The organism is Streptomyces sp. NPDC002306 (assembly GCF_053593435.1).
Genome location: NZ_JBSFCK010000023.1, coordinates 1 through 99,451, shown reverse-complemented (window position 1 = coordinate 99,451; position 99,451 = coordinate 1). Strand labels below are relative to the sequence as shown.

The 99,451-nt window shown below is 70.9% G+C and carries 97 protein-coding genes and 2 pseudogenes; 34 read left to right on the top strand and 65 right to left on the bottom strand.

What is annotated here, in order from left to right:
• Positions 1–297: 297 nt before the first annotated feature.
• Entirely contained in the window at positions 298–2,658 is a 2,361-nt protein-coding gene (locus ACWCQK_RS31380) for a bifunctional polysaccharide deacetylase/glycosyltransferase family 2 protein (protein WP_451160716.1), read from the bottom strand.
• Between the two features lie 19 nt (positions 2,659–2,677).
• Entirely contained in the window at positions 2,678–2,986 is a 309-nt protein-coding gene (locus ACWCQK_RS31375; protein WP_451160714.1) for a hypothetical protein, read from the bottom strand.
• A gap of 392 nt (positions 2,987–3,378) precedes the next feature.
• On the opposite strand from ACWCQK_RS31375, the gene ACWCQK_RS31370 reads away from it, so the two are divergent.
• A complete protein-coding gene (locus ACWCQK_RS31370) occupies positions 3,379–4,419 on the top strand; it encodes a hydrolase (protein ID WP_451160728.1) in 1,041 nt (346 codons plus the stop codon).
• 86 nt (positions 4,420–4,505) lie between these two features.
• Here ACWCQK_RS31370 and ACWCQK_RS31365 read toward each other — a convergent pair whose 3' ends face one another.
• The 17 genes from ACWCQK_RS31365 to ACWCQK_RS31285 form a co-directional block, all read right to left on the bottom strand.
• On the bottom strand, positions 4,506–5,288 hold the full coding sequence (locus ACWCQK_RS31365; protein ID WP_451160712.1) for an amidohydrolase family protein: 783 nt from the start codon (positions 5,286–5,288) through the stop codon (positions 4,506–4,508).
• 7 nt (positions 5,289–5,295) lie between these two features.
• Positions 5,296–6,510, bottom strand: coding sequence for a cyclic dehypoxanthinyl futalosine synthase (mqnC, locus tag ACWCQK_RS31360; protein ID WP_451160710.1), 1,215 nt, complete (start codon positions 6,508–6,510; stop codon positions 5,296–5,298).
• A gap of 72 nt (positions 6,511–6,582) precedes the next feature.
• Positions 6,583–7,320 (bottom strand): prepilin peptidase, encoded by a 738-nt coding sequence (locus ACWCQK_RS31355; RefSeq protein ID WP_451160708.1) that lies wholly within the window; start codon positions 7,318–7,320, stop codon positions 6,583–6,585.
• On the bottom strand, positions 7,317–10,256 hold the full coding sequence (locus ACWCQK_RS31350; protein WP_451160706.1) for a BTAD domain-containing putative transcriptional regulator: 2,940 nt from the start codon (positions 10,254–10,256) through the stop codon (positions 7,317–7,319). Before ACWCQK_RS31350 ends, ACWCQK_RS31355 begins: the two co-directional genes overlap by 4 nt.
• Before the next feature lie 139 nt (positions 10,257–10,395).
• Entirely contained in the window at positions 10,396–10,845 is a 450-nt protein-coding gene (locus tag ACWCQK_RS31345) for a hypothetical protein (RefSeq protein ID WP_451160704.1), read from the bottom strand.
• 109 nt (positions 10,846–10,954) lie between these two features.
• The gene (locus ACWCQK_RS31340) at positions 10,955–11,425 is read right to left on the bottom strand and encodes a pilus assembly protein TadG-related protein (protein WP_451160702.1); all 471 of its coding nucleotides are present in this window, start codon (positions 11,423–11,425) and stop codon (positions 10,955–10,957) included.
• On the bottom strand, positions 11,422–11,865 hold the full coding sequence (locus ACWCQK_RS31335; RefSeq protein ID WP_451160700.1) for a TadE/TadG family type IV pilus assembly protein: 444 nt from the start codon (positions 11,863–11,865) through the stop codon (positions 11,422–11,424). Before ACWCQK_RS31335 ends, ACWCQK_RS31340 begins: the two co-directional genes overlap by 4 nt.
• Positions 11,866–12,285, bottom strand: coding sequence for a TadE family protein (locus ACWCQK_RS31330; RefSeq protein WP_451160698.1), 420 nt, complete (start codon positions 12,283–12,285; stop codon positions 11,866–11,868).
• A 76-nt stretch (positions 12,286–12,361) separates the two neighbouring features.
• Entirely contained in the window at positions 12,362–12,613 is a 252-nt protein-coding gene (locus ACWCQK_RS31325) for a hypothetical protein (RefSeq protein WP_385777646.1), read from the bottom strand.
• Between the two features lie 87 nt (positions 12,614–12,700).
• On the bottom strand, positions 12,701–13,621 hold the full coding sequence (locus ACWCQK_RS31320) for a type II secretion system F family protein (RefSeq protein ID WP_451160696.1): 921 nt from the start codon (positions 13,619–13,621) through the stop codon (positions 12,701–12,703).
• A complete protein-coding gene (locus ACWCQK_RS31315; RefSeq protein ID WP_451160726.1) occupies positions 13,618–14,631 on the bottom strand; it encodes a type II secretion system F family protein in 1,014 nt (337 codons plus the stop codon). The genes ACWCQK_RS31320 and ACWCQK_RS31315 overlap by 4 nt, the downstream gene beginning before the upstream one ends.
• A gap of 41 nt (positions 14,632–14,672) precedes the next feature.
• Positions 14,673–15,980, bottom strand: coding sequence for a CpaF family protein (locus ACWCQK_RS31310; protein ID WP_451160694.1), 1,308 nt, complete (start codon positions 15,978–15,980; stop codon positions 14,673–14,675).
• Positions 15,977–16,825, bottom strand: a complete 849-nt coding sequence (locus ACWCQK_RS31305; protein ID WP_451160692.1) for a hypothetical protein — start codon at positions 16,823–16,825, stop codon at positions 15,977–15,979. Before ACWCQK_RS31305 ends, ACWCQK_RS31310 begins: the two co-directional genes overlap by 4 nt.
• Before the next feature lie 17 nt (positions 16,826–16,842).
• Positions 16,843–17,550, bottom strand: a complete 708-nt coding sequence (locus ACWCQK_RS31300; RefSeq protein WP_451160690.1) for a hypothetical protein — start codon at positions 17,548–17,550, stop codon at positions 16,843–16,845.
• Between the two features lie 830 nt (positions 17,551–18,380).
• Positions 18,381–19,622, bottom strand: coding sequence for a mucin-2 (locus ACWCQK_RS31295; RefSeq protein ID WP_451160688.1), 1,242 nt, complete (start codon positions 19,620–19,622; stop codon positions 18,381–18,383).
• A gap of 45 nt (positions 19,623–19,667) precedes the next feature.
• Entirely contained in the window at positions 19,668–20,468 is an 801-nt protein-coding gene (locus tag ACWCQK_RS31290; protein WP_451160686.1) for a hypothetical protein, read from the bottom strand.
• A 21-nt stretch (positions 20,469–20,489) separates the two neighbouring features.
• Positions 20,490–21,071 carry a hypothetical protein gene (locus tag ACWCQK_RS31285; RefSeq protein WP_451160684.1) on the bottom strand — a complete coding sequence of 194 codons (582 nt, stop codon included), beginning with the start codon at positions 21,069–21,071 and terminating at the stop codon, positions 20,490–20,492.
• Between the two features lie 441 nt (positions 21,072–21,512).
• Between ACWCQK_RS31285 and ACWCQK_RS31280 the strand changes: the two genes are divergently transcribed.
• Both ACWCQK_RS31280 and ACWCQK_RS31275 read left to right on the top strand, forming a co-directional pair.
• A complete protein-coding gene (locus ACWCQK_RS31280) occupies positions 21,513–22,169 on the top strand; it encodes a hypothetical protein (protein WP_451160682.1) in 657 nt (218 codons plus the stop codon).
• Between the two features lie 44 nt (positions 22,170–22,213).
• Positions 22,214–23,206, top strand: coding sequence for a hypothetical protein (locus tag ACWCQK_RS31275; RefSeq protein WP_451160680.1), 993 nt, complete (start codon positions 22,214–22,216; stop codon positions 23,204–23,206).
• A 49-nt stretch (positions 23,207–23,255) separates the two neighbouring features.
• Here ACWCQK_RS31275 and ACWCQK_RS31270 read toward each other — a convergent pair whose 3' ends face one another.
• From ACWCQK_RS31270 to ACWCQK_RS31260, 3 genes are all read right to left on the bottom strand, one after another.
• Positions 23,256–23,882, bottom strand: coding sequence for a hypothetical protein (locus ACWCQK_RS31270; RefSeq protein WP_451160678.1), 627 nt, complete (start codon positions 23,880–23,882; stop codon positions 23,256–23,258).
• Between the two features lie 37 nt (positions 23,883–23,919).
• Complete coding sequence (locus ACWCQK_RS31265) at positions 23,920–25,911, bottom strand: hypothetical protein (RefSeq protein WP_451160676.1); 1,992 nt, start codon at positions 25,909–25,911, stop codon at positions 23,920–23,922.
• A 68-nt stretch (positions 25,912–25,979) separates the two neighbouring features.
• Entirely contained in the window at positions 25,980–26,312 is a 333-nt protein-coding gene (locus ACWCQK_RS31260; RefSeq protein ID WP_451160674.1) for a hypothetical protein, read from the bottom strand.
• Between the two features lie 262 nt (positions 26,313–26,574).
• Between ACWCQK_RS31260 and ACWCQK_RS31255 the strand changes: the two genes are divergently transcribed.
• The 7 genes from ACWCQK_RS31255 to ACWCQK_RS31225 all read left to right on the top strand — a co-directional run bounded on the left by ACWCQK_RS31255 (position 26,575) and on the right by ACWCQK_RS31225 (position 32,759).
• Complete coding sequence (locus tag ACWCQK_RS31255) at positions 26,575–26,937, top strand: hypothetical protein (RefSeq protein ID WP_451160672.1); 363 nt, start codon at positions 26,575–26,577, stop codon at positions 26,935–26,937.
• Positions 26,937–28,436, top strand: a complete 1,500-nt coding sequence (locus tag ACWCQK_RS31250; protein ID WP_451160670.1) for a C2 family cysteine protease — start codon at positions 26,937–26,939, stop codon at positions 28,434–28,436. The genes ACWCQK_RS31255 and ACWCQK_RS31250 overlap by 1 nt, the downstream gene beginning before the upstream one ends.
• Positions 28,437–28,458: 22 nt before the next feature.
• Positions 28,459–28,830 carry a DUF6406 domain-containing protein gene (locus ACWCQK_RS31245; RefSeq protein ID WP_451160668.1) on the top strand — a complete coding sequence of 124 codons (372 nt, stop codon included), beginning with the start codon at positions 28,459–28,461 and terminating at the stop codon, positions 28,828–28,830.
• A complete protein-coding gene (locus ACWCQK_RS31240; protein ID WP_451160666.1) occupies positions 28,823–29,584 on the top strand; it encodes a hypothetical protein in 762 nt (253 codons plus the stop codon). The genes ACWCQK_RS31245 and ACWCQK_RS31240 overlap by 8 nt, the downstream gene beginning before the upstream one ends.
• Before the next feature lie 87 nt (positions 29,585–29,671).
• A complete protein-coding gene (locus tag ACWCQK_RS31235; protein ID WP_451160664.1) occupies positions 29,672–30,394 on the top strand; it encodes a hypothetical protein in 723 nt (240 codons plus the stop codon).
• A gap of 77 nt (positions 30,395–30,471) precedes the next feature.
• Complete coding sequence (locus ACWCQK_RS31230; protein ID WP_451160662.1) at positions 30,472–31,167, top strand: hypothetical protein; 696 nt, start codon at positions 30,472–30,474, stop codon at positions 31,165–31,167.
• 200 nt (positions 31,168–31,367) lie between these two features.
• Positions 31,368–32,759 (top strand): PE-PGRS family protein, encoded by a 1,392-nt coding sequence (locus ACWCQK_RS31225; protein WP_451160724.1) that lies wholly within the window; start codon positions 31,368–31,370, stop codon positions 32,757–32,759.
• A 109-nt stretch (positions 32,760–32,868) separates the two neighbouring features.
• On the opposite strand, the gene ACWCQK_RS31220 is transcribed toward ACWCQK_RS31225, so the two are convergent.
• Both ACWCQK_RS31220 and ACWCQK_RS31215 read right to left on the bottom strand, forming a co-directional pair.
• Positions 32,869–33,708 carry a hypothetical protein gene (locus tag ACWCQK_RS31220; protein WP_451160660.1) on the bottom strand — a complete coding sequence of 280 codons (840 nt, stop codon included), beginning with the start codon at positions 33,706–33,708 and terminating at the stop codon, positions 32,869–32,871.
• Positions 33,709–33,752: 44 nt separating this feature from the next.
• Positions 33,753–34,013, bottom strand: coding sequence for a WXG100 family type VII secretion target (locus tag ACWCQK_RS31215; protein WP_451160658.1), 261 nt, complete (start codon positions 34,011–34,013; stop codon positions 33,753–33,755).
• Between the two features lie 216 nt (positions 34,014–34,229).
• Between ACWCQK_RS31215 and ACWCQK_RS31210 the strand changes: the two genes are divergently transcribed.
• A complete protein-coding gene (locus tag ACWCQK_RS31210) occupies positions 34,230–34,490 on the top strand; it encodes a WXG100 family type VII secretion target (RefSeq protein WP_385777575.1) in 261 nt (86 codons plus the stop codon).
• A 101-nt stretch (positions 34,491–34,591) separates the two neighbouring features.
• Here ACWCQK_RS31210 and ACWCQK_RS31205 read toward each other — a convergent pair whose 3' ends face one another.
• Complete coding sequence (locus tag ACWCQK_RS31205; protein WP_451160656.1) at positions 34,592–34,894, bottom strand: hypothetical protein; 303 nt, start codon at positions 34,892–34,894, stop codon at positions 34,592–34,594.
• 127 nt (positions 34,895–35,021) lie between these two features.
• Between ACWCQK_RS31205 and ACWCQK_RS31200 the strand changes: the two genes are divergently transcribed.
• Genes ACWCQK_RS31200 through ACWCQK_RS31190 form a run of 3 tightly spaced genes read left to right on the top strand, consistent with a single transcriptional unit; the run spans position 35,022 to position 37,428 of the window.
• A complete protein-coding gene (locus ACWCQK_RS31200; protein ID WP_451160654.1) occupies positions 35,022–35,345 on the top strand; it encodes an SAV_915 family protein in 324 nt (107 codons plus the stop codon).
• Positions 35,338–36,819, top strand: coding sequence for a hypothetical protein (locus tag ACWCQK_RS31195; RefSeq protein ID WP_451160652.1), 1,482 nt, complete (start codon positions 35,338–35,340; stop codon positions 36,817–36,819). The genes ACWCQK_RS31200 and ACWCQK_RS31195 overlap by 8 nt, the downstream gene beginning before the upstream one ends.
• Before the next feature lie 12 nt (positions 36,820–36,831).
• A complete protein-coding gene (locus ACWCQK_RS31190; protein ID WP_451160650.1) occupies positions 36,832–37,428 on the top strand; it encodes a hypothetical protein in 597 nt (198 codons plus the stop codon).
• A gap of 54 nt (positions 37,429–37,482) precedes the next feature.
• Here the strand turns inward: ACWCQK_RS31190 and ACWCQK_RS31185 are convergent, their stop codons facing one another.
• The 3 genes from ACWCQK_RS31185 to ACWCQK_RS31175 all read right to left on the bottom strand — a co-directional run bounded on the left by ACWCQK_RS31185 (position 37,483) and on the right by ACWCQK_RS31175 (position 45,251).
• A complete protein-coding gene (locus ACWCQK_RS31185) occupies positions 37,483–42,054 on the bottom strand; it encodes an FtsK/SpoIIIE domain-containing protein (protein WP_451160648.1) in 4,572 nt (1,523 codons plus the stop codon).
• 291 nt (positions 42,055–42,345) lie between these two features.
• On the bottom strand, positions 42,346–44,151 hold the full coding sequence (locus tag ACWCQK_RS31180) for a protein kinase domain-containing protein (RefSeq protein ID WP_451160646.1): 1,806 nt from the start codon (positions 44,149–44,151) through the stop codon (positions 42,346–42,348).
• A gap of 251 nt (positions 44,152–44,402) precedes the next feature.
• Positions 44,403–45,251 (bottom strand): menaquinone biosynthetic enzyme MqnA/MqnD family protein, encoded by an 849-nt coding sequence (locus ACWCQK_RS31175; RefSeq protein WP_451160644.1) that lies wholly within the window; start codon positions 45,249–45,251, stop codon positions 44,403–44,405.
• Between the two features lie 297 nt (positions 45,252–45,548).
• Between ACWCQK_RS31175 and ACWCQK_RS31170 the strand changes: the two genes are divergently transcribed.
• On the top strand, positions 45,549–45,752 hold the full coding sequence (locus tag ACWCQK_RS31170; protein WP_037627265.1) for a cold-shock protein: 204 nt from the start codon (positions 45,549–45,551) through the stop codon (positions 45,750–45,752).
• 155 nt (positions 45,753–45,907) lie between these two features.
• Here the strand turns inward: ACWCQK_RS31170 and kstD are convergent, their stop codons facing one another.
• The 3 genes from kstD to ACWCQK_RS31155 all read right to left on the bottom strand — a co-directional run bounded on the left by kstD (position 45,908) and on the right by ACWCQK_RS31155 (position 49,009).
• Positions 45,908–47,683, bottom strand: a complete 1,776-nt coding sequence (kstD, locus tag ACWCQK_RS31165; protein WP_451160642.1) for a 3-oxosteroid 1-dehydrogenase — start codon at positions 47,681–47,683, stop codon at positions 45,908–45,910.
• Positions 47,684–47,779: 96 nt separating this feature from the next.
• Positions 47,780–48,319 carry a DUF6817 domain-containing protein gene (locus tag ACWCQK_RS31160; protein WP_451160640.1) on the bottom strand — a complete coding sequence of 180 codons (540 nt, stop codon included), beginning with the start codon at positions 48,317–48,319 and terminating at the stop codon, positions 47,780–47,782.
• 198 nt (positions 48,320–48,517) lie between these two features.
• Positions 48,518–49,009: an ATP-binding protein gene (locus tag ACWCQK_RS31155; RefSeq protein WP_451160638.1), complete on the bottom strand. Its 492-nt coding sequence runs from the start codon at positions 49,007–49,009 to the stop codon at positions 48,518–48,520.
• Between the two features lie 124 nt (positions 49,010–49,133).
• On the opposite strand from ACWCQK_RS31155, the gene ACWCQK_RS31150 reads away from it, so the two are divergent.
• A complete protein-coding gene (locus ACWCQK_RS31150) occupies positions 49,134–50,000 on the top strand; it encodes a helix-turn-helix domain-containing protein (RefSeq protein ID WP_451160636.1) in 867 nt (288 codons plus the stop codon).
• The gene (locus ACWCQK_RS31145) at positions 49,997–50,182 is read left to right on the top strand and encodes a DUF397 domain-containing protein (RefSeq protein WP_451160634.1); all 186 of its coding nucleotides are present in this window, start codon (positions 49,997–49,999) and stop codon (positions 50,180–50,182) included. The genes ACWCQK_RS31150 and ACWCQK_RS31145 overlap by 4 nt, the downstream gene beginning before the upstream one ends.
• Before the next feature lie 9 nt (positions 50,183–50,191).
• On the opposite strand, the gene ACWCQK_RS31140 is transcribed toward ACWCQK_RS31145, so the two are convergent.
• Positions 50,192–52,114, bottom strand: coding sequence for an AMP-dependent synthetase/ligase (locus tag ACWCQK_RS31140; RefSeq protein ID WP_451160632.1), 1,923 nt, complete (start codon positions 52,112–52,114; stop codon positions 50,192–50,194).
• Between the two features lie 373 nt (positions 52,115–52,487).
• Between ACWCQK_RS31140 and ACWCQK_RS31135 the strand changes: the two genes are divergently transcribed.
• Positions 52,488–53,381: a MaoC family dehydratase gene (locus tag ACWCQK_RS31135; protein WP_451160630.1), complete on the top strand. Its 894-nt coding sequence runs from the start codon at positions 52,488–52,490 to the stop codon at positions 53,379–53,381.
• 146 nt (positions 53,382–53,527) lie between these two features.
• Entirely contained in the window at positions 53,528–53,974 is a 447-nt protein-coding gene (locus tag ACWCQK_RS31130; RefSeq protein ID WP_451160628.1) for a hypothetical protein, read from the top strand.
• A gap of 49 nt (positions 53,975–54,023) precedes the next feature.
• Here the strand turns inward: ACWCQK_RS31130 and ACWCQK_RS31125 are convergent, their stop codons facing one another.
• The 8 genes from ACWCQK_RS31125 to ACWCQK_RS31090 all read right to left on the bottom strand — a co-directional run bounded on the left by ACWCQK_RS31125 (position 54,024) and on the right by ACWCQK_RS31090 (position 60,786).
• Positions 54,024–54,707 (bottom strand): TetR/AcrR family transcriptional regulator, encoded by a 684-nt coding sequence (locus ACWCQK_RS31125; protein WP_451160626.1) that lies wholly within the window; start codon positions 54,705–54,707, stop codon positions 54,024–54,026.
• Between the two features lie 58 nt (positions 54,708–54,765).
• Positions 54,766–55,065: a DUF4229 domain-containing protein gene (locus tag ACWCQK_RS31120; protein ID WP_451160624.1), complete on the bottom strand. Its 300-nt coding sequence runs from the start codon at positions 55,063–55,065 to the stop codon at positions 54,766–54,768.
• A gap of 116 nt (positions 55,066–55,181) precedes the next feature.
• The gene (locus ACWCQK_RS31115; RefSeq protein WP_451160622.1) at positions 55,182–55,706 is read right to left on the bottom strand and encodes an N-acetyltransferase family protein; all 525 of its coding nucleotides are present in this window, start codon (positions 55,704–55,706) and stop codon (positions 55,182–55,184) included.
• A 98-nt stretch (positions 55,707–55,804) separates the two neighbouring features.
• Positions 55,805–56,968, bottom strand: a complete 1,164-nt coding sequence (gene mqnE / locus ACWCQK_RS31110; protein ID WP_451160620.1) for an aminofutalosine synthase MqnE — start codon at positions 56,966–56,968, stop codon at positions 55,805–55,807.
• A gap of 50 nt (positions 56,969–57,018) precedes the next feature.
• Entirely contained in the window at positions 57,019–57,474 is a 456-nt protein-coding gene (locus ACWCQK_RS31105) for an Lrp/AsnC family transcriptional regulator (RefSeq protein ID WP_385777524.1), read from the bottom strand.
• Positions 57,475–57,664: 190 nt separating this feature from the next.
• Complete coding sequence (locus tag ACWCQK_RS31100) at positions 57,665–58,339, bottom strand: UbiX family flavin prenyltransferase (RefSeq protein ID WP_451160618.1); 675 nt, start codon at positions 58,337–58,339, stop codon at positions 57,665–57,667.
• A gap of 90 nt (positions 58,340–58,429) precedes the next feature.
• The gene (mqnP, locus tag ACWCQK_RS31095) at positions 58,430–59,332 is read right to left on the bottom strand and encodes a menaquinone biosynthesis prenyltransferase MqnP (RefSeq protein ID WP_451160616.1); all 903 of its coding nucleotides are present in this window, start codon (positions 59,330–59,332) and stop codon (positions 58,430–58,432) included.
• A complete protein-coding gene (locus ACWCQK_RS31090) occupies positions 59,329–60,786 on the bottom strand; it encodes a menaquinone biosynthesis decarboxylase (RefSeq protein ID WP_451160614.1) in 1,458 nt (485 codons plus the stop codon). Before ACWCQK_RS31090 ends, mqnP begins: the two co-directional genes overlap by 4 nt.
• Positions 60,787–60,874: 88 nt before the next feature.
• On the opposite strand from ACWCQK_RS31090, the pseudogene ACWCQK_RS31085 reads away from it, so the two are divergent.
• Positions 60,875–61,159 (top strand): annotated as a pseudogene (locus tag ACWCQK_RS31085) (PLD nuclease N-terminal domain-containing protein); the annotation flags it as partial.
• Positions 61,160–61,164: 5 nt separating this feature from the next.
• Positions 61,165–62,052, top strand: a pseudogene (locus ACWCQK_RS31080) (LysR family transcriptional regulator); the annotation flags it as partial.
• Here the strand turns inward: ACWCQK_RS31080 and ACWCQK_RS31075 are convergent.
• Complete coding sequence (locus tag ACWCQK_RS31075; protein WP_451160612.1) at positions 61,949–63,013, bottom strand: DMT family transporter; 1,065 nt, start codon at positions 63,011–63,013, stop codon at positions 61,949–61,951. The pseudogene ACWCQK_RS31080 and the gene ACWCQK_RS31075 sit on opposite strands and share 104 nt — an antisense overlap.
• 127 nt (positions 63,014–63,140) lie before the next feature.
• Positions 63,141–63,908 (bottom strand): CDP-alcohol phosphatidyltransferase family protein, encoded by a 768-nt coding sequence (locus ACWCQK_RS31070; protein ID WP_451160610.1) that lies wholly within the window; start codon positions 63,906–63,908, stop codon positions 63,141–63,143.
• 205 nt (positions 63,909–64,113) lie between these two features.
• Between ACWCQK_RS31070 and ACWCQK_RS31065 the strand changes: the two genes are divergently transcribed.
• Positions 64,114–64,563, top strand: a complete 450-nt coding sequence (locus ACWCQK_RS31065; protein WP_451160608.1) for a nucleoside deaminase — start codon at positions 64,114–64,116, stop codon at positions 64,561–64,563.
• Positions 64,556–65,557 carry an isopenicillin N synthase family dioxygenase gene (locus ACWCQK_RS31060; protein ID WP_451160606.1) on the top strand — a complete coding sequence of 334 codons (1,002 nt, stop codon included), beginning with the start codon at positions 64,556–64,558 and terminating at the stop codon, positions 65,555–65,557. Before ACWCQK_RS31065 ends, ACWCQK_RS31060 begins: the two co-directional genes overlap by 8 nt.
• Positions 65,558–65,568: 11 nt before the next feature.
• On the opposite strand, the gene ACWCQK_RS31055 is transcribed toward ACWCQK_RS31060, so the two are convergent.
• From ACWCQK_RS31055 to hemL, 10 genes are all read right to left on the bottom strand, one after another.
• Entirely contained in the window at positions 65,569–66,006 is a 438-nt protein-coding gene (locus ACWCQK_RS31055) for an SRPBCC domain-containing protein (protein WP_451160604.1), read from the bottom strand.
• A gap of 38 nt (positions 66,007–66,044) precedes the next feature.
• Complete coding sequence (locus ACWCQK_RS31050) at positions 66,045–66,998, bottom strand: CU044_5270 family protein (RefSeq protein WP_451160602.1); 954 nt, start codon at positions 66,996–66,998, stop codon at positions 66,045–66,047.
• Positions 66,995–67,600, bottom strand: coding sequence for an RNA polymerase sigma factor (locus ACWCQK_RS31045; RefSeq protein WP_451160600.1), 606 nt, complete (start codon positions 67,598–67,600; stop codon positions 66,995–66,997). Before ACWCQK_RS31045 ends, ACWCQK_RS31050 begins: the two co-directional genes overlap by 4 nt.
• 77 nt (positions 67,601–67,677) lie before the next feature.
• Positions 67,678–68,793 (bottom strand): c-type cytochrome biogenesis protein CcsB, encoded by a 1,116-nt coding sequence (gene ccsB, locus ACWCQK_RS31040; protein ID WP_451160598.1) that lies wholly within the window; start codon positions 68,791–68,793, stop codon positions 67,678–67,680.
• Positions 68,790–70,514 (bottom strand): cytochrome c biogenesis protein ResB, encoded by a 1,725-nt coding sequence (resB, locus tag ACWCQK_RS31035; RefSeq protein ID WP_451160596.1) that lies wholly within the window; start codon positions 70,512–70,514, stop codon positions 68,790–68,792. The genes ccsB and resB overlap by 4 nt, the downstream gene beginning before the upstream one ends.
• Positions 70,515–70,517: 3 nt before the next feature.
• On the bottom strand, positions 70,518–71,291 hold the full coding sequence (locus ACWCQK_RS31030; RefSeq protein ID WP_451160594.1) for a cytochrome c biogenesis CcdA family protein: 774 nt from the start codon (positions 71,289–71,291) through the stop codon (positions 70,518–70,520).
• A 1-nt stretch (position 71,292) separates the two neighbouring features.
• A complete protein-coding gene (locus ACWCQK_RS31025) occupies positions 71,293–71,883 on the bottom strand; it encodes a TlpA family protein disulfide reductase (RefSeq protein WP_451160592.1) in 591 nt (196 codons plus the stop codon).
• A gap of 78 nt (positions 71,884–71,961) precedes the next feature.
• Positions 71,962–73,299: a hypothetical protein gene (locus ACWCQK_RS31020; RefSeq protein ID WP_451160590.1), complete on the bottom strand. Its 1,338-nt coding sequence runs from the start codon at positions 73,297–73,299 to the stop codon at positions 71,962–71,964.
• Between the two features lie 114 nt (positions 73,300–73,413).
• Positions 73,414–74,142, bottom strand: coding sequence for a histidine phosphatase family protein (locus ACWCQK_RS31015; RefSeq protein WP_451160588.1), 729 nt, complete (start codon positions 74,140–74,142; stop codon positions 73,414–73,416).
• Positions 74,139–75,473, bottom strand: coding sequence for a glutamate-1-semialdehyde 2,1-aminomutase (gene hemL, locus ACWCQK_RS31010; RefSeq protein WP_451160586.1), 1,335 nt, complete (start codon positions 75,471–75,473; stop codon positions 74,139–74,141). Before hemL ends, ACWCQK_RS31015 begins: the two co-directional genes overlap by 4 nt.
• 406 nt (positions 75,474–75,879) lie before the next feature.
• Between hemL and ACWCQK_RS31005 the strand changes: the two genes are divergently transcribed.
• The gene (locus ACWCQK_RS31005) at positions 75,880–76,506 is read left to right on the top strand and encodes a hypothetical protein (RefSeq protein WP_451160584.1); all 627 of its coding nucleotides are present in this window, start codon (positions 75,880–75,882) and stop codon (positions 76,504–76,506) included.
• 124 nt (positions 76,507–76,630) lie between these two features.
• On the opposite strand, the gene ACWCQK_RS31000 is transcribed toward ACWCQK_RS31005, so the two are convergent.
• The gene (locus ACWCQK_RS31000) at positions 76,631–77,317 is read right to left on the bottom strand and encodes a DNA alkylation repair protein (protein ID WP_451160721.1); all 687 of its coding nucleotides are present in this window, start codon (positions 77,315–77,317) and stop codon (positions 76,631–76,633) included.
• Positions 77,318–77,635: 318 nt separating this feature from the next.
• Between ACWCQK_RS31000 and ACWCQK_RS30995 the strand changes: the two genes are divergently transcribed.
• Both ACWCQK_RS30995 and ACWCQK_RS30990 read left to right on the top strand, forming a co-directional pair.
• Positions 77,636–79,681: a TerD family protein gene (locus ACWCQK_RS30995; RefSeq protein ID WP_451160720.1), complete on the top strand. Its 2,046-nt coding sequence runs from the start codon at positions 77,636–77,638 to the stop codon at positions 79,679–79,681.
• Between the two features lie 2 nt (positions 79,682–79,683).
• Positions 79,684–80,244 carry a DinB family protein gene (locus ACWCQK_RS30990; protein ID WP_451160582.1) on the top strand — a complete coding sequence of 187 codons (561 nt, stop codon included), beginning with the start codon at positions 79,684–79,686 and terminating at the stop codon, positions 80,242–80,244.
• 91 nt (positions 80,245–80,335) lie between these two features.
• Here ACWCQK_RS30990 and ACWCQK_RS30985 read toward each other — a convergent pair whose 3' ends face one another.
• The 7 genes from ACWCQK_RS30985 to ACWCQK_RS30955 all read right to left on the bottom strand — a co-directional run bounded on the left by ACWCQK_RS30985 (position 80,336) and on the right by ACWCQK_RS30955 (position 87,961).
• Positions 80,336–81,604, bottom strand: a complete 1,269-nt coding sequence (locus ACWCQK_RS30985) for an ArgE/DapE family deacylase (RefSeq protein ID WP_451160580.1) — start codon at positions 81,602–81,604, stop codon at positions 80,336–80,338.
• A gap of 127 nt (positions 81,605–81,731) precedes the next feature.
• Complete coding sequence (locus ACWCQK_RS30980) at positions 81,732–82,556, bottom strand: TIGR03943 family putative permease subunit (RefSeq protein ID WP_451160578.1); 825 nt, start codon at positions 82,554–82,556, stop codon at positions 81,732–81,734.
• Positions 82,553–83,605, bottom strand: coding sequence for a permease (locus ACWCQK_RS30975; protein ID WP_451160576.1), 1,053 nt, complete (start codon positions 83,603–83,605; stop codon positions 82,553–82,555). Before ACWCQK_RS30975 ends, ACWCQK_RS30980 begins: the two co-directional genes overlap by 4 nt.
• Before the next feature lie 179 nt (positions 83,606–83,784).
• Positions 83,785–85,236: an ATP-binding protein gene (locus ACWCQK_RS30970; protein WP_451160574.1), complete on the bottom strand. Its 1,452-nt coding sequence runs from the start codon at positions 85,234–85,236 to the stop codon at positions 83,785–83,787.
• Entirely contained in the window at positions 85,237–86,040 is an 804-nt protein-coding gene (locus ACWCQK_RS30965; RefSeq protein ID WP_451160572.1) for a response regulator, read from the bottom strand.
• Between the two features lie 200 nt (positions 86,041–86,240).
• The gene (locus ACWCQK_RS30960) at positions 86,241–86,840 is read right to left on the bottom strand and encodes an FMN reductase (protein ID WP_451160570.1); all 600 of its coding nucleotides are present in this window, start codon (positions 86,838–86,840) and stop codon (positions 86,241–86,243) included.
• The gene (locus tag ACWCQK_RS30955) at positions 86,837–87,961 is read right to left on the bottom strand and encodes an LLM class flavin-dependent oxidoreductase (RefSeq protein ID WP_451160568.1); all 1,125 of its coding nucleotides are present in this window, start codon (positions 87,959–87,961) and stop codon (positions 86,837–86,839) included. The genes ACWCQK_RS30960 and ACWCQK_RS30955 overlap by 4 nt, the downstream gene beginning before the upstream one ends.
• Positions 87,962–88,162: 201 nt before the next feature.
• Here ACWCQK_RS30955 and ACWCQK_RS30950 point away from each other — a divergent pair, with 201 nt between their 5' ends.
• On the top strand, positions 88,163–90,784 hold the full coding sequence (locus tag ACWCQK_RS30950; protein ID WP_451160566.1) for a TolB family protein: 2,622 nt from the start codon (positions 88,163–88,165) through the stop codon (positions 90,782–90,784).
• A 124-nt stretch (positions 90,785–90,908) separates the two neighbouring features.
• Here ACWCQK_RS30950 and ACWCQK_RS30945 read toward each other — a convergent pair whose 3' ends face one another.
• Together ACWCQK_RS30945 and ACWCQK_RS30940 are read right to left on the bottom strand one after the other, a co-directional pair.
• Positions 90,909–91,388: a MarR family winged helix-turn-helix transcriptional regulator gene (locus ACWCQK_RS30945; RefSeq protein ID WP_451160564.1), complete on the bottom strand. Its 480-nt coding sequence runs from the start codon at positions 91,386–91,388 to the stop codon at positions 90,909–90,911.
• Positions 91,389–91,458: 70 nt separating this feature from the next.
• The gene (locus ACWCQK_RS30940; RefSeq protein ID WP_451160562.1) at positions 91,459–91,965 is read right to left on the bottom strand and encodes a hypothetical protein; all 507 of its coding nucleotides are present in this window, start codon (positions 91,963–91,965) and stop codon (positions 91,459–91,461) included.
• A 129-nt stretch (positions 91,966–92,094) separates the two neighbouring features.
• Here ACWCQK_RS30940 and ACWCQK_RS30935 point away from each other — a divergent pair, with 129 nt between their 5' ends.
• The 3 genes from ACWCQK_RS30935 (at position 92,095) to ACWCQK_RS30925 (ending at position 93,608) form a co-directional block, all read left to right on the top strand.
• A complete protein-coding gene (locus ACWCQK_RS30935) occupies positions 92,095–92,433 on the top strand; it encodes a YnfA family protein (RefSeq protein WP_451160560.1) in 339 nt (112 codons plus the stop codon).
• A 228-nt stretch (positions 92,434–92,661) separates the two neighbouring features.
• On the top strand, positions 92,662–93,438 hold the full coding sequence (locus ACWCQK_RS30930; protein WP_451160558.1) for an SDR family NAD(P)-dependent oxidoreductase: 777 nt from the start codon (positions 92,662–92,664) through the stop codon (positions 93,436–93,438).
• Complete coding sequence (locus ACWCQK_RS30925; RefSeq protein ID WP_451160556.1) at positions 93,438–93,608, top strand: hypothetical protein; 171 nt, start codon at positions 93,438–93,440, stop codon at positions 93,606–93,608. Before ACWCQK_RS30930 ends, ACWCQK_RS30925 begins: the two co-directional genes overlap by 1 nt.
• Positions 93,609–93,611: 3 nt before the next feature.
• Here ACWCQK_RS30925 and ACWCQK_RS30920 read toward each other — a convergent pair whose 3' ends face one another.
• Positions 93,612–93,941 (bottom strand): hypothetical protein, encoded by a 330-nt coding sequence (locus tag ACWCQK_RS30920; protein WP_451160554.1) that lies wholly within the window; start codon positions 93,939–93,941, stop codon positions 93,612–93,614.
• Positions 93,929–94,219: a hypothetical protein gene (locus tag ACWCQK_RS30915; RefSeq protein ID WP_451160552.1), complete on the bottom strand. Its 291-nt coding sequence runs from the start codon at positions 94,217–94,219 to the stop codon at positions 93,929–93,931. The genes ACWCQK_RS30920 and ACWCQK_RS30915 overlap by 13 nt, the downstream gene beginning before the upstream one ends.
• A 137-nt stretch (positions 94,220–94,356) precedes the next feature.
• On the opposite strand from ACWCQK_RS30915, the gene ACWCQK_RS30910 reads away from it, so the two are divergent.
• Entirely contained in the window at positions 94,357–95,622 is a 1,266-nt protein-coding gene (locus tag ACWCQK_RS30910) for a GNAT family N-acetyltransferase (RefSeq protein WP_451160550.1), read from the top strand.
• Positions 95,623–95,764: 142 nt separating this feature from the next.
• On the opposite strand, the gene ACWCQK_RS30905 is transcribed toward ACWCQK_RS30910, so the two are convergent.
• Positions 95,765–96,958, bottom strand: coding sequence for an RtcB family protein (locus ACWCQK_RS30905; protein WP_451160548.1), 1,194 nt, complete (start codon positions 96,956–96,958; stop codon positions 95,765–95,767).
• Positions 96,959–97,198: 240 nt separating this feature from the next.
• Here ACWCQK_RS30905 and ACWCQK_RS30900 point away from each other — a divergent pair, with 240 nt between their 5' ends.
• The 3 genes from ACWCQK_RS30900 to ACWCQK_RS30890 all read left to right on the top strand — a co-directional run.
• A complete protein-coding gene (locus ACWCQK_RS30900; RefSeq protein ID WP_451160546.1) occupies positions 97,199–98,080 on the top strand; it encodes a DUF3558 domain-containing protein in 882 nt (293 codons plus the stop codon).
• 118 nt (positions 98,081–98,198) lie between these two features.
• Positions 98,199–99,122, top strand: a complete 924-nt coding sequence (locus ACWCQK_RS30895; protein WP_451160545.1) for a DUF3558 domain-containing protein — start codon at positions 98,199–98,201, stop codon at positions 99,120–99,122.
• A gap of 153 nt (positions 99,123–99,275) precedes the next feature.
• On the top strand, positions 99,276–99,451 hold a 176-nt coding region (locus ACWCQK_RS30890; protein WP_451160718.1), incomplete at its 3' end, for a DUF2637 domain-containing protein.

Here is a 99,451-nt window from a genome sequence, read left to right as displayed (position 1 = left end):
TGTCGACCGGCTACCGCCCGCAGTTCTACATCCGCACCGCGGACGTGGTCGGCGACGTCGACCTCGGCGACCGGCCCTCGACCGGCTCGGCGACCGGCTGGTGCGGCTCCTGAAGGTGATGCTGACCCTGACGCCGATGCCGCCCGGGATACGGCTGCTGGACGTAGGCCTGCTCCTCCTGACCGCCGTACTCATAGCCCTGCCCGGGCGCGTAGCCGTACTCGTACCCGTACTCATATCCGTACCCCTGCTGCGGATACCCCCACTGGTACGGCTGCTGCTGTTCCGCGTCCCAGCTCATCGGCTCGCCCCCGCCGGGGTGCCGACCTCGCCGGTGCGCTTGAGCTTCTGCCAGCGCAGCCGGCCACCGGTGAGGGCGGTGATACAGGAGTGGATGAGGACGAGGTACATCATCTGGCGGTAGGCCAGCTGCTGGAGCGGCATCATCAGCAGGTAGCGGTACCTCTCCCGGTCGAGCCGGAAGGCGTACGCGGCGCAGAAGAGCTGCACGCCCAGCACCGCCAGCCACGCGTACAGCGCCGCCTGGAAGTCGACGAAGATCATCGAGTAGACGGTGAACACGTCGATGAGCGGGGCGAAGACCGGCGTGATGATCTGGAAGATCACGACCAGTGGCATGCCGACCCGGCCGAAGCGGCCGGACGGCCCCCTGTCCGTGAGGGACTTGCGGTGCTTCCACAGCGCCTGCATGGTGCCGTACGACCACCGGTAGCGCTGGGACCACAGCTGCTGGAGCGAACCGGGCGCCTCGGTCCAGGCCTTGGCGTGCTCCTGGTAGACGACCCGCCAGCCGCCGCGGTGCATGGCGATGGTGATGTCGGTGTCCTCGGCGAGGGTGTCCTCGCTCATACCGCCGACGTCCAGCACGGCGTCCCGGCGGAAGGCGCCGATCGCGCCGGGGATGGTGGGCATGCAGCGCAGCAGGTCGTACATGCGGCGGTCGAGGTTGAAGCCCATCACGTACTCGATGTGCTGCCAGGCGCCGATGATCGTGTCGCGGTTGCCGACCTTGGCGTTGCCCGCGACAGCGCCGACCTCGGGGTCGGCGAAGGGCTGCACGAGCTGGTGCACGGCGTCCGGCTCGAAGACGGTGTCGCCGTCCATCATCACGACGAGGTCGTGGCTCGCGCTGCGCACGCCGTTGTTGAGGGCGGCGGGTTTGCCCGCGTTCTCCTGGCGGATGACGCGGACGTTCGTCATGCCGAGCGACTCGGCCGCACCGCGCGCGATCTCCGACGTACCGTCCGTGGAGCCGTCGTCGACGACGATGATCTCGATCGGATGGGTGCTCCGCGCCAGCGACGCGAGCGTGTTGGCGATGCACTCCTTCTCGTTGTACGCGGGCACGATCACGCTGACCGGCCGGGTGACCCTCGGCCCCCAGCCGAAGCGGCGTCTGTTGCGCTGCCGGTAGTGGCGGCGGGCCAGGATCAGCATCATCCCGAAGCGGCCCATGACGGCGACGCCCACGGCCAGGAGCCCGACCGAGAGCACGGGTACCGTCCACTCGGCGACGGCGACCGCCACGATCAGGGCCTTGCCCTCGTAGAGGGTGGCGCCGGTGGCCTGCCGGTGGGCGGCCTGGAGCCGGGAGGCGGTACCGGTGGTGGTGCCGGCGCCGTTCGGCCGGGTCCCGCCGGGCTGCTCGCCGGTCACCCCGGTCTCGGCGACGCCCGCCGCCCGCTCCTCGTCCGAACCGGCACCCGACCCCGAACCGGAACCCGACCCCCCGGCGGACCCCGACCCCGCGTCCGCCGCGGCGTCCTCCTGCATGACGCCGCTGATGGTGGTGAAGGTGTAGCCCTTCGCCTTCATCTTCTTGATGTACTGCGGCAGCGCCTTGATCGTCTGCGAGCGTTCGCCGCCCGCGTCGTGGAACAGGACCGACGCGCCGTCGGTGCCGCTCGGCGTGGCCCACTTGACGATGTTCGAGACGCCCGGCTTCTTCCAGTCGTCGCTGTCGGTGTCGACGAAGACGCTGGTGTAGCCGTCCTCGCCGAGCTTCTTGTAGACGGGCCAGCTGTAGTCGTCGATCGCGTCCGTCTCCGAGGAGTACGGCGCGCGGAACAGTGTGGTGGTGATGCCGGCCGCGCCCGCCAGCGCGAGTTGTGTCTGTTCCAATTCCCGGTCGACGCGGGCGTCACTCTGGTACGAAAGGTCGACATGGGTGAAAGTGTGGACACCGACCTCGTTGCCCTGATCGACCATCGTCTTCACGATGCCCGGGTAACGCGAGACCATCGAGCCGACCAGGAAGAACGTGCCGGGGATGTCGTTCTCCTGGAGGATCTTCAGGACCTGGGGGGTCCAGGTGGGGTTCGGGCCGTCGTCGAAGGTGAGGGCGATCGTCTTGTCCGGTACGGAGACGCTCGTGGCCTGACCGCCGCGGAAGGTGAGGATCGGGCCGCCGTCGAGGATCTTGGCGGGGACCTTGTCGGCGCCGGCTCCGTCGCGGACCCGCTCGTCGCCGCCGACCTCGGCGCGCAGATAGCCGTCGAGCAGCATCACGCAGGTCAGGGCGAGCAGGAGCAGCAACGCGAGGATGACACGCGGTTTCTGCAACGCGGCGGCCCTGCCCGCCGCACGTTCGAAACGGGTGGGGGCGCGCCGTCGGCGGCGGGAGGAATTCGTCGTCATGAGGGTGGCTGCGCTCCGGTCAGTCGGTGGCCGCGACGGCGGACGCGGAGGAGGTCGGCGGGGTGGCGGCGTCCGAGGGGGAAGCCGACGGGATGCCGCTGGGCCGGCCGATCCGGCTGCCGGTACCGCCGTCGGGCCGGAGGCCGCCCGGACCCCGCCCACCGCGCGCGTCGCCGCCGAACGGCAGCAGCGAGGACGGGTTCAGCGAGGTGCCCCAGCCCATGAAGGCGGCGCCGAGCACACCCGCGTACGCGAGGCAGACGACGCCGAGGAGGAGGCCGATCCGACGCAGCAGCTTCGATCTGCGTCCTGAGTTGTCAACGAACACGGGCCCCTCTGCGGAGGCGTCGCCGCGTTTGCGACGGCGACCACGGTCGGCGCCACGACTTTCGATGGCGGTCTCTGAATACATTCCACGGATAGTAGGGAGTCATTGTGTGCCGACCTCTTTGGCTTGCTTGTGAAGCGGCCATGAGGAATACGTCAACCTGTCTTCTTCCTGAGAGAAACCCGAAATACCTGCGTGACCCCACGCCGGAAGGGACGGGCTTAATGCCCTTTTCGCGAGGGCGATTTGCCCTCATCGCCCGGTCTTTCCTTCGGAAAGCCTGTGCGTTTCCTGTCCATGAACGACCACAGCCCGGTGTGAGACATTTCCACTCGGCAATCACGCTTTGTTTCCACGCTGAGACAGAAATCATGAGAGCGGGTGCATACGCGATGAGGGGTTTCCTGAGGCCGGTGGCCGGGCTGACCTGTCTGTTCGCCCTTGCCATGACAGGGTGCTCCGCGGGGTCCGGCGACGTGTCGGACGCGGCACCCGCGGCACCGGAGGAGACCAGCGCCGCACCCTCGCAGACCGCGTCGGAGAGCGCGACGCCGAGCACGGCGTACGAGCCGTACGTCAGCGCGGGAGAGGCGTCCGGGACCGACTCCGCGGGCTCTCCGACGACGTACAACCTGGCTTTCGTGATCTCGGACGGCAACAGTTGTACGCCGAAGTGGAACGGCACCGAGGTCATCGGGGACCCGGCCGTGAAGTCCCGCGTCTCGAAGCTGGCGGAGTCCGGCGCCGCGGTGCGCGTCTCCTTCGGCGGGGCCTCCGGCAAGGAACTGGCGTCGGTCTGCGACAGCGCCTCCGAGCTGGCGGACGCCTATGGCGCGGCACTGGACGCGGTGGGCGCGACCCGGGCCGACTTCGACATCGAGGGCACCCAACTGACCGACTCCGCCTCGGTCGCCCTGCGTTCCGAGGCGATCGCCTCGCTGCAGAAGGACCGTCCCGGCCTCGAAGTCTCCTTCACCCTCCCCGTGATGCCGGAAGGGCTCGACTCCGACGGTCTCGCGCTGCTGGACTCCGCCAACAAGTACGACGTCCAGGTCTCCGTGGTGAACATCATGACGATGAACTACGGGGAGTCGTACGCCGCCGACATGGGCGAGTACGCGCTCACCTCGGCCAAGGCCACCCACACCCAGCTGAAGGACGTCTTCGGTCTGTCGGACGCGGCCGCCTGGCGGGGCATGGCCCTCACCTCGATGATCGGCGTGAACGACGTCGACAACGAGACGTTCTCGCTGTCGGACGCGGCCGAGGTGCGGACGTTCGCCGAGGAGAAGGAGATCGCCTGGGTGTCCATGTGGTCCACCTTCCGCGACCAGCAGTGCGCGGCCGGCCAGGCGTCACAGGACGACGCGGCGACCAATTGCAGCGGGGTGAAGCAGAGTTCGGGGGCGTTCGCGCAGGCGCTGTCGGGCTAGACCCGCGGCCGATGCCCTGCCGGGCCGGGTCTGCCGCGCCGTGCCGGGGCCGGACCGCGGGCGACGGGCGGCACCCCGCGACGGGCCTACCTGCGCCGGTGCACCAGACGACCCGCGACGACCGTGGCCACGCAGGTCGCGGCCCCGCGCTCCAGCAGGGCCGCCTCGTCCGGGACGTCGAACACGGCGAACGTCGCGATCCCGGTGGGCGTCGTGATCCCGGCGGGCGTCGTGATCCCGGCGGGCGTCGTGATCCCGGCGGACGCGAGCGGTCGCGAACCCGCCTCCACCCGACGCCCGTCGGACGGACCCGCCTGCGGGTCCACCCCCACCGCCCGCCCGGCAGCGGTCAACGGCCCCGCGAACGCCGCCGCCAGGCTCTCCGCCGAGGCCAGCGGGTCCAGGGACGGGGGTCCGGTGGGCGGTGCGAGGCGTGGCTCGACGGTGATCCCCGCGCGGCGCACCGCGTCGAGCACCGCGGGCCGCCGCCCCAACGCGCCCGCCACGGCGGCGGTTCCGTGCGCCAGCATCCGCTGTGCCCCGCGCCGCGCGCTCGCGCCCCAGCGGGCGTCGGTCATGGCGAGCGCGGCGAGGGCCTCACCGGTGAGCGGTTCGACGCCCAGTTCGTCGGCCTCGCGCGGGTCGGGATGGTAGGCCCGCTCCAGCAGTTCGGGCCCGTACGGGTTCAGCAGGCCGGGGGTGAGCAGCCCCGGCCAGCGGCGGACGCGGGCCGTCGGGTGCCCGGCCGCCAGTTCCTCGTAGGGACCGACGGCCGCCAGTCGCGGACCGTCGACGAGTACCGCGCCGCCCGGCAGGACGGGCCGCCCGTCCCCTGTGGCCACCAGGTCGGCGGCGTGGATCGTCAGCACGCGCGGGTCAGTTGGGCGCGAGCAGCTTCAGCTCGGGGTGCGCCGTACCGCCTTCGATCGCCGTGGACGAGATGTGCGACATGACGCGCTCGTCGACGGGGTCGTCCGCCGGGTCGTCGTGCACGACGATGTGCTCGTACGTCGTGGTCCGCTGGGCCGGGACCCGTCCCGCCTTGCGGATCAGGTCGATGATCTCCAGGCGGTTGGAGCGGTGCTTGGCGCCGGCGGAGGAGACGACGTTCTCCTCCAGCATGATCGAGCCGAGGTCGTCGGCGCCGTAGTGCAGGGACAGCTGGCCGACCTCCTTGCCGGTGGTCAGCCACGAGCCCTGGATGTGGGCGACGTTGTCCATGAACAGCCGCGCGATGGCGATCATCCGCAGGTACTCGAAGAGCGTGGCCTGGGTGCGGCCCTTCAGGTGGTTGTTCTCGGGCTGGTAGGTGTACGGGATGAAGGCGCGGAAGCCGCCCGTACGGTCCTGGACGTCACGGATCATCCGCAGGTGCTCGATGCGTTCGGCGTTGGTCTCACCGGTGCCCATGAGCATCGTGGAGGTGGACTCGACGCCCAGCTCGTGCGCGGTCTCCATGATCTCCAGCCAGCGTTCGCCGCTCTCCTTCAGCGGGGCGATCGCCTTGCGCGGCCGCTCGGGCAGCAACTCGGCGCCGGCCCCCGCGAAGGAGTCGAGACCGGCCGCGTGGATCCGGGTGATGGCCTCCTCGACCGACACCTTCGAGATCCGGGCCATGTGCTCGACCTCGCTCGCCCCCAGGCTGTGGATGACGAGCTGCGGGAACTCCCGCTTGATGGCGGCGAAGTGCTTCTCGTAGTACTCGACGCCGTAGTCCGGGTGGTGTCCGCCCTGGAACATGATCTGGGTGCCGCCCAGTTCGACGGTCTCGGCGCAGCGGCGCAGGATGTCGTCGAGGTCTCGGCTCCAGCCCTTGGCGGTGTCCTTGGGGGCCGCGTAGAACGCGCAGAACCTGCACGCCGTGACGCACACGTTCGTGTAGTTGATGTTGCGCTCGATGATGTACGTCGCGATGTGCTCCGTACCGGCGTACCGGCGGCGGCGTACGGCGTCGGCGGCGGCGCCCAGCGCGTGCAGCGGGGCGTCACGGTAGAGGACGAGCGCCTCCTCCGGCGTGATGCGTCCGCCCGCCGCCGCACGGTCGAGCACGGCTGTGACATCAAAAGACGTGAGCTCGGCCTTCTCGGTCACCGGAGCGTCCCTTTCGTCAAGGCTTGTGGACGGACCGAGCCAGCCTACGCCAGCCGCTTCGTCCCGCCTGCGTCAGGCCGCGTACGCGCCGATCAGCAGCCCCGCGAAGGCCCCCGCGATCAGGAACGGCCCGAACGCGATGGACGTCTTGCGCCCGGCGCCCCGCGCGACGACGAGGACCCCGCCGTACACGGCTCCGAACAGGAATCCGGCGAAGGTGCCGAGCATCACCGTCGGCCAGCCGTACCAGCCGAGGACGGCGCCGGTGCCGAGGGCCAGCTTCACATCGCCGAAGCCCATCCCGCCGGGGTTGATGAGGAACAGCACGAAGTAGCCGCCGCCGAGGGCCAGCGCGCCCCACAGCGCGGTGAGCCAGTCGCCCGCGTGCTCCGGCAGCAGGGCGGCCACGCCCAGCAGGGCGAGGGCGGCGGCCGCGAACGGCAGGGTGAGGACGTCGGGCAGCCGCTGCACCCGGAAGTCGACGACCGCCAGCAGCACGCCGACGGGCGCGAGCAGCAGCCACACGACGAGCTCGGGCCGGGTGCCGGTGGCGGCGGCGAGGGCCGCGCACACCAGCGCGGTGGCGAGGGCGAGCGGCGCGGTGCCGGGGCCGTACCAGGACTCGGCGCGCGGGCACCGCGCGCACCGTGCCACTCCGGCCCACCCCGGGACGGGATGCCCGCCCGGGCAGTCCTGGCGCCACGCCTCCCCCGGCGGCACGGAGAAGCGGTGCGCGGGCCGGGGCAGCAGCAAGCCGGTCGCCGCGCCCCACAGGGCGGCGACCAGGACGACCGCCAGGAGGGTGTTCATCCCGCCGCGGCGACGCCGTCGCGCCAGGTCGGCAGCAGTTCGTCGAGCAGTGCCTCGGTACGCGGCGGCAGGCCGCGCGCCCCGCTGCGGCCGACGAGGTCGGCGGCCAGCGCCGTCAGCCGCTCCGTGTCGTCGGTGGCGTGCGTGGCGCGCAGCAGCTCGTGCCAGAGCCGCTCGTCGGCCGGGGCGGTCCGCACGGCCGCGTCCAGCGCCTCGATGGCCTTCTCGGCGCGGCCCTTCTCCAGGTGGAACTCGGACAGCGCGAGCCCGATGTCGGCGACGAGCAGCGGCAGCTGGGCGTCGACGATCTCGTGGTTGAGCCAGCGGTAGCGGCCCTCGGCCCGGTCGGCGAGCAGCGGGCCGCGCACCAGCACCAGCGCGTCGGTGAGCAGCCGGCCGCGCACGACCCGGCTGTCGACGCCCTTGCCCTGGGTGGCCTCGTGGTAGAGCGAACGCAGCACGTCCAGGTCGGAGACGACGGACTCGGCGAGGGTGAGCCGTCCGGTCGCGTCGGCGGTGAGCCGGGGCGAACCGTCCGGGTCGGTGCCCAGCCAGTCGCGCAGCCGGTCGATGAGCGCGTCGCGGACGTCGTCGGTGACACCGCGCGGCCACAGCGCGGAGGACAGCACGCGCGGGTGCACGCCCTCGCGGTGCAGGAGCAGCAGGGCCAGCGCCTCGTGGAGCAGCGCGCTGCGCTCCCCGTCGGGAGCGTCCAGACCGATGATCTCGTACGAGCCCACGAGCCGCGCGTACACCGCGGGCCGCCCCTGCTCGCTGATGTCGACGAGGAACGGCGGGGTGGTCGTCGGCCCGTCCGGGCCCTGCTCGGGGTCGGCCTGCACGAACAGCTCGACCACGGCACGCTGCTGGGCCACCGGCAGCATCTGGGCCGCCAGTTCCAGGCCGAGCAGCGGGGCGCGCAGGGTGCCCTCGCCAGTGATCTCCATCTCCCAGGCGGCGCCGGGCAGTTGACCGCTCTCGGCGCCGACCAGGTAGCCGATGCCGAGACGGCTTGCGTCGGCGGCGAGTTCGGCAAGCTTGACGGCGTCCTCGGCGGACGGCTGGGCGGCAAGCAGCACCAGGTGCGGGGCCCAACGGGTGTGCTGGGCGGGGCCGGTGCGTCCGACGAGGACGGAGTCGTGTCCGGCGGCGCCGAGCGCGCCGCGCCGCTGCCGGGTCTCGGCCTCCATCGTCTCGATCAGCGCCTCGATGCCGTCGAGGTGGCGCAGCCGGTTGGGCGCGAGCGGGGTGAGGTCCTGCCCGAACCCGACGAGCGTGATGGTCATCCGGTCCGACCAGCCGTTGGTGGCGAGTTCGGCGGCGACGGACGCGAACACGGCGGCCCGGTCGGCCTCACGGCCGCTCAGCGAGACGATGCCGGGCACGGCCTCCAGGTTGAGCAGCAGCCGCGAGTCGTCCATCGTGCCGAGGCTGACCAGGCCGGGGTAGGGAGCGGCGGTGTCGAGGTCGCCGTACCGCTCGGCGTCGCTGCGGGCCAGCACCCAGAACGTCTGGTCCTGGCCGAGCTGCCACGGCGTGGGCGGCTTGCCCGCGGGCTGGGCGAGCTGGAGGTGCAGGTCGCCGTTGCTGAGCCAGGCCGCGTACACGGTGGGCAGGGCGCGTGACTCGTCGGCGAGGGAGGCGGCGAGGCCGCGCAGCGACCGGTCGAGCAGCCGTACGCCCTCGGGGTCGGCGCCGACGAGCAGCGCGTCCTGGACGTCCAGGGCGTCGCCCGTCGGGATCGGCGGCTCCATGCCGCGACGGCCGCCGAGGGTTCCCATCGCCGACTGCCACAGCGCCTGACGGCGCCGGCGGCCGAGGGCGCCGAGCAGTCCGGCGGCCAGGAGCGGCGCCCCGAGCAGGGCCTCGGGCAGCCCGAAGGAGGAGCTGTCCGACTCGGGCGCGGAGGCCCGCTGGTGCTGCTCGTGCCGCTGTCCGCCGTCCCCGGCGGGCCGCTGCTCGGGCAGCGCCGCCCGTGAGGCACCGGCCCCCTGCTGGTGGCCGCCGCCCTGCGCGTGGTCCCCCGACTTGGCGTAGTCGTGGATCTGCCGCTGGACCTCGGGCGAGACCGTGGCGGGGGCGTCGGGCATCTCCACGAGGTCGCCGCCCCGCGCGTCCCCGGGCATCTCCATGATCCAGCCGGGCCGGATGAGACTGGCCTCGGACAGCCGTGAACCGTCCGGCTGCACCCGGTCCTTGTTGAGCTGGTAGATCTCCTTGTACCGGCGCCCGTCGCCGAGGTGCCGCTGGGCGATCTCCCACAGGGAGTCGTGGTGGCGCCCCTCGGGCGGCTGGATCCGGTAGTACTTCGTGTCAGCGGCCTTGGCCGGGCCGCTGTCGGCGTCGGCCTGGGCGTGGGACGCCTGCTCGGCGAGGGCGGCCGCGGTGGACGCGGCCTGCTCCTGCTGCTGCGCGAACAGTCCCGGTGTCGCCTGCGCGGCGGCGACCGTGCCCTTCTGGTTGCCCTCCATGCCGTGCCCGAGCTGCGAGAGCCCCGGTGTGAGGCTCGCGGCCGTGGCGCCGACCAGCAGCAGCGCGGCGACGAGCTGGCGGGCGAGCAGCTGGCTGGGCCCGGACCCGGGCACCCGCCCCGGCACGCCCACACCCGACATCGCCGCCTTGACCTCGACGAGCACGCACGCGGTGAACTGCGCCCAGGCGAGCCAGACGACGACGGTCAGGATGTGCACGAACGTGGTGACCGTGATCTCCTGCTGCAACCAGTCGAGGCTCGGCGCCCCGGTGGGCAGCGGCCACCCGACCGACACGGCCAACGCCCCCGGCACGCCGACGACCAGCGCCAGCAGGGCGACGAAGGCGAAGAACGCCTTCACGAAGTCGCCGAACGTACGCCGCCGCAGCCGCACCGGCTGCGGCGTACGGTTCCGCGGACCCGACGGACTTCCCGTCGGGCTTGGAGTGCTGCGTCGCGCCATGGCGGGTGTCCTGGGTCGTGTGGGGAGGGGGCGGGCGGGGTGGTTCGGGGGTGGTGTGGTTCAGGGCGGGCTGAACATACAGAAGGCTAAGGAGATCTTATGGACTCGCACTGACACCGGGTAAGGGAGGCGGCGGCCGTCATGGCTGTCCGACGCCGAGGGCCGAGCCGAGCGCGGAGAGGAACGCCGAGCCGTCCCGGGTGGGGACGGCCAGGGCCTCGCCCCGGCGGGTGGTGATGACCACGCTGTCCATCCCCATGGGAACGGACCAGCCGCCGCCCACCAGACGGGCGTTGACGGGTCCGGGGGACGGTGCGTGCACGGTCGCCGGGTCGAGGTCGGCGAGCGGGATCCGCTCCCGGCCCACGCGCAGCGTCTGCGCGTCGATCTGGATGCGGTTGTAGACGTACTTCGACAGCGGAACCGCGTTGAACGGCACCCAGATCAGTACGAGGAACATCGCCGACAGACCGAGCCACAGGCCCCACTCGTCGGGCACGGTGCCCACGGCCATCCAGCCGATGCCGACGACGTAGAGGACCGTGGTGATGGTCAGCCAGGTCCTGGGGATCTTCTCTTCGTACCGCATGGGGTGATTCCGTCCCTCTGTCATCTCTGCTGCCTGCCGAACTCGCCGCGTCTCTCGCGCCGGATCCCGCTCGCCCGAGCCGATCCGCCGGACAGCTCCGGCCGGCGGGTCAGCCCACCTCGTTCTCCGCCACCGCCCGGCCGTGTACCACCACGTCGCCGCCGTAGAACATGCCGGTGAAGACCGGGGAGTACGTCAACTGGATGTCGACCTGGACCTGTTGGGCGTCGGCCGCGACACAGTGGCTCGCGGCGATGTCCGTGCCGGTCATGTCCATCTCGCGGGCGAAGGTCCTCACCCGGTCGTCGCAGTTGCCGAAGTTGATCGGCGCGGGCCCGTTCTGGTTGTCGTAGAGGGCCTCGCGGTCGATGTCCTGGGCGGCGAAACGGGCCGCCTGTTCGGCGATGTCGGCCGCCCGCTCCCGCTTGGAGATGGACATGCCACCGTCGATGACGAAGGCCGAGAGGGAGAGGAAGACCAGCGCGAAGATGATGACCGCGCCGGCGCCGGAACCCCGGTCGTCCAGGCGCGAGCTCCGGGCGGCCCACCAGATGCGCCCCGCGCGCACGAGATCTCTCACGCCGTCCTCCGGAAGGGGTCCAGCGGTGAGCTGAAGCTCGCCGTCAGCGTCGTCGGGACGTCCAGCCCCAGCATCGCCAGGCCGCGCACCTCGCAGCTCACCTCGACCGTGAAGATCGTGTCGGGCTCGAAGCCCGCGCTGGTCTGCGTCACCGACACCGGCCCGGAACAGACGTCCGTCAGGTCCGCCTCGGCCGCCTTGCGGGCCTCCGCGATCGCCGTGCCGTGGTCCTTCTGGATCGAACCCGCGCGGGCGGCGTCCCGGGCCGCGCCGTCGAGCGCGCCCCGGCCGTCGACCAGCTGGCCGAAGGCCACCAGGACGAGGATGAACAGGATCATCACCGGGGCGAGGATCACGACCTCGATCGTGGACAGGCCCCGGTCGTCCCGCGTCAGACGCTCCCGCCGACAGGCGAGACGTCCGCTGCACGAGGAGTCCATCTAGTTCACCCCGTCCCGCACGAACCGCTCCACCGGCCCCGACGACTGCGCGTGCACCGTCAGGTCCAGCCCGGGGAACACCGCCGGTACCCGCGCCGTGATCTCCACGCCCACCGTGTCCTGCTCCGGCTGGAGCATCGTCACGTCCGGCGAGAGCACGAGCTGCGGACCGAGCTGGCGGATGTACGTGTCGACCACGTCACCCGCCTCGCCCCGCCAGGCACCCGGCTGCTGGTCGGCCGTGGCGCGGGCCTTGCGGGCACCGGCCTGGGCGGCCGCCTGGGCCACGTGATCGGCGAAGAAGTACAGCGCGAACTGGACCGTAGCGAAAATCATGAAGAAGAGGACGGGAGTGAGCAGCACGAACTCGATCGCCGTCATGCCGGAGTCGCCGCGCGTGGACGCCGCGTCACGCGCCATGTCCACCCTGCGGCGTATCCATCTGCCTACGCCCACGAGCAACCCCGTATCCCCGTCCGACCCGTTGTCCGTCCGCTCAGCAGGTGCCGCTCGCGTTCGCGCCCTTGATGCAGTCACCGACCTTGTTGGCGCCGTCACTGAGCGCGGCGTTGATGATCGCGGCCACCACGCCGACGATCGCCACCACGACGGCGGAGATGATGACCCACTCCACCGCGGAGGCACCGCGGTCCAGTTCGCCGGAGCGGGCGCGCTCGACGCGCGCCTGGAAGAAGGTGACCAGGAAGTCCACGGCCGGGATCCCGGTGCTGATGTTCCGTCCGTTCATGATGAGTTGTCCTCTCGAAGCGATTCGCAGCTGATCCAGCCGGTTGAGGCTATGCACGGCAGTTCTGAAAACGGTCTCGGCTCTGCGTCACACCTGGAACACCCGCATCGCCGCGGGAAAGATCAGGAACACCAGGAAGCCGGCGCACAGCAGCAGCTGGGCCACGAGCATCGACTGCGACTTCTCGCCCGCGCTGCCCTCGATCTCGGCCAGTTCGCGGTGCCGCATGGTCTCGGCGCGGGAGGCGAGCGACTCGCGCACCTTCGCGCCGTCGTCGGCGACCAGGGCGAGGGAGGCGGAGAGGTCCTTGAGCTCCTCCACACCGAGCTCCTCGCCCAGTTGCCCGAGTGCCTGCCACTGGCTGATGCCGGTGATACGGGCGTCGGCGAGCGCGTTGCGGATGCGGTGCGTCGCCCAGCCGTCGGAGACCTCCGCGGCCGCCATCAGCGCCTCGGGCAGACCCCGGCCGCCGGCCAGGCTCATCGACACCAGGTCGAGGTACGCGCCGATCACGCGCCGCAGGTCGCGCCGCTTCTCGGCGGCGTCCCGCCGCACTTCCAGGTCGGGCAGGAAGAAGAACAGCGCCCCGCACAGCAGCGCCAGCCAGACCGGGATGACCGGGCTGGAGCTGAAGCCCAACTGCCAGACGATCGCGAACAGGAAGGGTCCGAAGAACAGTCCCGCCGTCGCCAGCAGGACCTTCGTCGCCAGGAACTTCTCCCAGCTTCGGTCCAGCACGGCGAGGTCCGCGCGCAGCGAGCGCTGCTCCCAGCCCTGCTGAAGGTAGAAGTCGGAGACACGGGCCCCGACCTCGGCCCGCAGCGAGCCGAGACGCCCGGTGTCCTGGGTCTGGCGGGCCGACTCGTACGCCGACCCGCGCGCCCGCATCGCGTCGATCCGCGCGACCTGCGCGACGGCGCTCCGCTTGGACGGCATGAGCGCCCGTACGAGGGCGTAGACGCCCAGGCCCAGCACCGCGCCGACCGTGATCGGCATCGTCAGGTTCACCGGCGTACACCTTCCTCCGGAGGGAACGGCTGCGCCAGGCCCGGCGGAACCTGACCCGGCAGGGGCTGACCCGGCGGAACCTGGCCCGGCAGGGGCTGACCCGGCTGGCCCGGCATCCGCGGCCGTACGAAGCGCACCGCCGACTCGTCGCGCACCAGGAAGCGTTCGGGCGTCTCGATGGTGGACAGTTTGCGCAGCCACCAGAAGCCGAGCGCGAACAGGCCGCAGACCACGGCCAGGACCAACTGGCCGACCGCGGTGCCGTACGGCTCCACGAAGTCCCGGTTGAAGACGGACAGACCCAGCACGAAGGCGACCGAGACCGCCACCACGATCTGCACCGAGCGCCGCGTCGAGGCACGCTGGGCCATCACGCGCTGACGCATGTCGACCTCCTCGCGCGCCGACTTGGCCAGCGCGCCAAGCACCTGGCGCAGACCGGGGCCGCGCAGCCGTGCGTTGAGGATCAGCGCCGCGACGATGATGTCGGCGGACGCGTCGTCGATCTCGTCGGCGAGGATCTGGAGCGCGTCGGGCAGCGGGGTGCGCGAGCGCAGCCGGTCGACCAGGGAGTCCAGGTGCGGCCGCAGGACCGGGGCCGCCGCCCGGGCCGACGCCGGGATGGCCTGCTCCAGGCCGACCGCGCCCGCGATGGTGTCGCGCAGCGACTCCGTCCAGGAGGCGAGGGCCTCCACGCGGCGCATGGCGGACCGCTCCTCACCGGCACCGCCGAAGAGACGGTCCCAGAAGAAAACGAGCACGCCGGCCGCGACACCGGCCACCGCCCAGCGGGTGAGCAGCAGCACGACGAGGCCGACGAGGGCCGCGAGCGAGCCGCGCTGTCCGGCGAACCGGATGAGTTCGGCGGCGCGCTCGCCGGCCTTCTGCTTCTCGTGCTCGGGCTTGGCCGGCAGCCCGTGGACCGCGACCACGAGCAGCGCGAGTCCGCCGCCGACGGCCACGCCGGCGCCGATCGAGAACAGGACGGTGGTGGAGAACAGTCCGCCCATGGAGCCGAGCGAACCGAGGGCCGATTGCGTCGTCATCGCGCTCACCCCCAGCTTCCGTGGGGCTGGTAGCCGTAGGCGATCAGTTCCTCCAGGCAGGCTATGGGGGCGTGTGCCACGACCCGGCCGTCGGGCGCCTCGGCGAAGACCTCGCTGGACAGCACCCGGCCGTCGACGCCATTGACCTCGCGCACGGAGGTCACCACACGCTGGAGGCGGCCGCCGCTGTGGTAGTTGTTGCGCCGCTGGATGAAGACGACGAAGTTCACCGCGCCCGCGATCAGCATCTGGCTGGCCTCGATGGGCAGTCGCTCGGACGCCTGGAGGGCGTACGTCGAGATGCGGTTGAAGACCTCGTGGGAGCTGTTGGCGTGGATCGTGGACAGCGAGCCGTCGTTGCCCTGGGACATCGCGTTGAGCATCGTCACGATCTCGTCGCCGAGCACCTCGCCGACGATGACGCGGGAGGGGTTCATACGCAGCGACCGGCGCACGAGCTCGGCCATGGCGATGGTGCCCTGGCCCTCGGAGTTGGGCAGCCGCTCCTCGAACGCCACGACGTTGGGGTGGAGTTCGGGGAAGGTGTCGAGGCCGAGCTCCAGCGCGCGCTCGACGGTGATGAGCCGCTCCTGCGGCGGGATCTCGTTCGCGAGGGCCCGCAGCAGCGTCGTCTTGCCGGCGTTCGTGGCCCCCGCGATCATGATGTTCTTGCGGGCCCGTACGGCGCAGGCGAGGAAGTGGCCGAGTTCCGGGGCGATGGTGCCGTTGCCGACGAGGTCGGAGATGAACACCTTGCCCATGCGGGCTCGACGGATGGAGAGCGCCGGGCGCCGGGCCACGTCCATGACGGCCGACAGTCGCGAACCGTCCGGCAGCCTCAGGTCGAGCTGCGGGTTCGCGGAGTCGAAGGGACGGGAGGACAGACCCGAGTACGCGCCGAGCACCTGGATGAGCTCGATGAGCTCCTCGTCGGTCTCGGCGACGGGATCGCCCTTGACCTCCCGGCCGTCCGCGTAGCCGACGAAGACCTGGTCGCAGCCGTTGATGTCGATGTTCTCGACCTCGGGGTCGTCGAGCAGCGGCTGAAGCCGGCCCACCCCGAACAGCGCCGCGTGCACGGCAGCCGCGTACTGCTCCTCGGTCTCGGCGTCCAGCGGCGTACGGCCCGCGTTGATCTCGGTGCGGGCGTGGTCCTCGAGGATCTGGGCTATGACCGCCCGGGCGTACTGCCGTTCGTCCTCGCTGGACATCGGCGTCACGCCGGAGGCCTGGTCGAGCCGGCGCTGCTCGGCGATACGGTCGCCGGCGTCCTGCCGGAACCGCTTGACCAGCTGGTGGTCGACAGCGGTCATCGGCCGGCTCCCGCGTGACCGGTGACCGGCCCCTGCTGCGGTACGGTCCAGGCGGCGCCGTACTGCTGGTAGAGGTCCGCGGCCACCTTGCGGGCCGAGCGGATCAGCAGCGACTTGTCGAGCCGGCCACGCTTGCGCCCGGCCAACTGCTCGGCGCCGGACGGGTCGTCGGCGATGGTGCCGACCACCCGGGCGCCGGTCTGGGCGTGTACGAGCATGTCGTTGACCTGGTTGACCAGCTTGCCCGCCTCGGCCGGGTCGGCGACGAGGACGACACCGATCACCGGGTTGCCCAGGCTCGCGGCGCCACGCGGGCCGCCGTGCAGCCTCACCGACAGGGCGGCGGCGCGGTCGCGGACCCGGGCGATGGCCTCGGGCTCGGTACGGGAGATCAGCAGCACCAGCGCGGCCTGCGGGAACAGCTCCACGGCCGGGGTGTCCCCGCTGACGCGGCCGCAGTCGGCGATGACGTCGGCGGCCGCGTTCGGGGAGTCGGCGAGCGAGGCGAAGGCCTGCCCGAGGGTCGGCCACAGTCCGGCGAGACCGGCCGCCTGCTCGGCGATCCCGAGCCCCACGACGACTTCGAGGCCGCCGCTCAACGGCTGGACGTGGTCCCAGAGTTGATCCGGGACGAGGCCGCGACGGGCGGTCGCCGCGATCGACAGCATGCCGATGTTCGGGTTGAGCTGTCCGCCGTGAGCGGCGGCGCTGCGGTACACGAGGTCGCCGCCCGCCGGGTCGGCCTCGACCAGCAGGGAGCGCCGCGGCCAGACCGCCGCGAGGGCGACGGCCGCGGTGGTGACGCCGGGGGAACCCTTGTCGGCGGCGAGGGCGATGAGAGCCATGGGTCTGCTGCCGCCTTCTACTTGCCGGAGACGTGCACGACGGCCACCGCGCCGGCGGAGGCGCTCCGGGCGACGGCGGCGGCGTCGTCCTGGTCGACGAGCAGCGTCAGCGAGAGATTGCCGGTGCTGACGGTGGCGTCGCTTTCCTCGGCCTTGGTGTTGACCTTCGCGTTGTCGACGAGGAGACCGCCGGGTGCCGTGGCGGCCGAGTCGGTCTTGTCCGAACCGGCGCTGGTGTCCACGTTGTAGACGGCCACGGTGTCGCCGGGCTTGATGTCCGACGGGTACTGGCCCTCCTTGAGGGCGACGCCCACAGAGGCCTTCCCGGCGGGGAGGCTCTCGCCTTCGGCGAACATCTGCCCCATCACGACCGTGTCCTTGTAGATCGTGGTCTTGGCCTTGAGCTTCCGCAGGGCGTTGAGCTGCGACCACTTCACGTAGTTGATGCTGTCGTCGTCGGCGACCAGCACGGAGGTCACATCGCTCTTGGTGACGGACTCGCCGGGCTGGATGTCCCTGGTCACCTTGATGACCTCGACCCGGTCCCCGGCCTGCAGCACGAGCATGGTCGCGCCGAGCGCCCCGACCAGGATCAGCAGCACCGCCAACGCGGCCAGCGCGGGCTTGCGTTCACGCGGTGGGGTGGGAAGCCGGTCACCGACCGCCGGCTGAACCGGCCCCGCGGAACGACCCGCGCCCGCCCCCGTACGCTCCTGGATCTTCACGCAACAGCTCCCCGTACAACCAAGAAATCGTCTGCCAATTTCTTTGCGCCTACCGCATTCACTGCATTCATCGCATTCACTGCATTCGCTGCGTTCACCGCACGTCCGGACACTCTCCCCGCGGCCCCGCATGCGGGATGCACCGGACATCGGGCCCGTTCCGGGCAATTGACCGACGCGAAGGCGAGTGTCAAGCGATCGCACGGTATCAGCCGCACATAGGCCCCTCAAGGTGAGCCGGGGCACGCGAAGCGCACCACACCCGCCGTTACCCGACTGCAACCGGCGTTACAGGCAACCCAGTTGAGTACGGCCCCCGAACGACTCACGCCCAGTGTGCGGCCGCGAATCTGTTGCCGTCCCGACATCTCGCCGACCCGGCCGACCGCCGGACGGTTCGTCACCCACCGGCCACGAGGCCCGCACGATTCACTCACGAGCAGCCGGCCCGCGCCCTTCACGTACGCCGTGCGGGCCGTCCGTCCCCACCCGGTCGAAGTCACCCGCGAACGCGACGTCCCAGTCTTCTCCCTCTCAACCGTCACCTTGATGTCCTCCGGAAGAGCGAACGCCGGCACGCGCTTCTCACCCGAAGCGGTCGCGGGGCGGACGGCGAAGCCGAGCCTCTCCCTCACGCAAGAGGAACTTGGGATGCACCGCCGGCACGAGAACCGGTCGTCCAGCCGGTCCAGGAGCCGCCCCCGCACCGAGATCGGCGTCCCGTGCGGCGACAGATTGCGGTCGTACACACCCTCGAAGAGAGTCACCGGCTCGAAGGGAAGCACCTGTCGTATGTGGCTGGACCCGTCCCTTCGCCTCGTTCTATCCGACTATCCGAAGAGGCCGCCGATGGTCTTCCCGAGACTCTTCGCTCCGTCCGCGAGCTTCCCCGCCCCCTCGCCGATCTTCTCCCCGGCCCAGGCTCCGGCGTCGGCGACCTTGCCGGGGAACTTCTTCACGGTGTCCCAGTTGTCGACGATGGTGGCGACGCCGTAGACCGCGCCGGTGACGACGGCTGCGCCGATCGTCACGGGGTTGGGCGCGATCATGGCGGCGGTGAGCGAGGCGTTGAAGGCCACGCCGGACACCTTCGCGACGTAACCGGCCTTGTCCCGCTTGAAGGCCTCGACAGGGTTGCCCTCCTGGTAGACGTCGAACGCGCCGACGCCCGTGGCCACGATGCTGCCGCCGATGCCCGCCGCCCGCCACCACCCGGCGGTGCGCAGCGCGGCGCCCGCCCCCGAGGCGAAGCCGCCGAGTCGGCTCGCCCCGGCGACCCGCGAGGCCGCGCCCGCGTTCTTGCCGACCTTGAGGATGTTGGCTTCCCAGGCCCACAGCTTCCCGCCGTGGAGCTGGGCGAGGCTGTCGGATCCGCCGAGGGCGCTGAGGATGGCGGACGGGGTACGCGCACCGATGCTCGCGCCGAGCCTGGCTATGCGAGCCGGTATGTAGGAGGGAGCGCGGCCCTTGAGGATCTGGGCGAGGGTCGTACCGGGTGCCTTCAGGAACGTACCGTTCTTGAAGTACTTGATGAGGTGCAGCGTCCCCGAAGCGGCCATCTTGAAGGCGCCCGGGACGGTCGAGGCGAGCGCGGTGAGGTTGATGTAGTCACCGACGACCTCACCGAGGTTCTCGTTGCCGCCGACCTTCGCGACGGCGTCGCCCGGTATGCGCTGCAACCAGTCCTGGTACGTCTCACCCGGCTTGCGCTTCAGCCATCCCGCGTCGAACCTGTCCCCTCCCGCGACGGAGGCGTTGGCTATGAGCATGGCCTCCGGCGGCAGGGTCGCGCCCTTGAGATCCTCCGGCTTGAAGCCCGCGTACAGCGCGGCCGCCCGCGGATCACCGTTCTCGGCGCGCAGGATGGCCGCACGTCGTCGCAGGTCGACGGAGGTGTCGTCGGTCCAGCGCACCATCGGCTGGAGAGAGCTGAGTTTGTCCCGCACCCCGAGGTGAGAGGCCCGGGTGAAGGCCTCCTCCAACCGGTCGCGCAGATTCCCTCTGCCGTCGAGCAGCTTGGCCAGGTGCTCAAGGTCCGACGGATTGCCCATGCGTATGGAACTGTCGCTCATTTTCCCCGTGCTTCCCCGTGTCTGCCCGCGTTTGCCGGTGATCGTCTACTGCGCCGGGAGCTGTGGCCCGTCCGGAAGCAGATCGGTGATCAGCCGCCAGAGCTCCTTGGCCGAGGTACGGCGCACGCGCAGGTCGCTGCCGGCGTCCACCTCGCCCTCGACGACGGGCTCGGCGGGCAGTTCGCGCAGCCAATACCCTTCGAATCCGCAGTCCCAGACCGCCAGCGCCGAGACGGCCAGCCCACCTTTTCCGCGCGCGGGTGCCTTCCCCTGCCAGGCCACGGTGATCCGCCACATGCAGTTCAGCTGGGCCAGCACCTCGGCGAGCCGTACGGGCGCTCCGGCCGCCTCGGCGACGGCCTCCGGCTCCTCGTACGCACCGGCTTCCATCCGTTCCAGTACGTCGTCGAGGGTGCCCATGGTCGAGTCGATGACCTCGTCGGAGTCGACCTCGGCGGTGAAGTCCCGGTGCAGGTCGACCATCCGGGCCAGGCCCCAGACCAGCGTCTCGGGCTCCGCGGGTACGTACTCGGACTCCGCCTCGCCGGGCCAGTTCTCGTGCGTGAAGATGAAGTCGTCGCCGACGACGGCCCCGCTGCTCGCGACGCCCTGCGGACCGGTCATCTCGACCCGGACGATGACCCGAGGCTCCATCAGCGTGGCGACCAGCGGATAGAGATCGGCCGAGATCCGGCCCTCGGCGTCCAGGATCCCGGCTGCGTTCAACTCATTCTGGGCCGTGGTGAGTTCTTCCGGGATCCGCCCTTCCTCCACCAGCAGGCCCAGCACGCTGACATGGGAGTCGGACAGCCGCAGCCGACGGCGAGCGGTGTCTATCGAAGGCATTCTGTGGTGTCCCCCTGAGAACTAGAGATCGTTGAACCGATTGAGGAAGCGCCCGGGCAGCGACACGAGCGCACCCGACAGCGAGAGGTTCCGCGTGTACACGCCTTCGAGGACGAGCGCGAGGCTGATGTCGAGGGCGTCGGCCGCGCCGAGGCAGGTCCCGGTGATGGTCCGCGGATTCGTCCAGCTCGAACGCTCCATCCGCACACCCGCTCCGGGCCGGACCAGCTCATGCCTGCGTTTGCCACCCAGCTGGGCATACGTGTACGTACGCCCCTTGGCCCGGATCCGCAGGGCGCGCCCCTTCCGCCCGGGCCACCAGACCCTCCGGCCGAGCTCCGCGGGATCCCAGTCGACCCGCAGCTCGCCTCTGGCGAGCAGGGGCCGCCGCAGGTACCGCAGTCCGAGGTACGTGGTGAGCGGGAACATCGCCCCGCTCACCGCCACCTCGCAGTACTCGGCGGGGTAGTCACTGTGCTCGGTGGGAAAGGTCAGCTCGATCCCGCCGAGCCCCTCCACCTCCCCCACCCACGAAAAGACCTCGCCCCGCGCCCCCTTGGCGGACACCGCCGCACGCTGAAGCTCGAAGGAAACCCCGCTCATACGTCCGACGCCTCTCGTTTCTCAGGGACTTGGCCCCACCGCGTCTCGCCGAGGCACCCCAAAGGGGACTCACCAGGGACAAACTCCCGTCCCCAGGCGAGCAACAGCGACAAGAACCACCCGTCCCGCATCAAGCCACAGTAAAGCCAGGGTAATCAACACCCCTGCCCCACCCCACGCAGACCCCACGCGCCCCGCGCCCAGCACCAGCCCCGTCAGCGGCGTCGCGCGGATCCGGGCCTGAGAGCTACCTGGGCCGCAGGGCGAAGCTCCATGCCACCGCCTGCGTTACGGCCCTTGCGGTCGCAACGGGAGCTCTTTTTGGACAAGCCCAACACAGTGACCCGTCAGGCCACGTCCGCCTGGCGAAACCAATCACCACACCAGTAACGTCACTGTCCTTGTCCTTGACTTGCCACTCACCCCCACCGGGAGTCGACCGTGAAACGCCGTTCTTTGCCCGTTGCTGCCGCGCTGGCCGCAACCGCAGCCCTGCTGTTGACGGCCTGCGGCAGTGAGAACGACTCACCCGAGGACAACGACAAGATCGCCGGCGCGGACAAGAGTCGCGCTCCGGAGACAGCGTCGCCCACCGCTGGCGCGGCAGGTTCCGTCAAGCGCCCGGCTATCACGCTACCGAGCGATGTCGAGGAGGCCTTCGAGAACTGGGCCACCGGGGACACCACCAAGGACGCTCTTCTCTCGGACGTCAAGGATCGGATCAAGGCGACCGACGCCGCCATCGTGGCCGCGGACCCCGATTCCGCGGCTCTTGGCTTCTACTACAAGGGTGAGGCACTCGCTCAAGCCGCCGAGTGGGTCCAGGGCTACGTGAACGATGGTAAATCGATCACGGGTACCGTCCGATTCTTCGGTCCTGAACTGAAGATGGTCGACCAGGACACGGCCGCCCTGGCCTACTGCGCCGATGAAAGCAGGGCCTTCGACAAGGACCGCAAGACCAACAAGGCCGAGAAGACCGCCGTGACGAAGAACGCCTACGTTGCGTACAACACGCGCGTCGAGAAAAACGGGCAGGGCGTCTGGCAGACCACAAGTCTCCTCTCGGAGAGGGGGAACGCGAAGTGCGCTCCGTGACGTCACGAGGACGGTGGATTCTTGCCGGCCTGACAGCCTCGGCCTTGGCGCTCACGACGGGCACTTCCTTCGCGGAGCGCGGAGGCGGCAGTTCGCAGGGAAGTACCACCGAGACCAGCGGTAAGCGGTCCGGCGGCGACCTCGTCTCCATGGTGCGCTTCTCCGGCAGCACCTCCGGTAGCGACGGCGACGGTTCGGGGAACGTCACCCCCGTGGGCAATTGGAGCCCGCCGGCCTGCTGGTACGAGCCGCGCAGTGCGGCCGATTTCTCGAAGTACGTCGAGAACTTCTACGACGAGACTCTCAACGCTCCCGGACAGGCGAACTACGCCAAGAGGAGCGTCGGCGAGTTCCGCGCCATCTACAAGGACGGCCAGTACAAGAACTACAACCTCGACAAGGCGGACGAGGGCAGCTGGTGGGTTGCCGTCCGTGACGAGGACCGGTGGATGGAACCGGAGGCCCAGGCCTGCGACAGGCAGCCGTTCTGGGTCGAGACCGGCGATACACCCGACGTGCCCAACGCCGTCACACCGCAGGTGCTCGCCGAACTCGCCTACAACAGGCTGCACCTCCCGGAGACCGAGGTCACCCTCGCCCCGACGGACGTCACCAAGGTGAACCTGCCGACCTGGGCCTGGCTGGACGGCTCCAAGTTCAAGCCGGTCGAGGTGACCGCGAGCCTGAACGTCGGCGGCCTCACCATCCAGGCCACGACCACCGCGAAGCCCGTCTCCCTCAGGCTCGAACCGGGCACCCAGGACGCGGAGACCTTCCCGGCCAACGGCGAGTGCGTGTTCGGGGACGCCGGATCCATCGGCGAGCCGTACGCCAAGGGCAAGGCGGGCCGGACCCCGCCGTGCGGCATCAACTACCTGCGTTCCTCGGGCACCGGAAGCTACCGGCTCCGCGCCACCGTCACCTGGGAGATCAGCTGGTCCGGCACGGGCAACGCCGGACCGACGCGGCTGCCCGACGGCACCTTCGGCAGCACGCAGGACATCAAGGTCCAGGAGATCCAGTCCATCAACCGATGAGGGCGGGGATCCGCGGGTCCAGGCGAGGGCCCTGGATGGATACCCGGTCTCAATGCGGCAGCTCGGACGGAAGGTCACACTTGGCGTCCTTGTGAGCCTGATGGGCAAGCGACACCGCGAGGTCGATGAGCGCCTGCCGTGCTTCCCCGTCCGACGCCTCGAGAGGTTTCAGTGCATGAGCGAAGACGGTCATGTTGTACTGAGACTTACTCGTCTTCTCACTGCGATAGCAGGGGAAGTAGACGGCGGCCAGGTCTGATGTCGACACACCCTTGATACCGGCATTGAAATAACTGACCTTGCCGGAGGTCGGTGGCAATTTCTCGTCGGCCCACGTCTGCCACGATTTCGAAGGGCCGACCGTGGCCTGCAGAGTGAGGAGCGGCTCGTCACCGCTCCCTTCGACTATGCACGCACTGCGGAAGCCCCAGTCCTGGTCCGGCCTCCATGTCGCGTGAAAATCGTATGCCGCGGCCCGAGGCAACAGGGAATTGAAGACCTTGGCGGCTTCCTGCCGGTCAGGCACGTTGCGACACACGTCGTCGGCCTTGATCTCCCCGCGCGACTCGAAGGCGCCGAAGAGGTAGGCGACGGTTACACCAGCGGCAGCAAGCACGGCCACCGCGCCATAGACGTAAGGATTCCGTAGAAGGCTACGGTTGGTCGGCTCGGTCAAGATCGTTCCTCTGATCGCTTTCGGGCTGGCTGGACGACTACGTAGCGGCTTCGCTGTCGCTGATCAGCGCGTTGGCGTCGCTGAATCCCTTGCCGGCTTCGCCGCCGGCCCTGGACGCGGCCGCATCGTCGCCGGTCGCTGCCTTGACGGACTCCTGAGTCGTCAGGATGGCCGAGTGCTGGACGTGATCCATGCGCTTCACGTTCTGGTAGACCCGCTCCTTCTGCTCCGACCCGTCATCGTCGAAACCGTCAAGAATTCCGTTGAAGACCTCACCTGCGGCCGTGCCGACCAAACCACCCGCGAATACACCGGCGGGCCCGCTGAACGGCGCCATCGCAAGGGATGTAGCGCTTCCGACCAAGGAACCGCCCCACAGACTGGCATGCTCCTTCCATGCTCCGTCTCGCGCGTCGGCATCAGCGCCGTCCTTGTCCGCCTGGAAATGCTGACCGCCACCGATGACTCCCTGAAACAGACCGGTCTCGAAGGCGATCTTGTCAATTGTCGCTCCGGTGGGCTGGGGATAAGCATCGGGATGCTTCGCCTGCGCCTCCATCAACGCAGCCGCGTATACGTGCTGGGAGACGTTGAGCCGGTCGTACCCCTCCTTGTTGCGAGCCACCGCGTGCAGGAACCGCGCGGCATCGTAGGCCTCAATGCGAGCCGTGGCCCCTGGCGTCGGGTAGAGCTTGTCGCCGTACATGATGTCCGCGTCCAGGCCTCGCTGCAGATCCGGCAGATACTCAGCCGAAATGTTCGCAAAGCTGTCCGAAAGATACTCGTGATCGCGCAACCGGTCCTGATCCTCGGAAACCGACTTCACGAGGGCGCCGAACAGACCCGCCTGTTCCTTCGAGTGTTTGATGTCCGCCGCCGTGGCCTGCTCACCCGGCCGGTGGCCCGTCGTGGCCGCCTCCAGTGCGTGGCCCATCGAGTTCAGGCCGGTCACGCTCTCCTTGCCCGGCATGCTGTCGTCCGGCCACTTGCGGTCTTCGAAGAGGTAGGTGAAGTTCGCGTTCTGCTCCGCCTTGCCGTTGTCGCCCTTCTGCTCGGCGGTGAAGAACGCCGCTGCCGCGTCGGGGCTGTTGGCGAGGGCCTTCATGTAACCGGTGAGGGGGTCGTTGCCCTGGTCGTTGCCCAGGTGGTTGACCGTGTCCTCGGTACCCCAGCCGGATCCGTAGAGCGTGTCGGCGCCCTCCATGACCCGCTTGTCCTCCTTGACGAGCGCGGTTCCGTAGCTCTCGAGGAACTTGTCGTCGTAGTCGCCGTAGCGCATGAGGTTGCTCATGACGATGAATCCCTCGGGCCCGCCATTGCCGCCGTAGGGCGAGGGGCCGGGATCCCGGATCGGGTCGTCGCCGATGGCGACCATGTCCTGCTTCCACTTCCGCATCGCCGGCGAGTCCGAGTTGGTGGCGGCGGCGACCGTGAGGCTCAGGTTCTTCTGCATGTCGTCGAGGTGGTCGGCACGCTTGAAGTCGGAGGTCTCGCCGTAGCCGGAAGGGTGGCCGAGGTTGCTGACGTCGTCCCAGAACTGGAGCGTCTTCTGCGCGCCCAGGGCGCCTACGACCTTCTCCGCGAAGGGGTATTCGTCGTAGTTCTCGGCGAAGAGCTGGTTCAGCTCGTCGAACTCCTCGGGGGAGAGATCCTCGGGATCCTTCCTCGCGAGCTCTGTCGCGCGCTTGGCGTCCTTGGCCGCCTGGGTGTTCGCCGCCCGGGTCACCCGGGCCTCGTCGATCTGAACCATGCCCTTGAAGCCGGAGTACGGGTCGTTGTCCATGTTCATGGCCAGGTGGTAACGCCGCTTCAGCATGGGCAGTTCGTCCCTGGCCCAGGCCGCGACATGCAGCACGTCCGCGAGCTCCTCGCCGCCGATGCCGTAGTAGGCGAGCTGCGTCTTGTAGTACGAGGCCCGCTCCTGGAGCGTGTCCTGGTCCCGTTGTACGGAGTCGATCGTGCCCTTGAGTGCGTCCGGGTCTATCCCCGAGAAAACGCCTGGGCTGCTGCCACCCTCGTCCGCGCGCATGAAGTGCTTTCCCCCGTTCTTGTCGCAGTCGTCCCGGACCTGCTACCGGTACCGGTACTGAGCCGCGTTCAGTAGATACGCCTGTTCCGGTTCATGGAATTGGCTTCCTCGGGCGTGACCTTCTCCGGCATGCTGTCGATCTCGCGCTGGATGTCGTCGAGCACCTTGTCGATACGCGTGTGCACCGTCTTGCGACGGGCCGCCACGTCGCCATGCCATTGATCGGCGTTTTTGCCCACCCACGACTTCACGGAGTCCCGGCCCCCTTTCCCGATGTCCCTGGCGGCCTTGTTCAGGGCGTCCACCAGGTCGGTCCGGTCCTTCTGAAGCTGGCGTCTCAGGTTCCGCAGGCGCTCGCGGTCCGGATTATCCTGCTTTGGCTTTTCCCCGTCGGTTGTCATGTCCCTCCCTGGACCGCATGCACCTTACCCACCCGATGTGTGAGCGGCAGCAAAGCACCCCGCCCGCCTGGCCGAATGTGGTGGCCTTGTAACGGTCGGGAACAGTTCCCATTCATCGGCTCACCGGCCCCACCACACCCCTCGTATGCTTCACCAGCGATGTCGCCGTGGACAGGTATTCGGGCATCGCCCAGCGGAGCGGCGGCGGCGGCAACAGAGGCAGCAGCAAAGGCAGATGCAGTCGACGGGGGAGGTACCGCACGTGGCGGTCACGGAAGGCGGCGGCGACTCCGCCGAGTTGAAGAGACGAGCGGAGAAGCTGCGCGCGTGCGCGCGTGAGGCGCGCTCGCTCGCCCACAGGCTCGGCCCCTATCTCGACGACGCGGTGAAGAAGGCGACCCCGCGCGCGAACGCCTTCCGCACGGGGGGCGACAAAGGTGCCCTCTGGCAGGGACCGTTCGCCGACGAGTCCACCGCCGTGCTCCAGCAGCGGCAGCGCAGTCTGAACGGCATGGGTACCGCGCTGCTGGCGGACGCCACCCGCTGGGAGACCCAGGCGGACGAGCTGGACCGGCAGGCCAAGGAGAAGGACAAGGCCAAGTCCGGTACGGGCGGGGGGCACTGATGGCGTTCAGAGGCTTCGATGCCACCGGGCTGACCGCGCTGGCGAACCAACTGGACGCGCTCGCCCAGAACTCCGGCAAACTGCACTCCCAGCTCGCGACCGTTCTGACAGCCGCCCAGCAGAACCTCCCCTCCGGCCAGAGCGCGTCTCGCGACCCAGGCCTGCAGGACCTGGTCGGCGACGTGATCCCGATGCCGTCGCTGTTCGGCGGTGGCCGTCGGCGCCTGCCCGGCTCGCTCGGTGGTGAACTCGGCGACCTCCAGACGTCGATGAAACGCCGGATCAAGCAGTTGGAAGGCTTGCAGGAGCTGGCGGACCGCGGCTATCCGGTCAGCGACAGCAGCGTGTTCCTGGACGAGCCTGCGCCGGACGCGAAGAAGATCGACGACGCTTTGCGTGACCTCCAGGGCCTTCAGGGCAAGGACTTCGGGGTGAACGGCAACCGTGACGACCTGGAGAAGGTCTCCGGCGCACTCGACGGTCTCACGGCCGCCGAGCTGGACGCGCTGATGTCCAAGGCGTCCCCCGGGGACCTCGCCTTCTACAACCAGCTGATCACCGACACCGACGACTCGGGCTGGAACCCGTTCGACGACAACGGACTGCCCGAGGACAAGCGCCGGGCCACTCTCGGTCTGATGCTCTCCAGGATCAGCCCGCAGAACGTGGGCAAGTTCCAGGCCGCCTTTCCCGGGACGCAACCGACGTTCACCAACACGGGCGCGTACGAGAGCGGCGGCAACAACCAGAACGGCCAGACCAACAACGGCATCCACTGGGCGCCGCCCCCGGACCCCCTGTTCAAGGACGGCGTCTCGGCCGACGACGTCAGCCAGAACCAGTTCGGGGACTGCTGGTACGTCGCGTCCCTGGCCGGGCTGGCGCAGAAAGACCCGAAGTTCATCCAGGACGGCATCAAGCAGAACCCGAACGGCACGGTCAGCGTGCGCGTCTGGGACAAGAACGGCACGTCTCAGTGGGTCACCATGACCGCCGACCTGCCGACCGACCAGAACGGCAACCCGATCAGCACGTACGGCAACGGGGAGACCTGGCCGGCGTACTACGAGAAGGCCTTCGCGATGGTCTACGCGGACGACGGTGACGACGAGCGCGGGTACGGCGGTATCGAGGGCGACGACCCGAAGAAGTCCGCCCCCTACCTGACCGGCAAGGAGGGCGACGACCTCGAGTCGGGCGGCTTCCTCGGTATCGGCAAGCACGACGACAAGGACATCGGCTCGCTGAAGCGGGCGTTCGACTCCGGGAAGGTCGTCACCGTCTCCACGCCGGACGACGAGGACCTGGACAAGAACCACCCGTCGGAGTGGGGCAGCACGTACCACAGCAATCACGCCTATTACGTGCGCGGCTTCACGGCCGACGGCAAGATCATCCTGGGTAACCCCTGGGGCGTGCACGGCTATCCGCCGATCACCGTGACCCAGGAGCAGTTCGACACGTACTTCCAGGGACCCGAGGCGTTCGATGTCCCCTGACGCCCGACGAACGGTGAGCGCAGTGACCGCACCCGGATCACCCGAATCACCCGGATCTCCCGGATCCCGGCCGGAGCAGCCGCACGTCAAATATCCCTTCGCGTTCGACGGCCGCTGGGTGCTCCGGTACCACATCCCCTACACCGTCGAACACGACGGCCGTACGCACCGGATCGTCGCGACGATCTTCGCCCGCCCCTCGGTGCACGCCCGGATCCAGGTCAGCAGCGAAGGCGGCCCGACCGCGGAGTACGACGACCTGACCCCGGGCGACGTCGTGGAGATCACCGGCGACGCGTGGCGGGTCACGGAGGTCGACTACCGCACCCGCGTGACGCTGGAACGCGCGAGCACCGCCGACGAGGGGGAGTCCGGTGATCAGGCCGGTGAGTAGGTACGGCGTCACGGGCGTCGCCGTGGTCCTGCTGGCACTGTCCGGCTGCGACTCCCCCTCGGGCGGGGGCGGCGACGATCCGTCCCGCGCGCAGGCCGCGGCGAAGGACAAGGGTCCGGTGTGCGTGGGCTCCGCCCCGGCGGACGGGGTGCACGTACTGCGCGGCGGCGGTTTCAGGCTGCCGGGCGGCGAGGGCGTGCGGTATGTCGCCGCGGACGCCGACGGTACGTCCCGTACGGCGACCCTGGACGACGGCGCGGTGTACACCTCGGGCGGACGGCGGTGGACCGTCCGGCCCGGCGTGGATCTCACCGTCTCCGGACACGGCTACACCGTCCGGCAGGTCTGCTCCTACCGTGTCGTCCTGGAACCGAAGTCCGCCGAGGACGGCGCCGCACTCGCCGCCGCGCCCCCCTCGCTGAAAGCCACGGGCGGTGCCGCCGACGCGGGCCTCTGCTTCACCACGAACCGCTCCGTACTCGACGCGGCGGCCGACGGCTTCCCGGCCGAGGACGAGACGCTGTCGGTGCTCGACAACGGCGGCGTCCAGCGTTTCCCCACCGGCTGGTCCCTCACCGTCTCGTACGTCGATCCCGCCACGGGAACCGCCGGGATCGGCGCGAACTGCGCCGCTGTAGGTGTCGCCGCCTACCAGGACGTCCGGGTCGGTGATCCGGTCGAATTCGCCGGGGTGCTGTTCAAGGTGTCCGGGCTGACGGAAGAAGCGGTCCGGCTGAAGCGCACGAGCGCGTAGCGGACGGCAAGCAGCGGACAGCGAGCAGCGGACGACGCATGGCGGTCGGCGCCCCCGAAGCTGTTCCCCCGACCATGGAGACAGACGGTGTTCGGCGAGAGCGAGACGGACGACCCGAGCGGCAGCAAGGGCGAGAACACGAGCACGACGGGTCGGGCCGGCGAGTCCCCCGTTCCGGTCGTGCCCTGGGGTGACGCGTGGGAGTTCGCGATCGGGGACGAGGAGCGCCCCGCGGCCGGGCGGCGCAAGCGGCCCGCACTCGGGGTCCGAGCCGTCCGGGTCCCGCACGGCAGGGGAACGCTGCTGGTCAACGCCCCCTGCGCCTTCCTTCCTCCGCACGGGACCGAGGATGGACCGCGTCTGTACGAGGATGCCGAGTGCCGCCGGCTCCTCTGCTCCGTCGACGGCCCCGAGGAGACGGCGGGCGCCCGTGGCTATCGCGTCCGGGACGGACAAGGACAGGTCATCGGCACCGTCCGACGGGTGCCCCCGCTCCAGCACGCTCTCAAGCCGACCTGGCGCATCGACCAGCCCGGACGCCCGGAGATCGTGAGCGACGCGGAGTGGTCGACGGGCGGGGTAGCGGGGTTGGTCCGGCGCGGGGCCGGGAAGCTCCTGCTGGGTGCCGTCCAGGCGGTATCCGACCTGGGGGCGGACGGCGGTGACCAGGCCACCGGGTCGCGTGCCGTGGTGTGGAGAGCCGACGGTAAGCCGGTGCTGACATGGGACGGCCGGGACCGGTTCCTGATCAGGGCGGCGTGGTTCGATCGCCGGCTGGCGTTCGCGTACGCCCTTCTTCGCGTCGGCTGACCCCGACGTCGGTCGTACGTACGCACGCGTCGGTACAGTCGAGCCGTCAGGCGTGAGGCACGGGTATGGAGGCGGGCGTGGCGTTCGGCAGGCAGAAGGCGGAGGAACCGCCGGTTGAACCGGTCGGCTGGGCCGATGTCCAGACGTTCGTCGTCTCCGCGGTGGAGCGTCCGCTCACGGTCAAACGCAAACGGGCCGTAGCGGGGATGCCGGCCGTGCGTGTGGCCCGCGGGTCCAAGGACCTGCGGGTGCTCGCCCCCTGCGCCTTCCTCGGATCGGACCGGACACGGCGTCCGGGCCTGAACTCGCCGCCCGAGCACACGCTGTACGAGGATCCCGACGCCCAACGCCTGCTCTGCTCCGTGGACCCGGCCGTGGACGCCGACGGGGAGCAGCGGTACGTCGTACGCGACGCCGAGGGGCAGTCTCTCGGCACGCTCACCCGGGTGCCGCCGAAGCGCCGCCCCTTCAAGCACACCTGGCGCATCGAGCAACCGGGTCACCCGGAGATCGTGGGCCGTAACGAGTGGGTGAGCGGGGACGCCAAGGAGATCGCCGGACGGGTGGCGGGCAAGTTCCTCGGCGGGGTGCTGAACGCCATCGGTGACATGGGCGCGGAAGGGGGCGACCAGTCGTCCACGTCGCGATCACTGGAGTGGCGGGCACAGGACGAGGTCGTGATGGTCTCGGAGGGCAGCGGGCAGGTCAGCGTACGGGCGGGCTGGATCGACCGTCGGCTGGCCTTCGCGTTCGCGCTCGTCGGGGACCGGTGAGGACGGGTGGGCGCGGGTGGGGACGGGCGCGCAACGGGGCGGGCCAAGTAGCCCCCGTACAGCCACTGTTCGCGTATGCACCGCTTCACCACAGCTGATCCCCTGTACGCTCCCGGCCCCGCCCGTATCATGGTGCGCCGACCCGCGACCAGTCTCCGTCGGTCCGCGTGGGGAGTGCTCTAGGGGGAGCAAGCATGGGCATGAGGAACGTCAACCCGGACGATCTCGACCAGTTGGCGAAGCTGCTCGACGGTCGTGGCGGCATGCAGGACAAGCTGGACGAGGCGTTCACCCGAGCGTCCCGGCTCGGCGTCTCCAGCAAGCTCACCTCGCTCAACCCGCTGCGTTCCTGGGTGAAGGACACGGCACCGGACCTGCGCAAGCGGGCGATCTACGCCCGGCTGGAGAGCGGGGATCCCGAAGCGGGCCTGCGCTGGGCCGGTTTCAGCGCCGAGGACATCGAGCAGTACAAGGGGCTCTCCCCCGACGAGATGCTGCTCGCCAACTCGATTGCCGCCAGCGACGATCCGAAAGCGGACGTCTTCAAGCGCCGTCCCGACGAGTCCCTCGCGGACTACCTCGACCGCCTCAAAGCTCACGTGATCTCCGAACTTCCGGATCTCCAGCCGCACGAAGAGACGATCGCCACCATGATCGGCCTGTACGGCGACTGGGGTTCCCTCACCGCCGCCACGGCGGTCGTCACCATCCAGGGCGCCTCGCTCACCAAGGTGCTGCTGGGCAACTCCCTGAAAGCCGGGGCGATGCGCACCTGGAAGACCCGGCTGGGCGTGGTCCTGCGAGGTTCCGACAACGGCCTCATACGGTCGGCGGGCAACGGACTCATCAAGTGGACCCCGAAGATCCGCTCCCTGGGCGCTCCCGGCAGCTGGCTGCCCGGTCAACTCGGCCGGATGTTCTCGGGCAGCTCGCTCTACCAGAACGCCAGCCGTGTCCCGCTGACCGGCGGCCTGCGCGGCGACCTCCTCGGCAACGCGTACAACTGGGCGCGCAGCACGCCGCTCATGCGCAGCTTCGGCGTCAACAACGCCATTGACTTCGTGGTCGGTTCGGATGAGGCGGCCACGGCGTTCGGTGGTCTCACGCATGCCGGTCAGCCGGTGGCCCGGGCGGGCAACGCGAGCCTGATCAAGGTCTTCTCCAACGCCTCCCGCGCGGCGGGCGAGACGGGCGGGCTGCGCGTCGGGCTGGGCGCCGCGGCCAAGACGGCCGGCTTCCTGCGCGGGGCGGGCATCGTCGGTGGCGTGGTGTCCACGGGGTTCAGCGCGGCCAACGTCATCTCCCAGGGCAACCCGGTCGAGGCCTTCAAGAGGAACGGCGCGGGTTACGTCGCCGACATCGCCGAGGTCGGCTTCAACGCCTCCCTCACGGCCGCCATGATCGCCCCCAACCCGATCACGATCGGCCTCGCCGTCGGCACGGGCCTCATCTACGGCGGCGCCAAGGTCGTCGAGCACTGGGACGACATCACGAAGGGCGCCGGCGAGGCGGCCGACTGGGTCGGCGACAAGGCGAGCGATCTGGGCAAGAGCATCGCCAAGTCGAAGGCGAACCCGATGAACTGGTTCTGACCCGGCGGTCGGTACGGATCGCCGCGCAGAGCCTCTCACCTGTACGAGATCCGGCGCACACCCAGGTCAGCCGAACGGGTCTCACGTACGACGCCGTCCCGCCGCGCTGTCACTCGCCCTCGACGAGCAGTTCCTCCCGGTCGGGAATCAGGTCGGTGATCTTGTCCCAGACCTGGGCGGAGTGGGAGAGGGCGAGGACCAGGGGGCTGTCCGGGGTCACCTGGCCGGGGAGGATGGGCTCTTCGGGCTGTTCGCGGATCCAGTAGCCGAGGGGGCCACAGTCCCAGACGGCGAGGGCGCGGACCATCGCGGAGCGTTCGCCGTCGTGACGGCCGTCCCAGGCGGTGGTGACGCGCCAGGTGGCGTTGAGGGAGACGACCAGGTCCCGGAACTGTTCGAGGGCCGGGGACTTGAGGCCGGCGTCCGCCTCGACGAGGGCCTTGTCGACGAGCACACGGGTCGCGTCGTCGTCCGCGCCGGGCTCGTCCAGCGCGACGAACGCGGCGTCCAGCGCGGCCATCGTCGTCTCGATACGGAGCTCAGGGGCGCCCTCGGCCGGCTTCTCGCCGCGGTGAAGGTTGACCTTGCGGGCCAGTTCCCAGACGAGGGTGTTGGGCTCGATGGAGACGTACTCGGACTCCTCCTCCCCCGGCCAGCCGTCATGGGCGATGACCGCGTCCTGGCCCACGACCACACCGTGGTTCACGGGGCCGTGCTCGCCGGTGATCTCCACCTGGATCAGCACCATGGGGTCGGCCAGGGCACCGAGCAGATCGCGCAGCACCGGGGCCAGTTCGCCCTCCTCGCCGACCAGGCCGACGCGCTGGAGTTCGACCAGCGACTCCCACAACTCCTCCGGAGGCGTCTCGCCGTCCAAGAGGTGCGCGAATACGGCGATATGGCGGTCGGCCAGCCGGAAGCGTGCTCGGGAGCTGTCGTACGAGGGCACTGGTCTGGTTCCTCCCGTGAAGCGGCGGTGACGCCGGCTCCTCGCTACTTCTTGTTGTCCTGAAGGTCCTTGGCGTCCTGCGTGCACCGGTGCGCCTCGTCACGCAACGCCTGTGCGACCGTGCCGCAGGTGGTACGCCAGCCCTTGAGTCTGCCGCGCACGTCGTCCGCGTTCGGGCCGGACCAGGTCTTCATCCCCGTCGTGCTGTGGTTCTTGGCCGAGTCGACGAGCGAGTCGATGTGATCGGCGAGCGACTTCAACTGACCTGCGCGCTGGTTGAGTTCCTGTATGTCAGGATTCGCCATATCAGTCTCCCCCGGTGTCTCCAGAGCCTCAGCATACTGTCGGACCCGCCTCGTTCGGAGTGGACCCCTGGCCCGGGCGAACGGGACGAACACGAGTCGTTCACCGGAAGATCCCATCTTCGGCAGCCCTGGACGGGAACTGCGGACGGTGCGGTAGCGTCCACTGTTGCAAACGGACAGTCCGGTTGCCACTGACAACACACGGGGAGGATCGCTATGGATCGCGGTGCAGATCTCGGGCGGCTCCGGGAGCTCTCCAAGCTCTACAGCCGCAAGGCGCACGACTTGCAGGTCCTGATCAAGGACCTGCAGTCGGCCACGGCTGACAGCACGGGCTATTGGAAGGGTCCCAAGGCCGACCGCTTTCGCGACGACTGGCACGACGTGAAGCCCACCTTCGAGAAGTGGGTGGACACGCTGAACGACGCCAGCAAGTCGGCGAACACCAGCGCCGACAACATCGAGCGCGCCACCTGATCTCAGGCGAGCCGCGCGTCTGTCGCGTTGTGCCGGGGCGTCCGGTCCGAGACCTTCGGGTCTTGGGCCGGGCGCCCTGGTCATATGCGCCGTGGGTCCGGTCAGATCCCCTGGTGATAGCTGCGGGCGTCGGCCGCCGAGACCTTCTCCGGTTCACCGCGGATAGCCGCTTCGACGACCGGCAGCAGTGCGCCGACCTGTTCGCTCAAACTGCGGTGCCGGCCGTCGAGTTCGCGATGCCAGGCACGGGCGTTCTTTCCGACCCACACCTTGTCGCCACCGATCTCCTCCGTCGGAGCCTTGAGAGCCCTCTTCAGGCTCTCCACCTCCTTGGCGAGATCGCTGCGCAGCTTCTCCAGGTCGGCCTTACGCGGATTGGCGACCTTGACCTCGGGCTCGGCCACGAGCACCACCTCTCGTTTTTCATATCCCGGACAGGCGCACGATCACCAACGAGCGACACCGCCGCATTGGCTGACGATCACGTTGCTCACCGGCTGACGCGCCTCATAATCTGAGCGGATGACCTCAATGAGTGCAACCCAGGGCACTCCCGAATTCCTCGTACTGCCCACGATGGCCGAAGTGCCACAGGTCCACGACGGTTCCCCGCTCGTCGACGGCACTGCGGAGGTGATCCTCGTCTCGGTCGGCGACGACAACGGCGAGGCCCGGCTCGTCGCACTCGCGTTCACGAATGTGCCGTTGCTGGTCGAGGCCATGGGTGAGGAACAACCGTGGGTCATCGTTCCCACCGAGGAACTGGAGAAGGCACTCCACGGTTCAGGCGCTCAGGCGGTGCTGGTCGATCCGCGTCTCGCCGACGGCATGGAAGAGGAATCCTCCAGTGGTTGACCCGAACTTCTCCGGCATCAATCCAGACAATCTGATGAGGACCATCAAGCACCTCGAATCGAGCAGCAAGACGCTTCGGGCCGCCAAGTCCGCCTACACCAGCAGGTTCCAAAAATTCGGGCTGGACACGAGCAGCCTGACCGAGATGGGAAAAATCGCCGGTTGGGTCGATGACGAGCTCCCCATGCTGCGTCGCAGGCAGGCCTTGGCCGCCGCCATGGAACTGGATCCGGAGAGCGGCCTCAAACCCGGCGCCATGGTGCATCTGCGCGAGCCGGTCACGACGGTCCGAGAAGCGCGGGAGGACGGCAGGCAGCTCGCCGAGGACGCGAACAAGGCAGCGGAGCTCGCGCCGGGGGCGGCTGGGGCGGAGTTCCATCGGATCGCCGCGGAGCTGGCGAAGCACCGGGGCGACGCCGACTTCGTATCGGCGCTCTACGCCGGCATGAATCCGGACCTCGTCAGAAACCTGCCGATGGCGATCGCCACAGCGGGCGCGCCCACCGCCGAGGACGACGTCAGGCTCTTCGGCTCGTCGTTCACCACCGCGATCAACTCCGAGTCTCCCGCGCCGGGCTTCGAGAAAACTGCCGCCCTCTTCCACGGCCCGATCACGGACAGCGAGCCTGCGGCCGTGTTCAACCGGGCGCTCTTGCAGGGGGACGACCCGGAACTCTGGGATCTCGCCTGGAAGCACACGGAGATCGCCGTCAAGAAATTGGGCGATCCCGCCGACACCTGGTCCGACAGCGTCGGCTTGCTGGCCAGCGTCTTCGGTATGCAGTCGAAGTATGCCGAGGACTTCCGGCAGCGCTCACGGTCACTGTTCGACGCGGCACGTGACCTGAAACAGGACCGAGTCAACGCCGTGGGCAAGGCGGCGAAGCGGGCGCTCAAAAACGAGACCAGACGCGTGGGCAGAGCTTCGAGGAACTCTGCAGTCGAAGCGGAACGCATTCTGTCCAAGTACGGATTGGGCTCCTTCTCCCGCCTGATGGAAGCTTCTGTCGCGGACGGCGGAAGCTGGTTGATGGGCAGGATCCCCGCACTCAAGCCACCCAGCACGACGACGCTCTTCGGCAGGACGCTACGTGTAGGTGGGAAACTGCCGCTCGTCGGGACGGTGCTTACGATCGGGGCGACCGCTTGGGACATCGACCACGGCGAACAGGTGGACGTAGCCATCGCCGCCAATGCCGGGGGTATGGCTGCAGGGGCGATCGGTGGCGGGTTCGGTACCTGGCTGGGTACCGCCGCGGGATCGGCACTGATGGTTGGCACCCCTGTCGGCTGGGGAATTGCCGGGGGCGTCGTCCTCGGTTTTGGTGCTGGATATGCTGCTTCGTACCTCATCAAGACAAAAACAGGAAAGGGTCTGGTGAACACCGTCACTGGCGCCGCCAAGGGAGCTGGGCACGCCGTCAGCGATGCAGCGTCGAACGTTAAGAAGACAGTTTCCGGATGGTTTTCATGAGGCGGCAATGTCATGGGTAAGAAAAAGAAGAAACGCCAGGGAGGTCAATACCAGCTTCCGCCCAAGGCGGAGCGAGCCCGTCAGATCTCCGCGAGCGCGGCCGCGCGTAAGCCGCGGCCGCCGCTTCCCCCAAACCGCGCGATCCTGGGCGGGTTCGTCCTGTTCCTGCTGTTCGCCGGCTTCACCCTCGCTCTTTGGCTCCCAGCTCACTCTTTGGTCCAGGACCTCCGCTCACGCGGAATTACAGTCGCTGCGACTGTTACCGCGGTCGACAGTAATCCCAAGTATGTGAAGGTTCGTCTCACGCAAGGCCCGAAGGCGGGTGATCAGATTCAACTTTGGGACTACTCCGGGATGTATCCGGACTCACACGTCGGCGATTCGATGGTGGTCACCTACGATCCCACGAACCCTTCACGCAGTCTCTCCCGCGAGTGGGTCGCCAATCCACCCGTGAATCTGCCGGTCTACGGCACTTCGGCACTGGCCCTTCTTTGCCTGGCCGGCACTGCCGTGGTGGTGCTCCACCGCCGTAAGATCCTGCGCACATTCGGTCCAGAATCCCCATCCGCCCCCGCGACAGTCCCCATCCCCCTGGCCAAACCCTGACCGACACTCCAGAGAGCCCCGCCTATCTACTGCGGGGCCCTCTGTCAGGGGCGCTCAGCCGTTCATGGCGCCCTGGATCGGCATGTAAGACCCCCCGGTCACGAACAGGCCGCTTCCCGTTGGGCCCGCGCCGCTGTTTGCTGGGAGGCGGATGCCGAAGAGTTCGCCTTCCGAGGGGGATTGGGGGGTCAGCAGGAGGCCGTTGCGGGACTTTCGGGCCTCGACCGTGAAGCCTCGGTACTGGCCGGAGAGGCTGTCCGTGGTGCCGGCGGCGAGGAGGCCGATCCCGCCGTCGGCGCCCTTGCGGACGACGGACTCGAGGGCCTCGTCGAGGCGGGTGTCGTAGAGGAGTTCCGCGTCGTCGACCACGACGACGTAGGAGCCGTTCGGCGCCGCGCCCACCAGTTCCTCCAGGTCGTCCTCGCGGCTGTCGGCGTTGAGGAGGCCCAGGACGGCCTCGCGGCCCGCCAGGTCGCGCAGGGGCGAGCGGCGGGGGGCGACGAGGACCACCGGGGTACCGGAGCGCAGCAGGGACTCCGTCGCGGCCAGCAGGAGCGTGGAGCGGCCCGACTTCGGCGGGCCCGCGATGACGAAGCCGGGGCCGTTCTCCTCCAGGTCGATGCCGACGGGGTGGAGTTCGTCGCCGCCGACGCCGATCAGGGCCCACAGGGCGGACGTCGGGGTGAAGTCCGGGTCCAGGGCGAGGGCCTCGGTCGCCGTGATGCGGGTCGGCAGCGCGTCCACGCGCAGCGGGCGGCGGGCGGCGGGGACACGGCCGTGCCGGGTGCGTGCCTCCTCGGCGATCTCGCGCAGGGCGCGGACCTGTGCCTGGCCCGCCGGGTCGCCGGCGAGCAGGCCGATCTGGGTCTCGTCCACGCCGGTGTCGGTGATGCGCAGAGCGCGACCGGGAGGCATGTTCTTCGGGACCTCGCGGGCCTGGAGTCCGGCCGTGGAGTAGTCGTTGGAGTCGGCGAAGCGCATGACCATACGGTCCGCGAAGGCGGAGGAGACATGGCCGCTCAGGCCGCTGCGGTCGGCGGTCATGACCACCTTCAGGCCCACCGCGGAACCTTCACGGAAGATGCGCTGGGCCGCCTCCAGCAACTGGCCGTAGTTGTAGGCCTCGAAGGTGGAGGCGAAGCCCTCCCAGCCGTCCAGGAGAAGGACCATCCACGGCAGGCGGTCCTCCGGAGCGGCCGAGGCGCGCTGTTCGGCCGCGCTCGACGCGCCTTCCATCGCGAGCAGTTGCTGTCTGCGGGCGATCTCCGCCAGCAGGCGTTCGATCAGGCGCCGGACCCGGTCCGGTTCGTCCCGGGTGACCACCGCGCCGACGTGCGGCAGTCGCATCAGGGGCAGCAGCGCGTTCGAGCCGCAGTCGATGCCGTAGACGTGCACGTCGTGCGGGGAGGTGGCGCGGGCCAGGGAACCGGCGAGGGTACGCAGGGCCGTCGAGCGGCCGGAGCGCGCGCCGCCCAGGAGCAGGGTGTGCTCGCCGTGCACCAGGTCGAGGGACAGCGGCTTGCGGCTCTGCTTCGCCGGGAGGTCGATCAGACCGAAGGGGATGGGGGCCACGTCGTCGTCGGCAGCGGCCCGCGACGGGCCGTGCGACTCCAGTTCCGCCAGCGTCACCAGCTCCGCCAGCGGCGGCAGCCACGGGCTGCGCTGCTCGCCGAAGCCCATGCGCCGCGCGCCGTCGCGCACCGCGTCGACGAGGACCGCCAGGTCGGTGACCATCGTGCCGTCGTCGTCGGCTTCGGCCCGCTTGGGCAGGGGACGGGCATAGGAGTTCCACTGCAACGGGATCAGGGTCGCCTTGGGCCCCGTGCCGCCCGTGGCCGGGCGGCGGCCACCGATGCGGGCCGACTGCACGCCGACCAGGGACTGGGCGCCGGAGCGGACGTACATACGGCCCGGCGTCGACTTCGCGATCGCACCGGAGTCCGGGGCGTCGATGACGTCCGCCGACTCGGACGCGTCCGTCACGCGCAGCGCGATCCGGAGGTTCGTGTTCGCCCGGATGTCGGCGCTCACCACGCCGGCCGGGCGCTGGGTGGCCAGGATCAGGTGGACGCCCAGCGAACGGCCTCGGCGGGCGATGTCGACCAGGCCGACGATGAAGTCGGGGAGTTCGGCGACCAGGGACGCGAACTCGTCGATGACCAGCACCAGTCGGGGCATCGGCGCCAGCTCGGGGCGGAGCCTGCGGGTGTCGTTGTAGTCCTCGATGTCCTTGGCGGCGGCGTCGAGCAGGATCCGTTCGCGGCGGTGGAGTTCGGCGGCGAGCGAGGCCAGGGCCCGTTCGGTGAGGTGCGCGTCGAGGTCGCTGACCATGCCGACGGTGTGCGGCAGGTTGGCGCAGTCCATGAAGGCGCTGCCGCCCTTGTAGTCGATGAGGACGTAGTTCAGGGCGTCCGGACGGTTGGCCATGGCCAGGGAGGCGATGATCGTCTGGAGGAGTTCCGACTTACCGGCACCCGTCGTACCCGCCACCAGTGCGTGCGGGCCGTCCCGGCGGATGTCCAGGACGAAGGTGCCGTCCGCCGCGATGCCGACCGGCGCGGACGTCGTCGAACCGCCCGCCCGCCAGATCCGCTCCACGTCCGCGCCCGTCGGGTCGGGCAGGCCGAGCAGCGTCAGCAGCCGGGCCGCCGTCGGCAGCGCGCTGTCGGCGTCGTCGCGGCTGACGTCGCGTACCGGCGCGAGGGAGCGGGCGAGCAGCTCGCACCACTCCGGGGTGACCTGGTCGGCGAGGATGTCGCCGACGCCCTCCATGCCGTAGCCGCGGACGCGGACGTGGTGGGCGGCGTCCGGGGACCAGGCGACGACGGCCTTGCACTCCTCGGGCAGCAGCCGCTCGTCCTCGTCGATGCAGAGGGCGAGGATGCCGTACTGCGGTCCCTCGGTGAGGAGTTGGGGGACGCCGGGAACGCGGCGCAGCAGCCGTGCTCCGTCGAGGGTCACGAGGATGGTCTGGTCCGGGTAGAGCTGGCCCGTCATGTTGTTCTGCTCGCGGGCCGCCTTGCGCCGGGCGAGTTCGTTGAGGAGCTCGTTGACGCGGCGGGTGATGCCCTCGGAGTCGAAGCCGACCAGCGCGACACAGTCCTGGCCCTGGTCGGGGGCGGTGTGCGGCAGCCAGTGCGCCCAGTGCCAGTCGGCGCCCGCGGCCTGTGTGGCGGAGAGGGAGACGAGGGAGAGGTCGCGGGGGCTGTGCAGGACGGCGGCCTGCACGCTCAGCCAGCGGGCGGTGGACAGGGCGCGGGCGCGGTCACCGGCGATGCCGACGACACCGAGCCGGGCGAACGGCAGGGTGACCGGAACGTCGGGCAGGACGGGAGGCTCGGGGCGCTCCTCGTCGTACGAGGTGCCGCCGCGGCCCATGACCATCTCGACGTCGGAGGGGAGGCCGCCGACGCCGATACGCAGTTGCATGGCGTCCGGATCGGTGAGGCGGCGCTCCCACAGGCGGCGGCGGGGGCCGGTCGCGAAGAGGAGGATCTCGGCCGGGTCGGGGCTGTCCCCGCGGCGGCCCCGCTGCTCCTCCTTGGCCAGCTCGGCGAGTTCGGCCTCGTGGGCGGCGAGGTCCTTCTTGTACTGCTTGAGCGAGGTCCTGTGCTTCTTCTTGCCCTCGCGGTTCTCGCTGAACCACTGACCGATCATCATCAGCGGACTCATCGCGCAGAACAGCAGCATGTAGATCTGCTTGGTGATGAAGTACATGGACAGCCCGAAGAGCATGGGCATGAACGCCATGATGAACTGGAAGCGCGCCCGCTCGTTCTTGCCGGGCGGCAGCGGTACGACGATCCGCCGTCGGGGTCTCAGCGGCGACAGCCGGGGCGGACGGTTGTAGGCGAGGCCGCCTTCGCTCATCGCGGACAGGTGCGCGTCCGGCTCGGCCACCCGGTCGAGGACGAGGAGCGAGTCGGCGACCCGGACGACGGCACCGAGCGGCCATGAGCCCCCGGCGGCCCGTGCGCCACCAGCCGCGCCGGAAGTCCCCGCCTCTCTCGCCTTCTTGCCCTTCTTGCCGGCCGCCCCCGCCGTTCCCGCCGCACTCGCCGTCAACGGCTCGTCGTCGAGCAGGACTTCGGCCCCGCCTTCCGCGGCGAGGGTGGTGTTGCCCTGGAGGTCGACGGTCAGCCGCAGCGCGACCGGAGGCAGCGAGGGGTCCGGCAGGGGCAGCGAACAGGTGGGCGCCGAGCCGACGGTGGCCACGCCGACGCCCAGCCGGACGACCCGCCCGGCCGCCGGTCCGCCGGCCACCCTCAGTTCGTACTGCCCGACCGGTTCGCCCTTGCGCAGCAGCGGGCCTATGGCGTCGTCGACGGAGACGCGCATGCCGTCGCGCAGGACGCCGGCCGCGGGGTCCGACGGGTCGCACCGCATCCCGTCCGCCCACAGCGACAGCGCCCCGGTCACCGCTGTCCCGTAGCCGGGCGGCGGGGCGAGCGGCGTGGCGCGCAGCGGTACGACGTTCCCCGGCATCGCGCCGGGCGCGGCCGCGCCGCGTCCTACGGCCGTTCCCAGCGCCTCCGCCACATCGCCCGCCGTGGCGGTGTCGTCCGCGGTGACGACGACGTCCTGCGGTGCACCGCCTTCGTGCACGAGCGTGACCAGCATCCGCATGGTGGCCATCCTCCCCGTCGGCCCCTGGGGCCGCGTCCGTTGCTCAGCTGACGGAGACTGGTCGCAGTCTCCGCGGTCGTGCCCTGCCCGCGTCGTGGCTCGCGATGTGCCGCGGGATGCGGCCGCGTTGGTGCCGTATGTCGCCGCGTGGGTGACCGCCGTGGTGGCGGTGTTCGCTTTCGCAGACACAGTAGTGACAGCGGGGCCGCCAGGGGTGACGGGGGCATGACCGACCGTCCGTACGCGGTCTGTCACATGGTCCGTCACATGGCCTGTCACATGACGGCTCGGCTACCCGGCCTTCGACATCCGGGCCACCGGGTTCCCCTCGGCCGTGCTGTCCGAGGTGTACTTCAGGTCGTCGCCCGCCGGGGCGAGACGGACGGTGTGGGCGGCCGGGTTGCAGCCCTCGTGGTTGCCCTCGGCGCCCACCGACGTCGCCACGATCTCGGTCTTCGTCACCGTCTTCAGGGTCAGGACGTCGTTGCAGACCCCGCCGAACAGATCGGTCTGCCGCAGAGTGCCCAACTCCTGGCCCACGGCGGCCTGTCGGACGGTGAGCCGGAAGGACCCCATGGGGAGGGTGCCGTCGAGACCGCTGCCGTCGCCCTCCCAGGTGCCGAGATAGCGCGCGGGAACGGCGCCCGGACCTCCGGGAGCGGGAGGGGAGGCGGACGAGGAGGCGGACGGGGAGGAGGAGCGCGAGGGAGAGGTGGGGGAGGAGGAGTCGGCCGGGGGTGACGAGTACCCGCTGTCGCTGCCGGAGGCCCTGTTGGCGTCCCCCTTCGGCAGCAGGTCGAACAGGAACCCCGATCCGACCGTCACCGCCGCCAGCGCTCCGGCCACCGCGAGGGCCAGCGTGCAGCTCAGTCTTCGTCCCTGGCCGCCGCTGCCGGGCGTGGAGGCCGCCGCCATGGTCACGGAGACCTTGCCGGGCCGGGTGGTCGCGGACGGCGGCGCGTCGAACGGCGAGGCGTCGGCGGGAGTGGCGCCGGAAGTGGCATCGGCGGGCGCGGCCGGACCCGGGACGGAGGTCGGGGTCGAAGTCGGGGTCGAAGTCGGGGTCGCGGTGGAGGTCGCGGCCGGGCTGCCCGTCGGCGGCATCACGGGCGGCGGGCCGAAGCCCGCCACGGCCGACTGCTCCCCCAGCGACGCGCTGCTGAAGCCCACCGGCCCCGACGGAGTCGCCTCGACCGCGTCCGCCGCCTCCAGGTTCAGCAGTTGTACGGCGCTGCGGCTGACCTGCTCCACCAGCGCGCCCGGCAGCCAGCCGCCCGCCACCAGCCGGGCCGCGCCCTCCGGAGCGAGCCGTCGGGCCACCTCGGACGGGCCCGGCCGCTCGCCCGGTTCCTTGGCCAGGCACGCCTGCGCCACCGCGCGCAGGTCGCCGTCGAGGGCGCCGAGCCGCGGCTCCTCGTGCACGACCTTGTAGAGCAGCGCGGCCGAGGAGTCGCCGGGGAAGGGCGGTTCGCCGGTCGCGGCGTACGCCAGGACCGCGCCCAGGGAGAAAACGTCCGCGGCGCCGGTGACGCCGCTGCCGAGGATCTGCTCGGGGGCCATGTAGCCGGGTGAGCCGACGGAGACACCCGTCGAGGTCAGGGAGGCCGTGCCCGCGGTGGCGCGGGCGATGCCGAAGTCGATCAGGAGGGGGCCGTCGAGGGTGAGGAGGACGTTCGAGGGCTTCACGTCCCGGTGCACCAGGCCCAGGTCGTGCACCGCGGCCAGGGCCTCCGCGAGGCCGGCGGCCAGCGCCCGTACGGAGTGCGTGGGCAGTGGGCCCCCGTCCGTCACGGCCGCGGTGAGGGACGGGCCGGCCACGTAGCCCGTCGCGACCCACGGGACCGGCGCGTCGGGGTCGGCGTCCAGGACCGGCGCCGTCCAGGCGCCGCCCACCCGCCGGGCCGCGTCGACCTCGCGCCGGAAGCGGGCGCGGAACTCCTCGTCGAGCGCGAGGTGCGGGTGCACGATCTTGACGGCGACCGTGCGGCCACCGGCGCTGCGGCCCAGGTAGACGCGGCCCATACCGCCGGAGCCGAGCCGGCCGAGCAGCCGGTAGGGCCCGACGACCGTGGGCTCGTCGGCTGCGAGCTGCTGCATGGCGTCCACCTCTCCCCCGTAGGACACGTCAGCAGATTAGTGCGGAACGGGCCCCGCGCTCACGGCTGGGGCCGATCCGCTACGTCTGGAACAGACCTGCTACGACCGGAGCCGCCCCGCCACGACGGAAGCCGACGCGCTACGGCCCGAACCGGCCCGCCACCACCCGAGCCGGCCCACCGCCACCAGGGCACCGGCCCAACGCCGTCCGAGCCGAACCGTGCTGAGCCGAGCCGAACCGAGCCGAGCCGCTACGGCTGGAGCAGGTCCACCTTCACGTCCGACGGGAATCCCGTCGTGGGGCCGACCCGTCGGGCGAACTCCGTGACGGCCGCCAGCTGCGGGGCGCCGAAGCGGAAGTCGAGCGTGGTGAAGTACTGCTCCAGGACCCGCTCGTCGAAGGCCTCCCAGCGGGCCGCCTGCTCGGCGACCTTGGTGACCTCCTCCAGGGAGAGGTTGCGGGAGGCGAGGAAGGCCTCGTGCACCTGGCGGGTGATGACCGGCTCGCGCTCCAGGTAGTCGCGCCGGGCCGCCCAGACCGCGAAGACGAACGGCAGGCCCGTCCACTCCTTCCAGAGCGCGCCCAGGTCGTGCACGGTGAGGCCGTAGCGCGGGCCGTCCAGCAGGTTGGCGCGCAGTGCCGCGTCGCCGATGAGGACCGCGGCGTCCGCCTCCTGCATCATCAGGCTGAGGTCGGGCGGGCAGGTGTAGTAGTCCGGCTGGACGCCGAAGCGGTCGGCCAGGAGCAGCTGGGCCAGGCGGACCGAGGTGCGCGAGGTCGAGCCGAGCGCGACCCTGCGGCCGTCGAGCTGGTCCAGCGGAACCTGCGAGACGATCACGCAGGACATCACCGGGCCGTCGCAGCCGACGGCGATGTCGGGGAAGGCGACCAGGTCGTCCGCGTTCTTCAGGAACTCGACCAGGGTGATGGGCCCGATGTCGAGGTCGCCCCGCACCAGCTGCTCGCTGAGCTTCTCCGGGGTGTCCTTCGTCAGCTCGAAGTCGAGGAGCGTGCCGGTTCTCGCGAGCCCCCAGTAGAGGGGCAGGCAGTTGAGGAACTGGATGTGGCCGACACGCGGCCGGGTGCGAGAATTGTCCACATCGCGAGGCTAGACCCTGGGTCCGGCCGGCCCGCGACCACCCCCGTCCCCGGGTCGCGGTCAACCTCCGATGATCGACTTCAAACGTCCGAGTGACGTGATCTTGACCTCTATTGCATTCGGGTGGCCGCGTGCTAGGCTCGCCGCAAGTTGCAGTTTGGTTTCCCTTGCAGTACAGAGCCTGCGGAGCATGTGACCGCGGGCTCTAGTCGTTTTCAGACGTATGCAGTTGTGCAGCACTGTTTTCACACTTGCAGGTTCTGGAGCAGGGCGACCCTTTGGGCCCAAGGAGGGCTTATGGCTACCGGAACCGTGAAGTGGTTCAACGCCGAAAAGGGCTTTGGCTTCATCGCCCAGGAAGGCGGAGGCCCCGACGTCTTCGTCCACTACTCCGCGATCAACGCCAACGGTTTCCGTTCGCTCGAGGAGAACCAGTCGGTCTCCTTCGACGTGACCCAGGGCCCGAAGGGTCCGCAGGCGGAGAACGTCACCCCGCTCTAAGCCTTCGGCTCGTCGAGCCCAAAGCTTTGATTCGGAATGGATAGCAGTACCCAAGGAGCCCCGCGCCGACCGGCGACGGGGCTCCTGCCTTTTGCCCCCGGCCGGTCTCGCCCCGGCCGGTGCCGGGCCGGGGCCGACAAGCCGCTCCCGCGTTCCTAGAGCGCCCCCGCGATGTCCAGCGCCGCGATGTAGCCGAACGTCATCGCCGGGCCGATCGTCGATCCGGCACCGGCGTAGCTGTGGCCCATCACCGCGGCGCTGGCGTTGCCGGCGGCGTACAGGCCGGGGATCGCCGAGCCGTCGGCGCGCAGCACCCGCGCGCGGGCGTCCGTGCGCAGGCCGCCCTTCGTGCCGAGGTCGCCGGGGACGATCCGGAAGGCGTGGTACGGAGGCAGCCAGAGCGGGGCGAGACAGGAGTTGGGCAGGACGGCGGGGTCCGTGTAGTAGTGGTCGTAGGCGCTGTCGCCGCGCCGGAAGTCGGTGTCCCTGCCGGTGCGGGCCAGGGAGTTGAAGCGGTCGACGGAGGCGCGCAGACCGGCCGCCGGCAGGCCGGTGGACGCGGCGAGCGCGTCCAGGGTCCAGGCCTTGTGGGCGGCGCCCGAGCGGTACCACTCGTCGGGGAGGGGCAGGGCCGGGGCGACGTCCCTGAAGAGGTAGCGGTTGCGGTAGTTCTGGTCGGTGATCAGCCAGGCCGGGATGTCCGGGTCGACGGGGTCGCGGTCGTACATGGTGTGGACGACGTCGCTGTAGGGGCCGGCCTCGTTGACGAAGCGGGCGCCGGCGGCGTTGACGAGGAGGCCGCCGGGCAGGGTGCGCTCGGCGAGGCAGAAGTAGGGTTCGCCGGGCAGCGGGATGGCGGGGCCCCACCAGGCGTCCTCCATCAACTCCAGCGCGCCGCCCGCGCGTTCCCCGGCCCGGATGCCGTCGCCCGTGTTCTCCTTCGCGCCGACGGTCCAGTCCGTGCCGATGGGCTGGCGCTGGTACCGCGCGCGCATGGCGGCGTTGTGCTCGAAGCCGCCGGAGCCGACGACGACCGCGCGCCGGGCGCGGACGAGCCCGGCGGCGCCGTCCCGGGTGACGACGGCGCCGGTGACGGAGCCGCTTTCGACGAGGAGGTCGGTGAGCGGCGTGTCGAGCCATACCGGCACCCTGGCCGCCAGCAGCCCCGCCCGTAGTCCCGCGGCCAGCGACTGCCCCATGGTGAGCGGCTTCTGCCCGAGCAGGGCCGCCTTCGTCCCCCGGGCCAGGCAGGCGGCGGCCACGGCGGCGCCCTTGACGTTCACCGCGGCGAGGGCGAGCCACTTGTAGTCGGCGCTGAAGACCACCAGGCCGGCCGGGACCGGCAGGTACGGCGGGTTGAGGCGGGCGAGTTCGGCGCCGAGGACGTTGCCGTCGAGCTGGTCGGGTTCGATGGAGCGGCCGCCCGCGAGGCCGCCGGGCAGCTCGGGGTAGTAGTCGCTGTACCCCTCCATCCAGCGGAAGCGCAGGGGGCTGTTGGCCATGACGAAGGAGATCATGGCGGGCCCGTGGCCGAGGAAGGCCCGCTGTCGTGCGGCGGGCACGTCCGCGCCGACGACGGCGGCGAGGTAGGCGGCGGCCTTGGCGGGGGTGTCCGGGACACCGGCGGCCAGGATGACGGGGTTGTTCGGTATCCAGATACCGGCGCCGGAACGGGCCGCCGAGCCTCCGAAGGTCGCCGCCTTCTCCACGACCACGCAGCTCAGCCCCCGCTTGGCGGCCGTGAGCGCGGCGGTCATGCCGGCGGCGCCCGAGCCGATGACGACGACGTCGTAGGTGCCGAGCAGGGGGAGGTCGGCCGCGCCCGCGCCGTGCGCCGCGGCGGCGAGGGCGAGCCCGGCGCCCGCGGCGGCACCGAGCACCTGTCTGCGGGAGGGCGAGAGCCCGGTCGTGCTCCTGGACGTGGTGGACATGGCGGGCCCTTCCGGTCCGACGGGGGCGGGGGGACCGGAATGTCGCGCGAGGGTCTTGTGAAGTCAAGGGCCGTACACCGGCCGGAGGAAGCGGGTCTACGGGGAGAGGACCGCCCGGCAGTCCTCCCAGGCCGGTTCGCTCAGCAGCGGGCGGAAGCGGGTGAACAGGGTGAACAGGCCGGTTCCGTACCGCGCGCGGAACGCGGGGTCGCGTCGGGCGAGGTCGAGCTCGTTGGCTGCGGAGAGCTCGGCGAAGTCCCGGCGCAATCGCGGCGACGGAACGCGGCCGGTACCGGTGAAACGGTCGTGCAGGACGGAGCCGGCCGCGCTGAAACGCGGATACGTGGCGGCGCGGTCGCAGCTGCCGTAGGCGTAGACGATCGCCTCGGCCTCCGCTCCGACGGCCTCGACGAGTTCGGGGCGGCGGGCCAGGGGCAGTAGCGGCTCGGGGAATCCGTCGGTGCCGTAGGCGGCGTGGCAGAGGCCGGCGAGCTGGAGGTCGGGGCGGGCGCCCCAGCCGGCCAGCCGGTCGCGGACGCGGTCGAGGTGGGCGAGAAGGGTGCCGCCGGGATGGGGGACGGTTTCGGCTCCGTACGCCGTCAGGAGGGCGGTCGCCCGGACGGTCGAGGTCTGCACGGTCGGCGTCCTTCCGTGGGCCGGATCGTGTGGGGCCGGCACCCGCTCCCGCCCCACCGGCGGAGGAGCGGACCGCCGCCCTGGCCCCGCGAAAATCCTCGCCCCCGCGACCGAGCGCGGTCAATCCCGGGGTCCTGTCGTCAACCCCCGTGATCGGCCTGGATGTTGCGGAAGGCGACGGTCTACGGCGGGCGGCGCTCAGCCCGCCTGCGCGGGTGTTCGCGGGCATGGCCGCGCGGAGCCGTCGTCATCGCGTGACTCCGCCGGGCCGAGGGCGACTTCGGCCCACACCGTCTTGCCCACGGCGCGCTCCTCGACCCCCCAGGTGACGGCGAGGAGGGAGACGAGGACCAGGCCCCGGCCCCGCTCCTCGTCCGCCGCCGTGACGAAGCGGAGCCGGGCGTCACCGCGCGCGTCACTCACCTCGATCCGCAGTGTGCCCGCGCCCTCCGGACGGAGCAGCAGGCGGAGTTCGAAGTCCCGTCCGGGTACGCGACCGTGGGTGACCGCGTTCGCCGCGAGCTCGGCGACGACGAGTTGCGCGGTGTCGCTCACCTCGCCGCCGTACGGGAACCCCCAGACGTCGAGCTGACGCGCGCTGAGGTGCCGGGCCAGGCGGGCGCCCCGGGGCGTCGAGCTGAAGCGCTGGGCCAGTTCGACGGTCGCGGGGGTGGAGTTTTGGTAGTTCACCTCACTGAGCGTGGCCGTCCGACTCTACGCTGACCAGGGGCGACCGGCCGACGCCGGGTAACCGTACGGATGCGGTCCGTCGCGTGTACGCGTCGTCGGCCGTGACCACAGGGGCGGGAAGGCGGTGGCGTACGTGACGCAGGAGCGCAGGCCGGAGACCCCGGCGGAGTCCGAGGGGACGACGGGGCTGTTCACCGCGCTGGGCAAGATGCTGAAGCTGCTGCGGGAGCGGAAGGGGCTCACGCAGAAGGAGTTCGGGCAGCTGGTGGGGTACGGGCCCGACGCGATGTCGGCGATGGAGCGCGGGGTGCGGGTTCCCCGGCCGGAGGTGCTGGAGAAGGCGGACGAACTGCTGGAGGCGGGCGGGCTCCTGCGCGCGGTGATCCCCGAGGTGCGCGAGGCGATGAGCAGGGTGCGGACCCGGCATCCGGAGTGGTACCGGAGTTACGCGGGCCTGGAGGCGGAGGCGGTCGAGCTGCACTTCTACGCCAACCAGGGCGTGCCGGGCCTGTTGCAGACCGAGGACTACGCGCGGGCGGTGTTCTCCCGCCGACGGCCGTTGCTGGACGAGGAGACCATCGAGAAACGCGTGGCCGACCGGCTGGCACGACAGCAGGTCCTCGACAGATGGCCCGGGCCCCTGTGCAGCTATGTGCTGGAGGAGGTGCTGTTGGACCGGCCGAACGGCGGTCGAGCCGTCCACAGACACCAGTTGCGGCAGCTGCTGCGGATCAGCGGTATGCGGAACGTGGAGATCCAGGTGATGCCGACCGGCATCGAGGAACATCCCAACATGGACGGTGCGTTCAATCTGCTGACACCCCGCAGGCACCCGCAGGTGGCGTACACGGAGGTGCAGGGACATCCCCGGTTGATCACCGACGTCGAAGAGGTCCGGAGGATCGCCGACCGCTATGGAATCATGCGGGCGATGGCACTTCCGCCCACGGAGTCACGGACGTTGATCGAGAAGAAGCTGGAGGAGCTGTGAGCAGCGAGGAACCCCACTGGGTCAAGTCCAGTTACAGCGGCGGCGAAGGCGGCGAGTGCCTGGAGGTCTCCGTCTCCGCCCACATCGTCCGCGTCCGCGACTCCAAGCACCCCGAGGACGGCCCCGCCCTCGGGGTGGCCCTCACGGCGTGGGCCGACTTCCTGACCTACGCCGTGAAGTGATCCCGCGCGTCACCCCGGGTACAGCCCCTCCACCTCCGGGGCGAAGTCCCGCAGGATCGCCTCCCGGCGCAGCTTCATCGACGGGGTGAGGTGGCCCGCCTCCTCCGTGAAGTCGACCGGGAGGACGGCGAAGCGGCGGATGGACTCGGGGCGGGAGACCAGCTTGTTCGCCTCGTCCACCGCGCGCTGGAGGATGGCGTTCAAATCCGGGTCCCCGATGAGGAGTTCCGGTGGCACGGGGTGCTTGCGGTTCATCTGGCGCCAGTGGGTGATGCCGTCCTGGTCGAGGGTGATCAGGGCCGTGATGTAGGGGCGGTTGTCGCCCAGGACCATGCACTGGGAGATCAGGGGGTGGGAGCGCAGCCAGTTCTCCATGGGGGCCGGGGCCACGCTCTTGCCGCCCGCGGTGATCAGCAGCTCCTTCTTGCGGCCGGTGATGGTCAGGTAGCCGTCGTCGTCGAGTTCGCCGATGTCGCCCGTCGCCAGCCAGCCGTCCGGGGCCGCGGGGACGACACCGCCCGCGGACGGGTCCCAGTAGCCGCGCAGTACGTGGTCGCCGGCGAGCAGGATCTCGCCGTCCGCGGCGATGCGGACGCGGGTGCCGGGCATCGGCCAGCCCACCGTGCCCAGGCGGGGCTTCAGGGGCGGGGTCAGCGTCGACGCGCCCGTGGTCTCGGTCAGGCCGTAGCCCTCGAAGATCTCGATGCCGGCGCCCGCGTAGAACGCGGCGAGGCGGCGGCCGAGCGGGGAGCCGCCGCAGATGGCGTAGCGGACCCGGCCGCCCATGGCGTTGCGGATGCGGCGGAAGACCAGGGGGTCGTAGAAGGCGCGGGCCGCCTTCAGCGCGGTGGAGGGGCCCGATCCGGTGCCGGTCTGTCTGGCCTCCAGGCCCTCGCCGTAACGGCGGGCGACGGTTGTCGCGCGGTCGAAGGAGGACACCCGGCCGCTCGCCTCGGCGCGGGCGCGTGCGGTGTTGAAGACCTTCTCCAGCATGTACGGGATGGCCAGCAGACAGGTCGGCCGGAAGGCGGCCAGGTCCGGCAGCAGGTCCTCCGACTTCAGGCTCGGCGCGTGACCGAGGCGTACCCGGGCGCGGACGCAGGCGATCGCGACCATGCGGCCGAAGACATGGGACATGGGCAGGAAGAGAAGGACGGAGACCTCCTCGTTCATGCCCGCCTTGAAGATCGGGTAGAGCAGCTCGATCGCGTTGTCGACCTCGGCGAAGAAGTTGCCGTGGGAGAGCGCGCAGCCCTTCGGGCGGCCGGTCGTGCCGGAGGTGTAGATGAGCGTCGCCAGGGTGTCCGGGCCCAGCACCCCGCGCCGTACCTCCACTTCCTGGTCCGGCACGTGGGCGCCGAGCTCCGCCAGGCGCTCCACGTGCCCCTTCTCGATCACCCACATGTGCTGGAGGTCGGGCAGGTGCTCACGTTCGGGGCCGAGGGCCGCCGCCTGGGCGACCGTCTCGGCGACCAGGGCGACCGCGCCGGAGTCGTGCAGGATCCAGCGGGTCTGGAAGACGGAGGAGGTGGGGTAGACGGGGACGGTGACCAGGCCGGCCGCCCAGGCGGCGAAGTCGAGCAGGGTCCACTCGTAGCGGGTGCGGGACATGACGGCGATCCGGTCACCCGGCATCAGCCCCTCGGCGATGAGTCCTTTGGCCACCGCCTGCACCTCGGCGGCGAACTGGGCCGCCGTGATGTCCGCCCACCGCCCGTCGTCCCCGAGCCTGCGGCTGAGGGCGACGGCCCCGGGCGCCGCGGCCGCGTTGTCGAAGGGCAGGTCGGCGAGGGAGCCGTGGGTGACCCGGTGGGCGAACGGCGGTACGGACGCCTCCCGTACGACACCGTCGAGCCGCCGCGTCTCGGGCTCCACGAGCGCGGGCCCCGCGCCGTCGGAGAACGCGGCGGAGGTCGGGAAGGGAGTGGACACGGGCGGCTCCTGAGGCGTACAGCGGCGGACTGCCTGCTGCATACGTACGTGCCTCGTACGTCGAGGCGTTCACCGGCGGCAAGCCGCGGCAAGGGTTACCGGCGGTTAGGAAGGGGATCGTACGGGGCTCCTGTGGGGGGCTTGTGCCTGTTACGGGATGGTCCGGAGCCAGGGGTGTGCAACATCGGCGGTTACGTGAGGAAGGTTCATGTCCCGCGCCAGGTCTCGACCGGCTCCTCACCCCCGACCTAGACTTACCTCCGGTAACCTTACTCCAGGGTAAGCAAATGGGACCGTACCGGGAGTGGGACATGACGGACCGTCGTCCGAGCTTCACCGGCACCGCGCCCGGGCCGAGCCTCACGGGGGTCCGATGACGGCCTCCGAGGCCCACCCGGCCACCGTCCTGCGCCGCTCCCCCGCCCTGGCCCCGCTGTTCGCCCGCGGCGCCCTGCGCTCACCCCTCAAGCGACCGGGACCCGGCGCCGCCTTCCCGCGCGCCCGCCTGCTCCTGCCCGACCTGCGCGCCGACCTCGCGCGGCTGGCCGCGTACGAGCGGGTGTGCGGCTTCGCCACCGGCGACGACGCGCTGCCGATCACGTATCCGCACATCCTCGGTTTCCCGTCGGCGATGCGGCTGATGAGCGGCCGGGACTTCCCGCTGCCGCTGCTCGGCCTGGTCCACACGTCGATCGAGATCACCCGGCACACCGTGCTGCCCGCCACGGCAGGCTACGAACTCGGCGTGTACGTCGAGGGGTTGGTGCCGCACCGGCGCGGCACCGAGGCCGCCGTGGTGACCGAGGCCCGGGCCGGCGGGGACGTCGTATGGGAGTCGCGCAGCACCTATCTCGCGCGGCACCGCACGGACGGACCGGACATCGGGCCGCGGGCGCGGGAGGAACGGGAGGACCCGCGGGCGCGGGAGGCGCGGCCGCTGCCCGCGCTCGCCGAGTGGCGGCTCGCCGCCGACGTCGGACGGCGTTACGGCGCCGCCTCCGGAGACCGCAACCCCATTCACCTGCATCCGCTCGGCGCCCGTCTGTTCGGCTTCGCGCGGCCCATCGCGCACGGCATGTGGACGGTGGCCCGCTGCCTCGCCGCGCACGGCACCCCGGAGGCGGCCCGGGTCCGGGCGGAGTTCCGGGCGCCGGTGGCGCTTCCGGGGACGGTGCGGTACGCGGCACGGGACGGCCGGTTCGAACTGCGGGGACCGGACGGACGGCTCCACGTGAGCGGAAGCGTGACCCCGCCCACACCCGGCTGACGCCACCGGCCGGACTGTCCGGGGAGCCGGACCGGTCGGGCTCCGTCGCCGAGAACCACGGGCCCTGTTTCCGCGTCCGGTCTCTCGTGCGGGGCGTGCGGGGCGACGTCCGCCGCGGCGGACGCGAACGACGGCGAAGGGTGGTCATGAGGCTGAAGTGGGTGCTCGTCGCCGTCGCGGCGATCCCGACGGCGTTCCTGGGATGGGGTGCCTGGACGTTCTTCGGAGCCCTCACGGGTGACCCGATGACCCAGGCGGAGTCCGTCTCGTGCGAACAGGCCATGGACTACGGGGACCAGGACGGGCTGCCCGAGGGGGCGCACGACGCGAAGTGCACCGTCCTCACCTGGCTGGACACCCAGTACACGGTGCGGTTCACCATCGCTCGGACGGGCCTGGACACCTGGCTGAAGGAGACCTATCCCCACACCGATCTCACGTCCGAGGCCTGTCTCGACGAGGAACCGGCGAACGCCTGCGCCCACATCGAGCTGAACCCGGCCGCCGACGGTGGGGCGATGGTGGTCGACGTCGACGTGCGCTACGGCGAGGACTCGACCGCGATCGTCGATCTCACGCTCTACGACCTGTGACCCGGTCGGCGCCGGTCCTCCGCGCCGGCGGCCCCGTGCGGCCGGCGCGCTAGTCGGTCTCCGGGGGCGACCAGGGGTGGCCTTCCATGAGGTTGCCCAGGCCCGCCCAGGCGAAGTTCATCAGGGTGGCCGCCGCCTGCCGGGCCGAGACGCCCTCGGTGCCGTTGGCCCAGGCCGCCAGGGACTCGGCGGCGCCGACCAGCGCCTCGGCGAGTCCGGCGACCTCCCGCTCGGGCAGGTCGCGGTCGGTGGCGCTCCCCCCGCACGAGCGGAGCCCGGGGCCGCGCGGAGCCTCACGCGCGGCGACGACGATCAGCTGGGTCACGAACGCGACGATCTCCTCGCGCATCGCGGCCACCTCGGCGGCGAACCGTTCGCCGTGGGTACGGGCCTGGAGGTGCAGCACGGACCAGGCGTCCGGGTGCTGCGCGGTGTGGGTGAAGAACGCCCGCAGCCCGTCCCAGAGTTGGCGGTCCGCGGCGAGGCCCGGCCGCACGCCGGACCGCACGGCCTCGCTGAGCGCGGCGGCCTCACGGCGAATGCAGGCGGTGAAAAGGTCTTCCTTGGAGTTCAGGTACAGGTAGACCAACGGCTTGGAGACGCCCGCCACTTCGGCGATCTCGTCCATCGAGGCGGCCATGTAGCCCCGCTGCCCGAAGATCCGCACGGCGGCGTCCAGCATCTGCTGTTCGCGGACCGCACGCGGCATCCGCTTGGTCTTGACGGCACCCATGGGGGCAAGAGTAGTTGGGCCGGGACCGCCAGGAGCGGGCGCGGCCTGCCGGGGAGTGCTAGGAAGCCTGCCCCTGTGCCCTGGAGGTGTCGTCCACGACATCCTCCTGCGAGCGGTTGGCCTCGATGTTGGCCTTCATCCGGTCCACCCGCTCCACGACCTGCACGGACGCGCGGTCCCGCTCCTTGCGCAGCACCACGAAGCTGATCGGCGCCGAGAGCACCAGCGAGAGGAGGGCGATCCACATGAGGTTGGAGTCGCCGAGGCCGCGCGGGAGGGCACCGGAGTAGACGAGGCCCGAGACGACCAAGAGGCAGCCCACGAAGACCCCGAGGCGCATCAGCGTGTAGCGGAGCATCTCAATCCACTCTTCCGTTGCGACGACTTCCAAACGAACCCAAAGGGCACCGTCCAGTGAAGCACGCCGGACTGTGCGATCTTGCAAGGGGGTGCGGGGCAGGGCAGGGCGGGGACTCAGGTCAGGGGGAGCAGCATGGTGATGTCGTCCCGGTCGTCCCCAGGGGCCACCCGGATCGCGCCGGGCACCCGTCCGACCTCCTTGTAGCCGCAGGAGCCGTAGAACCGCTCCAGGCCGTTCCCGCCCCGGCAGGTGAGCCGGATCGCCTCGATGCCCTCGAAGGTGCGGGCCGTCTCGGCGGCGGCCGCGAGCAGGTCGCGGCCGTACCCCTTGCCCTGGTGCCCCGGAGCCACCATCACCGTGTACAGCCACACCCAGTGGGTCATCAGCCGGTGGGTGTTGAAGGCGAAGAACGCGGTCGCGGCGACCTCGCCCTTCTCGTCGCGCCCGACGAGCAGCCGGGTACGGCCCTCCGCCATGCCCACGAGGTGCCTGACCAGCTCCGGGCGGATGTCCTCCCGCGTCACCGGCGGCACGAAGCCCACGGAGCCACCCGCGTTGGAGACCTCGGTCCACAGACCGAGGATGCCGTCGCGCAGGGCGGGATCGACGGCGGGATCGACAGCGAAGGTAAGGGGCATGGATCGAGTGTACCTATTACGAAAACATCACCCGACCGGCCCGCACCCCGCACCCTCGCCCCGCCGCCGGGTGGTCTCACACTCGCACGGGCTTCGCCTCACACCCGCATGGGCTGGGGGGACTCGCGGCGCGCCGGGTCCGGGCCGTCGTACTCGCGGATGATCTCGTAGCGCGTGTTGCGCTCCACGGGGCGGAAGCCCGCGTCACGGATCAGGTCGAGCAGGTCGTCGCGGGTGAGCTTGTTCGGCGTGCCGTAGTTGTCGGCGTCGTGGGTGATCTTGTACTCGACCACCGAGCCGTCCATGTCGTCGGCGCCGTGCTGAAGGGCGAGCTGGGCGGTCTGCACACCGTGCATCACCCAGAAGACCTTCACGTGCGGAACGTTGTCGAACAGCAGCCGGGAGACGGCGAAGGTCTTCAGCGCCTCGGCGCCGGTCGCCATCTGGGTACGCGCCTGGAGGCGGTTGCGGACCTTGCCGTCCTTCATGTCGACGAAGTCGTGCTGGTAGCGCAGCGGGATGAAGACCTGGAAACCGCCGGTCTCGTCCTGGAGCTCACGCAGCCGCAGCACGTGGTCGACGCGGTGCCGGGGCTCCTCGATGTGGCCGTACAGCATCGTGCACGGGGTCTTGAGACCCTTCTCGTGCGCGAGGCGGTGGATGCGCGACCAGTCCTCCCAGTGGGTGCGGTGGTCGACGATGTGCTGCCGGACCTCCCAGTCGAAGATCTCGGCGCCGCCGCCGGTCAGGGACTCCAGACCGGCGTCGATGAGTTCGTCGAGGATCTCCGAGGCGGTCAGCCCGGAGATGGTCTCGAAGTGGTGGATCTCGGTCGCCGTGAAGGCCTTGAGCGAGACGTCCGGCAGGGCGGCCTTCAGCTCGCGCAGCGAGCGCGGGTAGTAGCGCCACGGCAGGTTCGGGTGCAGCCCGTTGACGATGTGCAGCTCGGTGAGGTTGTCGTTCTCCATCGCCTTGGCGAGGCGGACGGCCTCCTCGATGCGCATCGTGTACGCGTCCTTCTCGCCCGGCTTGCGCTGGAAGGAGCAGTAGGCGCAGGACGCGGTGCACACGTTCGTCATGTTGAGGTGACGGTTGACGTTGAAGTGCACGACATCGCCGTTCTTGCGCGTCCGGACCTCGTGCGCGAGGCCGCCGAGCCACGCCAGGTCGTCCGACTCGTACAGCGCGATGCCGTCCTCCCGGGTGAGCCGCTCACCGTCCCGGACCTTGTCCTCCAGCTCGCGCTTGAGCCCGACATCCATGTTTCTGCCTCTCCCTGTGGACGAACCCTGCCAACCGTACGCCTAGCCCGCTAGACCTCTTCCGGCAGCTCGCCCACCCTGTTCTCCCACTTCGTGGACAGCACGATGGTGGTACGGGTCCGGGAGACGCCCTTGGTGCCGCTGAGCCGTCGGATGATCCTCTCCAGACCGTCCACGTCACTCGCCCGCACCTTGAGCATGAACGAGTCGTCGCCCGCGATGAACCAGCAGTCCTCGATCTCGCTGAGGTCCTTCAGCCGCCGGGCCACGTCCTCGTGGTCGGCCGCGTCGGAGAGCGAGATGCCGATCAGGGCGATGACGCCGAGACCGAGGCTGGCGGCGTTCACGGTGGCCCGGTAGCCGGTGATGACGCCGGCCGCCTCCAGCCGGTTGATGCGGTCGGTGACGCTGGGTCCCGACAGACCGACGAGGCGCCCCAGCTCCGCGTACGAGGCCCGGCCGTTCTCCCTCAGGGCCTGGATGAGCTGCCTGTCCACCGCGTCCATGCGATCGAAGCCTTCCACTGAAGAGATCTGAAGTGCCTGAGGTTCATGAAGTTCGACGTGCTTGATGTACTCGACGTGCTTGATGTACTCGACGTGCTAGACGTGCGGGACGTGCTTCGCGTGCTCGATGTAGCTGATGTACCTGACATGCCCGATGTGCTCGAAGTGCTTGATGTGCTTCTCGACCTGCTCAGGCCGGGCGGGAGCCGCCGCCGAGTTCGCCCTGCCAGCGACGGTAGAGCCCGTGTCCGACCCCCGCCGCGTCGAGGACCCGTCCGGCGACGAAGTCCACGAGGTCCTGGATGTGCGTGGCGCCCGCGTAGAAGGCGGGCGAGGCCGGCACCACGGCGGCTCCGGCGTCGTCCAGCGCCACCAGGTGCCGGAGCGTCTGCCCGTTCAGCGGGGTCTCGCGGACGGCGACGACCAGGGGCCGCCGCTCCTTGAGCGTCACGCTCGCCGCCCGCTGCAACAGGTCCTTCGACAGCCCGAGAGCGACCCCGGCGACGCAGGCCGTGGACGCGGGCACGATCACCATGCCCCGCGCCGGATACGACCCCGAGGACGGCCCCGCGGCCAGATCCCCCGCACCCCAGTACCGCACCCCCTCGATGTCCGCCTCGAAGGTGCCCGGCTTGCCGTCGGCCCCCCGGGACAGCCACTCCCGCAGGTCGTCCCGCCAGTGCGCGTCCCGGAAGGAGATCCCGGTCTCGTCGAGCAGGGTGAGCCGTGAGGCCCGGCTGACGACCAGATCGACGCTCTCGCCCGCGTCCAGAAGCGCCCGCAGCACAGCGGCCGCGTAGGGCGTACCGGACGCTCCGGAGACCCCCACGATCCAAGGCGCGCGCTCAGTTTCTCCTGCGTTCACACCTTGAGCGTACCGGCGGGCCGGGAGGTACTCAGGCCGGGTGCGGAGGATCCCCGCCGTCAGCCACCCCGTCGGTCCCTCGCGCCGCGCTCAGAGGGTCAGGCCCCGGACCAGGAGGTCGAGGAGCGCGCACACGAACAGACTGATCCCGATGAACCCGTTGGTCGAGAAGAACGCCCTGTTCAGACGGGACAGATCATGCGGTCGTACGATCGTGTGCTCGTACACGAACGCGCCCGCGACGATGACCAGGCCCAGCCAGAAGAACGCGCCCGCGCCGGTCGCCAGCGCGTACCAGACGAACAGCGCCGTCGTGATCGCGTGACAGACCCGCGCTCCCCGGATCGCCGCCGGGATGCCGAAGCGCGCCGGCACCGACATGACGCCGATCTCGCGGTCGGTCTCGACGTCCTGGCAGGCGTAGATCAGGTCGAAGCCGCCGATCCAGATGCCGACGGCGAGACCCAGGATCACCGCGTCCCAGGACCAGGAACCGGAGATCGCCAGCCAGCCGCCGATCGGGCCCATCGCCTGGGCCAGGCCGAGGATGGCCTGCGGGAAGTTCGTGAACCGCTTGCCGTAGGGGTAGACCACCATCGGGATCACCGCGATGGGGGCCAGGGCCAGGCACAGGGGGTTGAGCAGGGCCGCCGAGCCGAGGAAGACGACCAGGGCGATCAGCGCGCCCGTCCAGGCGTGCCGCACCGACATCGCGCCGGTCACCAGCTCGCGCTGCGCCGTGCGCGGGTTGCGGGCGTCGATCTCGCGGTCGATGATCCGGTTGACGGCCATCGCGAAGGTGCGCAGGCCGACCATCGCGAGCGTGACGAGCAGCAGCCGGCCCCAGTGGACGTTCTCGTCCCGGTCGTACATCGCGGTCAGGGCGGCGATGTAGGCGAAGGGCAGCGCGAAGACCGAGTGCTCGATCATGACCAGGCGCAGGAACGCCTTGGTGCGCCCCGGCTGCGGGATCGCGGCGGAAGCTGAACTCACAGCCCGTACTCCTTCCAGCGGCGGTCGACCGTCGCCGCCGTCCGTGGGTCGGACAGCACCATCTCGGGCCATCCGCCGTCCCGTGTGTAGCCCTCCTCGGGCCACTTCCTCGTCGCGTCGATGCCCGCCTTGCCGCCCCAGAACTGCTGATAGGAGGCGTGGTCGAGATGGTCGACCGGGCCTTCGACGACCGTGAGGTCACGGGCGTAGTCCGTGTTGCCGAGGGCCCGCCAGGCGACCTCGTGCAGATCGTGCACGTCGCAGTCGGCGTCGACGACCACGATCAGTTTGGTCAGGGACATCATGTGCGCGCCCCAGACCGCGTGCATGACCTTCTGGGCGTGCTTGGGGTACTTCTTGTCGATCGAGACGATCGCGCAGTTGTGGAAGCCGCCCGCCTCGGGCAGGTGGTAGTCCACGATGTCCGGGACGATGATCTTCAGCAGCGGGAGGAAGAAGCGTTCCGTCGCACGGCCCAGCGGTCCGTCCTCCGTCGGAGGGCGTCCTACGACGATCGACTGGAGCAGCGGCCGCTTCCGCATGGTCACGCAGTCGATCTTCAGCGCGGGGAAGGGCTCCTGCGGGGTGTAGAAGCCGGTGTGGTCGCCGAAGGGGCCCTCGGGGAGCATCTCCCCCGGCTCCAGCCAGCCTTCGAGGACGACCTCCGCCTGCGCGGGGACCTGGAGCGGGACCGTCTTGCAGTCGACCATCTCGATCCGCTTGCCCGCGATGAACCCGGCGAAGAGGTACTCGTCGATGTCACCGGGCAGCGGTGCCGTGGACGCGTACGTCACGGCCGGCGGACAGCCGAAGGCGATCGCGACCGGCAGCCGCTCGCCGCGCCGGGCCGCCACCTGGTAGTGGTTGCGGCTGTCCTTGTGGATCTGCCAGTGCATGCCGATCGTGCGCCGGTCGTGGCGCTGGAGGCGGTACAGGCCCAGGTTGCGGATTCCGCTCTCCGGGTCCTTGGTGTGGGTCAGCCCCAGGTTGAAGAACGAGCCGCCGTCCTGCGGCCAGGTGAAGAGCGCGGGGAGCCGGTCGAGGTCGACGTCGTCACCGTGCAGGACGACCTCCTGCACCGGCGCGCTGTCGGACTTCACCTTCTTCGGCGGTACGTGCGTCATCGCGCCGAGCTTCCCGAACGCCTCGCGCACACCGACGAACCCGTGCGGCAGCTCGGGCCGCAGCAGGCCGCCGATCTTCTCGGAGATCTCGCCGTACGACGTGAGACCGAGGGCCTTGAGCAGCCGCCGGTCGGTGCCGAAGACGTTCATCGCGAGGGGCATGGCGGAGCCCTTCACGTTCTCGAAGAGCAGCGCCGGGCCGCCCGCCTTCTGCACCCGGTCGACGATCTCCCCGACCTCCAGGTACGGATCGACCTCGGCCTTGATGCGCTTGAGGTCTCCCTCACGCTCCAGTGCCCTGAGCAGAGAGCGAAGATCGTCGTAAGCCATGCGGTCCAGTATCCGGTACGGGCTAGTCTGACCCCGTCACCGGGGCCGTCCCGTGCCCCGTCGTCGTCTTCTGGGGGATCGACCGCTCATGCTCAGGTATCTGCCCTTTCTGCTGGTCCTGGCGCTGTGGATCTACGCCTTCATCGACTGCCTGAACACACCCGAGGACCAGGTGCGCGTCCTGCCGAAGGTGGTGTGGGTGATCGTCATCCTGCTCTTCGGCGAGGTGCTCGTCGGCCCGGTCGCCTGGCTGGTGGCCGGCAAGGTGCGCGCCGCTCCCGAGGCCGGTCCCGCGCGGTTCGTCGCGCCCGACGACAACCCCGAGTTCCTGAAGTCGCTGAACAAGGAGGACGAGGAGAAGAAGGACGACGCGGGCTGATGGAGCTGCGGCTGCTGGTCACCTTCGAGAAGGTCGCGACCACCCTGAGCTTCACCCGGGCGGCGGCCGAGCTCCAGTACGCCCAGTCCAGCGTGACCAGCCAGATCCGCGCCCTGGAGTCCTCGCTCGGCACGGAGCTCTTCGACCGGCTCGGGAGCCGGATCCGGCTCACCGACGCCGGTGAGCGGCTGCTGCCGTACGCCCGGCAGATCATCGAGCTGACCGAGGAGGCCCGCACGGCGGTCGCCGGCACCCGGGAACCGGCCGGCCCGCTCGCGGTCGGCACGATGGAGTCGCTGACGAACTACCGTCTGCCGCCGCTCCTGGAGTTCTTCCACCACCGCTACCCGCGGGTGCGCCTCTCTCTGCGCACCACCATCGGCGACGAGACCCGGCAGGCCCTCCGGCAGGGGACGTACGACCTCGGTTTCCTGATGGAGGAGACGACCGAGCACCCGGGCCTGGAGACACGGGTGCTGACGGTCGAGCCACTGGTGCTGGTCGCGGCGCCGGGCCACGCCCTGGCCGCCGCCGGGGCGTCGGTGACCGCATCCGGCCTCGTACGGGAGTCGCTGCTCGCCTCCGAACCGGGCTGCGCCTACCGCGATCTGTTCGAGCGTGAGCTCGCGCCCCACGGCACGGTCGCGTTCACGGAGTTCGGCACGATCGAGGCCACCAAACGCGCGGCGGCGGCCGGCCTCGGCATCTCGCTGCTGCCCGAGGTGACGGTCGCGGCCGAACTGGCGCGGGGGTCGCTCGTCCGGCTGCCGTGGCAGCCGCCGTTCACGCTTCGGACGCAGCTGGCGTGGCGGGCCGGGAAGCGGCTTCCGGCGCACGCCCGGCTGTTCGTGGACCGGGCAGGGCAGTTGCTGGCCGAGCAGTCGGCGGGGTCGGCGCGGTCCGCGCGAGCGTGACCCGCAGGCTCGCGAACACGATCAGCGGGACGCCGAGGGCCTGGACGAGGCCGATGTGGTGGCCGTAGACCGCCCAGTCCATGACCATCGCGACCGCCGGGTAGACGAAGGCGAGGACGGCGATCTTCGAGGTGGGCAGCTGGGCGTAGGCCGCGTACATCAGGACGTACATCACACCGGTGTGGATCAGGCCGAGCCCGGCCAGCCAGACCCAGCCCGCGCCCGTGCCGCGCAGGGCGCCGAAGTCGGCGAAGGGCAGCAGGAGCGGGATGCCGACCAGTACCTGCACGAGCGCGATGAGGTGCGGCCGTACGCCGGTGACCCGCTTGGTGACCAGGGTGGACAGGCCGTAGAGCAGGGCGGCGAGCAGTGCCTGGCCGACGCCGAGGGCGTAGGTGCCGCCGCTGGTGAAGTCGCCCGGGGTGATGCCCGAGACGAGGACCAGCCCGGCGAAGGCGACGGCGATCCAGCCGACCTTGGCGGCGGTCAGCCGCTCCCGGAAGAGCAGGGCGCCCAGGAGCACGACGTAGAACGGCTGGGTGTGGTAGACGACCGTGGCCACGGATATGGACGTGTTCTCGTACGACTCGAACAGGAACACCCAGTTGAGGACGATGAACACGCCGCCCAGCGCGGCCAGGCCGAGGGTGCGCGGGGTGAAGCCGTGGCCGCGCAGCCAGCCGCGGGCCACGACGTAGCCGCCGAGCGCGAGGGCGCCGAACAGGACGCGGAAGAAGACGACGTCGAAGGGCGAGGCCCCCGACTCGACGACGAACACGCCGAGGGTGCCGGAGAGCACCATCGCCGCCGTCAGCTGGACGACGCCCTTCCTCTCCGAGGCCGTCCCCCGCGCGCCGTCGCCCTGTGAGCCCGTGTCCTGTGAGCTTCCGCTCTGTGGGCCCTTGCTCTGTGAGGTCATGTCCTGTGAGGTCATGTCCTGGACGCTACGAGCGTCGCGCGGAGCCGGTCCACGAGCCAGTGGCGCGTCCTGCCGATGGGGCCATCGGCGCCACCGATGGGCGCTCCGCCTCCCGTCCCGCCCGCGCGGCGGACCGGCCGCCTCAGCGCAGCCGCGACGACGACAGGATCGACAGCAGGTGCGCCGGAACCATCACCCAGGTGATGACGGCGAGCGCGCCGAGCGCCCAGCGGGTCGGCTCGATCCCGCCGGTGACCGTGTCGGCGACGGCCGCGGCCAGCAGCACCAGGGACGCCTCGATGCCGTTGGTGACTCGGTGGATCTTGAAGGCCGCGGCGAGGCGCCGCACGGTGGCCACGCCCTGCGAACGCGGCCGGGTCGCCTCGTCGTCGGCGACGCTCAGCCCGCGCCGGGCGCGCGCCACGTCCACCAGGTCGGTCGAGGCCTTCAGCAGGACGACACCGAGGGCGGTGGCGATGCCGACCGACAGCCAGCCGCCGAATCCCGACTCGGCCGCCCGGTACCCGGCTCCCGCCAGCAGCGCCGCGTCCGCGAGATAGGCGCCGAGGCGGTCGACGTAGATGCCGGTCGCGCTGTTCTGGCCCTTCCAGCGGGCGACCTCGCCGTCCACGCAGTCGAAGAGCAGGAAGAGCTGCATCAGCACGACCGCCAGGACGGCGCCGGTCAGGCCCGGGATCATCAGCGCGGCGCCGGAGGCGACCCCGCACCCGACCATCGTCCAGGTCAGCTGGTCCGGGGTGACGGGGGTCCGCACCAGCTGCCGGGTCAGCCGCAGCGAGATCCTGCGCATGTACCACCGGCCCGCCCAGTGCTCACCGTTGCGGCTCGCCAGTTTGGCCTGCGGCTGGCAGACCTCGCGCAGCTCCTCCAGAACCGGCGCAGCAACCATGGAACTTCCCTCCCACCGGGGCCCGGCCGGGCCCCAACTGCCGCTCACGCGGCGACGATCGGGCCAGGGTACAGACCGGGTTTCCACGGGCTTTACCCAGGTGACGCCTCACGGCCACGGCCTCGATGGCCCGGACGCGCCACCCCGGGGGCGCGTCGCGCACGTCGCCCTCGTGTTCCGGCCTCGGCCCCAGCACAGTGGGGGCATGGATCAGGCACAGGCACGCACATGGCTCGCCACCGCCGTCGCCGAGGCACGCGCCGGCCTCGCCGAGGGCGGCATCCCGATCGGCGCCGCGCTCTACGGAGGCGACGGCACCCTGCTGGGCCGCGGACACAACCGGCGCGTCCAGGACGACGACCCCTCGGCGCACGCGGAGACGGCCGCCTTCCGGGCGGCGGGACGGCAGCGGTCGTATCGCGGTACGACCATGGTGACCACCCTCTCGCCGTGCTGGTACTGCAGCGGGCTCGTCCGCCAGTTCGGCATCTCGCGCGTGGTCGTCGGCGAGGCGGTCACCTTTCACGGTGGCCACGACTGGCTCGCGGAGCACGGCGTGGAGATCGTGCTCCTGGACGACCCCGAGTGCGTCGAGCTGATGCGCGACTTCATCAGGACCGAACCGGCACTGTGGAACGAGGACATCGGTGAGTGAGCCCACCGCCCCCCGGGGCGCCCGTACCCCGCGCACGCCCCGCATCCCGACCGTCGATCTGCGGCCCTGGCTCGACGGTGGCCCCGAGGCCCGCGCCGGCATCGCCCGCACCGTCGACCTGGCCCTCCAGACCGCCGGCTTCCTCCTGGTCACCGGACACGGCGTGGACCCCGGTCTGCGCGCCCGCCTCCGGGCGGCGGCCCGCGCCTTCTTCACGCTGCCCGAGGCGGCCAAGCGGCGCTACGCGGCGAAGGTCGGCGGCCGGGGCTGGCTCGGCCCCGGCGCGGAGGCCAACGGGTACGCGGAGGGGACCGAGACCCCGCCGGACCTGAAGGAGTCGCTGACGTTCGCGACGCACGAACCCTTCGAGGATCCGGCCGTCAACGCGGAGTGGTACGCGCCCAACGTATGGCCTCGCGAAGTACCCGCGCTGCGGGCGCTGTGCGAGGAGTACCTGGCCCGGATGGCCGAGCTGGAGAACCACCTGCTCGCCCTGCTCGGCGAGGCGCTGGGCCTCGAACCCGACTTCTTCACCCGGCACATGGACCATCCGACGTACGGCTTCAACATCAACTGGTACCCGGGGACCGATGTGCTCGGTGAACCCCTGCCGGGGCAGTTCCGCATCGGTCCGCACACCGACTTCGGCACGGTCACCCTCCTGGACCGGCAGGCCGGCCGGGGCGGGCTCCAGGTCTGGACGGACGACGGCGGCTGGGAGGACGCGCCGTACGACCCGGCCGCCTTCACCGTCAACATCGGCGATCTGATGGCCCGCTGGACCGGCGACCGCTGGCGTTCCGGCCGCCACCGCGTGCTGCCGCCGCCTTCGGACGCGCCCGCCGAGGAGCTGATGTCGCTGGTCTACTTCGGCGAGTGCGCCCCGGGAACGCTCGTCGAGTCGGTCCCGGCACCGGTGGGGCGGGTGCGGTACCCGGCCGTGGACTCGCACGCGTACCTGCGCGAGAAGCTGAACTCGATCACCGTGGACTGACCGCGGACTTCCTAACACCTGCCCGGGTCCAGCACGCCGGGGGTCCCGGCCGGACCGCCGAGTCGATCAATCAGGCGTTCGAATCGAGCCCGCCAGCCCGGTTCGGACGCGCCCGCACCCCGGAACTCGTGCGTGAACCGCAGAGAGGTCCCCGCGTCCCCGTCCCGCTCCAGATGGAAGCGGATCCGGCCGCCGCCCTCCACCGTGTACTCGGCGACCCGGCCCACGTCCCACGCGGTGACCTGCCCGCTGCCCAGCCCGCGCAGGGTGACCGCGCCGCCGAGCCGGGGTTCGAGCACCTCGGCCTCGGTGAACCAGCCCGCGAGCCCCTCCCGGCCGGCCAGCGCCGGCCAGACCCTCTCCACGGGCACCGGCAGCCGCACCAGGAAATGGAGGATGTGCGCGTTCCCGTGCGTCACGCTGGTGCCCTGCTCGACGGAACCGGTCATGACACCAGCGTGACCCCTGACGGGAGGCGCTGCACGCGCTACGGCCGCTGCCCGGCCTTGTCCACGACCGCGCGCCGCACCACGGCGGTGCTGTCGCCGATCGATCCCTTCTCGTGGGTCCCCTCGTCCTGCGTGTACACGAAGCGCGTGCCGAGGAACCGGTGGGTCTTCTGGTCGAAGATCCACTCTTCCCGCCCGGACAGGCCCGGCTCCTGGTGGGCGAGCGCCACACCGCGCCGCCCGGCGGCGTCGACGGCACCCCGGACAACGATCACTCCGGGGATCCTGGCCACGGCCCGGTAGAGCGCGGCGCTCTGCTTCGGCGGCAGCAGTCCGCTGCTGATCAGCTCGCTCGCCCGCGTGAACGGCTCCGACTCGGTGCGGACGCGTCCGTACCGCAGCGCCGTGGCCGGCCGCGCCAGCCAGGCGTACATCCCGTCGGCGTCGGTGGGCAGCGACGACGGGTCCCAGAGCCTCACATACTCGTAGCCGGACCCGGGCCCGGCCGCGCCCCGCGCCGAGGGAGCGACCGACTCCTCCCGCCCCGCTGTTCTGATCAGGCCGGGACGGGCGCCGTCCACGGCCGCCCATTGCTCCTCCCGGTGGGTCGACCGGCCCTTCTCCACGATCTTCCCGTCCGCGGCCGCCACCTCGGTCCTGGTGTGCGTCACCTCCGTGTCGACGTACCTGTACTGGTCGTCGCGCACGTCGCCGAATCCGTCGTCCTCGTGCTCGGCCGCGGTCGCCACGCTCTCCAGGAAGGCGGCCGCGCCGAGGGGCCGACGGGTGCCCGGGGCACTGTCCCCGGAGGGCACGACGAGGGTGAAGGTGACGGCGCAGACGGCCGCGACCGCCCCCGCCACCAGGGCGGGCCGCAGCCAGGCCCTGCGCGCTCGGGGGTGGTCCTCGGCTCCGAGGGTCTCGGCCATCAGATGCTCCTTGAGAAGTCGGTGACGGCCCGGCGGAAGGTCCCGCTCCGGCAGCTCGGTCATGAGTTCCCCTCCCTCAGGGCCCCGACCGCGGTGACGCGGTCGCCTCTCATCTGTCCGTAGGCGTGCGGCGGTTCCATGTGTTCCGCGAGTTTCGCCCGCGCCCGCGAGAGCCTCGACCGCACGGTCCCGACGGGCACTCCGAGCGCCTCCGCGGCGGCCCGGTAGTCCAGCCCGGACCACACGCACAGCGCCAGCACCTCTCGCTCGGCCCTGCGCAGCCGGGCCAGCGCGGCGCGTACGAGGGCCAGTTGCGCGGCGTCGTCGATGCGGCCGGCCACCTCGTCGGCGAAGTCACCTGCGGCCTCCTCGCGCGGGAGGCGGGCCACGGCCGCCGCGTGTCTCCGGGCCGCCCGGCGGGTGTTGCGGGTGATGTTGGTGGCTATGCCCAGCAGCCAGGGGCGCGGGGAGCCGCCGTCCTCGTCGAGCCGCTCGCGCAGCCGCCAGGCGTCCAGGAAGGTCAGCGAGACGACGTCCTCGGCGACCGTCCACTCCCCCGTCAGCCGGAACGCGTGGTTGTAGACGGAGCGCGCGTACGCGTCGAAGAGCTCGCCGAAGGCGTCGTGGTCCCCCGCGCGGACGCGTCTTCGCAGATTCGTATCCACGCCCCTCTACCTGTCCGCACGACAGAGGCCGGTTCCTGTGACCTGAGCCACAGCAACCGGCCTCGGGGGTACGGGACTCAGACGCCCGCGTACGAGTGCTTGCCGGAGACGAAGATGTTCACGCCGTAGTAGTTGAACAGCCAGCAGGCGAAGGCGATCAGCGCGATGTACGCGGCCTTGCGGCCCTTCCAGCCGGCCGTGGCCCGCGCGTGCAGGTAGCAGGCGTAGGCGACCCAGGTGATGAACGCCCACGTCTCCTTGGGGTCCCAGCCCCAGTAGCGGCCCCACGCGTCGCCCGCCCAGATCGCGCCCGCGATGATCGTGAACGTCCACAGCGGGAAGACGGCCGCGTTGACGCGGTAGGAGAACTTGTCCAGGGACGCCGAGGCGGGCAGCCGCTCCAGGAACGAGGTCGCGAAGCGGCCGGGCCTGCCGCCGTTCGCGAGCTTGTTCTCGTAGGAGTCCTTGAACAGGTAGAGGATCGTGCCGACCGCGCCGACGTAGAAGACCGCGCCGCACAGGATCGCGGTCGACACGTGGATGTAGAGCCAGTACGAGTGCAGGGCGGGAACCAACTGGTCACTGGCGGTGTACAAGACAGTGACGGCGACGCCGAGATCGAGGAGGACCGAGGTGATCAGGAACAGGCCGAGCCAGCGCACGTTCTTCTTCAGCGCGAGCAGCGTGAGGTACACGCCGACGGCGACGGTGGAGAAGGTGATGTTGAACTCGTACATGTTGCCCCACGGCGCCCGCTCCACCGAGGCCGCGCGGGCGATCACGCCGCCCAGCTCGATGACGAAGGCGAGCGCGGTGAGCGAGATGGCGATACGCCCGTAGAGGTCGCCCTGCTCGTCACCGCCGTGGGCGCCCGGCCCGTCGGGCACGTCACGCGAGCCGGTCGCGGCCCGCACCACGACCTTCGGCCGCTCCAGTACGGCGGTGCCGCCGGCGTTCTGCACGGTGACCGCCGGCGCTGTCTTCGGCCGCGGCGTGGAGGTGAGCGCGGCGGCGGTGCGGCCGACCTTGCTGCGGCTGCCGAAGAGCCATTCGGCGATGTACGCGAAGAAGGCCAGGGTGTAGACGGCCATCGCGGAGTAGATCAGCGTGTTGCTGACATTCGCGAGGTGTTCGTTGGTCGCGACGGCGAGATCGGTCACGCCGGCGAGATCGTTCGCGGTGGCGAGAGTCACTTCTCAGCCCCTTCGGCAGGTACGACTTGGGGGTCGGGGGATGCGGACGGATCGTCGTCGGGGTCGGGAGCCCCGGGGGCCTGGTCGTACAGGATCCCGGCGAGGTCGCCGAGCTCCTCGGGTACCTTGGCGGACTCGCTGCGGCCGAGCCCGGCCATCTCGACGACGGTCACGCCGTCCGCGCCCTTCACCGCCCGCACCCACACCCGGCGGCGCTGGATGAACAGGGAGCCGGCGAGTCCGAAGATCGCGGCGACGGCGCCGACGAGCGCCCAGCCGCTGCCGGGCTGCTGCGTGACCTGGAAGTTCGCCCACTGCTTGGTGCCCTCGTAGGTGATCGAGCCGGCGCCGTTCGGCAGGGTCATGGTCTGCCCGGGCTTCAGGTTCTTGCGCAACTGCGCGCCCTTGGCGTCCTTGAAGTCCTTCATGTGCGTCTTGTCGAGCTGGTACACGCTCTGCGGGATGCCCGCGTCGACCCCGAGGTCGCCGTGGTACGCCTCCAGGTTCAGCACCGGGTTCAGCATCGCCGGGAACTGCGAGGACACCGCGTCGCCCCCGCCGTAGGTCGGCAGGAAGAACGCCTGGAAACCGAGCTGTTCGGTGACGCCCCGGGGGTTCTTGTAGCCGTCCATGACCTTGACCACGCCGGAGGAGGTGACGTTGGAGTCCAGCGGCAGCAGCGGTACGGCGTTGTGGAAGACGACATCGCCCTTGCCGTCCTTGACGGTCACGACGGGGGCGTAGCCGTGGGCGGTGAGATAGACCTTCGAGTCGCCGATCGCCAGCGGCTCGTTCACCTTGACGGTGGTCCTCTTCTCCTTGCCGTAGGCGCCCTCGCTGTAGGTGAGGGCCGCCTGGTAGGTGCGCGGGGTGCCCCGGTTGGGGCCGGTGAGCTCGTAGGTGCCGGTGAACTTGTCCAGCACGAAGCTGAAGGGCACCAGGTCGTCGGAGCTGAAGAGGTTGCCGGACTTGAAGTCGTCGTAGGAGATCAGCGTGTTCGAGAAGCCGTCGCCCTCGACGACCAGCTTGTTGCCCTCGGACTTGAACAGCTGGCCCCAGGCGAAGGCGGACAGCATCACGATCAGCGCGATGTGGAAGGCGAGGTTGCCGACCTCGCGCAGATAGCCCTTCTCCGCGGCGACCGCGTCCCCGGCGAGGTGGGCGCGGAAGCGGCGCTTCCTCAGCAGCGCGAGCGCGGCCTCGCGGACCCGCTCCGGTTCGGCCTCGGTGCGCCAGGTCGTGTACGCGGGCAGCCGGGTCAGCCGGCGGGGCGCGCCCGGCGGCCGGCTGCGCAGCTGGCCGACGAACTGCCAGGTGCGGGGCACGATGCAGCCGATGAGGGAGACGAACAGCAGGATGTAGATCGCGGAGAACCACACCGAGCTGTAGACGTGGAAGAGTCCGAGCCTGTCGTAGACGTCCGCGAGGGTCTCGTGGGCGGCCCGGAAGTCGGCGACCTTCGTCGCGTCGGTTCCGGACTGCGGGATCAGCGAGCCGGGGATCGCGCCGAGCGCCAGCAGCAGGAGCAGCAGCAGCGCGACCCGCATGGAGGTGAGCTGCCGCCAGAACCAGCGGACCCAGCCGACGACCCCCATACCGGGCGGGTTGGCCGACGACTCCAGGGGCGCGGTGGACAGCTGGGAGCCGGCGGCACCGAGGTCCTGGTCGTCCGGGGCGGCCGGGGTCTCCCCCGTCGGCGTGCCGGTTGTCGTCTCGCTCATCGCTCAGATCCCCACAGTGAAGCCGTTGGACCAGGTCTGCATGTCCTGCACGATGCGGTCCCACGCGCCGGTCAGCAGCAGCACACCGGTCACGATCATCATGGTGCCGCCGACGCGCATGACCCACGTGTAGTGGCGCTTGACCCAGCCGAAGGCGCCGAGCGCCTTGCGGAAGGCGACCGCGGCCAGCACGAAGGGCACGCCGAGGCCGAGGCAGTAGGCGACGGTCAGTATGGCACCGCGGCCCGCGCTGGACTGCTGGGAGGACAGCGCCAGCACGGAGGCGAGGGTCGGGCCGATGCAGGGCGTCCAGCCGATGCCGAACAGCGCGCCGAGCAGGGGGGCGCCCAGCAGCCCGGCGACGGGACGCCGGTGGAAGCGGAACTCCCGCTGGGTGAGCCAGGGCATCAGCCCCATGAAGAAGACGCCCATGAGGATCATGAGCACGCCGAGCACCTTGGACAGGACGTCGCGGTGGCCCTGGAGCGTGTCGCCGAAGTAGCCGAACAGCGCTCCGCTGGAGACGAACACGGCGGTGAAGCCGAGGACGAAGAGGGAGGCGCCCGCGACCATCCGGCCCCGCTTGGCCTCGGCCAGGTCGGTGCCGGTGACCCCGGTGACATAGGACAGATAGCCGGGGACCAGGGGCAGGACGCACGGCGAGAAGAAGGAGACGAGGCCGCCGAGCAGGGCGATGGGCAGGGCGACGAGCAGGGCGCCGTTGAGCACCGTCTGGTTCGGGTCCGTCGCCGCGGCGAGCAGGGACACTGCGCTCACGTCACTTCTCCGCGAGGACCGGGGAGATCATCTTGCGCAGCTTCTCCTCGCTGAGCGCGGACAGCGAGCGGGCGGCGATCTTCCCGTCCCGGTCGAGGACCAGCGTGGAGGGGATCGCCTGCGGGTTGAGGGTGCCCCTGCCGAAGCGGAGCATCAGCTTGCCCGTCGGGTCGTACAGACTCTGGTAGCCGACGCCGTACTGCTTCTCGAAGGCGCGCGCGGGACTGGTGCTGGTGTCGCGGGTGTTGATGCCGACGAACTGCACGCCCTGGCTCTTGAGGTCCTGGGAGACCTTCTCGAAGTCGGGTGCCTCGGCCCGGCACGGCGGGCACCAGGAGCCCCACACGTTCAGGACGACGACCTTGCCCTTGAAGTCGGCGACGTCGAGCCGCTTGCCGTCGACGGTCTCGCCGGACAGGTCGGGTGCGGCGGCCCGCTCCCCCTTGTCGGCGGTCGCGATGCCGTCCTTGCCCATGACGAAGTTGGTGTTGCCGCCTCCCCCGGAGGTGCCCCCGGAGCTACAGGCGGACAGCACCAGCGCGGCGACGGCGGCACCGGCGATGGTCAGGGGGGCGCGGCTGGCGGCACTCATGTGAAAAGTTTCGCATGCCCGTTCTGAGGATCTTGCGCACCCCCCTTGCGGGCGGAAACCCGCATTTCAGGCGGCGCTTCAGGAAGCGGTGGGACTTGCCGTCGAACCGGCGGTGGACCCGGCGGTGGACCCGGACGTCGAACCGGCGGTGGACCCGGCCGCGGACGTGTCCTTCAGGAACTCCTGCCAGCCGCCGGCCGGCTGCTGGCCGACATCCAGCGTGCGCAGCTTGGTGAGCACCTCGGGCCGCTGCACGTCGAGCCAGTCCGCGAACTGCCGGAAGGAGACCAGCCGTACGTCGGCGCCCTTCTCCTTCTCCCGCGCGATGTGCTTGAAGGCCTCTTCCACGGCGTCCATGTAGATGCCGCCGTTCCAGTGCTCGAAGTGGTTGCCGATGAAGAAGGGCGCGCGATTCGTCTCGTATGACCGCCGGAAGCCGGATATGTACGCCTGTGCTGCCTGTTGCCGCCAGCCCGGGTAGTTGTGGGCGGGCGCGTTGGTGGAGTTGACCGACTGGTTGGCGAGGATGTTGTAGTCCATCGAGAGGACCTCGAAGGAGTGGCCGGGGAACGGCATCTGCTGCAACGGCAGGTCCCACAGCCCCTGTCGCTTCCCGGGCCATACCTGCCGGCCGCCGGGCGAGGAGGCGTCGTAGCGCCAGCCGAGCTCGCGGGCGGCGGGCAGCAGCTTGTCCTGGCCGAGGAGGCAGGGCGTACGGCCGCCGACGAGCTCCTTGTCGTAGTCGAAGGGCAGCGACGGCAGATCGGTCCACCCGGTGTTGGTCCGCCACTCCTTCACGAACGACTTGGCCTGCGCGATCTCGCTCTTCCACTGCTGCGGGGTCCAGTTGCCGACCGTGCCGTAGCCGCCACAGAAGTGGCCGTTGAAGTGGGTGCCGATCTCGTGCCCCTCCAGCCAGGCGCGGCGGACGTTGGTGAGCGTCGCCTTGACGTGCTCGTCGGTGAGGTAGCCGATGTCGGAGGCGCCGCGCGGGTTGTTCGGCGGGTCGTAGAGCCGCTTCTTCGACTCGGGCAGCAGATACAGCCCGGAGAGGAAGAAGGTCATGCTCGCGCCGTGCTCCTTGGCGAGGTCGAGGAAGCGCGGGAAGAGTCCGTTGCCGACCTCGCCGGCGCCGTCCCAGGAGAAGATGACGAACTGCGGCGGCTGCTGGCCGGGCTCCAGCGGTTCGGGCTTGGCCGGCTGGTGCGGCTGCCTGCCGGTGAAGGAGGTCGAGCCGTCGCCGAGGGGGCGTGCGGTGGCGCTCGGCTTGGCGCTGGGGGTACGGGAACCGCCGGTGGCGGTCGGACCGTCCGATGCCGTGGGCGTACCGGTGTGCGTGCCGCACCCCGCGAGTCCGGCGGCGGCCGCGGCCCCTGCGCCGAGACCGAGTGCTCCCCTGCGGGTGAGAGTGCGCATGGCATCCCCGTTCGTCGCGTTCTCTGGTGTCACCCATTCAGAGGACGCGACGGACGGCGAGGTTCCCAGCGATCACATGGGTCTGGCAACAATTGTTACGAACGTGTCATCGACCTAGGCCCCGAAGGCCTTGCCCTGCCCCTTCACCGGCTTGGCGCCGGCGAGCAGGTGGGCCGGGACGAGATCGCGGGCCGGCTCGGTGTAGCCGACGGACACGATCTTGTCGCCCTGGTACGTGAAGGTCGTCAGCGAGGCGAGCGTGCACTGCCGCTTGCGCGGGTCGTGCCACAGCCGGCGCCGCTCCACATAGGACCGCACGATCCAGATCGGCAGCTGATGGCTGACGAGCACCGCCTCGTGCCCGCGGGCCGCGTCCTTGGCGGCGTCCAGCGCCCCCATCATGCGCACGACCTGGTCGACGTACGGCTCGCCCCACGACGGCTTGAACGGGTTGACGAGGTGCTTCCAGTTCTCGGGATTGCGCAGCGCGCCGTCCCCGACGCCGAAGGTCTTGCCCTGGAAGACGTTGTCGGCCTCGATCAGCCGCCGGTCGGTCGCGAGGTCCAGCCCGTGCGCCTTGGCGATGGGCGTCGCCGTCTCCTGTGCCCGCTCCAGCGGGGAGGCGACGACGTACGTGACGTCGCGGGAGGCGAGGTGCTCGGCGACCCGGTCGGCCATCTGCCGTCCGAGCTCGGACAGGTGGTACCCGGGCAGGCGCCCGTAGAGGATCCCGTCGGGGTTCTCGACCTCGCCGTGCCGCATGAGGTGGACGACGGTGAGGTCGGAGCCGCGCTCCTCGCCGCCGCCGGTGTTGCCGTCGTTGCCGATGATGACGTCGCTCATGCCGCCGTGGCCTCCGCCGCCGCTCGGGCCGCCGCCGGAAGGGCGTCGGCGATGCGCTGCACCGCACGCTCGTCGTGGGCCGTGGACACGAACCAGGACTCGAAGGACGAGGGCGGCAGGTAGACGCCGTTCGCCAGCAGCGCGTGGAAGAAGGCGGTGAAGCGGAAGGACTCCTGCGCCTTGGCGTCCTCGTAGGTGCGGACCGGGCGGTCCGTGAAGAAGACGGAGAACATGTTGGAGGCGCTCTGCAGGGTGTGCGCGACGCTCTCCTTGGTGAGGGCCTCGGAGACGAGCGTCTGGATCTGCCGCGAGACGGCGTTGATCCTGTCGTACGCGGCGTCGTCGAGCAGGCGCAGCTGGGCGAGTCCGGCGGCGGTGGCCACCGGGTTCCCGGAGAGGGTGCCGGCCTGGTAGACGGGCCCGGCGGGGGCGAGGTGCGCCATGATGTCGGCGCGGCCTCCGAAGGCGGCGGCCGGGAACCCGCCTCCCATGACCTTCCCGAAGGTCATCAGGTCGGGTGCCACCCCGTCGATGCCGTACCAGCCGCTCCTGCTGGTCCGGAAGCCCGTCATGACCTCGTCGGAGATGAACAGGGCGCCGTTCTGGGCGCAGGCGGCCTTGAGCCCCTGGTTGAACCCGGGCAGCGGCGGCACGACGCCCATGTTGCCGGGCGAGGCCTCGGTGATGACGCAGGCGATCTCGCCGGGGTGGGCGTGGAAGGCCTCGTGCACGGCCTCGAGGTCGTTGTAGGGCAGGACGATCGTGTCGGCGGCCTGGGCGCCGGTGACGCCGGGGGTGTCCGGCAGGGCGAAGGTGGCCACCCCGCTGCCGGCCGAGGCCAGCAGGGAGTCGACGTGCCCGTGGTAGCACCCGGCGAACTTGATCACCTTGGCCCGCCGGGTGAAGCCGCGCGCGAGCCGGATGGCGGACATGGTCGCCTCGGTCCCGCTGGACACGAGCCGCACCTGCTGCACGGGCTCGACCCGGGCGACGATCTCCTCGGCGAGCGCAACCTCGCCCTCACCGGGAGTGCCGAAGGACGTACCGCGCGAGACGGCGTCCCGCACCGCGGCGATGACCTCGGGGTGGGAATGCCCGAGGATCATCGGACCCCAGGAGCAGACGAGGTCGACATATTCACGTCCATCCGCGTCGGTCAGATACGGACCGGTGCCGGACACCATGAACCGGGGCGTACCCCCCACGGCGCGGAACGCGCGGACCGGGGAGTTCACCCCGCCCGGTGTGACGACGGACGCACGGTCGAACAGGGCCTGCGAAACAGGCGCTTCGTAGGGATAGGGCGCTCCTGAAAAGGGCGATTCGCTCATGACCTGCGACTTCTCCGACCTTCTCCGACTTGCTCGGACTCCGCTTGCTGGGTGACCTCCTCAGGGTAGGCCAGCGGCGGGAAAGGGCAGGGAGCAGCACGGCGCCCCCGCACCGGGGCCGCCCGCGAGGGGGGCCGGACCCCGGCGAACCGGTGGCCGCTCCGCCGCCGTCTGCGAAACTGGCACCTGAACACTGAGCCTCCCGGGCCCGTACGACCCCGGGAATACAAAGGCTTGCCCAGAGGCTTGCTCTCACGCCTCCTCGGGCCTCCCCGAGGCTGCGAAGATCCCGCGGACAGGTGTTTCGGCGCACGTTTCGGCGGGCGACCGTGGGGGAGGTCACTGACACGATGATCGGGTTGCGCGGCGGGGGCCACGCGTCCTAGAAAAGCAGTCGGGTGGAGATATGCATCGCGGTGGCGGACTGGGCGAGGGGACTGACGACCTGGGTCCTCGACGTGCCCGGCGGGGAAAGCACCGGCGCGACGTGGAGGAATCGGCAGAAGCGCATCAGGCTTATGGTGTACCGAGGGAGTCCGACCCGCGCGACCAAGAGGTCGGCCGGCTCCGGGCGGGGAGCAAGATGGGTGGTCGGGTGGGGGTGACCTACAAATACTTCGGCGCGCCGGACGGCGCGACCGCGGCCCGTGTCCCGATCTCGATGCGCCCCGAGGAGCTCGGCGGCGACGAACTCGGCATGAACGGCATGTTCACCAAGATCAAGCCGGAGACCATGGCGGCCATGGTCCTCACCGGCATCGAGGGCGTCCCCCTCAACCGGGTCCCGCCCCTGGAACTGGTCGTCCTGCACCCCGACTACGCGGTCGTGAAGCTCCCGATGACGGTGGTCGACCCCTTGCGTGACATAGGCGAGGAAGCGGTGGGCGCGGCGGCCTTCATCTGGTCGACGGTCCCGGACCGCGGCGGTCCTCGGGACGCGTTCAACGTGTACCAGCTGCTGCACGAATGGCAGGACTTCTCGCACCGCCTGCACGAGGCGGGGCATCAGCCGTACTGCCTGGTGTGGCCCTGACCCGGAGTTCTCCGACAGCGGGCGGGGTCCGCGGGCCTCGCCCCTGAAGCGCGAGAAGCGCGGCCTGATCAGGAGTCGGTCCGCCTCCGCGGCGGGATCGTGAGCCTGAGCGGGGTTCCGCCGGTCAGGCCACCGTGTTGTCGCGCTGTCGGCGCACCATCTCGTCGATCCACACGGGCGCGAACGGGGACGTACAGCCTGGAGAGGTCGGGTAGTCCTTGAGCACCTCCAGGCGCTCACCGATGGCGATCGCACGGGCGCGGTGCCCGGCGTGCTCGATCCCGATCTGAGCCAGGCAGTGGTTCATCGCCCACTGCAGCCGCTGGGGGGCGTCCCTCATCTCCGCCTCGACGACGTCGAGCAGTCCCGTGAGATCAAGACCCTCGGGCTTCTTCGCCACGCGTTCGGTGGTCAGCGCCCAGCCGGCACTCGCCACCGCCGGATCCGGGTCGTCGATCCAGGCCGTCCGCAGCGCTTCGGCGTGCGGGCTCTTCTTCACCACGTAGTTCACGAGCCAGTCGTGCACCTTGGGTGCGCGCGCCGCACGCACCATGGCGTCCAGCTCGTCCCGCGTGAACGCCTTCGGCCGGCAGACCAGGATCGCCAGCAGTCGCGCGGCGGTGTCGTCCGTCGCCCAGAGCCGGCCCGCGAGTTCCTGCTGGGTCTTGAGCCGCTTGGCGAGCGCACGCAGCTTGCCGAGGTGCACGCCGTGGTCGTCACCGTGCCTCTCGTTCACCGCACGCGCCTTCGGATCGTCGAGCCCGGCCAGCTCGGCGAGCACCTCGGCCAACGTCATCTCGACCACCGCCATCTCGGCCACCCCGCCCTCCCGCCCGTGACACGACCCTCCGCGCGTCCCACGAGCCTGCCACCCGTCACACGCGGGGTCAGCCTACGACGAGGGCGGGCGGTCGAGGCGGCCTCCCGTCTTCGGCCTGCGCGCGGCGCTCACCGCGCCCGTACCGCCGAAATGCCCGCCCGTCGACCGCTTTCGCATGCCCCGTACAGCCAGGCCACCCGAGCACTACAGTGCCCCGTGTGCGGCACGTCACACCGTGCTGTCCGCTGGGGAGCCGGGGGGTGATGTGTCCCGCCCGGATCGTGTTGTCCGGGGGGTTTTGTGCACGAGATGGTCAAGGGCTCGAACGTCACGCTGACGGACCTGAGCGAGAACGCCGGTTCGGTGATCGTCAGCCTGGGTTGGGTGAGCCCGACCGGTGAAGGCGACGCGGACGTGTCCGTGCTGTTGCTGGACGCGAACGGCAAGGTGGGCAGCGACGCCGACTTCTGCTTCTACAACCATCCGGTCGCCGCCGACGGCAGCGTCCAGCTGCTGGGCAAGACGCCCACCGCGGACGGGAGCGAGGACCGGATCAGCTTCGACCTGGCCGCGGTGCCGCCCGCCGTCGACCGGATCGTGGTGGCCGCCAGTCGGTACAACGGAGCCGTCTTCGGCGAACTGGAGGCTCTGCGGCTGTCGCTCGCGGACGGCGCCGGCGAAAGCCTCCTTCACTTCGCCATCGACGACGCCGACTCGGTGAGCGCGATCATCTTCGGCGAGCTGTACCGGCGGGCCGCGGAGTGGAAGTTCCGCGCGGTCGGGCAGGGCTACGACAGCGGACTGGCCGGTCTGGCGACGGACTTCGGCGTCGACATCGACGACTCGGCGGCCGTGGCCGAACCGCAGGACGGCGACGACGACGGTCACGACGACGCTCCCGCTGATACGGCGCTCCCGGTCCCGGGCCACGAGCCGCGACCCCAGCCCTCGCTGGAGGCCCTCCCCGCACCCCGCCGTCCCGCCGACGAGGCCGTGGGCGCGGCCCCCGTCGAGGCCGCACCGGAGAAGCCGGCCACCCGGCCTCGTACCGCCAAGAAGAAGGTCACTCTGCCCAAGGTGGCCAGGAAGTCCCTCGCGGAGAACGATTCCTGGAAGGTGGCCAGGCTCTTCCCCGTCTCGGCGCTCAAGAGCGACCGGGACCGTGAGATGCGCGCCACGTCCGTGCTGCTGTCGGTGATGGCGCAGGTCCCGGAGTTCGGCCGGCGCCTCACCGCCGCGTTCGGCGCTCCGGCCGGCCGCACGGAGACGTTCACCGAGGTCACGCTGCCGCACGGGGACACACCGCGACGCCCTGACGGAGTGCTCCGCATCGAGCGGGCCGGCAAGTTGTGGACCGCGCTGGTGGAGACCAAGACCAACGGCAACCCGCTGAGGGCCGAACAGGTACAGGCGTACATGGACATCGCCGCGCGGCGCGGCTACGAGGCGGTGGTCACGCTCTCGAACGACGTGGCGCTGGAAGGCAGTCCGCTCGTCGACGTCAAGGTCGACGGCCGGCGCAAGCACAAGGTGGCCCTCTGGCACCTGTCGTGGGCCGAAGTCACCTACCAGGCACAGATGTTGATCCGCCACGAAGGGGTCGGCAACCCGGCTCACGCCTGGCTGCTCCAGGAGCTGCTGCACTACTTGCAGCATGAGAACTCCGGCTGTCACGGCTTCCAGAACATGGGCCCCGCGTGGGTTCCCGTGCGCAACGGCATCGACGACGAGACCCTCTGCCAGGGAGACCCGCGCGCCCTGGAGGTCGTCGAGAGCTGGGAGCGGCTCATCCGTCAGGTCTGCCTCAGGCTCGGCGGCGAACTCGGTCAGAAGGTGCTGCCCGTCCAGCGTGCCAAGCGGGGCGCGGACCCGGAGGCGCGCCGCGGCGAGCTCGCCGATCGGCTCTGCGCCGACGGCCGGCTCCAGGCCGAGCTGCGCATCGAGGACACACCCGGTGTCCTCGGCATCAGCGCGGACCTGGGCACGGGCAAGCTGCGCACCTCCATCGAGATTCCGGCGCCCGAGCTGAGCTACCCGCTGTCCCAGGCCAAGCGTCTGGTCCGGCGCCTGGCCGACGCACCGGCGGACCTCCACGTCGAAACCCTCGTCACGGGCGAGGCCGGAGGACCGCGAGGCACCCTGGAAAGGCTGCGCCCCGAACCCGCGGACCTGGTCCCCAAGAACAACGGCGCCCAGATCACGGGCTTCCGTCTGACTCTCTCCAAGGGCATGGGAAACAGCCGGGGCAACGCCGAGTCCGGGTTCATCCGCAGCGTCGACGACGCCGTGCACCGCTTCTACACCACCGTCGTCGTGCACCTGGACCGGCCGGTTCCGCAACGAGCGGCGGTGTGAACATGGCCTCCACGGCCGGCCCCGTCAGAAGGGGCGATCTGTTTCCCGGTGCCGGCAGCGCCGGCCGCTTCGCCGGTCCCGCCACCGCCGGTGAGCGGCGGCTGCTCGTCGACGTCCTGGCCGCCCAGCGTGCCACGCTGGAGCTGAAGTGCTCAGGGCTGGGGCCGGAGTTGGGGCTGCGGCCCGTGCCGCCCTCCACGCTGTCGCTGCTCGGGCTCGTCCGGCATCTCGCCGATGTCGAACGGCGCTGGTTCAGGAGGGTGCTGGCCGGTCAGGACGCGCCCGCGCTGTTCTCGTCCCCGGCCGAGCCCGACGGGGACTTCGACGGGGCCGTGTCCGACCCGGCGGTGGCCGCGGCCTCCTGGCGGGCGTGGCGCGACGAAGTCGCCTTCGCCGAGGGGTTCGTGAGCGAGGCGGCCGACCTCGACGTCCAGGGCCACGACGCGTGGCGCGGGCCGGTGTCGTTGCGCTGGGTACTGATCCACATGGTCGAGGAGTACGCCCGCCACAACGGCCACGCCGACCTCCTGCGCGAGCGGATCGACGGCGCGATCGGGGTGTGAGGCGAGGGGGCGGGACGCGGGGCCGAGGCCGACAGCCCCTGGGTGTTCTCGCCGCGGCCACGGACCGACCCGCGTCGCCGTCCGGCTCACCTCACCCGACCGTCCGCAGCACGGTCAGCACGAGAGCCCGCGCCACCCCCACCACCTCCCGGAGGGACACGTGCTCCCGCGCGCTGTGCGCCACCCGCACATCCCCCGGCCCGAACTGCAGCGTCGGGATCCCGGCCGCCGCGTAGAGCCGTAGATCACTGCCGTACGGCGCCCCGCGCTCCCGGGGCCGCGTGCCGCCACCCACCTCGGCACAGGCGTCCCGCACCACCTCGCTCAGCGGATGCCCCTCCGTCAGCCGCCCACTGGCGAACTGGCCGCCCGGCCAGGTCACGGTCGCCGGATGCTCCCGCAGCCACGCGTCCCCGGCGCACGCCTCGGCCACACATCGCTCCAGCTCGGCCCGGGCCGCCGCGACGTCCTCACCGAGCCGGACCCCGAGCCGGCCCTCGGCCACCAGCAGGTCGGGCACGCTGCTGGCCCAGTCGCCCGCGCGCAGGGTGCCGACGGACAGGGCGTACGGAATCGGGTACTCCGCCATCAGCGGGGAGACGTCCTCGTTACGGGCGGCCTCCAGCCGGGCCAGTGCCTGGTGCAGCGGCAGATACGCGTCGATCGCGCTCACCCCGGCGTCCCGCGAACTGGCGTGGGCGGCCCTGCCGGGTACGGCGATCCGGAAGGTCAGCGCACCGGCGTTGGCGGTGACGACGGTGCCGTCCGTCGGCTCGGTGATGACACAGGCGTCACCGCGGTGGCCGCGGCGCAGGGTCCCGAAGGCACCGATGCCGCCGTCCTCCTCCCCGACCACGAAGTGCACGGCGACCCGGCCGCGCAGCCGCACCCCGGCCGCCCGTATCGCCGCCAGCGCGGCGAGGTGCGCGGCGAGTCCGGCCTTCATGTCGCACGCCCCGCGCCCGTGCACCATGTCTCCGCTCACCCTCGGCACGAACGGGTCGCCGTCCCAGGCGGCGGCGTCACCCGGCGGTACGACGTCGACGTGGCCCTGGAGTATCAGCGTCGGCCCGGCGTCACCGTCGGCACCGTCCGCCGTGCGCCCCACCAGACCCCACGCCTCGTCGCGCGGAGCCTCCGTGCCGGGGAAGGCGGGGTCCGCGAGCAGCGCGGGCAGGTCCATGGACCACAGGTCGACGTCCAGCCCGAGGTGCTCCAGGCGCCGGGCCAGGTGGTGCTGGATCTCCGACTCGGCGGAGCTTCCGGTCACACTGGGGATCGCGATCAGCTCCAGCAGCGTCCGGCCCACGGCCGCCTCGTCGATCGCCGCCAGCGCGGCCGCCTCCTCGTCGCTCGGCATCCGCCCGCCTCCGTCTCCCCGGTCCGGGAGCGACACCCGCCGCCCCCGGCACCCTCGTTCGGGGCGGCGCCGCCCGCCGCCCCGAACAGATGTCTGCTCACCCGGGGCCGCCCCCACACCGCACCCGTCAGGACGGGACGAGGGGGAGGGCGTCCGAGTAGGCGTTCAGCGGCTTCGCGATCTCCTCGACGGTACGGGCGTCCAGCGCGGCCGGGGCGGACTTCGTGCCCAGCGTCCCGCCCCCGTGCCAGGTTCCGGTGACGGACACCCAGGTGTCGGCGGGCAGCGCGGGGGTGCCGTAGATCCGTACCTTCACGGACTGGGCGTCCGCCGCGCAGCAGGTGAAGATGATGCGGGCCAGGTACCAGCCGCCCCCCTCACGGTCGGGCGCGACGAAGCCGGTCATCTGGACACTGCGCCCCTTGATGGCCTGCTCCCGGTCCTGCTGCACCCGGCGGGTGAAGTCGGTCAGGGTCAGCGGGACCGGCGAGGCCGCGGGCAGCGGGTCGAAGTGCCGTTGCTCCGTGACGGCCTTGGGGGCCTCGCGGGAGGCGGTGTACGCGCCGAGGGCGGGCGGCGCGAAGAACAGCAGGCTCAGCGCGGGGAGGAACAGCAGCCAGGCGACCCGGGGCACGGAGGAGTGATCATGCCCGTGGCCACCACCGTGGTCGTGGCCACCGCCATGCGGGTCCCCGTGTCCGTTCCCGTGAACGTCACCATGCTCCTCACCCTCACCGCCCTCCTGGCTGTCGCGGCCCTGATCCCCGTCCGCCACCCCCCGCCGCGACCCCGCCTCCGCCACCCCCAGGACGAGCAGCAGCACGCCGGACGCGATCAGCATCGGCCGCATCCCCTCGCGGACGTATCTCAGGCACAGGTCCGTGAAGAGCGAGGCGTGGAGCAGGCCGAGGCCGCTGAGGACGAGCAGGACGATCTGGAGAGGGCGTTTCACAGCAGGAACCCACCGATCAGCGCGCTGGCCAGGATGGCGACGACGGTCGTGGCGGCGGAGAAGCGGACCGCGAAGGCCCGCCCGAACGTGCCCGCCTGAAGGGCGATCAGTTTCAGGTCGACCATGGGTCCGACCACCATGAAGGCCAGCCGGGCCACGGGCGAGAAGCCAGTGAGGGAGGCCGCGACGAACGCGTCCGCCTCGGAGCACACCGCGAGCAGCACGGCGAGCCCGGCAAGGAACAGCACCGACAGCCAGGGCGAGCCGGAGAACGTGTCGAGCAGGGAACGCGGCACCGTCACGTTGAAGGTGGCCGCCGCCATGGCCCCGAGCACCAGGAAGCCGCCCGCGTGCAGGAAGTCGTGCTGGAAGCCGAGCCGGAACTCGGTCAGCCGACTGTGCCCGGGCCGGTGACCGGTGTGCCGTACGGCCGGCTTGAGCCACTTCTCGCGGCCCAGCAGGAGCCACAGCCAGCCCATGACGGCGGCGGTGCCGAGCGAGGCGAGCAGCCGGGCCAGCACCATCGCGGGGCTGCCGGGGAAGGCGATGGCCGTGGCGGTCAGCACGACCGGGTTGACGGCGGGCGCCGACAGCAGGAACGCGAAGGCGGCGGCCGGAGGGACACCCCGGCCGATCAGGCTGTTCGCGACGGGCACGGACGCGCACTCGCACCCCGGCAGGACGGCCCCGGCGATACTGGCGACCGGGACGGCCAGCACGGGCCGCCGGGGCAGTACCCGGGTGAACACCCGCGCCGGTACGAAGGCGTTGATCGCGCCGGACAGGGCGGTGCCGAGCAGCAGGAAGGGCAGGGCCTGGACGGTGACGGCGAGGCACACGGTCCGCCACGCCTGCACGGCCGGCGCGTCCATCCACCGGCCGGCGACGAACAGCGCCGTACCGGGCAGGACGGCCGCTCCCAGCAGGAGGAACGGCCAGGAGCGGGGCCAGGGCCGGCCACGGGCGTGGCCGTCGTCCCTCCCGTCGGTCTCCACGGAGGCCGCGACGGCCGCCTCCACCTCCTCGGCCGGTTCAACTGTCTTCTGCACGCCAGCTCCGAACGTCGGATGTCCGGACCGAAGATAACGGCCCGGACGGGCGCTCATGACGGCCTGACATACCGCAGAAAACCCATAAGAACATCAAGTTCTGCCCCGGTCCCCGGGCCCGGTCGTCAGTCGTCAGTCGTCAGTCGTCAGTCGTCTACCGTCAGCCTCGGGGCACGCCATCAGCCCCCGCTCCCCCGCCCCCGCCCCTCCTCCGTCACCGGCCCCCCGCCCACCGTGAAGCCGATCACCGACCCGCCCCCCTCCCGCCGGAAGGCGAACGGCGCGCCCCCGTGCGCCAGGGCCACCTCCCGCACGATGGACAGGCCGAGGCCGGAGCCGGGCAGCGCGCGGGCGTCGGCGGCGCGGTAGAAGCGGTCGAAGATACGCATCAGGTCGGCGTCGGCGATACCGGGCCCCCGGTCGAGGACCTCCACCCGGACCGTGCCCGGGCGCGCCGGGCCCGCGACGAGGATCTCGATGGGCGAGGTGCCGTCACGGTCGAACTTGGTGGCGTTCTCCACGAGGTTGGACACCGCCCGCTGGAGCAGCCCCGGCCGGCCGTGGGCCGTGGTGTCACCGCACGCGCGCAGTACGACCTCCCGGCCGGTACGGCGGCGGGCGAGACCGACGACGTCCTCGGCGATGTCGGCGAGGTCGACGCGCTGCGCCGGTTCGGCGTCGGACTGGCCGGCGGCGAGGTCGACGAGCTCGTTGACCAGATCGGTCAGTTCGCGCGCCTCCTGGGTGAGGTCGGCGACCAGGTCCTCCCGGGTGGCGGGCGGGAGTTCGTCGATCCGCCGCAGCAGCGAGATGTTCGTACGCAGCGAGGTGAGCGGCGTGCGCAGTTCGTGCCCCGCGTCCTGGACCAGCCGCCGCTGGTCCTCCTCCGACTGGGCGAGCCGGCCCAGCATGCGGTCGAAGGCGCGGCCGAGGCGGCCCACCTCGTCGTAGCCGGTCACCGGCACCTGCACACCGAGGCTGCGGGTGCGGGCGACGTCCTCGGCGGCCGAGGTGAGCACGACCAGCCGGCGGGTCACGCGCCGGGCCAGCCACCAGCCGAAGAGTCCCGCGGCGGTGACGACGGCCGCCATCAGCGCCAGCGTGCGCTGCTGGAGCGCCCGCAGCAGGTCCTCGGTGTCGCTGAACTCCTGCGCCACCTGCACCGCGCCCCGGCCGCCGCCGAGGGCGACGGTCACGATGCGGTAGACGTCGTTGCCGACGTCGACGTCCTCGTGCTGGGTGATCCGCCCGGCGGTGGCGGCCGCGGCGATCAGCCGGTCGGCCGCGGTGACCGGCAGCCCCGGGCTGCCGCTGTCGACGACCGCGCCGTCCGGGCCGAGCACCTGCACGTCCGTACGGGCGGGCCGTACGACGTCGTGGCCGGGCGCGGAGGAGGAGAAGTCGTCGGGCGTCATCCGGTGCTGGCCGACCTCGTCGCGCAGGTCCTGCACGACCTCGTCGAACACGGTCTGCTGGTCGACGCGCACGAGGCGGGCGGCGGAGCCGTACGACAGGATGCCGACGAGGACGGTGACGACCGCGGTCACCGCGGCGAACGACACCGCGAGGGTGGTGCGCAGCGAGAGCAGTCCCGGCCGGCGTCTGGTCAGCAGCCGCCGCAGGCGGCCCACTCAGTCCTCCCGCAGCACGTAACCCACGCCGCGCACCGTGTGGATCAGCTGCGGCGCGCCGGGCTCGTCGAGCTTGCGGCGCAGGTAGCCGACGTAGACGGCGAGGTTCTTGGAACCGGGTCCGAAGTCGTAGCCCCAGATGCGGTCGTAGATGGTGGAGTGGTCGAGGACGATGCCCGCGTTGCGCACCAGCAGTTCCAGCAGCTCGAACTCGGTGCGGGTCAGCTCCAGCTCGCGTGCGCCGCGCCAGGCCCTTCTGGCCTGCGGGTCCATGCGCAGCCCCGCCGCCGTGATGTGCCGCTCGGACGGCACCGGCCCGGCCGCCGAGCCGGCCGGGGAGTCCTGCGCGGAGCCGGGCGCGGGGGGCGCCGGCGTCTGCGGCGACGGCTCGGGTGCCGTCCCGCCCGGGGTGCCGGCGGCGGTGTCGGACTCGTTCGGGCTGGTGCGGCGCAGCAGGGCGCGCAGCCGGGCGAAGACCTCCTCGACGTCGAACGGCTTGACGACGTAGTCGTCCGCGCCGGCGTCCAGGCCCGCGATCCGGTCGGCGGTCTCCACCAGCGCGGTCAGCATGAGGATCGGGGTGCGGTCGCCCTCGGCGCGCAGGACCCGGCAGACCTGGAGGCCGTCGATGCCGGGCATCATCACGTCGAGAACGAGCACGTCCGGCGGGGTGCGGTGGGCGTGCGCCAGCGCCTCGACACCGTCGGCGACGGCGGTGACCCGGTAGCCCTCCAGGGCCAGGGCACGCTCCAGGGCGTGACGGATGGCGCGGTCGTCTTCGGCGAGGAGCACAGTCTGGGGCACGCACCCAGTCTGCCAAGGTTCCGGGATCCTACGACCTGATGATCTCGCCCGGAGCACCCTTCTTACTGGCCTCTCACCCTCCCGGACGCACCCCGGAACCGGCCGCCCGCCGTGCCCTCACCCACTCCGGCCGCCGGCCCCTCGCAGCCCGTTAGCCCAAGCCCGCGCGCCGCAACCCGCGGGCCCGTACGTCCGTTCCCTCAGCCCGTGGGCCGCAGCGCGGCGAGCCGCTCCGCGAACGGCACCACGTCGAGGTCGTCCTTGGCGGGCTTGGCCGCCGACAGCCCCCGCATCAGCGCGGCCAGCTCCCCCGCCGCCCGCTCGACGCGCTCGGGCAGACCCTCCGCGCCCCAGTCCTCCGAGGCGGCGTACACGCCGGTGGGGACGACCACGGCCCGCAGATAGGCGAAGAGCGGGCGCAGGGCGTGGTCCAGGACCAGCGAGTGCCGGGCGGTGCCACCGGTGGCGGCGACCAGCACCGGCGTGCCGGCCAGCGCGTCCTTGTCGTGCGCGCCGAGCACGTCGAAGAACGACTTGAACAGTCCGCTGTACGACGCCGAGAACACCGGTGTGACGACGATCAGCCCGTCGGCCGCCGTCACGGCGTCGAACGCGGCGGACAGCTCCCGCCCGGGGAAGCCGTTGGTGAAGTTGTGCGCGATCTCCACGGCGAGGTCGCGCAGCTCGATCACTTGGACGTCCGCCGGGGCCTGCTGGCCCACGGCGGCGGCCAGCCGGTCGGCGAGCAGCCGGGTGGAGGACGGGACGCTCAGTCCCGCGGAGACGACGACGAGCTTCATGCGACGCTCACCCCTTCCTGGGAACCCTGTGCGTCGTCGGCCTTCGGGGCGTCCTTGGCCGCGAGCAGCGACTGGTGGGTCGGCGCGTCCGGCACACCCGCCGGGCGCCTGGCCGCGAACTCCTTGCGCAGCACCGGCACGACCTCCTCGCCGAGCAGGTCGATCTGCTCCAGCACGGTCTTCAGGGGCAGTCCGGCGTGGTCCATCAGGAACAGCTGGCGCTGGTAGTCACCGGCGTACTCACGGAAGGACAGCGTCTTCTCGATGACCTGCTGCGGGGAGCCGACGGTCAGCGGGGTCTGGTCCGTCATCTCCTCCATCGACGGACCGTGCCCGTAGACGGGCGCGACATTGAAGTAGGGGCGGAACTCGCGCACGGCGTCCTGCGAGTTCTTCCGCATGAACACCTGGCCGCCGAGGCCGACGATCGCCTGCTCGGCCGTGCCGTGGCCGTAGTGCGCGTACCGGGTCCGGTAGAACTCGACCATCCGCTTGGTGTGGTCGGCCGGCCAGAAGATGTTGTTGTGGAAGAAGCCGTCGCCGTAGAAGGCGGCCTGCTCCGCGATCTCGGGCGAGCGGATCGAGCCGTGCCAGACGAACGGCGGTACGTCGTCCATCGGCCGGGGAGTCGAGGTGAAGCCCTGGAGCGGCGTGCGGAACTTGCCCTCCCAGTTCACCACGTCCTCGCGCCACAGCCGGCGCAGCAGGGCGTAGTTCTCGATGGCCAGGTTGATGCCCTCGCGGATGTCCTGCCCGAACCAGGGGTAGACCGGCCCGGTGTTGCCGCGGCCCATCATGAGGTCCATCCGGCCGTCGGCCAGGTGCTGGAGCATCGCGAAGTCCTCGGCGATCTTCACCGGGTCGTTGGTGGTGATGAGCGTCGTGGAGGTGGAGAGAACCAGCTTCTCGGTGCGCGCCGCTATGTACCCGAGCATGGTGGTCGGGGACGAGGGCACGAAGGGCGGGTTGTGGTGCTCGCCGGTCGCGAAGACGTCGAGCCCGACCTCCTCGGCCTTCAGCGCGATGGCGACCATGGCCTTGATCCGCTCACGCTCGGTCGGCGTACGGCCCGTGGTGGGGTCAGCGGTGACATCGCCGACGCTGAAGATTCCGAACTGCATGGTCGCTCAACCTCCAAGTTGTTTACTGTTCAACTATACCCCTCCAACGAGTCCGGGTCACCAGGTATTCCGCCCCGCCGCCATGACCCCGCCCCTTCGGCCGCGACCCGGCGTTCGAACACCCCCTGGAGCACGGCCCGGCGAGGGGCAGGTGCAGAATCGCCCTGATCACAGCGGTGATCCCAGAGGGGCGGGGCAGGGATGAGATCAGGTAGAAGACGCGCCACGCTGTGGCAGGCGCTCGGCGGCGCGGCCTTGGCGGCGATTCTGACGGCCGGGGGAACGGCGCCGGCGGTCGCCGACGCCCCGAAGCAGGTCCCGGATGTGGTGGGCCTTCAGGGAGACGTGGACGACACCGGGCACACCGGTTACCTGGGACCCGCGTCCTTCCTGGCCGAGGGCGACGCGGTGTCCGGCTGGACATCCATGATGTCGGGCGCCTACACCGGCCGGGTGGCGTACTTCTCCGGGACCGCCGGTTCGCAGGACTGGACCGTGTCGGTACACCCCGGCCTGTCGGTCGGCACCCACCCCACCTCACGGTTCGGCGACGACACGACGCCGGGTGTCGACTCGGTCGCGCTCGACGTCGACGGGGCCGGGCGGGGCTGCAACATCATCACCGGCAGCATGAACGTGCGGCAGGCCGAGTGGGCCGAGGACGGCACTCCGCTGGCCTTCGCCGCCGACTTCTCGGTGCGGTGCGAGGGCAGGACACCGGCCACCCGCGGCATCGTCCGCTACCACAGCACCGTGCCGTGGCACATGGCGGCTTCGCCCGGCGCCGGTGGCGTGACCACGGTGGTCAACTCGAGCGACCGGATCACCTTCCCGGTCACCGCGTACGGCGTCGAGCCCACCGTCTTCGGAAAGGCGTCGCTGGTCGCCGAGGTACGGCGCGGGCACCCGTCCTGGTCTCTGGGCGAGGACACGTGCAGCGGCCGGACCCTCGCCCCGGGACAGAGCTGCTCCGTCTCGGTCACCTTCGCCCCGCTGGAGTACGACACCGGCGATTTCGCGGCCGTGCTGCTGCCGGACGGCAACACCGACCCCACCGGGAAGACCTCCTCGCTGGCGATGCAGGCGACGGGCACCGCCAAGCAGCTGACCGGGCAGCCCGTGCATGTCTACGCCTACGGGCAGAGCCGGTCGGCCGTGGTCACCTGGAGCGCGCCGGACCAGTACCCGAGCGGCTGGACGTACAACAGCTCCGGCTCCTGGCGCGTCTACCGGGTTCAGGGCTCGACCCGGACCCTGGTCGCCACCACCGACGGCCTTCGCACGTTCAGGGCGGTCGTCACGGGGTTGACGCCCGGGGACAAGGCCACCTTCGAGGTGTCCGGCCCGTGGGGCGCGCCGATGTCGCTGCCGGTTGCCGCCACAGTGCCCACCCGGGAGCTCGTCTGGGCCGGGGACGACGTCAGGGGCGTGCTCGACCGCACCTCGATCACGCCCTCGGGAATGACCCACAAGTTCGGCGACCCTGCTCCCTACCTGCGGGACCTGGCGGTCTCGGCCACCGGGAACCGGTACGCGGGCGTCTTCGGCGAAGGCGGGTTCACCGTCGGCGGCGAGGACTACAGCTCCATCGCACTGGGCGATCTGACCACCGGCGGGTCCCTCCCCACTCCCGCGGCGCTTCTGCAGTCCGACGCCTGGATCTCCGACCGCGCCCCGGTGTTCTCCCCCGACGGGAAACGCCTGGTCTTCTCCCGTGGTGCGACCGGCGACGACCCGGCCCGCACTCTCAAGTCCCTGGATCTCGCGACCGGCACGCTCACCGCGGTCGACGGCGGTGCCAAGGCGGACGATCCGGCCTTCACCCCGGACGGCAAGGCGCTGATCGCCACCGACCTGTCGGTCACTCCGAGCCGGCTGGTGCGCGTCGACCTGGTGAACGGCGCCCGGAAGGTGCTGGCCGGCACCGGAGGCGCCTCCCGGCCCGCGGTGTCCCCCGACGGCGGCACCATCGCCTTCGCCGCCCCGGGCGGACTGTGGAAGGTTCCGGTCGCGGGAGGAACAGCCACGGCGGTCACCGGCACGGCCGGGGCCCTCGCCACCGACCCCGCGTGGTCCTACGACAGCTCCAGGCTGTACTTCGCCTCCGGCGCCGCGGTCAAGGCGGTGCCGGCGGCCGGCGGTGCCGCCGTGACGGTCGCCGAGACCGGCAGCACGGAGAGCGACGCCGTCGCCCCGACGGAGATCTACTCCCCGCTGCCTTCGGTGGCCACCACGCTCACCATGAGCGTCTCCAAGTCCACGGTGGCCTACGGCACGGCGGTCACGGTCAGCGGCACGCTCGGCCGCGCCGGCGGTGTCGTGGCCGGCCAGACGGTCGCCCTGCAGTTCCAGGCCGCGGGCACCACCACCTGGAAGACGGTCGCCAACCGCACCACCGGCACCTCCGGCACCGTGTCGGCCTCGGTGAAGCCGACCGGCCGGGGTCATTTCCGGCTGGCGTACGCGGGGAGGACCGGCACCGACACGGCGGCACAACTGCGCTCCGCCGCGTCGGCGAGCCGCTTCGTCCAGGTGAACGCCGTGGTCACGGCCAAGGCTTCGACCGCCTCGATCCGGCTCGGAAGCACGGTGAAGGTCACCGGGAAGGCCGTACCGGCCGAGACGGGCACCCGGGTGTCGCTCCAGCGCTGGAACGGCACCGCTTGGGTGACCGTCGGCTCCGCCCGGCAGAGCTCCACGGGCGCCGTCTCGCTCTCGGTGAAGCCCGCGGCGCGTGGCTCGTACAGCTACCGCCTGTTCAAGAGCGCCACCACGCGGATCGGCGCGGCGGCGTCCCCGACCCTGCGCATCAGGGTGCGCTGACCGGCGCAGCCACACGTTCCCCACACCATGGAGTCCGGGCGGGCCCATCCACTCAGGGCCCGCCCGCTCAGACCCAAGCCCGATCGACGCCAGTCCCGATCTGCGCCCATCGGGCACCCGGCCTCTAGACGCGCCCCTCCCGCAACCGGGCGACCTGCTCCCCGCTGAAGTCCACCGTCCGGCGCATGTGCCCGATGATCAGGGCGAGTTCGGTGTCGTCCAGACCGTCGAAGAGGGCGGTCCAGCCGCCGCCCAGCCGGTCCCACATCCGCCCGAACTCGGCGATCTTCTCCGGCACGGTCGCCACGAGCACCCGCCGCCGGTCGGCCGCGTCCCGCTCCCGGACGACGTAGCCCGCCTTCTCCAGGCGGTCCACCAGCCGGGTCGCCGACCCGGTCGTCAGGCCCGTCAGCTCCGCGATCCGGCCCGTGGTCACCGGACCGCCCTCCAGTGTGAGCAGGTTCAGACACTGGAGGTCGGTGGGGTGCAGGCCGATGTGGTCGGCGACGGCCTGGTTGAACAGGGCGTAGGAGGCCATGTAGCGGCGGGAGACGGATGACAGCTCGTCCAGCAGCCGCGACCGCTCGTTCTCGGACCCGGACATGCCCCGCTCCTCTTCGTCTGCGCCGTGCAGGGATCGTACGGCGCGCAGTGCTCGCCACGGCCGGACGCGGTCAGAAGTAGTACGAGTCCCCCGTGTCCAGAACCAACACCCGCTGCTTGTCGTTCGCCCGGTTGCCGTCCACCGCGCCGCCGCCCCACGCCGTGTCGATCTCCAGCGTCACCTCGTCCGGCCGGTCCCGCAGCCGCAGCACCACGACGATCTGGTCGCCCAGCCCGTCCGCGGCCAGCGCGCCCGTCCGGCACACCACGTCCCGCGCCGCCGTACGCACACACGCCTGCGGCAGCTGCTGCCCGTCCGCGAGCGGCTTCGACCAGCGCAACAGCACGCTCGCGTCCGGCACGGCGGACGGTCCGTGGTTGCGCGGGGTCAGCCGGACCTCGACCCGGCCGCCGCTCATGGTCGCCGCGCCGTGATACGCCAGATCGGCCTCCGGCACGCCCGCGGCACCGGCGAACGGCGCCGCCCCGCCGACGACGGCCAGCGCCGCACCCCACACCGCGAACCCCCGCGTCCCGCGTGCCCTGTGTGCCCTCGGCGTCCCGTCCGTAACCCGCATGCCGCCACCACTCCTCGCTCCACCGCCGTCGCATGGATGTCGCATGGATGTATCCCACGCGGAGCCGACGGCAGGCGCCCTCCATCAGGTGACACCGGAGCCGTCCGAGGGCCGTGCGAGGCTGCTCCCATGCCGATCGTCCGCTCCGCCGCCCTGTTCGCCGTCGCCGCGCTCTTCGAGATCGGCGGCGCCTGGCTGGTCTGGCAGGGGCTGCGCGAGCACCGCGGCTGGCTGTGGATCACCGGCGGTGTCCTCGCCCTCGGCGCGTACGGCTTCGTCGCCACCCTCCAGCCCGACGCCCACTTCGGCCGCATCCTCGCCGCGTACGGCGGGATCTTCGTCGCCGGCTCGATCCTGTGGGGCGTGGTCGCGGACGGCTTCCGCCCGGACCGCTGGGACCTCGCGGGCGCGCTGATCTGCCTCGCCGGGATGGCCGTGATCATGTGGGCCCCGAGAAACGGCGGCTGACCGGAGGCCGACCCCCGCGCCCGGGGAGAGCGCCACCCGTACGACCGACCCCGGTCGCCTACCCTGGTCAGAAAACGATCGCTTGCGGCCACGGACCGCGCGCACACCGGAAAGCCCCGCTCGACGTGGACGCCCGGCGCTCGCGAGACGTCCGCGCACGCGAGACGCCCGCACGACCGGAACGTCCGCACCCGGTACACCCCGCCCGCACGCACGAGGAGCAGTCCCATGGCCACCGCCGCACCCTCCGCCGCCTCCCGCATCGCCGTCGTCACCGGTGCGAGCAGCGGAATCGGCGCCGCCACGGCCCGGCAGCTCGCCGCGGCCGGCTACCGCGTCGTCCTGACCGCCCGCCGCAAGGACCGCATCGAGGCCCTCGCGGAGGAGCTCACCGAGGCCGGCCACTCGGCCACGGCGTACCCGCTCGACGTCACCGACCGCGCGGCCGTCGACGAGTTCGCGAGCGCCTTCAAGACCATCGGCGTCCTGGTCAACAACGCGGGCGGCGCACTCGGCGCCGACCCGGTCGCGACCGGCGACCCCACGCAGTGGCGCACGATGTACGAGACGAACGTCCTGGGCACGCTGAACCTCACCCAGGCCCTGCTGCCCAAGCTCGACGCGAGCGGCGACGGCACGATCGTGGTCGTCTCCTCCACGGCGGCCCACGGCACGTACGAGGGCGGCGCGGGCTATGTCGCCGCCAAGCACGGCGCCCACGTCCTCGCCGAGACCCTGCGCCTGGAGATCGTCGGGCGGCCGGTCCGCGTCATCGAGATCGCACCCGGCATGGTCAAGACCGACGAGTTCGCGCTGACCCGCTTCGGCGGCGACACGGAGCGGGCGGCGAAGGTCTACGCGGGCGTCGCCGACCCGCTGACGGCCGACGACGTGGCGGACACGATCACCTGGGCGGTGACCCGCCCGGCCCACGTCAACATCGACCTCCTGGTCGTCCGCCCGCGCGCCCAGGCGTCCAACACGAAGGTCCACCGGGACGCCTGATGGCGGACTCCGAAGGGCTCCCCGACGACCCCGCCCGCGGCGCCGAGAAGCGCCGCCTCGCCCAGGAGACCAAGGACGAACGCCAGGTCTGGATCTTCCTGGCCTACTTCCTCTTCGGCATCCACGTCATCGCCTTCGTGATGATCTACGCGGTGCGGCACGCGAAGTGAGTCTCAGGGCACCGCGCACTCGGGGTCGTCGACGATCACCGCGTTCGCCGGGATGATCACGACATCGTCCTCGTCCTCCGGCTGGACGAACCGCGTGGTGGCGTACCCGCGCCTGCCGTCCCCGACGCACTTGGTGGCGAGGTTCCCGAAGCCGTCCGGGAAGTTGTACACCTCGGCCGGGCTGTCCTCGCCGGCCCCGCCCGCCACCGGGGCGTCGGCCTTGCCCCGCTCCTGGTAGTGCTGCCTGGAGCAGCCACCGAGCAGGGAGACGAGCAGCAGCGCACCGCAGCCGACCGCGAGGCCGCGCCCGTGGGCCCGCCTCAGGAGGCGCACGACTCGTCCTCCACGATCTGCACGTTCGACGGCCCGGTGGCGTTCGTCGTGACGTAGGCGCGAAAGCCGTGCCCCACGCACTTGGTGGCGAGGTTCCCGAAGCCGTCGGGCATGTTGAAGACCTCGGCCGGGGTGTCGTCGCCCGCCTTGCCCCGCACCGGGGCGTCGCCCTTGCCCCGCTCGTCGTTGTAGCTCTGCGAACAGCCCGCGAGAACGGCCCCCGCGGCCAGGACCAGGGCCGCGGCTCCCGCGGCCGCGCGTATGCGCTCACGTCTCATCGAAAATCCCCCGTACTGGTAGGTCGGACCTACCTCGCAAGACAGCCCGGGCCCGGCTCCGGTTCCCGCCGCCCGGAGCGGGGATCGGGGACCGCGCCGGACCCGGTCCCCGCGGCTCTGGCCTAGGGTCGGTGTCCGTGGACAGACACCTGCCCTTCGAGGCCCTGCACAACTTCCGCGACCTGGGCGGCTACCCGGCCGGCGACGGCCGCCGGGTCCGCCCGCGACGCCTGTTCCGCTCGGACTCCCTCGGCAAGCTGACACCGGGCACGCAGGACTGGTCCCGCTTCCTCGCCCTGGGCGTCCGCACGGTGGTGGACCTGCGCCACCCCTGGGAGATCGAGAGCCGGGGCCGCGTCCCGGCCCACCCCTCCTTCGCCTACCACCACCTCGGCATCGAGCACCGCCCCTACGACCAGGCGGCCCTGACCCCGGACATCGACCCCGGCCCCTACTTGGCCGAACGGTTCATGGAGGTCGCGCAGGACGGCACGAAGGAGCTGCGTGCCGCACTGGAACTGATCGCGGAGTCGGCGCGGTCGGACGCCCCCCTGGTCTTCCACTGCGCCTCGGGCAAGGACCGCACCGGCCAGCTCGCCGCCCTGGTCCTCTCCCTGCTGGGGGTCCCGGACCAGGTGATCATCGAGGACTTCAGCCTCACGGAACTGGCCACCCGCTCCCTCCTGGCCGACTGGCGGACCCGCAACGGGGGCCGCACCCCCGCCTGGCCGGGCTTCGCCCGCGCCCCCGAGTCGGTGATGCGTCTGTTCCTGGCCTCCCTGAACGCCCGCCACGGCTCGACGAACGCCTACGTGAGCCAGGCCCTGGGGCTGGATGCGGAAGCCCTCTCCGCCACCCTGCGCGCCCACCTGCTGGAGCCGGTGCCCACCACCTGGCCGGCCCCCGCCTACCGCCGGGCGACCGCCGCCGACGCCCCCGCCCTGGTCCGCCTGCGCGACACGGCCGCCCTCTGGCAGCTGGCCCGCGGGATCGCCCAGTGGCAGCCCGGCGAGAAGGACGAGACCCACTTCCGCACCCGGATGCGCGAGGGCGAGGTCTGGCTGGCGTACACCGGCGACCATCTCCACGGCGCCTGGGAACTCTGGTGGGACGACCCGGCGGCCTGGGGCCCCCGTCCCCCGGAGGCGGGCTACATCCACCGCCTCATGACCACCCCGCACACGGCCCCGCCGGGCACCGGCCGCGCCATGCTGGCCCAGGCGGAATCCCGCATCGCCGCCACCGGCCGCCCCTACGCCCGCCTGGACTGCCTCGCTTCCAACCCCCGGCTGCGCGCGTACTACGAGTCCGCGGGCTACACGGTGGTCGGCGAGCAACGGGCGAAGGACGGCGGATCGGGCAGCCCGTACGCGGTGACCCTGCTGGAGAAGCGCCTCGGCTGACACCCGGAGAAGCGCTTCGGCCGGCACCCGGGGAGAAACCGGAGAAGCCGCTCGTCCCGCATGCGCGGGGCCCGGGCGGCACACACCACCCGGGCCCCGCACCTGTGCGGCACCGACCCCGCGCGACGCCGACGCGGGCGTCTCAGCCCTTCACGCAGACGACCTGCTTCAGCTTCGCCACGACCTCCACGAGGTCGCGCTGCTGGTCGATGACCTGGTCGATCGACTTGTAGGCCCCCGGGATCTCGTCCACGACACCGGAGTCCTTACGGCACTCCACGCCCCGCGTCTGCTCCTCCAGGTCCTTCGTCGAGAAGCGCCGCTTCGCCGCGTTGCGGCTCATCCGCCGACCGGCGCCGTGCGACGCCGAGTTGAAGGCCTTCTCGTTGCCGAGGCCCTTCACGATGTACGAACCCGTGCCCATCGAGCCCGGGATGATCCCGAACTCGCCGGAGCCGGCCCGGATCGCGCCCTTGCGGGTCACGAGCAGGTCCATGCCGTCGTAGCGCTCCTCGGCCACGTAGTTGTGGTGCGCGCTGATCTCCGGCTCGAAGGTCGGCTTCGCCTTCTTGAACTCCTTGCGGATCACGTCCTTCAGGAGCGCCATCATGAGCGTGCGGTTGTGCTTCGCGTACTCCTGCGCCCAGAACAGGTCGTTGCGGTACGCCGCCATCTGCGGGGTGTCCGCGATGAAGACGGCGAGGTCACGGTCGACCAGCCCCTGGTTGTGCGAGAGCTTCTGGGCCACGCCGATGTGGAACTCGGCCAGTTCCTTGCCGATGTTCCGGGAGCCGGAGTGAAGCATCAGCCAGACGGAACCCGTCGTGTCCGTGCAGACTTCGACGAAGTGGTTTCCGGATCCGAGCGTTCCCATCTGCTTGGTGGCGCGCTCCTGGCGGAACTTCACCGCGTCCGCGATCCCGTCGAACCGCCCCCAGAAGTCGTCCCACCCCGCCGTCGCCAGCCCGTGGAAGCCGCCCGGGTCCACGGGGTCGTCATGCATGCCCCGCCCGACCGGAATGGCCTGCTCGATCTTCGAGCGCAGCCGCGACAGATCCCCGGGCAGGTCGTTCGCCGTCAGCGAGGTCCTCACCGCCGACATGCCGCAGCCGATGTCGACCCCCACCGCGGCCGGGCAGACCGCACCCGCCATCGCGATGACCGACCCGACGGTCGCGCCCTTTCCGTAGTGCACGTCCGGCATCACGGCCAGACCCTTGATCCACGGCAGGGTCGCGACGTTCTGGAGCTGGCGCAGCGCCACGTCCTCGATCGTCGCGGGATCGGTCCACATCCGGATGGGCACCTTCGCCCCCGGCAGCTCCACGTACGACATATCGTCCTCATTCCCCCACGAAAAAGATAAAAGCCTTGAATCGCAAAACCGGCGCCAAGGTCGATGAATGGGACAACGGACCGGCGTCCACGGCAGTGCGTGCGATACACATTGTCTCCAGGGAGCGCCCCCGTGCGGCAAGCGAATAACCAGCGGGGACACTGGCGGCCCCAGGATCGTTTCCTGGGCGGACACCCACACCGGCGCCCGCCGGGACACACCGTCGAAAGGAGCCTCACCGTGCAGCGGAAGGCGTACGTAACCGGCGTCACCGCACTCATCGCGGTGCTGCTGGCCGGCTGCACCGCTGGCTCAGGCGAGGGCGACACCACGGACAACTCCAACCCCGGCCAGCCCGGTACGGCGACGGCCGCGGCCCAGCCCGGCAGGTACCGCACGCTCCCGGAGCCCTGCGGCGTGGTCGGCGACGACACCCTCGACGCCCTGCTCCCCGGGCTCGCGCAGATCACCGACCAGGAACAGCGGGACACCGCCTACCGGGGCGAGGCGACCCTGACGTACGACACCGACCGCAAGGTCGGCTGCCGTTGGAAGGTGGACTCGGCGGACGCCACCGACCACCTCCTCGTCGACTTCGAGCGCGTGGTGTCGTACGACAACGCGGTGAGCGACGACAACCAGGCCGAGCGGCTCTTCGCCACGCGCGTGGAGGCGGCCGACCTCCCCGAGCCGACCGCCGTCACCCCGACCGAGGCCGGATCGGCGTCGACCGACCCGAGCGGCACACCGACGTCGCCCTCGTCGTCCTCATCGCCGTCACCTTCCTCCTCGCCGTCCTCCTCGCCGTCCGCCTCGGGCGCCCCGGGAGGCCAGAACCCGTCCCCTTCCTCCTCCTCTTCCTCCTCCACCGCCCCCTCCGACCTCCAGCCCCGCACTCTCGACGACCTCGGCGACGAGGCCTTCGTCGACGACCTGCTCAGCAGCTCCGGTTCGACGGCCAAACAGCGCACGGTGACTGTGGCGTTCCGCACGTCCAACGTCATCGTCACCATCGAGTACGAGGAGCAGCCCGCCACCGTCGGCGTCGTCCCGGACAGCAAGGAAATGCAGGACAGGGCCAGGAAACTGGCCGCGCGACTGGCCGACTCACTGGGCGGTTAGCGCCACTTCCGCACCCGCCCGCACCTGTCCGCGAAGCGAACGAAGCGCGACCGCGCGGCTTCTTCACCGCGTACCGTGGCCCCTCGGACCCGACCCGACCGCAGGAACCACGAGCGTCATGAGTGAAGGAACCATGCAGCGACGAGCCCAGCGAGACGACCAGCCCGACCAGCGAGTCCAGCGAGCCAAGCGCCTCCGCCGCGCCCTTGTCGGCGCGGCGGCGGTCCCCGTGATCCTGGTCGCCGCGGGCTGTTCCTCGGACTCCGGCTCCGACGCCGGCTACGACTCCGCCGCCGGCTCCGACGACAGCGCGCAGCAGGACTCCGGCGACGGCGCGAGCGCGTCGCCGACGGTCCAGGCGGCGGCGTACCAGAAGCTGCCCAAGGTGTGCGCGGTACTGCCGTCGAAGACCCTGACCGAACTCGTACCGAAGGCCGCGAAGTCGGGCAAGGCGGGCACGTCGAACGACTCGGCGTCACGCGGCAGCTGCTCCTGGAGCAGCCTGGAGAACAAGGGCGTCAAGGGTTCGCAGTTCCGCTGGCTCAACGTCTCCCTGCTGCGCTTCGACTCCGACACCTCGCGCGGTACGGGCGAGAAGCAGGCGCAGGCGTACTACGGGCGGCAGATCCAGGACGCCCAGGCGGTGGCGGGTGCGAAGAACGCGAAGTCGGAGCCGTTGGCCGGGACGGGCGACGAGGCGACCACCGTGCGCTACGACCTGAAGAAGAAGGAAGGCGCCTTCAGGCAGCAGACGGTCGTGGCCCGGGTGGAGAACGTGGTCGTCACCCTCGACTACAACGGCGCGGGACTGGCCGGCGAGAAGACCCCGAGCGCCGAGGCTCTGGTGAAGGCGGCGCAGAAGGCCGCGAAGCAGGCGGTGACCGCGGTGGCGTCGGCGAACGGCGTCGGCACCGCCGGCGCGGGCACGGCGAAACCCTCCCCCTCGAAGTCGTCGTCCGCGTCTTCGTCGAAGGCCCCGTCCAAGTCTCCGTCGAAGGCGGCGAAAGCCTCCCCTTCCCGCTCAGCGTCGAAGAAGCGCTGACTGTCACACCTGGCGGTCAACGCCCTGCTCGTTACGCCTTTTTGACGGAGTCCGGCCCCCTCGGGACCGGGCTCCTGGCCTACCGGCAACGCGCCCGACGTACACATGTGCCACTCTGTTGCGCGCAACAACACGCAAGGGGAGGGGAGTACGGTGGCCGCGCCACTGCAGCTGACTCGGATGCACCGCGTTCTCATCGGCGTGGTCGTGGCCGGCGCCGTGATCATCGCCGGCATCGGCTTCGCCGGTTCGTACGCGGCGGTCCGTGAGCTGGCGATCAAAAAGGGCTTCGGGGACTTCGCCTACGTCTTCCCGATCGGCATCGACGC

Bases quoted from the DNA above. Each gene is read 5' to 3' on its own strand.
- ACWCQK_RS31380 (WP_451160716.1), bottom strand. From the start codon at position 2,658: ATGACGACGAATTCCTCCCGCCGCCGACGGCGCGCCCCCACCCGTTTC.
- ACWCQK_RS31370 (WP_451160728.1), top strand. From the start codon at position 3,379: ATGAGGGGTTTCCTGAGGCCGGTGGCCGGGCTGACCTGTCTGTTCGCC.
- ACWCQK_RS31355 (WP_451160708.1), bottom strand. From the start codon at position 7,320: ATGAACACCCTCCTGGCGGTCGTCCTGGTCGCCGCCCTGTGGGGCGCG.
- ACWCQK_RS31350 (WP_451160706.1), bottom strand. From the start codon at position 10,256: ATGGCGCGACGCAGCACTCCAAGCCCGACGGGAAGTCCGTCGGGTCCG.
- ACWCQK_RS31345 (WP_451160704.1), bottom strand. From the start codon at position 10,845: ATGCGGTACGAAGAGAAGATCCCCAGGACCTGGCTGACCATCACCACG.
- ACWCQK_RS31335 (WP_451160700.1), bottom strand. From the start codon at position 11,865: ATGGACTCCTCGTGCAGCGGACGTCTCGCCTGTCGGCGGGAGCGTCTG.
- ACWCQK_RS31330 (WP_451160698.1), bottom strand. From the start codon at position 12,285: ATGGCGCGTGACGCGGCGTCCACGCGCGGCGACTCCGGCATGACGGCG.
- ACWCQK_RS31325 (WP_385777646.1), bottom strand. From the start codon at position 12,613: ATGAACGGACGGAACATCAGCACCGGGATCCCGGCCGTGGACTTCCTG.
- ACWCQK_RS31315 (WP_451160726.1), bottom strand. From the start codon at position 14,631: ATGGGCGGACTGTTCTCCACCACCGTCCTGTTCTCGATCGGCGCCGGC.
- ACWCQK_RS31310 (WP_451160694.1), bottom strand. From the start codon at position 15,980: ATGACCGCTGTCGACCACCAGCTGGTCAAGCGGTTCCGGCAGGACGCC.
- ACWCQK_RS31305 (WP_451160692.1), bottom strand. From the start codon at position 16,825: ATGGCTCTCATCGCCCTCGCCGCCGACAAGGGTTCCCCCGGCGTCACC.
- ACWCQK_RS31295 (WP_451160688.1), bottom strand. From the start codon at position 19,622: ATGAGCGACAGTTCCATACGCATGGGCAATCCGTCGGACCTTGAGCAC.
- ACWCQK_RS31290 (WP_451160686.1), bottom strand. From the start codon at position 20,468: ATGCCTTCGATAGACACCGCTCGCCGTCGGCTGCGGCTGTCCGACTCC.
- ACWCQK_RS31285 (WP_451160684.1), bottom strand. From the start codon at position 21,071: ATGAGCGGGGTTTCCTTCGAGCTTCAGCGTGCGGCGGTGTCCGCCAAG.
- ACWCQK_RS31265 (WP_451160676.1), bottom strand. From the start codon at position 25,911: ATGCGCGCGGACGAGGGTGGCAGCAGCCCAGGCGTTTTCTCGGGGATA.
- ACWCQK_RS31260 (WP_451160674.1), bottom strand. From the start codon at position 26,312: ATGACAACCGACGGGGAAAAGCCAAAGCAGGATAATCCGGACCGCGAG.
- ACWCQK_RS31250 (WP_451160670.1), top strand. From the start codon at position 26,937: ATGGCGTTCAGAGGCTTCGATGCCACCGGGCTGACCGCGCTGGCGAAC.
- ACWCQK_RS31225 (WP_451160724.1), top strand. From the start codon at position 31,368: ATGAGGAACGTCAACCCGGACGATCTCGACCAGTTGGCGAAGCTGCTC.
- ACWCQK_RS31215 (WP_451160658.1), bottom strand. From the start codon at position 34,013: ATGGCGAATCCTGACATACAGGAACTCAACCAGCGCGCAGGTCAGTTG.
- ACWCQK_RS31210 (WP_385777575.1), top strand. From the start codon at position 34,230: ATGGATCGCGGTGCAGATCTCGGGCGGCTCCGGGAGCTCTCCAAGCTC.
- ACWCQK_RS31200 (WP_451160654.1), top strand. From the start codon at position 35,022: ATGAGTGCAACCCAGGGCACTCCCGAATTCCTCGTACTGCCCACGATG.
- ACWCQK_RS31190 (WP_451160650.1), top strand. From the start codon at position 36,832: ATGGGTAAGAAAAAGAAGAAACGCCAGGGAGGTCAATACCAGCTTCCG.
- ACWCQK_RS31185 (WP_451160648.1), bottom strand. From the start codon at position 42,054: ATGCGGATGCTGGTCACGCTCGTGCACGAAGGCGGTGCACCGCAGGAC.
- ACWCQK_RS31180 (WP_451160646.1), bottom strand. From the start codon at position 44,151: ATGCAGCAGCTCGCAGCCGACGAGCCCACGGTCGTCGGGCCCTACCGG.
- ACWCQK_RS31170 (WP_037627265.1), top strand. From the start codon at position 45,549: ATGGCTACCGGAACCGTGAAGTGGTTCAACGCCGAAAAGGGCTTTGGC.
- kstD (WP_451160642.1), bottom strand. From the start codon at position 47,683: ATGTCCACCACGTCCAGGAGCACGACCGGGCTCTCGCCCTCCCGCAGA.
- ACWCQK_RS31135 (WP_451160630.1), top strand. From the start codon at position 52,488: ATGACGGCCTCCGAGGCCCACCCGGCCACCGTCCTGCGCCGCTCCCCC.
- ACWCQK_RS31130 (WP_451160628.1), top strand. From the start codon at position 53,528: ATGAGGCTGAAGTGGGTGCTCGTCGCCGTCGCGGCGATCCCGACGGCG.
- ACWCQK_RS31125 (WP_451160626.1), bottom strand. From the start codon at position 54,707: ATGGGTGCCGTCAAGACCAAGCGGATGCCGCGTGCGGTCCGCGAACAG.
- ACWCQK_RS31120 (WP_451160624.1), bottom strand. From the start codon at position 55,065: ATGCTCCGCTACACGCTGATGCGCCTCGGGGTCTTCGTGGGCTGCCTC.
- ACWCQK_RS31115 (WP_451160622.1), bottom strand. From the start codon at position 55,706: ATGCCCCTTACCTTCGCTGTCGATCCCGCCGTCGATCCCGCCCTGCGC.
- mqnE (WP_451160620.1), bottom strand. From the start codon at position 56,968: ATGGATGTCGGGCTCAAGCGCGAGCTGGAGGACAAGGTCCGGGACGGT.
- ACWCQK_RS31105 (WP_385777524.1), bottom strand. From the start codon at position 57,474: ATGGACGCGGTGGACAGGCAGCTCATCCAGGCCCTGAGGGAGAACGGC.
- ACWCQK_RS31090 (WP_451160614.1), bottom strand. From the start codon at position 60,786: ATGGCTTACGACGATCTTCGCTCTCTGCTCAGGGCACTGGAGCGTGAG.
- ACWCQK_RS31075 (WP_451160612.1), bottom strand. From the start codon at position 63,013: ATGACCTCACAGGACATGACCTCACAGAGCAAGGGCCCACAGAGCGGA.
- ACWCQK_RS31070 (WP_451160610.1), bottom strand. From the start codon at position 63,908: ATGGTTGCTGCGCCGGTTCTGGAGGAGCTGCGCGAGGTCTGCCAGCCG.
- ACWCQK_RS31065 (WP_451160608.1), top strand. From the start codon at position 64,114: ATGGATCAGGCACAGGCACGCACATGGCTCGCCACCGCCGTCGCCGAG.
- ACWCQK_RS31055 (WP_451160604.1), bottom strand. From the start codon at position 66,006: ATGACCGGTTCCGTCGAGCAGGGCACCAGCGTGACGCACGGGAACGCG.
- ACWCQK_RS31050 (WP_451160602.1), bottom strand. From the start codon at position 66,998: ATGACCGAGCTGCCGGAGCGGGACCTTCCGCCGGGCCGTCACCGACTT.
- resB (WP_451160596.1), bottom strand. From the start codon at position 70,514: ATGAGCGAGACGACAACCGGCACGCCGACGGGGGAGACCCCGGCCGCC.
- ACWCQK_RS31025 (WP_451160592.1), bottom strand. From the start codon at position 71,883: ATGAGTGCCGCCAGCCGCGCCCCCCTGACCATCGCCGGTGCCGCCGTC.
- ACWCQK_RS31020 (WP_451160590.1), bottom strand. From the start codon at position 73,299: ATGCGCACTCTCACCCGCAGGGGAGCACTCGGTCTCGGCGCAGGGGCC.
- ACWCQK_RS31015 (WP_451160588.1), bottom strand. From the start codon at position 74,142: ATGAGCGACGTCATCATCGGCAACGACGGCAACACCGGCGGCGGCGAG.
- hemL (WP_451160586.1), bottom strand. From the start codon at position 75,473: ATGAGCGAATCGCCCTTTTCAGGAGCGCCCTATCCCTACGAAGCGCCT.
- ACWCQK_RS31005 (WP_451160584.1), top strand. From the start codon at position 75,880: ATGCATCGCGGTGGCGGACTGGGCGAGGGGACTGACGACCTGGGTCCT.
- ACWCQK_RS31000 (WP_451160721.1), bottom strand. From the start codon at position 77,317: ATGGCGGTGGTCGAGATGACGTTGGCCGAGGTGCTCGCCGAGCTGGCC.
- ACWCQK_RS30995 (WP_451160720.1), top strand. From the start codon at position 77,636: ATGGTCAAGGGCTCGAACGTCACGCTGACGGACCTGAGCGAGAACGCC.
- ACWCQK_RS30990 (WP_451160582.1), top strand. From the start codon at position 79,684: ATGGCCTCCACGGCCGGCCCCGTCAGAAGGGGCGATCTGTTTCCCGGT.
- ACWCQK_RS30985 (WP_451160580.1), bottom strand. From the start codon at position 81,604: ATGCCGAGCGACGAGGAGGCGGCCGCGCTGGCGGCGATCGACGAGGCG.
- ACWCQK_RS30960 (WP_451160570.1), bottom strand. From the start codon at position 86,840: ATGAAGCTCGTCGTCGTCTCCGCGGGACTGAGCGTCCCGTCCTCCACC.
- ACWCQK_RS30955 (WP_451160568.1), bottom strand. From the start codon at position 87,961: ATGCAGTTCGGAATCTTCAGCGTCGGCGATGTCACCGCTGACCCCACC.
- ACWCQK_RS30950 (WP_451160566.1), top strand. From the start codon at position 88,163: ATGAGATCAGGTAGAAGACGCGCCACGCTGTGGCAGGCGCTCGGCGGC.
- ACWCQK_RS30945 (WP_451160564.1), bottom strand. From the start codon at position 91,388: ATGTCCGGGTCCGAGAACGAGCGGTCGCGGCTGCTGGACGAGCTGTCA.
- ACWCQK_RS30940 (WP_451160562.1), bottom strand. From the start codon at position 91,965: ATGCGGGTTACGGACGGGACGCCGAGGGCACACAGGGCACGCGGGACG.
- ACWCQK_RS30935 (WP_451160560.1), top strand. From the start codon at position 92,095: ATGCCGATCGTCCGCTCCGCCGCCCTGTTCGCCGTCGCCGCGCTCTTC.
- ACWCQK_RS30930 (WP_451160558.1), top strand. From the start codon at position 92,662: ATGGCCACCGCCGCACCCTCCGCCGCCTCCCGCATCGCCGTCGTCACC.
- ACWCQK_RS30925 (WP_451160556.1), top strand. From the start codon at position 93,438: ATGGCGGACTCCGAAGGGCTCCCCGACGACCCCGCCCGCGGCGCCGAG.
- ACWCQK_RS30915 (WP_451160552.1), bottom strand. From the start codon at position 94,219: ATGAGACGTGAGCGCATACGCGCGGCCGCGGGAGCCGCGGCCCTGGTC.
- ACWCQK_RS30905 (WP_451160548.1), bottom strand. From the start codon at position 96,958: ATGTCGTACGTGGAGCTGCCGGGGGCGAAGGTGCCCATCCGGATGTGG.
- ACWCQK_RS30895 (WP_451160545.1), top strand. From the start codon at position 98,199: ATGAGTGAAGGAACCATGCAGCGACGAGCCCAGCGAGACGACCAGCCC.